This is a genomic window from Paraburkholderia sp. MM6662-R1 (assembly GCF_050436245.1).
In the GTDB taxonomy this organism is placed as follows: Bacteria; Pseudomonadota; Gammaproteobacteria; order Burkholderiales; family Burkholderiaceae; genus Paraburkholderia; species Paraburkholderia tuberum.
The window spans coordinates 1,032,244-1,147,586 of the sequence record NZ_JBNDLV010000004.1; the positions used below are offsets into that span (position 1 = coordinate 1,032,244).

At 61.7% G+C, this 115,343-nt stretch carries 102 protein-coding genes and 5 pseudogenes (2 of these 107 only partly in view); 53 read left to right on the forward strand and 54 right to left on the reverse strand.

Translation table 11 applies throughout. The annotated features are described in order from the left end of the window. On the forward strand, positions 1-700 hold the 3' portion of the coding sequence (locus OKW39_RS34640; RefSeq protein ID WP_429564685.1) for a transporter substrate-binding domain-containing protein. Its footprint begins 38 nt before the window's first position; 700 of the gene's 738 nt are visible here — the last part of the coding sequence; its start codon lies off the left edge, out of view; it ends in the stop codon at positions 698-700. A gap of 85 nt (positions 701-785) precedes the next feature. Beyond that, entirely contained in the window at positions 786-1,088 is a 303-nt protein-coding gene (locus tag OKW39_RS34645; protein ID WP_090807787.1) for a VF_A0006 family four-cysteine protein, read from the forward strand. 150 nt (positions 1,089-1,238) lie between these two features. Here OKW39_RS34645 and OKW39_RS34650 read toward each other — a convergent pair. Then, positions 1,239-1,969, reverse strand: a pseudogene (locus OKW39_RS34650) (TIGR03118 family protein). Between the two features lie 265 nt (positions 1,970-2,234). On the opposite strand from OKW39_RS34650, the gene OKW39_RS34655 reads away from it, so the two are divergent. Next, positions 2,235-2,570 carry a hypothetical protein gene (locus OKW39_RS34655; protein ID WP_429564686.1) on the forward strand — a complete coding sequence of 112 codons (336 nt, stop codon included), beginning with the start codon at positions 2,235-2,237 and terminating at the stop codon, positions 2,568-2,570. 446 nt (positions 2,571-3,016) lie between these two features. On the opposite strand, the gene OKW39_RS34660 is transcribed toward OKW39_RS34655, so the two are convergent. After that, complete coding sequence (locus tag OKW39_RS34660; protein WP_184030174.1) at positions 3,017-4,234, reverse strand: FAD-dependent monooxygenase; 1,218 nt, start codon at positions 4,232-4,234, stop codon at positions 3,017-3,019. 173 nt (positions 4,235-4,407) lie between these two features. Here OKW39_RS34660 and OKW39_RS34665 point away from each other — a divergent pair, with 173 nt between their 5' ends. After that, positions 4,408-5,352 carry a LysR family transcriptional regulator gene (locus tag OKW39_RS34665; RefSeq protein WP_429333283.1) on the forward strand — a complete coding sequence of 315 codons (945 nt, stop codon included), beginning with the start codon at positions 4,408-4,410 and terminating at the stop codon, positions 5,350-5,352. A gap of 36 nt (positions 5,353-5,388) precedes the next feature. On the opposite strand, the gene OKW39_RS34670 is transcribed toward OKW39_RS34665, so the two are convergent. Then, positions 5,389-6,006 carry a dihydrofolate reductase family protein gene (locus OKW39_RS34670; protein ID WP_429564687.1) on the reverse strand — a complete coding sequence of 206 codons (618 nt, stop codon included), beginning with the start codon at positions 6,004-6,006 and terminating at the stop codon, positions 5,389-5,391. 680 nt (positions 6,007-6,686) lie between these two features. On the opposite strand from OKW39_RS34670, the gene OKW39_RS34675 reads away from it, so the two are divergent. Beyond that, on the forward strand, positions 6,687-6,881 hold the full coding sequence (locus OKW39_RS34675) for a hypothetical protein (RefSeq protein WP_429564688.1): 195 nt from the start codon (positions 6,687-6,689) through the stop codon (positions 6,879-6,881). Between the two features lie 11 nt (positions 6,882-6,892). After that, positions 6,893-7,018 carry a hypothetical protein gene (locus tag OKW39_RS34680; protein ID WP_279613318.1) on the forward strand — a complete coding sequence of 42 codons (126 nt, stop codon included), beginning with the start codon at positions 6,893-6,895 and terminating at the stop codon, positions 7,016-7,018. A gap of 32 nt (positions 7,019-7,050) precedes the next feature. Here OKW39_RS34680 and OKW39_RS34685 read toward each other — a convergent pair whose 3' ends face one another. Further along, positions 7,051-8,118: a rhodanese-like domain-containing protein gene (locus OKW39_RS34685; RefSeq protein ID WP_429564689.1), complete on the reverse strand. Its 1,068-nt coding sequence runs from the start codon at positions 8,116-8,118 to the stop codon at positions 7,051-7,053. Between the two features lie 57 nt (positions 8,119-8,175). Continuing rightward, entirely contained in the window at positions 8,176-8,832 is a 657-nt protein-coding gene (locus OKW39_RS34690; RefSeq protein ID WP_184055094.1) for a peroxiredoxin, read from the reverse strand. A 746-nt stretch (positions 8,833-9,578) separates the two neighbouring features. On the opposite strand from OKW39_RS34690, the gene OKW39_RS34695 reads away from it, so the two are divergent. Continuing rightward, entirely contained in the window at positions 9,579-9,860 is a 282-nt protein-coding gene (locus OKW39_RS34695) for a DUF4148 domain-containing protein (RefSeq protein ID WP_429364591.1), read from the forward strand. A gap of 515 nt (positions 9,861-10,375) precedes the next feature. Beyond that, positions 10,376-12,358: a phosphatase PAP2 family protein gene (locus OKW39_RS34700; protein WP_429364593.1), complete on the forward strand. Its 1,983-nt coding sequence runs from the start codon at positions 10,376-10,378 to the stop codon at positions 12,356-12,358. Between the two features lie 90 nt (positions 12,359-12,448). Here OKW39_RS34700 and OKW39_RS34705 read toward each other — a convergent pair whose 3' ends face one another. The 3 genes from OKW39_RS34705 to OKW39_RS34715 all read right to left on the reverse strand — a co-directional run bounded on the left by OKW39_RS34705 (position 12,449) and on the right by OKW39_RS34715 (position 16,082). Then, positions 12,449-13,324, reverse strand: a complete 876-nt coding sequence (locus OKW39_RS34705) for an alpha/beta fold hydrolase (protein ID WP_429333277.1) — start codon at positions 13,322-13,324, stop codon at positions 12,449-12,451. Positions 13,325-14,091: 767 nt separating this feature from the next. Further along, positions 14,092-15,057, reverse strand: coding sequence for a sterol desaturase family protein (locus OKW39_RS34710; protein ID WP_429333276.1), 966 nt, complete (start codon positions 15,055-15,057; stop codon positions 14,092-14,094). 8 nt (positions 15,058-15,065) lie between these two features. Continuing rightward, entirely contained in the window at positions 15,066-16,082 is a 1,017-nt protein-coding gene (locus OKW39_RS34715) for a YncE family protein (RefSeq protein ID WP_429564690.1), read from the reverse strand. Between the two features lie 317 nt (positions 16,083-16,399). Between OKW39_RS34715 and OKW39_RS34720 the strand changes: the two genes are divergently transcribed. Continuing rightward, the gene (locus tag OKW39_RS34720) at positions 16,400-17,710 is read left to right on the forward strand and encodes an Nramp family divalent metal transporter (RefSeq protein ID WP_429564691.1); all 1,311 of its coding nucleotides are present in this window, start codon (positions 16,400-16,402) and stop codon (positions 17,708-17,710) included. A gap of 377 nt (positions 17,711-18,087) precedes the next feature. On the opposite strand, the pseudogene OKW39_RS34725 reads toward OKW39_RS34720, so the two are convergent. After that, positions 18,088-18,722: pseudogene (locus OKW39_RS34725) on the reverse strand (alkene reductase); the annotation flags it as partial. 656 nt (positions 18,723-19,378) lie between these two features. On the opposite strand from OKW39_RS34725, the gene OKW39_RS34730 reads away from it, so the two are divergent. From OKW39_RS34730 to OKW39_RS34750, 5 genes are read left to right on the forward strand one after another with little or no spacing between them, the layout of a single operon-like run. Beyond that, positions 19,379-19,738: a hypothetical protein gene (locus OKW39_RS34730; protein WP_429564692.1), complete on the forward strand. Its 360-nt coding sequence runs from the start codon at positions 19,379-19,381 to the stop codon at positions 19,736-19,738. Further along, positions 19,738-20,241 (forward strand): DUF4123 domain-containing protein, encoded by a 504-nt coding sequence (locus OKW39_RS34735; protein ID WP_429564693.1) that lies wholly within the window; start codon positions 19,738-19,740, stop codon positions 20,239-20,241. The genes OKW39_RS34730 and OKW39_RS34735 overlap by 1 nt, the downstream gene beginning before the upstream one ends. Further along, positions 20,228-20,572, forward strand: coding sequence for a hypothetical protein (locus OKW39_RS34740; protein WP_090807817.1), 345 nt, complete (start codon positions 20,228-20,230; stop codon positions 20,570-20,572). The genes OKW39_RS34735 and OKW39_RS34740 overlap by 14 nt, the downstream gene beginning before the upstream one ends. After that, the gene (locus tag OKW39_RS34745; protein WP_429333271.1) at positions 20,572-21,192 is read left to right on the forward strand and encodes a restriction endonuclease fold toxin 5 domain-containing protein; all 621 of its coding nucleotides are present in this window, start codon (positions 20,572-20,574) and stop codon (positions 21,190-21,192) included. The genes OKW39_RS34740 and OKW39_RS34745 overlap by 1 nt, the downstream gene beginning before the upstream one ends. 9 nt (positions 21,193-21,201) lie before the next feature. Continuing rightward, a complete protein-coding gene (locus tag OKW39_RS34750; protein ID WP_429333270.1) occupies positions 21,202-21,936 on the forward strand; it encodes an immunity 52 family protein in 735 nt (244 codons plus the stop codon). A 74-nt stretch (positions 21,937-22,010) separates the two neighbouring features. On the opposite strand, the gene OKW39_RS34755 is transcribed toward OKW39_RS34750, so the two are convergent. Both OKW39_RS34755 and OKW39_RS34760 read right to left on the reverse strand, forming a co-directional pair. Beyond that, complete coding sequence (locus OKW39_RS34755) at positions 22,011-22,313, reverse strand: hypothetical protein (protein ID WP_429564694.1); 303 nt, start codon at positions 22,311-22,313, stop codon at positions 22,011-22,013. A gap of 457 nt (positions 22,314-22,770) precedes the next feature. After that, positions 22,771-24,102 (reverse strand): PLP-dependent aminotransferase family protein, encoded by a 1,332-nt coding sequence (locus OKW39_RS34760; protein ID WP_429564695.1) that lies wholly within the window; start codon positions 24,100-24,102, stop codon positions 22,771-22,773. A gap of 90 nt (positions 24,103-24,192) precedes the next feature. Here OKW39_RS34760 and OKW39_RS34765 point away from each other — a divergent pair, with 90 nt between their 5' ends. Next, positions 24,193-24,789, forward strand: coding sequence for a DJ-1/PfpI family protein (locus OKW39_RS34765; RefSeq protein ID WP_429333267.1), 597 nt, complete (start codon positions 24,193-24,195; stop codon positions 24,787-24,789). A gap of 438 nt (positions 24,790-25,227) precedes the next feature. Here the strand turns inward: OKW39_RS34765 and OKW39_RS34770 are convergent, their stop codons facing one another. Together OKW39_RS34770 and OKW39_RS34775 are read right to left on the reverse strand one after the other, a co-directional pair. Beyond that, entirely contained in the window at positions 25,228-27,234 is a 2,007-nt protein-coding gene (locus OKW39_RS34770) for an FUSC family protein (protein WP_429564696.1), read from the reverse strand. A 388-nt stretch (positions 27,235-27,622) separates the two neighbouring features. Next, the gene (locus OKW39_RS34775) at positions 27,623-28,528 is read right to left on the reverse strand and encodes a LysR substrate-binding domain-containing protein (RefSeq protein ID WP_429333265.1); all 906 of its coding nucleotides are present in this window, start codon (positions 28,526-28,528) and stop codon (positions 27,623-27,625) included. A gap of 142 nt (positions 28,529-28,670) precedes the next feature. On the opposite strand from OKW39_RS34775, the gene OKW39_RS34780 reads away from it, so the two are divergent. Continuing rightward, entirely contained in the window at positions 28,671-29,513 is an 843-nt protein-coding gene (locus OKW39_RS34780) for a class II aldolase/adducin family protein (protein ID WP_429564697.1), read from the forward strand. Positions 29,514-29,606: 93 nt separating this feature from the next. Then, the gene (locus OKW39_RS34785) at positions 29,607-30,920 is read left to right on the forward strand and encodes an MFS transporter (RefSeq protein ID WP_429564698.1); all 1,314 of its coding nucleotides are present in this window, start codon (positions 29,607-29,609) and stop codon (positions 30,918-30,920) included. 48 nt (positions 30,921-30,968) lie between these two features. Here the strand turns inward: OKW39_RS34785 and OKW39_RS34790 are convergent, their stop codons facing one another. After that, positions 30,969-31,655 carry a GntR family transcriptional regulator gene (locus OKW39_RS34790; RefSeq protein WP_429334573.1) on the reverse strand — a complete coding sequence of 229 codons (687 nt, stop codon included), beginning with the start codon at positions 31,653-31,655 and terminating at the stop codon, positions 30,969-30,971. A 228-nt stretch (positions 31,656-31,883) separates the two neighbouring features. Here OKW39_RS34790 and OKW39_RS34795 point away from each other — a divergent pair, with 228 nt between their 5' ends. Both OKW39_RS34795 and OKW39_RS34800 read left to right on the forward strand, forming a co-directional pair. Further along, positions 31,884-33,425, forward strand: a complete 1,542-nt coding sequence (locus OKW39_RS34795; RefSeq protein ID WP_090807834.1) for a Rieske 2Fe-2S domain-containing protein — start codon at positions 31,884-31,886, stop codon at positions 33,423-33,425. Between the two features lie 81 nt (positions 33,426-33,506). After that, positions 33,507-34,502, forward strand: coding sequence for a PDR/VanB family oxidoreductase (locus OKW39_RS34800; RefSeq protein WP_429364613.1), 996 nt, complete (start codon positions 33,507-33,509; stop codon positions 34,500-34,502). A 150-nt stretch (positions 34,503-34,652) separates the two neighbouring features. Here the strand turns inward: OKW39_RS34800 and OKW39_RS34805 are convergent, their stop codons facing one another. The 3 genes from OKW39_RS34805 to OKW39_RS34815 form a co-directional block, all read right to left on the reverse strand. After that, on the reverse strand, positions 34,653-35,177 hold the full coding sequence (locus OKW39_RS34805; RefSeq protein WP_429564699.1) for a class I SAM-dependent methyltransferase: 525 nt from the start codon (positions 35,175-35,177) through the stop codon (positions 34,653-34,655). 135 nt (positions 35,178-35,312) lie between these two features. Beyond that, positions 35,313-35,900 carry a DUF4865 family protein gene (locus tag OKW39_RS34810; RefSeq protein ID WP_090807840.1) on the reverse strand — a complete coding sequence of 196 codons (588 nt, stop codon included), beginning with the start codon at positions 35,898-35,900 and terminating at the stop codon, positions 35,313-35,315. A 406-nt stretch (positions 35,901-36,306) separates the two neighbouring features. Then, the gene (locus OKW39_RS34815) at positions 36,307-36,951 is read right to left on the reverse strand and encodes an IS110 family transposase (protein ID WP_429564700.1); all 645 of its coding nucleotides are present in this window, start codon (positions 36,949-36,951) and stop codon (positions 36,307-36,309) included. Between the two features lie 62 nt (positions 36,952-37,013). Here OKW39_RS34815 and OKW39_RS34820 point away from each other — a divergent pair, with 62 nt between their 5' ends. Continuing rightward, positions 37,014-37,190 (forward strand): hypothetical protein, encoded by a 177-nt coding sequence (locus OKW39_RS34820; protein WP_429564701.1) that lies wholly within the window; start codon positions 37,014-37,016, stop codon positions 37,188-37,190. Positions 37,191-37,249: 59 nt separating this feature from the next. On the opposite strand, the gene OKW39_RS34825 is transcribed toward OKW39_RS34820, so the two are convergent. The 17 genes and pseudogenes from OKW39_RS34825 to tssB form a co-directional block, all read right to left on the reverse strand. Continuing rightward, positions 37,250-37,414, reverse strand: coding sequence for a hypothetical protein (locus OKW39_RS34825; protein WP_167368729.1), 165 nt, complete (start codon positions 37,412-37,414; stop codon positions 37,250-37,252). Positions 37,415-37,476: 62 nt separating this feature from the next. After that, complete coding sequence (tssJ, locus tag OKW39_RS34830; protein WP_429564702.1) at positions 37,477-37,998, reverse strand: type VI secretion system lipoprotein TssJ; 522 nt, start codon at positions 37,996-37,998, stop codon at positions 37,477-37,479. A 13-nt stretch (positions 37,999-38,011) separates the two neighbouring features. Beyond that, positions 38,012-39,121, reverse strand: a complete 1,110-nt coding sequence (gene tssG / locus OKW39_RS34835; RefSeq protein ID WP_429564703.1) for a type VI secretion system baseplate subunit TssG — start codon at positions 39,119-39,121, stop codon at positions 38,012-38,014. After that, positions 39,118-40,932, reverse strand: coding sequence for a type VI secretion system baseplate subunit TssF (gene tssF / locus OKW39_RS34840; protein WP_429564704.1), 1,815 nt, complete (start codon positions 40,930-40,932; stop codon positions 39,118-39,120). The genes tssG and tssF overlap by 4 nt, the downstream gene beginning before the upstream one ends. 23 nt (positions 40,933-40,955) lie before the next feature. After that, positions 40,956-42,537, reverse strand: a pseudogene (tssA, locus tag OKW39_RS34845) (type VI secretion system protein TssA). Then, positions 42,538-46,074, reverse strand: a complete 3,537-nt coding sequence (locus tag OKW39_RS34850; protein ID WP_429564705.1) for an ImcF-related family protein — start codon at positions 46,072-46,074, stop codon at positions 42,538-42,540. Positions 46,075-46,195: 121 nt separating this feature from the next. Next, positions 46,196-46,516 carry a PAAR domain-containing protein gene (locus tag OKW39_RS34855; protein ID WP_429564706.1) on the reverse strand — a complete coding sequence of 107 codons (321 nt, stop codon included), beginning with the start codon at positions 46,514-46,516 and terminating at the stop codon, positions 46,196-46,198. 57 nt (positions 46,517-46,573) lie between these two features. Next, positions 46,574-47,818 carry a hypothetical protein gene (locus tag OKW39_RS34860; RefSeq protein WP_429564707.1) on the reverse strand — a complete coding sequence of 415 codons (1,245 nt, stop codon included), beginning with the start codon at positions 47,816-47,818 and terminating at the stop codon, positions 46,574-46,576. A gap of 12 nt (positions 47,819-47,830) precedes the next feature. Next, on the reverse strand, positions 47,831-48,907 hold the full coding sequence (locus tag OKW39_RS34865) for a T6SS immunity protein Tli4 family protein (RefSeq protein WP_429564708.1): 1,077 nt from the start codon (positions 48,905-48,907) through the stop codon (positions 47,831-47,833). Next, positions 48,904-50,481 (reverse strand): esterase/lipase family protein, encoded by a 1,578-nt coding sequence (locus OKW39_RS34870; protein ID WP_429564709.1) that lies wholly within the window; start codon positions 50,479-50,481, stop codon positions 48,904-48,906. Before OKW39_RS34870 ends, OKW39_RS34865 begins: the two co-directional genes overlap by 4 nt. Positions 50,482-50,540: 59 nt before the next feature. After that, complete coding sequence (locus OKW39_RS34875; RefSeq protein WP_262419883.1) at positions 50,541-50,711, reverse strand: hypothetical protein; 171 nt, start codon at positions 50,709-50,711, stop codon at positions 50,541-50,543. 118 nt (positions 50,712-50,829) lie between these two features. Further along, entirely contained in the window at positions 50,830-51,006 is a 177-nt protein-coding gene (locus tag OKW39_RS34880; RefSeq protein ID WP_167368730.1) for a hypothetical protein, read from the reverse strand. Between the two features lie 12 nt (positions 51,007-51,018). Then, the gene (locus OKW39_RS34885; protein ID WP_429564710.1) at positions 51,019-52,110 is read right to left on the reverse strand and encodes a T6SS immunity protein Tli4 family protein; all 1,092 of its coding nucleotides are present in this window, start codon (positions 52,108-52,110) and stop codon (positions 51,019-51,021) included. After that, positions 52,107-53,681: a lipase family alpha/beta hydrolase gene (locus tag OKW39_RS34890; RefSeq protein ID WP_429564711.1), complete on the reverse strand. Its 1,575-nt coding sequence runs from the start codon at positions 53,679-53,681 to the stop codon at positions 52,107-52,109. The genes OKW39_RS34885 and OKW39_RS34890 overlap by 4 nt, the downstream gene beginning before the upstream one ends. Before the next feature lie 59 nt (positions 53,682-53,740). Continuing rightward, positions 53,741-56,221, reverse strand: a complete 2,481-nt coding sequence (locus tag OKW39_RS34895) for a type VI secretion system Vgr family protein (protein ID WP_429564712.1) — start codon at positions 56,219-56,221, stop codon at positions 53,741-53,743. 95 nt (positions 56,222-56,316) lie between these two features. Beyond that, positions 56,317-57,879 carry a type VI secretion system contractile sheath large subunit gene (gene tssC, locus OKW39_RS34900; protein WP_429564713.1) on the reverse strand — a complete coding sequence of 521 codons (1,563 nt, stop codon included), beginning with the start codon at positions 57,877-57,879 and terminating at the stop codon, positions 56,317-56,319. 85 nt (positions 57,880-57,964) lie between these two features. Next, entirely contained in the window at positions 57,965-58,477 is a 513-nt protein-coding gene (tssB, locus tag OKW39_RS34905; protein ID WP_090807869.1) for a type VI secretion system contractile sheath small subunit, read from the reverse strand. A gap of 597 nt (positions 58,478-59,074) precedes the next feature. On the opposite strand from tssB, the gene tssK reads away from it, so the two are divergent. From tssK to tssE, 6 genes are all read left to right on the forward strand, one after another. Beyond that, positions 59,075-60,427 carry a type VI secretion system baseplate subunit TssK gene (gene tssK, locus OKW39_RS34910; protein WP_090807871.1) on the forward strand — a complete coding sequence of 451 codons (1,353 nt, stop codon included), beginning with the start codon at positions 59,075-59,077 and terminating at the stop codon, positions 60,425-60,427. Then, positions 60,424-61,188: a DotU family type IV/VI secretion system protein gene (locus tag OKW39_RS34915; RefSeq protein ID WP_429564714.1), complete on the forward strand. Its 765-nt coding sequence runs from the start codon at positions 60,424-60,426 to the stop codon at positions 61,186-61,188. Before tssK ends, OKW39_RS34915 begins: the two co-directional genes overlap by 4 nt. Before the next feature lie 143 nt (positions 61,189-61,331). Beyond that, positions 61,332-63,035 (forward strand): OmpA family protein, encoded by a 1,704-nt coding sequence (locus tag OKW39_RS34920; RefSeq protein ID WP_429565477.1) that lies wholly within the window; start codon positions 61,332-61,334, stop codon positions 63,033-63,035. Positions 63,036-63,133: 98 nt separating this feature from the next. After that, the gene (locus OKW39_RS34925; RefSeq protein ID WP_090807873.1) at positions 63,134-63,619 is read left to right on the forward strand and encodes an Hcp family type VI secretion system effector; all 486 of its coding nucleotides are present in this window, start codon (positions 63,134-63,136) and stop codon (positions 63,617-63,619) included. A gap of 142 nt (positions 63,620-63,761) precedes the next feature. Beyond that, on the forward strand, positions 63,762-66,503 hold the full coding sequence (tssH, locus tag OKW39_RS34930) for a type VI secretion system ATPase TssH (RefSeq protein ID WP_429564715.1): 2,742 nt from the start codon (positions 63,762-63,764) through the stop codon (positions 66,501-66,503). Between the two features lie 11 nt (positions 66,504-66,514). After that, positions 66,515-66,934, forward strand: a complete 420-nt coding sequence (tssE, locus tag OKW39_RS34935) for a type VI secretion system baseplate subunit TssE (protein WP_429564716.1) — start codon at positions 66,515-66,517, stop codon at positions 66,932-66,934. Positions 66,935-67,990: 1,056 nt separating this feature from the next. Here the strand turns inward: tssE and OKW39_RS34940 are convergent. Continuing rightward, positions 67,991-68,302 (reverse strand): hypothetical protein, encoded by a 312-nt coding sequence (locus OKW39_RS34940; RefSeq protein ID WP_429564717.1) that lies wholly within the window; start codon positions 68,300-68,302, stop codon positions 67,991-67,993. 202 nt (positions 68,303-68,504) lie between these two features. Between OKW39_RS34940 and OKW39_RS34945 the strand changes: the two genes are divergently transcribed. Together OKW39_RS34945 and OKW39_RS34950 are read left to right on the forward strand one after the other, a co-directional pair. Then, positions 68,505-69,929, forward strand: coding sequence for a hypothetical protein (locus tag OKW39_RS34945; RefSeq protein ID WP_429564718.1), 1,425 nt, complete (start codon positions 68,505-68,507; stop codon positions 69,927-69,929). A gap of 47 nt (positions 69,930-69,976) precedes the next feature. Further along, on the forward strand, positions 69,977-70,180 hold the full coding sequence (locus OKW39_RS34950; protein WP_429564719.1) for a hypothetical protein: 204 nt from the start codon (positions 69,977-69,979) through the stop codon (positions 70,178-70,180). Between the two features lie 204 nt (positions 70,181-70,384). Here the strand turns inward: OKW39_RS34950 and tnpC are convergent, their stop codons facing one another. The 3 genes from tnpC to tnpA all read right to left on the reverse strand — a co-directional run bounded on the left by tnpC (position 70,385) and on the right by tnpA (position 72,881). Further along, a complete protein-coding gene (tnpC, locus tag OKW39_RS34955) occupies positions 70,385-71,980 on the reverse strand; it encodes an IS66 family transposase (protein ID WP_429562207.1) in 1,596 nt (531 codons plus the stop codon). 92 nt (positions 71,981-72,072) lie between these two features. Continuing rightward, complete coding sequence (gene tnpB / locus OKW39_RS34960; RefSeq protein ID WP_165572787.1) at positions 72,073-72,429, reverse strand: IS66 family insertion sequence element accessory protein TnpB; 357 nt, start codon at positions 72,427-72,429, stop codon at positions 72,073-72,075. Next, the gene (gene tnpA / locus OKW39_RS34965; RefSeq protein ID WP_429354897.1) at positions 72,426-72,881 is read right to left on the reverse strand and encodes an IS66-like element accessory protein TnpA; all 456 of its coding nucleotides are present in this window, start codon (positions 72,879-72,881) and stop codon (positions 72,426-72,428) included. Before tnpA ends, tnpB begins: the two co-directional genes overlap by 4 nt. Before the next feature lie 125 nt (positions 72,882-73,006). Here tnpA and OKW39_RS34970 point away from each other — a divergent pair, with 125 nt between their 5' ends. Continuing rightward, entirely contained in the window at positions 73,007-73,651 is a 645-nt protein-coding gene (locus OKW39_RS34970) for a hypothetical protein (protein ID WP_429564720.1), read from the forward strand. Positions 73,652-74,040: 389 nt separating this feature from the next. On the opposite strand, the gene OKW39_RS34975 is transcribed toward OKW39_RS34970, so the two are convergent. The 4 genes from OKW39_RS34975 to OKW39_RS34990 all read right to left on the reverse strand — a co-directional run bounded on the left by OKW39_RS34975 (position 74,041) and on the right by OKW39_RS34990 (position 79,756). After that, entirely contained in the window at positions 74,041-74,388 is a 348-nt protein-coding gene (locus OKW39_RS34975) for a hypothetical protein (protein ID WP_429564721.1), read from the reverse strand. Positions 74,389-74,391: 3 nt separating this feature from the next. After that, positions 74,392-78,090 carry a hypothetical protein gene (locus OKW39_RS34980; protein WP_429564722.1) on the reverse strand — a complete coding sequence of 1,233 codons (3,699 nt, stop codon included), beginning with the start codon at positions 78,088-78,090 and terminating at the stop codon, positions 74,392-74,394. A 371-nt stretch (positions 78,091-78,461) separates the two neighbouring features. Further along, positions 78,462-78,818: a DUF6375 family protein gene (locus OKW39_RS34985; protein WP_429564723.1), complete on the reverse strand. Its 357-nt coding sequence runs from the start codon at positions 78,816-78,818 to the stop codon at positions 78,462-78,464. Positions 78,819-78,850: 32 nt separating this feature from the next. Next, positions 78,851-79,756 (reverse strand): radical SAM protein, encoded by a 906-nt coding sequence (locus OKW39_RS34990; protein WP_429564724.1) that lies wholly within the window; start codon positions 79,754-79,756, stop codon positions 78,851-78,853. Between the two features lie 374 nt (positions 79,757-80,130). Between OKW39_RS34990 and OKW39_RS34995 the strand changes: the two are divergent. From OKW39_RS34995 to OKW39_RS35040, 10 genes and pseudogenes are all read left to right on the forward strand, one after another. Next, positions 80,131-81,508 (forward strand): annotated as a pseudogene (locus OKW39_RS34995) (IS4 family transposase). 131 nt (positions 81,509-81,639) lie between these two features. After that, positions 81,640-84,024: a bifunctional salicylyl-CoA 5-hydroxylase/oxidoreductase gene (locus OKW39_RS35000; RefSeq protein ID WP_429364637.1), complete on the forward strand. Its 2,385-nt coding sequence runs from the start codon at positions 81,640-81,642 to the stop codon at positions 84,022-84,024. After that, the gene (locus tag OKW39_RS35005; RefSeq protein ID WP_429364638.1) at positions 84,021-84,794 is read left to right on the forward strand and encodes an SDR family NAD(P)-dependent oxidoreductase; all 774 of its coding nucleotides are present in this window, start codon (positions 84,021-84,023) and stop codon (positions 84,792-84,794) included. Before OKW39_RS35000 ends, OKW39_RS35005 begins: the two co-directional genes overlap by 4 nt. Beyond that, positions 84,791-85,351 (forward strand): MarR family winged helix-turn-helix transcriptional regulator, encoded by a 561-nt coding sequence (locus OKW39_RS35010; protein WP_184030378.1) that lies wholly within the window; start codon positions 84,791-84,793, stop codon positions 85,349-85,351. Before OKW39_RS35005 ends, OKW39_RS35010 begins: the two co-directional genes overlap by 4 nt. 19 nt (positions 85,352-85,370) lie before the next feature. Next, on the forward strand, positions 85,371-86,222 hold the full coding sequence (locus OKW39_RS35015) for an enoyl-CoA hydratase family protein (RefSeq protein WP_429364640.1): 852 nt from the start codon (positions 85,371-85,373) through the stop codon (positions 86,220-86,222). Between the two features lies 1 nt (position 86,223). Next, on the forward strand, positions 86,224-87,435 hold the full coding sequence (locus OKW39_RS35020; RefSeq protein WP_429364642.1) for an acyl-CoA dehydrogenase family protein: 1,212 nt from the start codon (positions 86,224-86,226) through the stop codon (positions 87,433-87,435). Continuing rightward, positions 87,432-87,875, forward strand: coding sequence for an acyl-CoA thioesterase (locus OKW39_RS35025; RefSeq protein ID WP_429333242.1), 444 nt, complete (start codon positions 87,432-87,434; stop codon positions 87,873-87,875). The genes OKW39_RS35020 and OKW39_RS35025 overlap by 4 nt, the downstream gene beginning before the upstream one ends. Then, complete coding sequence (locus tag OKW39_RS35030; protein ID WP_090807891.1) at positions 87,872-88,267, forward strand: RidA family protein; 396 nt, start codon at positions 87,872-87,874, stop codon at positions 88,265-88,267. Before OKW39_RS35025 ends, OKW39_RS35030 begins: the two co-directional genes overlap by 4 nt. 84 nt (positions 88,268-88,351) lie before the next feature. Beyond that, positions 88,352-89,992 carry an AMP-binding protein gene (locus OKW39_RS35035; RefSeq protein ID WP_429565478.1) on the forward strand — a complete coding sequence of 547 codons (1,641 nt, stop codon included), beginning with the start codon at positions 88,352-88,354 and terminating at the stop codon, positions 89,990-89,992. A gap of 33 nt (positions 89,993-90,025) precedes the next feature. Beyond that, positions 90,026-91,249, forward strand: a complete 1,224-nt coding sequence (locus OKW39_RS35040) for a dienelactone hydrolase family protein (protein ID WP_187611598.1) — start codon at positions 90,026-90,028, stop codon at positions 91,247-91,249. Positions 91,250-91,337: 88 nt separating this feature from the next. Here the strand turns inward: OKW39_RS35040 and OKW39_RS35045 are convergent, their stop codons facing one another. Both OKW39_RS35045 and OKW39_RS35050 read right to left on the reverse strand, forming a co-directional pair. Further along, a complete protein-coding gene (locus OKW39_RS35045; protein WP_429333241.1) occupies positions 91,338-91,715 on the reverse strand; it encodes a hypothetical protein in 378 nt (125 codons plus the stop codon). After that, positions 91,712-91,840, reverse strand: coding sequence for a DUF6402 family protein (locus tag OKW39_RS35050; RefSeq protein ID WP_429333240.1), 129 nt, complete (start codon positions 91,838-91,840; stop codon positions 91,712-91,714). Before OKW39_RS35050 ends, OKW39_RS35045 begins: the two co-directional genes overlap by 4 nt. A 164-nt stretch (positions 91,841-92,004) precedes the next feature. On the opposite strand from OKW39_RS35050, the gene OKW39_RS35055 reads away from it, so the two are divergent. Together OKW39_RS35055 and OKW39_RS35060 are read left to right on the forward strand one after the other, a co-directional pair. Beyond that, complete coding sequence (locus tag OKW39_RS35055; protein WP_429564725.1) at positions 92,005-93,498, forward strand: DHA2 family efflux MFS transporter permease subunit; 1,494 nt, start codon at positions 92,005-92,007, stop codon at positions 93,496-93,498. Positions 93,499-93,543: 45 nt separating this feature from the next. Beyond that, the gene (locus OKW39_RS35060) at positions 93,544-94,377 is read left to right on the forward strand and encodes an AraC family transcriptional regulator (protein ID WP_429564726.1); all 834 of its coding nucleotides are present in this window, start codon (positions 93,544-93,546) and stop codon (positions 94,375-94,377) included. A 74-nt stretch (positions 94,378-94,451) separates the two neighbouring features. Here OKW39_RS35060 and OKW39_RS35065 read toward each other — a convergent pair whose 3' ends face one another. Then, positions 94,452-95,816 (reverse strand): MFS transporter, encoded by a 1,365-nt coding sequence (locus tag OKW39_RS35065; RefSeq protein WP_429564727.1) that lies wholly within the window; start codon positions 95,814-95,816, stop codon positions 94,452-94,454. Positions 95,817-96,104: 288 nt separating this feature from the next. Then, entirely contained in the window at positions 96,105-96,653 is a 549-nt protein-coding gene (locus tag OKW39_RS35070; protein ID WP_429564728.1) for an AraC family transcriptional regulator, read from the reverse strand. A gap of 152 nt (positions 96,654-96,805) precedes the next feature. Here OKW39_RS35070 and OKW39_RS35075 point away from each other — a divergent pair, with 152 nt between their 5' ends. The 3 genes from OKW39_RS35075 to OKW39_RS35085 all read left to right on the forward strand — a co-directional run bounded on the left by OKW39_RS35075 (position 96,806) and on the right by OKW39_RS35085 (position 98,489). Beyond that, a complete protein-coding gene (locus OKW39_RS35075) occupies positions 96,806-97,189 on the forward strand; it encodes a hypothetical protein (protein WP_090807904.1) in 384 nt (127 codons plus the stop codon). 505 nt (positions 97,190-97,694) lie between these two features. Further along, the gene (locus OKW39_RS35080; RefSeq protein WP_429333235.1) at positions 97,695-97,853 is read left to right on the forward strand and encodes a PQQ-binding-like beta-propeller repeat protein; all 159 of its coding nucleotides are present in this window, start codon (positions 97,695-97,697) and stop codon (positions 97,851-97,853) included. 138 nt (positions 97,854-97,991) lie between these two features. Continuing rightward, on the forward strand, positions 97,992-98,489 hold the full coding sequence (locus OKW39_RS35085) for an N-acetyltransferase family protein (RefSeq protein WP_429333234.1): 498 nt from the start codon (positions 97,992-97,994) through the stop codon (positions 98,487-98,489). A 6-nt stretch (positions 98,490-98,495) separates the two neighbouring features. Here OKW39_RS35085 and OKW39_RS35090 read toward each other — a convergent pair whose 3' ends face one another. The 3 genes from OKW39_RS35090 to OKW39_RS35100 form a co-directional block, all read right to left on the reverse strand. Further along, positions 98,496-98,888, reverse strand: coding sequence for a flavin reductase family protein (locus OKW39_RS35090; protein WP_090807910.1), 393 nt, complete (start codon positions 98,886-98,888; stop codon positions 98,496-98,498). A 184-nt stretch (positions 98,889-99,072) separates the two neighbouring features. Beyond that, on the reverse strand, positions 99,073-99,405 hold the full coding sequence (locus OKW39_RS35095; RefSeq protein WP_184052897.1) for a hypothetical protein: 333 nt from the start codon (positions 99,403-99,405) through the stop codon (positions 99,073-99,075). 195 nt (positions 99,406-99,600) lie between these two features. Further along, positions 99,601-101,193, reverse strand: coding sequence for a PLP-dependent aminotransferase family protein (locus OKW39_RS35100; RefSeq protein WP_429564729.1), 1,593 nt, complete (start codon positions 101,191-101,193; stop codon positions 99,601-99,603). Positions 101,194-101,319: 126 nt separating this feature from the next. On the opposite strand from OKW39_RS35100, the gene OKW39_RS35105 reads away from it, so the two are divergent. The 7 genes and pseudogenes from OKW39_RS35105 to OKW39_RS35135 all read left to right on the forward strand — a co-directional run. Continuing rightward, positions 101,320-102,054: a GNAT family N-acetyltransferase gene (locus tag OKW39_RS35105; protein WP_429564730.1), complete on the forward strand. Its 735-nt coding sequence runs from the start codon at positions 101,320-101,322 to the stop codon at positions 102,052-102,054. A gap of 312 nt (positions 102,055-102,366) precedes the next feature. Next, complete coding sequence (locus OKW39_RS35110; protein ID WP_429564731.1) at positions 102,367-103,938, forward strand: efflux transporter outer membrane subunit; 1,572 nt, start codon at positions 102,367-102,369, stop codon at positions 103,936-103,938. Between the two features lie 53 nt (positions 103,939-103,991). After that, positions 103,992-105,143 carry an efflux RND transporter periplasmic adaptor subunit gene (locus OKW39_RS35115; protein ID WP_429564732.1) on the forward strand — a complete coding sequence of 384 codons (1,152 nt, stop codon included), beginning with the start codon at positions 103,992-103,994 and terminating at the stop codon, positions 105,141-105,143. 16 nt (positions 105,144-105,159) lie between these two features. Next, complete coding sequence (locus OKW39_RS35120; RefSeq protein WP_429364667.1) at positions 105,160-108,228, forward strand: efflux RND transporter permease subunit; 3,069 nt, start codon at positions 105,160-105,162, stop codon at positions 108,226-108,228. Positions 108,229-108,368: 140 nt separating this feature from the next. Beyond that, positions 108,369-109,337, forward strand: coding sequence for a quinone oxidoreductase family protein (locus tag OKW39_RS35125; RefSeq protein WP_429564733.1), 969 nt, complete (start codon positions 108,369-108,371; stop codon positions 109,335-109,337). Positions 109,338-109,461: 124 nt separating this feature from the next. Then, complete coding sequence (locus OKW39_RS35130) at positions 109,462-110,049, forward strand: DUF4337 domain-containing protein (protein WP_184052885.1); 588 nt, start codon at positions 109,462-109,464, stop codon at positions 110,047-110,049. A gap of 30 nt (positions 110,050-110,079) precedes the next feature. Then, positions 110,080-110,289, forward strand: a pseudogene (locus OKW39_RS35135) (LysE family translocator); the annotation flags it as partial. A 53-nt stretch (positions 110,290-110,342) separates the two neighbouring features. On the opposite strand, the gene OKW39_RS35140 reads toward OKW39_RS35135, so the two are convergent. The 4 genes from OKW39_RS35140 to OKW39_RS35155 form a co-directional block, all read right to left on the reverse strand. After that, a complete protein-coding gene (locus tag OKW39_RS35140) occupies positions 110,343-111,617 on the reverse strand; it encodes an RNA polymerase sigma factor (RefSeq protein ID WP_429564734.1) in 1,275 nt (424 codons plus the stop codon). A gap of 77 nt (positions 111,618-111,694) precedes the next feature. After that, positions 111,695-112,108, reverse strand: a complete 414-nt coding sequence (locus OKW39_RS35145; RefSeq protein WP_429333228.1) for a YciI family protein — start codon at positions 112,106-112,108, stop codon at positions 111,695-111,697. 179 nt (positions 112,109-112,287) lie between these two features. Next, positions 112,288-112,641: a YciI family protein gene (locus OKW39_RS35150; protein ID WP_090807928.1), complete on the reverse strand. Its 354-nt coding sequence runs from the start codon at positions 112,639-112,641 to the stop codon at positions 112,288-112,290. Positions 112,642-113,043: 402 nt separating this feature from the next. Continuing rightward, positions 113,044-113,517, reverse strand: coding sequence for a hypothetical protein (locus tag OKW39_RS35155; protein ID WP_090810306.1), 474 nt, complete (start codon positions 113,515-113,517; stop codon positions 113,044-113,046). Here OKW39_RS35155 and OKW39_RS35160 point away from each other — a divergent pair. Then, complete coding sequence (locus tag OKW39_RS35160) at positions 113,507-113,752, forward strand: hypothetical protein (protein WP_429564735.1); 246 nt, start codon at positions 113,507-113,509, stop codon at positions 113,750-113,752. The genes OKW39_RS35155 and OKW39_RS35160 overlap by 11 nt on opposite strands. Before the next feature lie 632 nt (positions 113,753-114,384). Here OKW39_RS35160 and OKW39_RS35165 read toward each other — a convergent pair. Continuing rightward, positions 114,385-114,657 (reverse strand): DUF1488 domain-containing protein, encoded by a 273-nt coding sequence (locus tag OKW39_RS35165; protein WP_090807933.1) that lies wholly within the window; start codon positions 114,655-114,657, stop codon positions 114,385-114,387. Between the two features lie 292 nt (positions 114,658-114,949). On the opposite strand from OKW39_RS35165, the gene OKW39_RS35170 reads away from it, so the two are divergent. After that, a protein-coding gene (locus OKW39_RS35170; protein ID WP_429364675.1) for an N-acetyltransferase family protein crosses the window boundary here: on the forward strand, positions 114,950-115,343 show its 5' portion. 110 nt of this gene lie beyond the right edge of the window; the window shows 394 of its 504 coding nt (coding positions 1-394); it begins with the start codon at positions 114,950-114,952; its stop codon lies beyond the right edge, outside the window.

A 115,343-nucleotide genomic window follows, 5' to 3' on the forward strand; every position in this document is an offset into this window, starting at 1 on the left:
CGGTTGGACGGAACCAGATAGTACCCCCACGGGCGCTGACATCGATCTGGCCAACGCGGTTCTTCGGGCGATCGGCGTAGCCCGGATCGAGCATCATCTGACGTCGTTTAGTGAACTCCTGCCCGGCGTTGAAGCAGGCAGGTGGGATATGAACGTTCCGCTGTTCGTCACACGCGAACGCGCCAATATGGTCGCGTTCAGCGTCCCGGTATGGGGGATCGCAGACGGTTTTCTGGTTCGGACTGGAAACCCGAAAGCGCTCGACAGCTACGTGTCGCTTGCCAAACGCGCTGATGCGCGCCTTGGCATCATAGCCGGACAGGTGCAGCACGACTCAGCGAAAGCGTCTGGCGTAAGCGAGGACCAAATAGTCGTCTTCGAGCATCAGGCCGACGCTGTCGAAGCGGTTCTCTCTGGCGCCGTCGATGCGTATGCGAGCACGGCCTTGGGGAATCGGATCATTGCGAACCGGATCGGAGGCTCAATGCTCGAGGCTATCGAGCACGAACCGGGAACGAAGGGCAAGCAGCAGAAGCCTCCGCTCGGGGCATTCTCGTTCAATAGAAGTAACAGCGATCTGATCCATGCGGTAAACAAAGCCCTTCGTTCATATCTGGGCTCGCCAGATCATCGTGCTCGCATGGCGGAATTCGGTCTGACATACAACGAGATCGATCCCGCTCTCGCGGGTCGAGTATAAGACGGGCGTCGGCCAGGTCCTGCACCGAACCGCAAAATGCTACGATTGCCCACCGCTATATCCCTTGAGGGTCTCGCCCACGTTCATGATCAAGCCCGCCTCTCTGCTTCTGTCGACCGCACTCGCCACGCCGCTTTCGGCTCTGGCGCTCGGCACCGATAATCCAGACTACGATCAATGCATTCTGGGTTCGCTAGGAAATAGCCAGAGCACTTTCGCGGCACGCGTGATTAGCGATTCGTGCAACGCGCTTTACCGAAATGGCGCACTGCTTCTGCCGCGGGAAAAGTCGTATCACGTGTGTGTGCTGCAGAATGTGCAAACCGTGCGAGGGGCATTTGCGGTTCAGCAGATATTGCGGGCATGCCGGCGTCAGAATCAGATGTGAGTCAGGGCAGTCAGGACCTGACATCGCTGGTGCTCAACCACGCGTGGATGTGACGATCATCACACGCACTGCTCAGGCGCACATCGCCCCGCATAAGCAATACCGCCGCTCTCGCATCAAGAGCGGCGCTTCTCAATTGCGCGCTTAGCGCTACATTCCAATGCTCATTTCGCCGCCCGCACTTGTGCCGGTGTTCGTGCCCGTGTTCGTACCTGAGCTCGACGTCGTATTCAGATCGATTCTTCCGTAGACGCCATCGGCTTCGTCATTCGGCCCCGCCGCGAAGAAGAGCGTGCTGGAAGGCTGATTGCTGAGATCGTTGCCGAACGCGATGCCCCACGCGCCCAGCTCGACGATCGGACTGCCGTTCGGTCCATTGATCTGTCCCATCGACTGACCGCTCGACGCGTTGAACGCATTGGTCGGCCCTACGGCGGTGCCCAGGCGGTGATGGTGCCGCCTTCGCCCGTGAAGATGAACGCAGCGACTCCAGACTTGCCGTTTTCCGTGACGCGGAAGCTTTGTGTTCCATTGAAAACGATGCCCGTGGGCGATGCGGAGCCGTTCTTGCCGTCGGGTCTCGTGACGACCAGCGATTGCGGCACGCCATTGCCGTCATAGAGCGTCGCGACGTTGGTGCCGTTGTCCGCGACCCAGACGAAACCTTTGGGATTGAAGGCCACGCCCCAAGGGTTTTTCAGATTAGCGTCGGTGTGTGCAGCGGGCACCGCGCCATCGGATACGAGGGCCGTCGCTGCGAATGACGACTGGACGGATGGGCTCGCGCTGCTCGAACTCGAGCCACTGCCGCCACATGACATCAGAGTCGCGACGGCCGCGCCGCATGCAACGACGCCGAATAGAGCGAGTAGAGACTTCATGACCGCACTCCTTGTTCTGCGCAAAGGACCTAACGGTCAATGAACGAGAACGGCGCGGGATTTATTCCGGCGGAGAGCGGCTTATTTCGCGGCAGATCTCGTGCGATCCATCCAATGGCTGGAGTCGCCCCACGACCGCCACTCGGTGCGCCGCCGATCGCTTCGCTACCTACAAAAGCACGCGGCACGCTGTTTGCGACATTGCTGTAGCGCAGGCGGCAACTGTCTGCGTCTATCTTCCAGTCCAATTAAGGAGGGGCGGATCATGAGCAAGGCAACCATCACACTAGTCGCGGCCGTCGCCGCACTCTCGCTGTCGGGCGGCGCTTTTGCGCAGGCGGCCGGAGGCCAGAGCGGCAGCGGTTCGACCGGTACAGGTGGCAGCACGGCTAGTCCGTCGAACCAGATGAACGGCACAACGACGGGCGGCTACGGCATGCCAGGCACCACCAACTCGGACAGCGGCATGGGCGCCAAGGCACCGAACTCGGGCCTGCCGAGCAGCAATAGCAGCTCGACGTCTGACACCACCGCCGCTCCCAAGAGCAACAACACGCTGGCGACCCCGAGCGTGGTGTCGCCAGCCGCTACCGGCCATTGACAGCTGGTAGAAATGACCGTCAGCCGCGAATCAGCGCAAGCACAAAGGGCTGCGATCGCAGCGACATAGGTGCAATTGCGACCGGCGCGCAGTTTCCCGGATAACAGGCGCTAGCTAATACGACCGATCTACGCGGTTCCATGCTGTCGCTATTCGACATTTCTCCACCGGGAATTACGCGCCGGGTTTCCAGGCAACGCATGAACTCCAGGATTTACGGCTCGCATCGGAAGCCGCGGAGCCGGGTAGGCCGCGCGTTGCCGGTCACTCGATGCCGTGCAGGAGCGTATGGCCGTCACACGCGAACCCATTTTTCACAATATCGATGCCAGTTTGGGCAATCGAAGCTCGGTCAATGGGTTGCATGTGACGCGTAGTGGCTGGAGAGAGGCGCCTGGCATGAGCATGCGGCCCACCGCCTCCCTATTGAAGCCTCATGGAGAGGCTCAAAGCCACGTGCCGCCTTGTCGCGCGCTCGGCTCTTGCGCGAGCGCATCGAAATCGTGAATCCAGTCGAGGTGATGCAGCATGCTGTCGCGCGCCCCTAGCCGCGCGTTGCGTTCCTGCGCGGCGGGGCCGTCCGGCAGATGCAACACGTCCGCGGTGCTGATCGACGCGTACTGCACCTTGCGCGTGCGGCCCCGGCGCAGACGCTCGTAGGCTTCCTGCGCTTCCCGCCACTTACCCGGGCCCGCCTTGGCGAGTTGCGCGGCCAGCACCACGGCATCCTCGATCGACTGGTTGGCGCCCTGGCCGTGATGCGGCACGAGCGCATGCGCGGCATCGCCGATCAGCGTCACGCGGCCCTTGCTCCAGCGGCCAAGCGGCGGACGGTGAAACAGGCCCCAGCGCTGACTGATCGGCACGGCCGTGATCATCTGCACGACGGCCGGATGCCAGTCCTTGAACAGGCGCAGCTGCTCGCCTTCGGTCGACGGCATGACCCAGTCGCGCGACGGCCACGGCGACGGATGACGCTCGACCAGCAGGAAGTTCTGATCGCCCTTGTCGCCGATCGGATAATGCAGCAGATGGCCGCCGGGCCCGACCCAGAACTGGATCGTCTGCGGATCGGGCAACAGGTCCATGCGCTCGGCCGGCACGATGCCACGAAAGCCCGAGCAACCGGAATACAACACGTCGTCGTAGCCGAGCATCCAGCGCCGCGTGATCGAGCGTGCGCCGTCGGCGCCGATCACGAGATCGGCATCGATGCGCCGACCGTTGTCGAACGCGAGACTCACGCGATCGGGATGCTGCACGAGATCGACCAGGCGATGGCTGAGCTCGATGTGCTCGAGACCAACTGCCTTCGACAGCACCGCCTGCAGATCGGCGCGATGAACGCCCCAGTACGAGCCACCGAACTGCTCGCGATAGCTGGGCATGCCGCGATGATGTCCAATGACGCTGCCGCTGCGGCCGTCACGATAAATGAGCCCGGGTACTTCGGCGCACACGTTTTCGAACGCGGAGCGTAGCCCCATGCGCTCGTAAAAGCGCGTCGCGTTGGCCGACAGTGCGACGGCCGCGCCCACTTCGCGCAACTCATCGGTCTGCTCGTAGAGTTGCGCATCGATGCCATGTTCGCGTAGTGCGAGCGCCAGCGTAAGGCCGCCGATGCCGGCGCCGACGATCGCGATGCTCAGATCCATCCGGTTCATGATTGTGTCTCCGATTTGCGGGTTTATCGATTCGGGCCACTCTGGAACGCGCGCCCGGCGCGTCGCATGCGGATACCGTGTTGGTATTTTCAGCACTAGACGATCATTGCTCAATAAGATGAAATGAATCTACTTCATCACTGAAATGAATGACCTTAGGTCATGCCGAGACCATGGAACTGAGCGATCTCGATCTCAACCTGCTGCTGCTGTTCCAGCGGCTGATGCAGGAGCGGCGCGTGGCGAGCGTCGCCGAGCAAATGAACATGAGCCAGCCGGGCGTCAGCAATGCGCTCGCGAAGCTGCGCCGCCTGCTCGGTGATCCGCTGTTCGTGCGGGCGCCGGGCGGCGTGGTGCCTACCCCGTTCGCGCTGCGTCTCGCGGAACCGGTCTCGCAGGCGCTCGCCACCTTGCACGCCGCGCTCAATCCGGTGACGGGCTTCGATCCGCTGCGCGAGATCCGTACGATGACGATCGGTATGACCGACATCGGCGAAGTCGTGTTTTTACCCGCATTGCTGGAACGATTGTCGCGCGTCGCGCCAGGCATCGCGATGAATACGGTGCGCAATACGAGCGTCAATCTGAGCAACGAAATGGCCGACGGCCGGGTCGACCTGGCGATCGGTCTGTTGCCGCAGTTGAAGGGGGGTTTCTATCAGCGGCGTCTGTTCGATCAGCACTACGTCTGTCTGTTCAGGCGCGCTCACCCACTCGAGGACGCGCCGCTCACGCTTTCCGCGTGGCGCGAAGCCGAGCATCTGGTGGTGGTGTCGGCCGGCACCGGCCACGGTCAAGTGGACGAGTGGCTGAAACGGCGCGGCGTGCGGCGTCAGGTGCGACTGACGGTGCCGCACTTCATGAGCGTCGGCTACATCCTGCAACGTACCGACCTGATCGCCACGGTGCCCGAGCGCCTCGCTCTGGAGTTGGCCACGCCGTTCTCGCTCAGCCTGCGCGCGCTGCCGATGACGCTGCCCGCCGCGCCGATCCATTTGTTGTGGCACGAGCGCGTCCATCAGGATGAAGGCAATCGCTGGCTGCGCGAGGTCGTGATCGACCTGTTCGCCGATACCGTGGCGGGTGGCAGGCGAGCGCGGGACGTGAGGAAGAAATAGGCCTCCGTTTGTAAGCGTCGATCGGAAGCTTCGCGCTTACTCGAACGTTCCGGTTCGGACTTCGCCGTTGCGGGTGTAGCGCGTGATCAGCACGCCGCCGGGGGTGCTCGTCGCGTGTGCCAGCCTGAAGGCGGACGCTTGCGCGTCGTTGCCGAACAGGCGTTTGCCGTGCCCGAGCATGACGGGATAAATCAGGAGTTGGAGTTCATCCACGAGGCCCGCCGCCAGCAGTTGGCGCACGATGTCGCCGCTGCCGAACGTCAATAGATCGGCACCGTCGTGAAGTTTCAGCGCGCGTATCGCGTCGGCAAGGTCTCCGTTCAGCGCATGACTGTTGTGCCAACCGAGCGCATCGGATCGATGCGTGGCCACGCGCTTGCGGACCTGATTGAACTGGTCGGCCATGTCGCGGTTGCGTGAATCGGCCGGTACATATGGCCAATAAGACGCGAATATGTCGTACGTGCAACGCCCTAGCAGCAACTCGAACGGCTGTGCGAGCAGATGATGCACACTTGCGCCGACCGTTTCGTCGGCGTAAGGGACGATCCACCCACCCAAACGAAAATCACCACTGGCATCCTCCTCGGGCGCGCCGGGGGATTGAGCGACGCCATCCAGACTGAGGAACATGGAAACGATGTGCTTGCGCATGATGTGCTCCTGGGCGATGAACCTGATCGGTTCCATCTATACGACGAACGAGTCGCGTGCGGATCGACAATCGACGTCCGCACCGGGCGAAGCCGCGTGAGCGAGCATCGCCCGGTCGGCGCACAATGACTGGACCCACGGGTGCCTGCGCCGCAGGTGTGAAGGTGCGCACCACTCGCCAGCGCATGGTCGGAAGATCGCCCGACACAGTGATGCGGACATAGCAGCCGGCGTAACGTCCGGTCGCCCGTGGCATTTCGTTCGATGGCCGATGGGTTTCAGCGGCCGTATTTGGCGTGCCCGTGCGACGCGTGGCAAGACGCGAAGCAGCCGCATCTGCCCGACATTACAAAAAAAGCACTGCTGTGGCCTGCCCACACAGTGCACAAAGACAAGATCGCCAGAAACATGTCCGTACCTTCAGCAACGACCGGATCGCGCGATTCCGCGCGGTTATTCACCCAACCGAAAGTGCTCGTCGTTGTGGCGACCGTATGCTACCTGCTGTGGGGCAGTTCGTACCCGGCAATTAAAATTGGCTATGCGTTGCTCGGAATCACGCAAAACGATATTCCTTCAAAGCTGATCTTCGCAGGCTACCGGTTCGTGCGGTCTCGCCTACACGACCGGCGTTCGCGGTTCGATCCTGAATTCGACAACGACCTTCTTCAGTGCACTGCTTGCCCATTTCATCTACAAGAACGACAACGACCTTCTTCAGTGCGCTGCTTGCCCATTTCATCTACAAGAACGACAAGGTCTCGCCACGCAAGGCACTTGGATGCCTGCTGGGATTCGTCGGCGTGATGGTCGTCAATTTTGGCGGCGGTCTGTTTGAATTTGCGTTCACCTTTTGCTATCCGCGATATGTCTGAACGAGAACATCATGGAATTGAAGAATCTCGTCGCGCTGGTGCTCGTATGCGGGGGGATCTGGCTGGTCACGCGGCCGGCGCAACGGAGCGCTGGCTATTCGAAGGCTGGCGCGGCTTTGGGGCAAGGTCGAGGCTGAGCTTGTGGGGGTTCCGAAGCGCCGACTCCCCCTCAAACACCGTCCGACGCAACCGGCAACCCCTCCGTCCTCCACCGCAGCATCCCACCGGCAAGATTCGCCACCTTGCCGAACCCCGCCTTCGTCAGCAACACGCTTGCCTGCGCCGAGCGCACGCCGGACCGGCACACCGCGACCACCGGCCGCTCGCGCTCCAGTTCATCGAGCCGCCCTGTCAATTGCGACAGCGGCACCAGCTTCGCGCCCGGCAGATGACCCAAACGATCGATGAACTCGGGCGCCTCGCGCACATCGACGATCTGAAACGCGGCGCCATGCTCGAGCAGCGCCATCGGCTCGATTTCCCACACGCCGCTAAAGCGCAGCGTCAACGGTGCCCAATCCGGCGTTTCGGTCGCAACTTCGGCGCCGCCTTCCGGCTGCCCGCAACGCATGTTTGCGGGCACCGCGACCGCCATCTGCTTCGGATGCGGCAAATTCAGGTTGTTCATGTACCCGGCGAAATCGCCGACGTCGACGTCGCCGCCCAGACGCGGATTGAAGCGCCGCTCCTCGGTCACGCTCGTCACCGTGATGCCGCGATAATCGTGCGCGGGATAGAGGAGGCAGTCGTCCGGCAGTGACAGGATCTGCTCGCGCACGGACGCGAACAACTGCTGCGGACTGCCCTGCTGGAAATCGGTGCGGCCACAGCCGCGAATCAGCAGGCTGTCGCCGGTAAAGGCCATGCTCAGATCGTCGAGCACGTAGGTCAGGCAGCCGTTCGTATGGCCAGGCGTTGCGCGCACGGTCAGATGACGCGTGCCGAAGTCGATCCGATCGCCATGCGCGAGCGCTCGCGTGACGCCTTTCGCCTCGACGACCCCGGCAAGCCCTATCTCGCTGCCGCAACGCAAACGCATGCGCCACGCGCCGGTTACGTGATCAGCGTGCACGTGGGTATCGAGCGTCGTGAGCAGCCAGAGGCCCAGCTCGCGCAGCAGCGCCTGATCGCGTGGCACCTGCTCGTAGACGGGGTCGATGAGCACCGCCTCGCCGCTGTCGCCGAGTAAGTACGTGTAGGTCGACGAAGCAGGATCGAACAGCTGACGAAAAATCATCTGTATCCCTTAGGAAGGTCGGCACGGCGGCCGCAAGCGGCCGCCGTGCCACATCTGTCAGCCCGGTTGTTTGGTGGTGCGCAGATACGGTTTGATAGTCTTGAAACCAGGGAAAATCTGCTGCGCCTCGTCGTTGCTGACCGCGGACGTGATGATCACGTCTTCGCCCTGCTTCCAGTTGACCGGCGTCGCGACCTTGTGTTTGGCGGTCAGTTGGATCGAATCGAGCACGCGCAGGATTTCGTCGAAGTTGCGTCCGGTGCTCATCGGGTAGGTCAGCGTCAGCTTGATCTTCTTGTCGGGACCGATGATAAAAACCGAACGCACGGTCGCGTTGGTCGCGGCGGTGCGGCCCTCGCTGGTATCGCCCGCGTCGGCCGGCAGCATGTTGTACAGCTTGGCGATCGCGAGGTCGGTGTCGCCGATCATCGGGTATTTGACGGCGGCGCCCTGCGTTTCCTCGATGTCCGCGGCCCATTTTTCGTGGTCTTCGACCGGATCGACCGACAACCCGATCAGCTTCGCGTTGCGCTTGGTGAACTCCGGCTCGATCTTCGCCATGTAGCCCAGTTCAGTCGTGCAAACCGGCGTGAAGTCTTTCGGATGAGAGAACAGGACCGCCCATTGGTCGCCGATCCAGTCGTGGAAATCGATGGTGCCCTGCGTGGTCCGCGCGGTGAAGTTGGGCGCGGTGTCATTGATACGAAGTGACATATTGCCGTCCTGTGAAGTCGTGGTTAAGCGGAAGACCCGAGCCAGGCCTGTCTGCAACGGTCCAACACGAGCCCGGTTAATCTCGGGGACTGAAAATCACCAACGCTCACAACGATAGACGAAGCTTTCGCGGCGCATACACGCGCGGCAAGTAGGGCGTCGCCGTGCAGAAGAAGCTCGAGATCGCCGCCTGTCGGGCGAATACGAGCGTTGCCGCATCGCGCAGTGAGATTTCAAATATAGCGCGTTACGCACAAGCCATGCTGACACCCATCGAAGTCAGTCCGGCTGGCCACTTCGAAACGGCTTAGGGAACGACCTTTACCGGTAAATCATGGACATTCGACTCGCCGGCGTGTGTTCGATAGCGCACAGATTTACCGACCCTGATTTGATCAGACCGTTCGGTCGTCGACGCCATGCGAGCAAGCGCGAGGCGCGTCGGAGCGTGCGGTACTGAAGCGCTTGCAACAAACGTCGGTTCGTCAAAGACGACTGCCAGATCGCCTTTTCACTGATAAACGGTCGGAACATGGCTGGCGGACGCCGCGCATCTTTCGGAGACGGGATAAGCGGCTTTTAAGGTTGCAGGGCGTACCTTCATATCCACGCACTGAATACCGGTCACCCCGTCGATCGCTATCTGTTCGCGGTCCACCTCAGCGTGAAGATCGACTCGCTTTCAATGCAGTTAGCGTGGTCCATTCGATCCATCGAAATTTGCCTATTCACCAAGGAGCCAACTTATGAAAGTACTTATCGCTCATGCGATCCTTGCAACCACAATCGCCATTCCAGCGCTCTCGTCGGCGCAGCCCCTCACTCGCTCCGAGGTGGAAGCGAACGTCATACAGGCCGAACAGAACGGCACGCTCCATCAGTCGAAACTGCACTATCCGGACGAGAGCAGCCCGCGGCAGGCACACGCGAATAACGACTACGGTTCAGGGCCGGTAGTGAATTCGCAATCCGGACATCGCCTTTCCTTCGCAACGCCCTCAGATAACGCGCTTTTCTCGCATCACTGAAGTGCTGGTGAGCGTTCGACATTCCATACGAGCGCGTTTCGATACTTCCACACGCCTAACTTCCGGTTCTCATGCGGACGTCGCGCGTCCGATCCAACGTCGATATGAAAAAGCTAGTGCGCTCGATTGACTTCATTCTGTTGACCGCCGCGTCGGTGGGCCTCGTCATGTTTGTCGTCTGGCGAGTGGCGACGGTAAAGGGGTGGTTTTAGGCTCACGCGAAACGGTGTCCGTTAAAGGATCGCCCTGTGGTTGGCGTTCCGAATCGACATTGCACCAATACCTCGCGGAATGAAACCTTTCGCATGCTTCGCGAATGTGGATGAGCCGCAATCAAATACTAAGGAGTTCTGCGTTCACACGTCTGCGAAGCATGTGCAGCTTCCACCATCAGGTCTTCCGGGATACCTGCGAATCGCGCCACGATATCCGATACCGCGTAATCAGTCGAAACAATGCCGTCATAATTCATCCGCACAATCCGACGCCACCAACAACCACAAGAAAGTCTCGTGATGCCTCATTTTCGCGTCCCTCTCCCGCTGCGCCTCACGGTGCTCGCAAGCGTGGCGGTACTAGCCGCGTGCGGTGGTAGCAATGATTTTTCTACGCCGAGCGCCTCGAACACTTCGACGACGACGGCGACGGCCACGATCCCGGCGCCCCCTGCCGACCCCGGTTTTGTCGACAACGCCGCAATCCCCGACGTGCCCGCGTTCGTCGACACGATTGCGACTAACCAGCGCGGCGATGCGCGATATGCGACGCTCGCCACGAATGCGGGCGTGCGTGTCGTCTCGCGATTCCTCGACATCTGGCAACCGTTGACCGAGATCGTCGATGCGGGCGTCTCCGCGCCCGCCAATGGTTCCTTTCCGGCTGTCGTGCAGTCCACGTGGACAGGACTACCCAATGACGGTACGCCGGGTGGGGCTGTCGTGAACAGTGCCGTCCATGCCGCAAACATTCAATTCGTGGTCACCGAGACGACCAACCGGACTCAGGCACAGGCCGACGCAGCCTACTACGACGACCGGCGCGGCAAAGGTTATAGCGTGACCGATGGCATGGGACCGCTCACCAATGCGTGGCGCGCGGCGGCGCAGCAGGTAACGACCATCACGTCGATTCCGGCGGATGCGACGATCGTTCTGTACAACGACAACGGCAACAACATCGGCGTCGGCAGCAGTGGCGGCAACACCAGTTTCGGCCAGGTTGTCGACCTGCTCAACATCATGGGCAACAACGCGTCCACCGAGCCGGCCAAGCGCTTCTACAAATACGCCCGGCCATACCGCTGGAGCACGAGTGTCGTGGTAGATCCGACTCTGGTGCCTGCCGAGAGCACCACGCCTTCGACCGATGGCGGATTTATCAGCGGTCACGAGGCGGAGGCCATGCGCGACGCGATGACGATGGCCTACGTGCTGCCGGAGCGGTTCCAGGAGATGGCGAGCCGCGGCCTCGAACTTGGCGAAAACCGCATTTTCGCCGGTATGCACTCGCCGCTCGACGTCATTGCTGGTCGAATGTTTGCACTTGCGGCGACTGCTGCGAATCTTTCCGATCCGAGCAACGCCACCTTGAAGAGCGCCGCATTTAGCCAGGCGCACGCGGCCCTGATGCAGTCGACGAATACCAATTCAACGAGCTTCGCCGTTTTCGCCCACTCCGGCACGGCAGCGACGGACCGCTTCGCCGACTACGCGACGAACAAAGCGGACTTCACTCGCCGTATGACGTTCGGCTTTGCTCCGATCGAATCGACCAATGCGCCTCCCGTTGTGCCGAAGGGTGCGGAGGTGTTACTGGAGACGCGCTTTCCGTATCTGAGCGCTGAGCAGCGCCGCGTGGTGCTCAAAACGACCGAGCTTCCTTCCGGCTATCCGGTCATGGACGATGCGGAAGGGTGGGGCCGCCTCAACATGTTTGCAGCCGGGGACGGATATGGTGCGTTCCATGGCAGCGTCATCGTTTCGATGGATGCGTCCCAGGGCGGATTCAACGCGTCGGATTTGTGGCGCAACGACATTGCCGGCGCAGGGAAGTTGACGCTGCAGGGTAGCGGAACCTTGAAGCTCGGCGGCAACAACACCTGGTCGGGCGGCTCCCAGGTAAGTGGCGGCGTGCTCGAGGCCGATTCTCCGAATGCGTTCGGCACGGGCGACGTGTATGTGGGTGCGGGTGGCATCACCATCGCGGCGGCGTCGCCCGTGTCCATCGTCGGCAAGTACACGCAGCTCGCCGGCACGACACTCGAACTCGACGTTGACGGTAAAGGCGCCGGCCAACTGCACGTTGGTAATCAGCTAACCATCGACGGCGGCACGCTACACGTGAAGTTCGTGAGCGGCTATGCGCCCAAGGTCGGCGACACCATCGATCTGATCGATGGCAACGGGGCGACGAAGCGGTTCACGACGATCACGGTCGACGGCCACAAGGCGACGCCGGTCTACTCGTCGACCGGCGTGTCGGTGCACATCGATTCGTAATCGGGCCATATTGGCGTGGCTATGCGACGCCCGGATAACCCGCTGTCTGTAATGCGGAGCGTCCGGCTATGCCCGTCTGTCGTTGATCGTCTAAAGCGGCGATTCCTTCGTCAAAAACCGCCTGATGGCAATGGAGACGATTTCTGGAAACTCTTCGTGAATCGCGAGCTTGCCCTTCATGACCCATTCAACCTGAACATTTGGCAATTGTCCTAACGCCTCCATTTCGACACGCGATTTCGGCGGCGTCTGATCGCCGTAGATCACGAGGATCGGAATGTTGGCTCGGCGCGCAAGATCAAGGAACGCCGCACGGTTGGCGACCCGGTCTAGCGCACCGGTCACAAAGCGTACCGAACTGTGCCGGGCTCCGGGTGCACGGGTGACGGCGAGTTTGGCCGCGAGACGATCGCCGCCAAGCCAGTCAGGATCGCTGTAAACGTGTTCTCTCGCCATCATGGTGATGACGTGGCGGCTGACGTTGAGCCGGTAGAGAAGCGGGCCAGCGAGGGGGTGATCAATGGCAGAGCGCACACGGGAGAACCAGGCCCGGTGGCCACCCATCATCGTCGGCAACGGGCCGCGCCACGTCGGTGCGATGAGGACCAGGCGATCAACCGTATCTGAGCGCAAGACGGCCTGGTAAAGCGCATAGGTGGCTGCATGTCCGGCCGCCACAATGGCGTGCGGTGGTGCCACGATGTCGCTTAGAAACCAGTTAAGAAACTCCGAGAGAAGCTCCGGCGACCATTCTTCCTTTGGCCGCGCCTGATCGCCGAACCCCGGCCAATCAACCGTCGTCACATGAAACTGAGGCGCGAGCAAGTCGAGCAGCGGGCGCATCTCCAGGCGCGTGGAAATCGTACTCAGGGCCGGCAGGAGGACGACCGAAGCGCCGCTACCGGCCTCATCCACGTCCAGCGCGAACTCTCCACTGTCCCACCGGCAGCGTATCGTCTTCGTCATTGCCTTTCCAATTTGACCTTCATACGAATCACGCGGTAGAGATTGATGACCAGTTTAATTAGAGGACGGTCTCCGGCCATGTATGGATGCGTTTTTCGTGCTGTAGAGTTCTACGGCTGCCTTGTGCCTCCGGCGATCGCGCCTGAACACCAGGGAAAGGAAGTCGAAGCGTCGGGCTGCCAGCCGCGAGGGCGCTGCTCTGTAGCTCCAGACGCCCGACGTTTGCATCGCGGCACTGCCTGGAAATCAAATGCGCCACGCCTGTCTTTGACGTTTAGCCATCGGAGACGCGTCGTAGCAGATACACGACAATCACTGCGGAACCGCTGACAAAGATTGCCAGCCCAATCGCTTTACGCGCGAGCGTGCGAACGCGCGCGCGGAGCGTGTAACGCACAAACCAGGAACTGGTTCTGCGCAACATCATTCACTCCATGGGCGCCTTGACGGGCGCGTCGCGTCGGGGAGAGACAGCCCCCTATGTTGCCGGAGCGCAGGCCGTATCGCGACGTGTATGTGCCCTGATCTTTGCTTGACAGTCTTTACCACTTCGAGCTCTTTGAACTGAGGATAGCGGGATAGAGCGGGTAGATGCCGGTATCCGGGCATTCCGAAACCGGCAACTGCAATTATCGCACCTCAGGTTCAAAGGCACAGAGCAGATGTTTTACGGTCTGCTGACAGGTTCTTTGCACCAGCCGGTCCAGACCAAATCCAGGCGCACATGAACCGGCCCGTTTGGGCATTGGCGCAATGCAGGGATGTTCTCAGGAGGGACTGCGGCGAGCCTTTGCCGGTTGCCGCCACTGTTCAAGGAAAAACTGCAAGCCGCCCAGTTGCTGTGCGATGTAGCCGCCCGTGGCCATCGATTCCGGTGCGCGCCGGTCGCCTGTAGGCGGGTACTCGGCGGAGAAGTCCGCTGTACCAAACACGACGTCCCAGATCGGGAAGACGGCGCCGTAGTTACAGGAATTGCGGCCGGCCGCGCGCAGGCCATGATGCAACCGGTGAAAGCGTGGCGAGACGATCAACCGGTCCCCGAGCCAGCCGAACGAAAGCTTGATATTGGCGTGGCTCAGGCTTTCGATGAAGCGCATGAACAGGAACAGCAGTGGAAACTGCAGCGGCGGAATACCGATCGCGAGGCCGACGATGCCGAACCAGATTGCGGCGACCAGGTCGTCAAGCAGATGGTTGCGGTCGTCCGACCAGAAACTCATCTGCCGCTGCGCATGATGCAACGCATGCAGTGCGTACCAGCTACGGTATGAGTGCGACAGGCGGTGACGCCAGTAATCGGCACAGTCCAGAATCAGCGCGTACGCGATGAAGGTAATGACCGGATGTCCGAGAAGCGGCGGTATCAACGTCTCAAGCGTTGGCGGTATGTAGCCGTGATCGACCACGAAGCCGTTCACCCACACCTGCACCTGGTAGAACAGCAGGAAACTGACGACAGGCAACACCCCCACGCGGTTGAGGATCGTATAGAACGCGTCGGTTACGACGGCTTTGCGGTCATCCCAGCGTTCGATCGGAAAGAGTGCTTCGAGCGGCCAGCAAACCGCATACGTGACGATAACCGCGAAGAGGCCATAGACGCAGATCAGCGCCCAGTCGAAGGAAAGCTCTTCCCATTGCATCCAGCCGAAGTGATACAGCAACGGCAGAACGAGATACTGGTCGATTTCACCGGCCAGCATATTGAAGAATCTGTCGAGAAATATCAGCATGATGGACGTTAGAGCATTTCGGCGGTAACGAGACCTGGGCGGCTCATTTCGGTGGTGAGGAAGATGCCGTGCGGCGAGCGTCCGACATTAATGGTCTCATAGTTACCGCTGGCTGGATCGAGTACGGCGACCTGCTCCCGGAAACGCAGCGTCACCCATAACTTGCCGTCGGGGCCAACAGCAATATCATCTGGCCCCGCAGCGTGGAACGGATAGGTACGACGAAGCTCGAGGGTGGTTGGATCGAGCGCCACCAGCGAGCCGCCGATCCGGTTGCTCACGTAGAGCGTCGCACCGTCGGGCGTAAGAAAGACATTGTGCGGGCCGACGCCGGTTTTCACCCGCCGCAGCACGTTACCCGTCACTGGATCGACTTCCGCCACATGGTCGCTGCCCATCACGCAGACCAGTACCTTGCCGTTGTGCCAGAGCACGCCGGCGGGGGTCGATCCGACGTTCGACTTCCAGCGGATCGTCAGGTTCGTCAGGTCGAATGAAACGAGCGTGCCGGACTGCTGCATCGAGTTGAAGCTCCAGCGCGAGTCCGGCGAGAAGTCGAGGTGGCTCGGCATGCCGCCGGGCGAGAAGCGCTTGACGAGCGTCAGGTCGTCGGGGCGGTAGATGTCGACATAGTTGAGCCGCAGTGCATTGACGACGAGGTAGCGGAAATCCGGCGTGAAGCCAAGCTGGTACGGATCGGCGATCACCTTATGGCCAAGCGCCAAACCGGTGTGCGGGTCGACAATGAACAGTGCATTGCCGCTGGCGTCGGCAATATAGAGCTTGCTTCTGTCGCGCGAAAGCGCCCAGTGACTGGGTTCGCGCAACGTCGGCAATGTCCGGACGATCTTGTGCGACGCCATGTCGATGACCGAAACGCTGGCTTCGCCGGAATTCATTACGATAGCGAGATTGGGGGGCGCCGCGCTGGCGATACCTGAACGAAGGGCGAGGAAAGGCGACAGGCCGAGACTCAGGGGAATGGCCAGACTACGGCCAAGTACTTCGCGACGTGAAAGCTTCATGGAGGGCATGCATGAGAGAATTAACCACTCATTCTGCTGGATGGATTCACCGTCACGCAAGGACGAATTGCGAATGGCGCTGATATGGAGCGATGCTCAAGCGCTTCCTGTCAGTTGCCTAACAAATTTCGGGCGAAGCTGACGATGCGCATGCGATTTCGCCGTATTTGACCGAGCTTCCCGCGGCCCCGGGCGCGCTTTGCGCAGCACCCGCCCCGATCATCCGCGGAGTTTGGCCGTTGTATATTGCCATCACGCGCTAAAGAACCTGGAGTAATAGCAGTGCCACGTACGTCCAGAGAAGTCGGGAAGTGTCCATGAACAGCACTGCCGGCAAAAATACGCTCACAGATCGCACGACTGTTGCGATTCGCGATGTGCTGGCTGGCAAACGAACCGGCTTGCGCTCTGCGCTGCTGTTCGCCGGACCCGCAGTGATTGCCTCGATCGCCTACATGGACCCAGGCAATTTCGCGACCAACATCCAGGCCGGTTCCCAGTTTGGGTACACGCTGCTGTGGGTGGTACTGATGGCCAACGTGATCGCCATGCTGTTCCAGGCGCTCTCTGCCAAACTCGGCATCGTGACGGGCCGTAATCTGGCGGAAATGTGTCGCGAGCAACTGCCGCGCAAGGCCGTCTTCGTCATGTGGTGTGTCAGCGAAGTGGCTGCGATGGCAACCGACCTGGCCGAATTCCTCGGTGGCGCAATCGGCCTCGCGTTGCTGTTCAAAATGCCGTTGATGGCCGGCATGGCGGTGACCGCGGTGGTGACATACGGCATCCTCGTGTTTGAAAAAGGCGGCTACCGGCCAATGGAGATCATCATCGGCGCGCTCGTTGCTGTGATCGGTCTGTGTTACCTGATCGAATTGTTCATTGCGCCCGTCGCATGGGGACAGGCCGGATTGCACTCGATCTTGCCCTCAATGCCGAACCGGGAAGCGCTGACCGTTTCGGTCGGTATCGTGGGCGCCACCGTGATGCCACATGCGATCTATCTCCATTCCGGGCTGACTCAGGGCCGGACTCCGGCGAGCGACGCGAGCGAGCATCGCGCACTGCTGCGTTTTTCGAACCGGGAAGTCATCGTTGCGCTTTTCTTCGCAGGTCTCGTCAACATGGCCATGGTAATCATGGCCAGCGCGGCATTCCATGCCGGCCACCGCGACGTCGCGGAAATCGAAACTGCTTACCATACGCTCACGCCGTTGCTCGGTGCGGGCGCGGCGGCGGTTTTCCTGATTTCGCTCATCTGCTCGGGTATCTCCAGCTCCGTTGTCGGCACCATGGCTGGCCAGATGATCATGCAGGGCTTCGTGGGTTTCCGGATTCCCGTCTGGGTGCGACGTCTGGTGACCATGGTGCCGGCGTTCGTGGTGGTCGGCCTCGGCGTGAATGCCACCCAGGCGCTGGTGATCAGTCAGGTCGTTCTTTCGTTTGCGTTGCCGATCCCGATGGTGGCGCTGGTGCTCTTCACCCGCCGCAAAGACATCATGGGCGAGTTCGTCAATAGACGGCTAACGGACGTTGCAGCGATTGCCGCGACGGTCGTCATCCTCGCGCTGAATGCGGTGCTATTGCTTCAGTCGTTCGGCGTCAGCATTCCGGGCATGCCTGCAAGCTGATGCAGCCCACCCGGACTCTTTCGGGATGGGCCGCGCTCCCGGTGCGATGGACGGCGAAGTTTGTTCGCTAGCCATCGACTGACCGCTGGGGGACCAGAGCTCCTGCTCCAAAAACGGCTTGTCGATTCGTTCGCTTTCGTCTGTGATGCCGGTGCATGCATAGGGACGACCGCTGCTTCCATGTTCGCCTTGAGTTGTGAAACATACGGTAAGAACGGCGTTGACCCATGGGCACCTGGCTGGCTATGCGGATGAGGTCCGAGGCGGCATCTCCTGGTGCAAGCGTACGTCGACCTGGTGGGCTTCTCCGTTGTCTGGGCTGATCGTCCCAAAGAAAGCCTCGCCGGTGCGAGGCCCGGGGGTGGCTATTTGTACGGTCAGGCAAGCGCCGGGTAATCCGTGTACCCTTCTGCCCCTAGGTGATAGAACATCTCGGGCCGCGGCTCATTGAGCGATGCGTCCAATCTAAGTCGGCGCGGCAGGTCCGGGTTGGCGATGAACATCTGCCCGAAAGCAACCGCGTCGGCCTCGCCGACCGCAAACAAACGTTCGGCGGTGTGCTTGGTCATCTTTTCGTTGGCGATATAGATGCCACCGAATGGTGCCTTCAGTGCGGGTCCGAGCCGGTCGTCTCCCAGCGCTTCACGCGCGCAGACGAAGGCAATGCGGCGTTTGCCGAGCTCGCCTGCGACATAGCCGAAGGTTGCCGCAGGTCCGAATCGCCCATCGACTTCACGTCACCGCGCGCAGACAGATGCACGCCGACCCGGTTGGCGCCCCATATGGCGACGCACGCGTCCGTGACTTCGAGCAGCAGTCTCGCACGGTTCTCGATCGATCCACCATATGCGTCAGTGCGCTGATTGGTGGAGTCCTGCAGGAACTGGTCAAGCAGATAACCGTTGGCGCAGTGGACTTCCACGCCGCCGAACCCTGCCTTTCTGGCGTTTTCAGCGCCGTGCCGGTAGGCCGCAACCACGCCGGCGATCTCGTCGGTTTCCAGCGCGCGCGGGACCTCCCTATGTGTCCGGGCGATCTTTCACGATAACCGGGACCGCGCATGACCAAACCCACCAGGAAGCAGCAATCTCCCTCCCGTCCCCCTGTAGACGCTCTCCAGTATGAACGGCTCGCGCTGGCCGCCTTCCATCTTTGCGACCGGCAGGGGCAGCAACTCCGACATCTAATTACACTTGCGACCTCGATGTTCAGGAGTCCTGCTGTGACTGCCGAGGAATGGCACGAACACCGGAACCTGCTGGAGGTGATGATCCAGGCTCGGCGAGGACTACCACGCCGCCAATCGCTGCGATCAGGAACTGTTCACGGTGCTTGCGCTCGACGCCAAGGGGCTTCCTAATCGCCAACTGACACCGCAGGACGCCGCAGCGATTCTCGCTGACGATGCGCACGGCGCGAACGGGAAACTGGCGGCTATGGACGCTTCGTGGACAAAGCACTAACCGGCGTCGATCACTTACGGAAAAAGCGGCTCAATGCCGCTTTTTTTGTTGGACGGTGAGATTGGAAAACTGCACCTGAAAATGAGATAGACAGAGCAATTGTGAAGATCTGTCAAAACGGTTTTATCTCAATTTAAATTCGTTGACCGTGTCGCGTTTTAGATGGTTAATTCGTCGGATGTGTCTGGAAAACAGCAGAGGTCAGATGGAACAACAGAAACAGGATGAAACCGGGGGCAAGGAAGAGTGCGGGCTTTGCCGTATCACTTATTCAGTCTACTCAAACTTCCCGCCAATGCCGTCGGCAATGGCGCTGAATGCCGAAACCGGCGAATGGTTTCCGTTCGACACGCTGAAGTCGTATGCAACTGGTTACGAGATGGCCGAAGCCCTAGGTTACGCGTGGGCGTGCGATTGTCGCGGACGCTCCCCTAATACCGTGCAGAAAAAAGGCCCGTTATCGCGCTACGGCGCAACGCCCTGGCCGGTGCTTCCGCAGTCGTCCATCTGTCTCGAATGCATGATTCACGCTGCCGGACAAGGCGCGATGACCCTGGAGCGCTGATGATTCCCGCCTCTGTCAATGAACAGCTTCGACAGTATGGGGAACGGCACTACAGCGGCCACGTGCTGGCGCTAGTGGACGGTATCCAGTACCAGCAGCATACCGGCCAGCAACTCACGCCCGAAGACCACATGACGGTTTCGCTGTTCGCGGGCACGAACGACATGGCACTCGCACACGCGGGGCCGTGGCTGGTTGATCCGAAGACGGCGCGCGACCATCTTGCGGACCTGGGCGAACTCGAACAGGCCCGCCCTGGCGTGATCTGGCTGATTACCTCAGAAAGCCTGGAGAGGCAGGCCGCAAAGCTGCGCCCGCACCTGAATACCGGCATACCGAAAGGACGAGCCGCCCTGCTGCGCTTCTGGGACCCCAGGGTGCTGCATGCGCTCAATGCGGTATGCCACGGCAAGAGCGAGCGCGAGCTTTTCAGGGCTGCCGACGCGTGGCACTACCTCAACGAACGACAACGGCTCACCATCAACGACAATGGAATTTACTGAAGGGCAATGGGCGCTTCTGAAAGCCTATGAAGACCGTAACTATGTGGACTTTATCCGTGGTCATATCGTGCGCGATTATCCCGCGCTGGCCAATGATCCGACTTTGCGCGACCGGCTTAATGCGGCCTTCGCGCGAACAAAGTTACTCCGCTTCACGCATGACGTGCCGATAGTCGATTTCCTGTATGTGGAAGCAACGACGCCGGAGTTTTACAGCATTCCGGCGGTCATAGCATGGCTGTACAAATCAGGAGTTCCGGGTGAACAGCGATTCGAAATGTTGATGCAGGCAACGGGTAAAAGACAACAGGAAATGAAGGAGAAACGGTGATGGGTATTCCATTCCCGGCGACGCTGGCACGCGCAGCAAACGCAATGGTGCAGGCAATGCCTATGCCCGTTCCGGTCCCCACCGCCGCACCGTCTGCTGCTCCCGCTGGCAGCAGCGGTACTGGCGCGGGTGCAGACGGCGGATGGGACGAACTGCCGCGTGACCGGAGCCGCGAACGCGAAAGACCGTGCAAGTGCCCCCCGGAGAAAGGCGCACTGGTGCGAAAGAACCACAGCATGAACCCTGAGCCGCGACGCTACCAGGCGCGCATTACCGGCTTCGAGTATGCGATAACAACGGACGGAAAAGGCCGTGAGACCGCCGAAGGCTGGAATATGGAATGGGACTGGCTTGACATAGACTTTGATGGGTTTCAGCATTCCCAATGTCTCTTGCAGGAAGCCAAGGGAAATTACGATCAATTTTTCAAAGAAAATAAGGAATTGAAATTTCCGTTTAAAGGATTCACAAAAATGCAGGAGCAAATAGCAACTCAAGGAGAAGCTGTTCGCGCCAATCCGCCGAGCAGATTAATGTGGTACTTTGAGACACCGCAAACGCGAGCTTACATGATGAACACACTTCGCCAGTTTGGCGTGCCTTCGGTCCATCAACCGTGAGTGATTATCGTGAATTTACTTGAACAACATCGGGATCAAGCTGCCGCACCAAAAGGCGCATTCGAATTTCATCTTCAACGCATTAAAGCCATTGTCGACTTTATTGCAACCAAGGACGAAACCTTGGGTGGGAACTGGTATCTCGCAGGAGACACGCAACAAGATGCACTTCAATATGAGGTCTTCGCCAATGGAGCAGCGTCGAAGGCTGCTATAGATGTTTTGAAGGCAGAGTATGGACATGGGAAAAAAATTGATCGACCGAAAGTCATAGGCATATGGAACGGAAGACAAACTGACGGCGCGACCGCCATCATGTCCTTAATGATCGACACGGGAGTTATTTCCAATAACATCGAATTGTCTCTGGATGAGAAAGCGAATGGTCTTTCGCGGCTAGGCAATTACAAATCCGTGGCCGAAGTTGTAGCCAAAGTGGCTGAGCTTTATCGCTCGCTGTATGTGACGTTCGGGCCGCGCGCTTATCAGGATCAACAGGTCTTTGATGACCGCTTAGGCGTAAGCTGGATGCTCTACCTACCGCACGCTCTCGCGCCGGCCCAGGTGCCGGAAGCGCGCGACTTAATCCCTGTCATGCGCGATGGCAAGCAGCAAGGCACGATCATCGTCAGCGTGACGGATGAAGTCTTTGATGTGAACAACCGGGAGCACGTCAAGGCGGCTAACGATATCGAAATCCGCCTCGCCGATCAGGACCTGTTGCCGCGTTTCGTTGATCTCTGAGTTCGGCTCGCTATCCCCGCTTCGGCGGGGCCTTTTCCTGCGAAGAGGCCCGCTACCGCGCGGGCCTTTTGCCGTTACGCCTGATTCCAGCGATTGGGCCTCAGGGGCGATCCACCACGATGCCACTTGCGCCATTCTGTTGCGATTTTCTCCAGCAACTGCAACACCTCTTCGCGGTTGCCGGCTTTATCCGCCTGTTCCATAGCGGCCCGGTATTCATCAGGCGTCGGCTCGACACCGTCACAGCACCGGTTCACCACCACCGTAAGCGCATCCATCGGCGGGCCGACATACCGGGCACGCAACGATAACATCGCATCATGCGTGAGTTGGGTCAGATCGTCGGTCTGCAACACGGCGGCGCTGATTCTCAGCACGGGTTCCATCCACGCAAGCAATTCTGCCGAATGCTGCTTTCGCACTTCGAGCGAACGAAGATTGTCGTAGCAGCGCTTCCTGTTGTTATGGTCGAACGTGGCGGGCGCGAAACGATACGTGAACTCGGTTCGTGTCCATCCGAGGTACTCGACGCTTTACAACGCGATGCTATCCATCCAGGGTGGCTGCGGACGTGCGCGGGCGCTGCGCACCAGTCAGCACATTTCTGCCTTCCGTTTTGCACCGGTTTGTGCAGGAACGAAGCGGTCTTATGCTTGTGCTGGCAACTCGAAAGCGACGCATTCCGTGTCGAGGGTCGTTTCGTGCGATGTCGTCGGGAAACGGTATGTCGCGGCGTGTTCTACGGTTGCATCGCAATAGAAAGTACGTCGTAGTGAGACGACAGGTCCTGGCCGGACAATCCTGGTGGACAGACCGCGCCCTCGCGCTTGCCGGTCAGTAGCTCTGTTCGGTAATAACCCGGGCCACTGTTTCCAGCGACCGGCGCAGCGTGGCCAGATCGACGGACCCAATCGCGAGGCGGATGGCGTGAGGTACATGCGTCGATGTCGCGAACGGCAGGGCCGTCGACACTGAAATGCGCTCACGCATCAGCGCCATCGCAATCGCGTCGGCGCGGACTTCCTGCGTCAGGGGCATCCAGATGAAGTACGACGCTGGATGGCTCATCGTCTTAAGCTTGCCGAGCGCTTCGGCGGCAAGGATTTGGCGCGTCTTCGCATCCCGCCGCTTCTCGTCTTCGAGCCGGGCCACCGTGCCGTCGTTTATCCAGTTGCAGGCGATTGCCGTCATGGTTGCGGGAGTGTTCCACGTCGTGGCCCGGATTACCCGTTCAAGCCTGGGAATCCATTCGCGTGGTGCGCAGACGAAACCGACGCGCAGACCTGTCGCGACACTCTTCGACAAGCTCGACACATAGATCGTCGTCTCCGGAGCAATCGATGCCAACGGCGGCGGAGCATCTTCTGCGAGGTATGCGTAGGCCCCGTCCTCGATGAGGATCAGTCCATGCTGTCGAGCGATACTGACAAGCGCGCGGCGCCGCCGCGCGCTCATTACCCAGCCAAGAGGGTTGTGCAGCGTCGGCATTGCGTAGACGGCGCGTACGCGTCGTCGCTTGCATAGGGCCGTCAGCGCGTCCAGATCGGGGCCGCGCCCCGCGGCTGGGATCGGCACGAGTTCCAGTCGAACGGCCTCGGCGGCCAGCTTGAATCCCGGGTAAGTCAGCGCGTCCACGGCAACCACGTCGCCGGGTTCGAGCAGCGCCATAGTGGCCGTCGTCAGTCCGTGTTGCGCGCCGCTCACGAGCAACGTCGTTCCGGCTGTTGCTGCCAGACCTCGGTTCGCCAGGTGGCGTGCCGCAGTAGCGCGCTCGTGCTCGCGGCCACCGTGCGGCTGGTATCGAAGCAGCGACTCGAGGTCGCCGGCCGCCGCAAGCTGGCGCAGCGCTGCCCGAAGAAGGTCTGTCTGACCCGGTGCAGAGGGATAGTTGAAGCTCAGGTCGATCGTAATGGCGCTCCAGGCGTGCAAGTCAACGCCTTGGCCGCGAGGAAGTGGTTCCTTGACGAATGTGCCACGGCCAGCTTCGCCGCTCACCAGACCCATCGTATGAAGCTCGGCATAGACACGCGTCGCGGTGACCAGCGCCAGGCCCTCGCGAGCAGCCAGCTCGCGGTGCGTGGGCAGACGCGTCCCGGGGGGAAGGCGGCCGTCGCGGATGTCAGCCGCAAAGCGGTCAACCAATTGCTTGTAACGGGCCCCAGGCATGGCTCAATGTATCCATGACAATAATTTGATTGTATTGATTATCGGCCCTACCATGATCTTTCACAACCTCTCCATCTGCCCGAGGACGTCATGCACATCACCATTCTGACCTTTGAAGGCTTCAACGAACTCGACTCGCTAATCGCGCTGAATATCCTTAACCGGGTCAGAAAGCCGGGCTGGCAGGTATCGATTGCCAGCCCAGCGGCGAAGATCCGTTCGATGAACGGAGTGGTCCTGGAGGCGCAAGCGTCGCTGAAGGACGCTTGCGAGGCCGACGCGGTGCTGGTCGGCAGTGGAATACAGACACGTGGAGTGGCCGCCGATGCCGCGCTGATGTCGCAGTTGCGGCTCGATCCGACGCGCCAACTGCTGGGCGCGCAATGCTCGGGCACGCTGATACTCGCGAAACTGGGCCTGCTGGATGGCGTTCCGGCCTGCACGGATCTGACTACCAAACCGTGGGTCGAAAAGGCGGGCGTGCCGGTGCTCAATCAGCCGTTCGTGGCGAAGGGGAATGTCGCGACGGCAGGCGGGTGCCTGGCTTCGCAGTATCTGGCCGTGTGGGTGATCGCGCGTCTGGAGGGCGTCGAGGCTGCGCGCGCCGCGATGCAGCATGTCGCCCCGGTTGGCGAGAGGGAGATCTACGTGACGCGGGCGATGGCGAACATCGCGCCATTCATCTGACGCAAAACAGAGGCGCTTCGCACGTCCTTCAAAGCCGACATTGCTGGAGTCCGGTCTGTGGTCCTTCGCGATATTTTCTGTCGTAGCGACCGTTCTGCAATGGAGTGCGCTGCCGCATACCGGCCTGTTTCTTTGTTGCTCATCGCAGGGCTCGTGGTCGGTGTGACGCTTTTTGCGGCTTATGTCGGGGCCAAAACGAGCGAAACCGCTCGCGCGGTAAGGGGCTCCGACCAATACCGGCCGGTCGACGCTGGTGTATAGATCGTTTTCAATTGCAGTGCACGGTCGTCAATTGTCACGTGGAACTGTGAGCATCTGCTCTAGCGACTATGCTAACGAGCGCGGACTTGCCGTCATTTCTCTTGAAAGAATACGGTCATGAAAACGCGGAAATTCTCCGACGCAAGGCCGCGGTCAAACAGGGGCTCGCTGGCGTTCTTATACGGTTCCCACGTAACTATCAAATGCGCTCACGAGATGCTGGATCGCCTGTTCGAGGTCATCTGCCGGCGTTTCAAAAGACTGATTCAGTGGCATCGCTTCCCTCGACGTCAGGGCTTCCAGCAGTGTGGCGGTCATCTCATCGTAGCGATTGGCCCTTTCCCGGTCATGTGCGTCCGGTTCCCCGCTCCGAAGGACTTCGATCACCGCGGCGGCGCCGCAAACCACCCGCACCGCGACGGTCAGGTTCCGCAGTTCTTCGAGCCGCGCAGATCGCCGCTGGCCCTCCAGGAGCATACGTTCTCTCGCAACTTCAAGCCGTGAGCTGGCCAGACCGGCTTCGCGTTGGAGGCGATCGAGGGTGGCGGTCGATCCTCCAGCCATCCGAAGCGCGGCGGACGCGAATGCCATGTTGGCCGAAATCGCGGCTGAGATCACGGCATTCAGCGCGTTACTCTCCCTCGGCGGCCAGAGAAGAAAGCTCGCCGCCACGCCTACGCAGGCACCGACGAATTCATTGGTAAGACGAGCGACAATCAATCCCTCCGCCGGATGGATGAAATCCGACATCAGCATGAACATCGGCGTCAGGAAGACAACGAACAGACCGTAGTTCACCAACCTCAATGCGACGGTCACCGCGGCAAGCGGCAAGATTGCCAATGTCACCGCAACCGGACCGGACAGACTCGTCAGAAGAACAGCGGCGATCGTTGCGCCGATGAGGCTGCCGCATGCACGCTCCAGCACGCGCAACCATGTATTGGCGGAAACCGGTTGGGTCACGACGATTGCAGCGATCACGCCCCAGTATGCAAACGTGACACTCAGCGATGTGCCGATCATGAAAGCGAGCACCGATGCGACAGCCACCCTCAGCGCATGGTCCCAGACCAGCCTTTCAATCTTGACCGCGCGAGCGGCGGCAGGCGCGGGCGTCTCGGGGTCCATTGCGAGCGCGTGTCGCCCGTCCGCGAGCCGAGCGATGGCCCTTGCCGCAAAGGCAACGGCGCTTGCCGTTTGGTCCGTCCGTTCAGCCGTCTGCCGCAACAATGCGTGTGCTTGCGCTACCAGCGTATCGGCAATGGGCAGTTCTTGCTGTGCCTGCGCGGCCACGCTTTGCAGCAACTGTCGCAGGCCCTGGAGCAATTGCCGCGATCCATCGTCGTCGGCAATCGCTGCGTTGCGGCGGGCATGACCGATTGCGATCAGCGTGGAAAACACCCTGCCCGCGGCATCGACGCCCGGCCCGAGATCAGGGCCGGTGCGAACATCATGCGCCGCCAATGCCCTGCCGCGCTCGATCGACATGCGCACCCCGCGACGATGAACGGTATCGAACTCGGTCCAGCCCTGCACATCCATTCCAGGCCGCGAATCCAGCGACTCCAAAAAACCGGCCATGTCCTCGAGCCTGCCGAAGATCGTCGCGAGCGTGAAGCCCGCGGACTGTGGGAACGGGACGGGCCAGAGGAAGATGCAAAACAGCATGGTCCAGGCTGACCCGAGCAGAAAATAGCCACCATGAGCGAGTGCAACGGCAAGCGGCTCGGGCGACGCAATTCCGATCACGACCGCGAGCGAGGCAACCAACCCCGCCTGCGCCGGCATAGGCCCGAGCGAGGGCTTGTAGGAGCGTGTCAGTCCACAAAGGAAGACCAGGACAAACAGGGTGACAATGCTGACGGCATAGCCCCAATGCGCGGCATAGGACGCCAGCGGCATGACGACAACACCCATGGCCGTGAAGATGGCCATCGCCTTCAGGCGCTGTGACCTGGACCCTTGCGGATCGCAGAGACAGTTCCAGAACGCCGCGACGGCTCCGAAAGCGATATCCGAACGACCGAGAATCGCCGCGGCACAGAGCATTGGCGCCATCGCAAGCGCAGCGTGTATCCCTTCCGCAATCCCGATGCGCTCGGGCGTTATGGCGAAGACATGACCTTCAGCCCGCAAGGTCCGACGGCTTACCAGGGATACGAGCTTACCTATTATTGTCATCGCACCTTTGCTGCTCTCGAACGTTGATTGCTGGAGGACAAGGCCCAGGAAATGGGCGCTTCCCGGATTCACGCTGCCAGCGCGCTGAGATAGCCGCCGACTCCGCGCTGTGAACGTCTGCTTTTCGCCTATGCGACTGGCGCCTCTGTTTCATTTGCAACACTCCCGCCGCTCATGCGACGTTCATTGTGTTGCATCGACCGGTTGAATCCGCCAATGCGGAGGAGACGTACACGCAATCAGCTTTGGGCGGCCGGGCGGCTAGCCCATTTAGAATCCACGCAGTCTTCCTCTGCGGCGGGCTACGAGGATCGCCGCGCGTATGTTCATCGAATATGCGATCGCGGACCTCTCTAGAGAAGCCGGAGAAGGAGACTCGATCTCAGCATTAAGCGATGCGCGCAGCATCGAGTCCCACCTCCTCGCACAACCAGTCGCAGAAGCACTTCACCTTCTCCGTGTTGCGCTCGTTCACGCGATACGACAGAAAATGCGTCTCGCGGGAGACCGGCTCGAAGACCTCCGCGCCCAGCTCAACCAGTTCGCCGCGCGACAACTCGCGCTCGGCGAGACGCGTGGTTTCGAGCGCGACGCCCATGCCATCGACAGCGGCGGAGATCGCGAGCGCCCCACGATCGAACGAGGGCCGCGCCCGCGACGGGAACGGGAGTCCGTTGAGCGCGAACCAGTCGGACCACGTCACGCGGCTGAGCTGGGAATCGATCAGCGTCATTTCCCCGATCTGCTTCTCGATGGGAACGCCGCTTCGCACGAGCGCAGGCGAACACATCGGCACGATGCGTTCTGCGCCGAGCGCGCGTGTCACGATGCCCGCGCGCTCGTGTGCGACCGCGTATGAGATGGCGACATCGACTTCATGCACCCGGGTGAGGTCGATCGGCTCGGGACCGGACGACAGACGGATCGTCACGCCCGGATGCGCCTGCGTGAATTCAGGCAGGCGCGGACCGAGCCACTTGGCGGCGAAGCTCGGCGCGCTGTGCACCGCGAGCACTTGCGCATCGGGCGCGAGCGCGACCTCGCTGCATGCAGCCTCGATCACATCGAAAACGCGTCCGAGGCTCTCATAAAGGCGCCGTCCTTCCGATGTCGCTTCCACCCGCCGATTGCGTCGATGAAACAGCGGCCGGCCGAAATATTCTTCGAGCTCCTTGACCTGATGACTGATCGCGGACTGCGTCAGATGCAGCTCCTCGGCCGCCAGCGTGAAGCTCTCCAGCCGCGCGGCCGCTTCGAAGGCGCGCAGCAGCACGAAATTGGGAATTCGTCTCATGTCTTTCACCGAAACATGAATGTGGTTCATCTTTGTATGAACAGCCATCGTTTGTCAATGACGGCAGCGACCGCGACCATAGGACCCATCGAAGCAATCCGCTTCGACCGGTTCAAACCTCACTTCAAAAAGGAGTCGACCCATGGCAACAGTGATGGAAACGCGGCCGCAGGCGCTGATCAAGGACGGCAAGGTTTCGATCTATCAGCCGGAGCAGGAAGGACTCATCTTTCCGGAGCTTCCTTCATTTTCGAATCCCGCCGCGCAGCGGCAGCATGTGAAGGAACGGCTGGTCGGCGCCTGTCGCGCGTTCGCCCAGCAAGGGTTCGACTACGGCTTCGCCGGACATCTGACCGTGCGCGATCCCGAGAATCCCGGCCTTTACTGGACCAATCCGATGGCCATCCACTTCTCGCAAGTGAAGGTCTCGAACCTGATCTGCGCGGACCATCAAGGGCACGTCGTCGAGGGGCGCCATGCAATCAACCGCGCGGGCTTCGTGCTGCATGCGGCCGTGCACGAGATGCACCAGGACATCGTCGCGATGTGCCATGCGCATACGGTCTACGGCACCGCGTTCGCGTCGCTCGGCAGGCAACTCGAGCCGATCACGCAGGACGCCGCGGCGTTCTACGAGGATCACGTCGTGATCGGCGACGAGGCAGGACAAGTAGCCGTCGAGGTGAAGGCGGGTCACAAGGTCGCGAACGCATTCAAGGACGTGAAGGCCGCGATCCACCAGAATCACGGGCTTCTGACGGCAAGCCGGCACAGCATCGAATCGGCGGCGTTCTGGTTCATCGCGCTCGAACGGTGCTGCCAGCAGCAACTGCTGGTCGAGTCGACCGGCATCGCACCCAAGCTCGTCACCCCCGAACGCGCGCGCTACAGCCGCGAGCACGTCGGCAGCGACTACATCGGCTGGCTGCACTTTCAGGCGATCTGGGACGACCTCGTCGCCACGCAGCCGGACATGTTCGACTGATTCCTTTGAAGCAGTCCGAGCACGGCGACAACGCGAGACGAGCGCTAAAAAACGCAGCGTTGCGCTGCAACCTGAACACCAGGAGACACCACAATGAGTTCCCCCAGTCCGGTTGCGTATTACCAGGGCAGAGAGTCGTCCACCTATGCGAAGGTGACATGGCGGCTCTTGCCGTTTCTGTTCCTGTGCTATCTATGCGCGTATCTCGACCGAATCAACGTGAGCTTCGCGAAGCTGCAGATGCTGCAAGCGCTCAAGTTCAGCGACGCGGTCTATGGCGCGGGCGCCGGCGTCTTCTTCGTGGGCTATCTTCTCTTCGAAGTGCCCAGTAACCTGATCCTGCTGCGCGTCGGCGCGCGCCGCTGGATCGCCCGCATCATGATCACCTGGGGCATCGTCTCGGCGAGCATGATGTTCGTCAGAACGCCGATGAGCTTCTACATCATGCGCTTCCTGCTGGGCGTCGCCGAAGCGGGCTTTATCCCCGCGATCCTGCTCTATCTCACGTACTGGTTCCCGGCCTCGCGCCGCAGCAAGGTCACCGCGCTCTTCTTGACGGGCATTCCGATGTCGGGAGTCGTCGGCGGGCCGCTGTCAGGCTGGATCATGAATCATATGAATGCATCGCACGGGCTGGCGGGCTGGCAATGGCTGTTCCTGATAGAAGGCATTCCGACCGCGATCCTCGGGCTGGTCGCGTTCTTCTATCTCGACGACACGCTCGCCGATGCGAAGTGGCTCACAGACTCGCAGAAAGCCATGCTCGAAGCCGGCCTGAAGGACGAAGAGCCGGCTCACGCGCTGCATTCGGTGAAGGACGGCCTGACGCATCCGAAGGTGCTGCTCCTGAGTGCGATCTACTTCTTCTTCACGATGGGCCTGTACGGCGTAAGCTTCTGGCTGCCCACGCTCGTCAAGGCGAGCGGCGTGGCCGATCCGCTCAATATCGGCCTGCTTTCCGCGATCCCTTACGCGGCGGCGGCCGTCTCCATGCTGCTCGTCGGTCAGAGCTCGGACGCCCGCGGCGAGCGGCGCTGGCATCTCGCGTTGCCCGGGGTGGTCGGAGCGGCCGGACTGTGCACGAGCGTCGCGTTCGCCCATTCGACGCCAATCGCGATGATCGCCCTCACGATCGGCACGATGGGCGTGATGACGACAATTTCGCAGTTCTGGGTGTTGCCGCCCGCTATCCTGGGCGGCGCCGCCGCGGCGGCGGGGCTTGCGCTGGCGAATTCGGTCGGCAGCGTATCGGGTGTCGTGAGCCCTTACGTGATCGGGCTGATTCAGACAGGCACGGGATCGACCGGCAACGGCGTACTTGGGCTGGCGGCGAGCCTGATCATCGGCAGCGTGCTCGTCTTCACCGTGCCGGCCGCACTCGTGAACGGCCGGCGCAAGCGGGCTTGAGCGAAGTCCCGCTCCACGCAAAGATCCCGCGATCGCGGGATCATCGCATCAGCTCACTTTTTCTTCCTGCCGATCGCTCAGCACCTGCCCGAGCCGCTCGACGAGATTCTGCCGCGCCCGAGTCGTATGAAGATCGGTCAGTTCCGTCGCGCGCAGCGGGTCGCCATCGGCGATGGCCGCGGCAATGGCTGCGTGCTCGTCCCAGATCGCCTGGCGCTGCCCCGACGACTGCAGCACCGCGCCCATCACCCGTCGCAGATGGACCCAGTGCATCTGCGCGGTCTCCACGATGAGCGGATTGCCCGACGCGGCATAGATCGCGGCGTGGAACGCCATGTCGGCATCGATCATCGCCTTCACGTCGTCGGCCTTCGACGCGCGACGGCCGTTCGTGATCAATGCCTTGTCCAGCTTCGCGCCGCGACCGGCGGCAAGACGCGCGGCGAGCGAGTCGAGCGCGCCGCGGATTTCATAGAGATGGCTGATCCAGGCCGCGTCGAGCGGAGTCACGAGCAAACCCCGACCGGGCGCGTCCTGCACCAGCCCGTCCTTCTTGAGCAAGCGCAGCGCCTGCAACACCGGGGAGCGCGACACCGCAAGTTGCTCGGCGATTTCTTCCTGCGTGATGCGCGTCCCGGGCGCGAGCGTCCCAGAGCTAATGGCATCGAGCAGCACCTTGTAGACCTCGTCCACGTAGTCGGTGCGCGCCTGAAGCTTGAGCAGTTTCGTCGCCATGATCAAAGCTCGCTTATGGATACAGAATACGGCAAGGGTATAACCGCACCGCGGGAGCGTCAATGTCCGGCGCTGAAGCGGAAAAGGTGAATCTCCGCGTTTACCCATAGAGACATCGCCGTATCGCGCGACTAATCTTTGGATACAGAGTACGGTGTTCTGAATATCGAGTTCGGCGTTCAAAGTGCCGGCGACTGACAACTCCACCACCTCAAAATAGGATTTGCGATGACGATCAAGGAAGACAAGCTGGAAGGACAGAAGACGAGCGGCGGCAATGTCGTGTCAAAGAAGCTGATTCCATATGGCGGTTACTACACAAGCAAGGTGCCTGGCCACGATCCCGAGCTCACCGAGACCGGCCCCGGCACACCGATGGGCGAGTTCATGCGCGCGTTCTGGCATCCCGTGTGCATGTCGATCGAACTGACGGACACACCGCGTTATCTCAAGATCCTCGGCGAGGAACTGGTGGCGTTTCGCGATGGCAGCGGGCGCGTGGGCGTGCTGCATGCGCATTGCGTGCACCGCGGCGCGTCGCTCGAATACGGCGCGATCCAGGAGCGCGGCATCCGGTGCTGCTATCACGGCATGGTGTTCGACGTGGACGGCACATGCCTGCATGTGCCGTTTCCGAAGGGCGAAGAGAAGGAAGCCGAGAAATTCGCGTGCTCGATCCAGCAGGGTGCGTACAAGGCGGTCGAGCGCAACGGCCTCGTGTTCGCGTACATGGGACCGCCCGATGCCGAGCCGCCCTTTCCCGAATGGGAAGGCGACTTCACGGTGTTGCCGGGCGACGAGCTTGTGCCGTACAGCAACTTCCAGCATTGCAATTGGCTGCAGGTGCAGGACAACGCCGCCGACAACTATCACCCCACCGCGCTGCATGCCGGCAAGAATGTCGTGAATGGGCAGTACCAGGGCACGACATTCGACGAGGTCGGCGCGGCATCAATGGAAGTCGCGCCCGACATGCACTTCGTGCCGGTGCAGCAGGGCCGCAGCCTCGCCTGCGCGGGCGCGCGTCGAGTCGACAAGGACCGGCTCTTCGTGCGCGTGCAACATCAGGTGCTGCCGAATCTGAGCCTGCATGCGTACACGTCGGAAGACGGATCGAAGAAGAAGCTGTTCAGCCGCTTTCACATCATCCGCTGGACCGTTCCCGTCGACGACGAGAACAGCAAGATGATCGGCTGGCGCGTGATGGGCCCGGGCATCGATACGCGCGGCGTCGGCAAGAAGGAACTCGTCGGCTATGAGTCGATCGACTTTCTCGAAGGACAGGTCGCGATGCGGCGCCCCGAGCGCTTCGGCGAATACAAGCTCGAGGATCTGCCGCCCATTCCGCCGAATCATCGCGAGCGCGAGAACTACAAGGCCGCGCAATACGCGCCCGGCGACTACGAAGCGATCATCAGCCAGCGACCGATCGCCGTGCACGCGCTCGAGAACCCGACGAAGTTCGACGCCGGCCTCTTCCTCTTTCGCAAGTTGCTACGCGATGCGCTGCGCGGCACGAATCCGGCGGCATCGGCGCAGAGCTTCGCCGAGTGGTTCCGTGCGAACGCGGGCGCACCCAACAGCTATTGCTCGGGCAACGTGTTCGAGATTCCCGAAGGCGACACGGTCGAAGAAGAAGTCGCGCGGCGCCGCAAGGTCACGAAGACGATCGTCTCGATCCTCAACGAGAGCGAGCGGCTAAAGGCGGATGAACGCGCAGTGTTCGTGCGCGAGAAGTTCGAGGAACTCGAACAATCGATGAAGAACTGAAGCGCCACGACAAGCAAGGGGCGCGTTGCGCGCCTCGTGCGGCGAATCGGGATTCGGCAGCACATATGAGGGATCAGGAAAATGGCAAGCGAACAGACATCGAACTCCGACGGCAGCACGCTCCAGTTGCTCGTGCGACAGGTTCGTTTCGAAGGCAAAGGCATCAACTCTTACGAACTGGTCGATCCGTCCGGCGCCGAGTTGCCGGCTTTCACTGCCGGCGCTCATATCGACATCCATCTCGGCGACGGCCTCGTGCGCCAGTATTCGCTGTGCAACGCACCCAACGAGCGCCATCGCTATGTGATCGCCGTGCTGCGCGACGAGCGCGGCCGTGGCGGATCGAGAGCGCTGCACGAGCGCGTGCATGTGCAGGACATCGTGCGCGTGAGCCGTCCGCGCAACCAATTTCAGCTCGTCGACGATGCGCGCAGGGTGATCCTCATCGCGGGCGGCATCGGTGTGACGCCGCTCACGTCGATGGCGCATTGGCTGGAAGACGCCGGCATCGAATACGAAATGCACTACTGCGCGAAAGATGCGGACTGTGCCGCGCTTTCCGGGGAACTCGAGCCGATGCGCGTGAACGGCCGCGTGCACTTTCACTTCGACGGCGGTGATCCGAAGGCGGGGCTCGACATCCGCCGCTTGCTGAGCGAGCCGTCGCACGGCGTGCACGTGTATTACTGCGGTCCGGCTGGTTTCATGCAGGCATGCGCGGATGCGAGCGCGCACTGGCCCGCCGGCACCGTCCACTTCGAGCACTTCAAGGCGCCGGGGCGAAGCGAACCCGCGAGAGCGGCGAACGATGTGGCGGACACGTTCAGCGTGAAGATCGCGAGCACGGGACAGATGATCGAAGTCGCGAACGATCAGAGCATCGCGGACGCACTCGAACAAGCGGGCGTCACAATCGAAACATCGTGTCATGCGGGGCTGTGCGGGACATGCAAGGTGCGGTATCTGTCCGGGGAAGTTGAGCACAACGACTGCATTCTCAACGACGACGAGAAGGCCGAATTCCTGACGGCCTGCGTATCGCGCGCGAGAAGCAAGGTACTGGTGCTCGATCTTTAGCCGAGATGTTCGATTAGACTCGCGATGGAGCTGTAGCCTCTCGAGCGCAAGGGGCCGTTGTCGGATATGAAGCCGACCTTCGTATGTCTCTTCTCACGCACGGACGAAAGGCTGATGATGGCCGGACACCGCCGATGGAAGGGATCGAAGCTAATCTTGCCCACCACCTTTGACAAAGGCGAGCCGGCTCCAGGTCACACCCGTCCGCTGATTTCCTCGTTGGGTGGATTCGGTCCGGACATTTAGCACAGTCCTGAAGCTATGGGCGCTTGCTAACCGAATGGTCTCTGCTGCCGAAACATCAAACATTCGGCGTCCTTCGGGGACTGGACCGTGACGTAAAGACATCACCACCATCGCACCTTCCCGCAGCAAGGAGCTGACGGTCGACATCGCCTGACAACGCTCGTCTTCGTCCAGATGCATCCAAACGGCGGACAGCATCACCAAGTCGAATTCTCTTCGTCGCGAACGTACAGACATGAGATCCGGCAGACTGTCGTCCACCCATTCAATCCGGGAAGACGAATGCAGCCCAATTCCTGCGACGCGCAACGCGTCCACTGGTTCTACGGCCATAACTGTATGCCCCATAGCTCCTAACGCAGCTGCATCGGTTCCGATACCGGCGCCAACGTCAAGAATGTGGGCCGGGGGCATCGGCAAGAGATGCATGACGGGCCTGTGGCTGTTCTCAAATGAGATGTCCTGCCATTGCTCGATGAGAGATTGAGCGTTCTCAGCGTAGCCTGCCCGACGGCAATTGAATGCGGTCGCCGACTGGACGAAACGTTAGGCTGCTGGCGCTATCTATTCTGTTGACGGCGCCAGTTCATCGAAGCCTGGGCGCGACAAGTGCAGCACTTCGTAGCGTTCGCCTGGGACAACTGCTTCTGGTGTGTCGGCCCAAACCGTGAAGGTGACACGCTCCCAGGAGCGCGGATCAATCGCACAGGCGCTGGCGATCACACTACTATGCCGTGCGATACGCTCGACCTCAGCGACCGCATCTCGCGCGGCCTGCGCGAGATCGGCTTCGCGAGGAACGACCACTCGCTCCCGCGTCGCCGCGCAAGGCAATACGCCGGACGCCGGTCCGCGCTGGCACAGGAGGCCCGACCATGTCAGCACGACGGGCCGTCCGAACGATTCGACGATGCCTTGGAAACCGCCTCCTTCCCACAGGAAACGGTTCATACCAACGGTGTCATTCCACAAGTAGAACGGCGAATACTGGTTGAGCGTCGCACCTGCCTTGTCGCGCTCGCGGATCAGGTAAGCCTTGAGACCAAGGCCAGCGAACGTGTCGGTCATGTGCCCGCGGTCCGCGACGCGATTTCGGATGATCTGCATATCGTAGTCGGCGGGCAAGGTGATTTCATAATGCATCGCATACATGGTGGGGCTCCAGATTTTGCTACAACCAGGCGAGCGACATCCATTGCGAGGGTGCCGCCGCCCGCGGTTGTCGCTGACCCTGAGCTGCCGTTCGGCCCAGTCTAGCTGCAACGGCTTCTTTGAAGCCAGAACGGCCGAAAGATCGATGAAAGCAAGAGAGCGACTTTCCGGCGAAGACGCTTTGAAGGGGGCACGACTGCGTCCGTACATTCGGCTTCTGATGTGCTTGCTGCTGAACGAGCCATCATGGAAATTTGCGCGCTTGCTCCTCATCGGCCTTCTGGCTTCGTACTGCAGTCGCCGGATATATCAGGATCTGCAAGCGCCGGTCCGACCGGTTCGCCATGCTTGCCGCTTCTTGCGCAATCGCGAAAGAAATAAAGCAATACTCAATATCTGTTGCCTGTTACACACCTCGGAAGCAGCCGTTACCTGTCAATATTGCCCATGCAATGCGCGCTGTCTTGTTCGCCAGGGCGATCGCAGCAATGCTCACGTGGCGGCGTTGCATCACAGCCTTGATCCAGCGACTGTGCCGATCGTCGCGACGGTTCACGAAGTGCATGACCGCGCGGGCGCCCTGTACAAGCAGGGTTCTCAGATAGGTGTCGCCGCGTTTTGTGATACCGCCTAACCTGGTTTTGCCTCCGCTTGATTTTTGCCTCGGCGTCAGCCCCAGCCAGGCCGCAAACTGCCGGCCGTTCCTGAACTGGGACGGATCACCGACACTGCTGACGAGCGCGGTCGCGATCACTGGCCCGATTCCTGGAACGGTAGCGAGCCGTTGGCAAGCTTCATTGCTCTTGAAGATCTCCGCTATCTCGGCAGTAAGTTCGTCGAGCCATTGCTGCAGTGCCTTCAGTTGCTCGAGGTACATCGAGCCAAGCCGTCTGAGCAATGCGGTAATGTGGGCATCGGGATTGTTGACGAGCTCAACCACTCCCTTTCTCAATTGCGGAAGCCCGACCGCGAAGATCACCCCCTCTTCAGCAAACATGCTCCGGATCTGATTCGATTTCGCTGTCCGCTCCAGGATGAGCCGTTGGCGCATGCGATGAACCGACTGCAGCGACTGCTGTTCAGCGCTCTTGATCGCAGCTCACGGGCCCAGAAATGGGAGCCGTGACAGGCCTCGATACCAACCAGACTGCATTCCAGTTTTGCGAAGAACTTCAACACCTCAGCTCGGCGAAGTTTCCGCTGCACAACGGTCTTGCCATGACGATCGACGCCATGAACCTGAAACACGTTCTTTGCGATATCCAGACCAATGGTAAGTGCAGGCATTGACGTTCTCCCGGGAATTGGTGAGGTAAATGTCGCCCCCAAGGGGGCGGGAGTCCATGCCATCAGCCTTTTGTGCAGCCTGACCGGCCGACCGCCGTCGCGATCGGTCGGGTCCGCCGGGCTGTCGACTTCGCAGGACCTCCCGATCCGGTTTCGTGTTCACGGGCGAGCCGGATGTCAACATCCAGCTGGTCGAGTTCCTGCTGCAGTTCGCGAAGCGTCTTCATCGGGCCGCCCCGTCATGCAAACACGTTAAGCACAGACACTTCCGGACGTCGTGTCATTCCGGCTAGTCCTTCTGGCGATCACCGGATGCGACCAGTTCCTGATCCATCAGCGTGAGCTTCAGCGGGGCATCGGCAGACATATTCTTCTTTATGATCACGTATTTCCAGCCATCGCCATTGCCGGGATTGCGATAGAACGCGACGATCGCCACGTACTTCGTGTCTGCCTGCATGGGCTGAGACAGGCTGACCGACGCGCCAGGATTGACGACGGCTGCCATACTGGCCTGAAGGTCCTGCGCGAGTACGGTCCTGTCGTTCTTCAGCAGATCGTCGTAGGACACGCCGTCAAACAGCTTTCGATCCTTGAGCTGATAGACGCGGACCGCGAGTGACGTCGAACGGCCCGCGTCATCCGGATTCAGCTCGGCACGCGCGGTCAGGTCGACGTCAAGCACCTTGACCTGCCTGAAAAACACCGAGTGATACGCGCTGGAAGTCGTATCAGATACGGACTGCCAGGCGCCGCATGCGGAAAGCAGCAGACCTGACGCGAGGGCGGCCACGGTTAAACGTAAAGGCATGGTTTCTCCAGATTCAGGCTGCGCGCGGAACCAGATGCGGGTTCGGTCCGGGCGTGGGAAAGACTTCGTAGACGCCGAGCGCAATGGTGATGATGCGTTCCTCATCAGACGGCAACACGACGGTCCATCCCAGCCGCGGTGCCGGGCCGGTCGCAGCCGTGCCGACCGACGGCGCGGGCGCGAGACGCGACGACACCTCCATCCGCAGGTGTACGTCGGCCTTCGTGCCCACATACAGGCGGATGAACGCCATCAGCTCGCGATGCAGCCATGCGCCGGGCAGCATGTCGTGCGCCTGCTGACCGTCCGAAGGGCGCAGCGTCACTCGAACGGCGCGGCTGCGATACTCGAGGCGGTTGCCGAGCACGTAGCCCCCGCCAAGTCCGCGGCGCTTGCTGTCTTCCTGAGCGCCGGCGAGCCTGCCTGACGACGTGAGGGGCTGCGGCTGTCCGGCACGCTTGACCGTCGGGCAGAACTCGTCGACACGCACCTCGACACCGGGCACCGCCAGCGCCACCACACCAGCGAGTCCCTCGGGCGTGCGCGTGCGCTGGACCAGCAGACCCAGCAGCGCGAGCACGCGTGAATCCGGCAGACCCGACCGGGCCGGCTTCCCGCCCCACCCGAAGCCGGCGAGGCACAGGAGGTTGCGCGACTGCGCATCGGTGCCGCCCGCCTGGAAACTCTCCGGGTAGCGGTACTTCTTCCAGGCGCGGTACAGCAGCGCCACGTAGCGGTGGTTGAACTGGTCGAGAAACGCTTCGACGGCTTCATGTCCTTCCTCGCGCAGGACGATCTCATCGATCATGTGCGATGGCACCGCGGCGTCGACGCCATACAGGCCCAGGAAGGTCGTGCGCACGGTCGGCGGCGCATCGGGACCGAATGTGTCCGACCCGTCATCGAATTCCACCGCGACGATCTCACCGGCCGGGAACCCCAGCCGCGGCCTCGGCCGGAACCTCACCGGCTCGTGCTCCGGCGTGTCTCGCGTGCCGAAGCCGGGTTGATCGGGTACGCGCACTTCGAGCAGCCTGCATAGCTGCATGAAATTCATCTTCGGCGCGCGCGCAAGCAATGACGCCACGAGCGGTTCAAGATTCGGCAACTCGCGTGGTTTCATAGGAGAGCGCGCTGCGCCTTGCTGCGCGGCCAGTCGGTACGGGTTTGCGAAGGCAGGCTCACGATGGCGAGCTTCGTGAACAGGTTGATCTCCGCATACAGCCCGAAGAAACGGTGCAGCAGTTCGCCGAACAGCATCACGTCGCCTTCGCCCGCGAACGCGTGCGAATCGAGCGTGACTTCGATCAGTACGCCCCGCTCGACCGAGCCGCCCGACACCTCCTCGAGCAGTTCCTCCGACACATGCAGGATGCCGGCGAGGCGTCGGCGGTTCAGCTCGTCGTTGGTCCAGTCGTAGAGCGCCAGTGCGCCCCGCAGCACTTCCGCGTCCATCATCGACAGGAAGTTCGGCGCGAGGTGCGACAGGACTCTCCACTGGAAGCGGTCGCCGGTCGGCGGATAGAGCGGCAACGTCGGCGCCACCAGGTTGCGTACACCCGCGACATTGGGCGTGCTTGCGGCCAGTTCGTCAATGCTGGCCTCGCGCAGACCCTTGCGCGGCAGCATGCCGTTCGTGCCGGTTACGCGCAGCGATACGCTCTCCTCGGGCAGATCCTCCATCGTCTCCCACGCGTGGCCGCCGAGGATCACCCATGTTTCGTGCAGACCGGTCACGCCTGGCCGCACGCGGGTGTGGAAATAGCGCTCGGGTGCTTCATGGCGCAGCATGCCGCCGCGATGCCGGAAAGTGGCGAACGGCACATACTCGTAACGCTCAGCCGTCACATGGTCGAACGATTCGATCGCGTCGACCGAATAGGTTTCGACATGTTCGCCCTGGTGCCCGGCCGGGACGACCCGGTACTCCGTTTCGTGGTGATCGATCACGATCGGCGCGGCATCAAGCTCGAACAGGTTAATGACCGGCGTGCAGAAGAGCCGCACGTTCTCCGCGCTGAAACGCAGGTCGGACGGATACGCCCGCTTGAGCACGATCTCCAGTTCGAAGCGCGTTGTGCTCGCCGGCAGCTTCGTAACATCGAGTCCGCACAGGTCGACAAAGAGGAATTTCTCGCGGAACGTGAAATATTCGAGGAGCATCTGGTAGCCGGAAAACGACGCCTCGGCTTTTGGCCATAACCGCTCTTCGGTTGAGAAGCCCGCCGGCTCGATCGTGACGCCGGCCAGTGGCAGCGCCTCGCCATCACGCACTTCGGGGATCCGCCATGCAACCGAATCAACCTGGCGGGTCAGCGCAAGATGCATCGCGAATGCGGTCGGCAGATCGGCGTTCAGATACAGGCGCACACGGGACAGGTCCGTCGCTTCGCGTCGCGCAGACTGGTCCAGATAGAATCCGAGGCGGATCACCGAGCGGCCGTCATGTCGCACGGTAGGGCCCGCATGCGTGAGGCGCAGCGGCTGCAACGTCACCTCCTGCGTGGTCCGGTAGAGGCACTGCACAGTCCTGGGCGTGGTGCCCTCGGCGCCCGCTGCCGGCGGCACGGCGATGGATGCGGAACGCACCGGCACGCCGGCAGGCACGTTTTCCGTCTTCTGCAGTGTCTCGGCCAGCGGGATCAGCTCGACGACCGACAGCGACGGCATCATGCGCAGGTAGTGTGGCCACAGCAGGCTCACGAGACCTTCCGTCAGTTCGGGCAGTTCGTCGTCGAGCTTCTGCTGCAGGCGCCCCGTCAGGAACGCGAAGCCTTCGTGCAGGCGCTCGACATAAGGATCGCGCTCGCCCACGCGATCGAGGTTGAGCATGCGCGCCCGGTCGGGATGCGCTTTCGCGAACTCCTTGCCGGACTCGCGCAGATAGCGCATCTCGGCTTCGTAGTAGCGCAGGATCGAATCTTCGTTTTCCATGGTGTTCTCTTATTTTCGTTCTCTTATGACAGCGTCAGCGCACGGGACGGGTCGAGCACAGTCAGCTCGTCGCGCAACTGACCGATGCGGTGCGCGAGCGCCGGCTTGTCCGCGTCCTTGCGGCTGCTTGCCGCTTTCAGCGCACGCATCAACTGGTGCTTGACCTCGAAGATGAGCGCCGGCTCCCAGTGCATCAGCGGCAACGAGCGGGCAGCAGCATCGAGTTCGGTCAGCAGCGCCATCGCCGTATCGGCGCAGCCCGCATGATCGGCGAGTCGCGCCATCACGAGCCGCTGCAGGTAGCGCTGGCGTTCGGTCCGGATGCCAGGCAGTGCGTCGAGCCATGCGAAGGCTGCCTCGATACCGTCGCCGGCCACCATGTCGCGCGCCTGCGCTTCAATCTCGGGCCAGTCGCCAGCAGCACCATCGTCGCTGTCAGCGGATACGGACAGTGGTGCAACGCTTTCGCCCGCCTCGAGATCACGCACGACCGCGTGGCGGGCGATCCATTCGAGCGTCGCGTCGTCGGCGAACGGCGTGCCGTCGTTGAACGCGAGCCGCTCGATACCGGGCAACCTTTCGAGGAACAACGCGAAGTCGGCGCGCAGCAGTTCCCGCCACGTGCTGTAGGGCGCACCGACGTGGTCGAGCGCGACGTGCTGGAAGTACTGCAGGTCGAACCAGAGGTGGTTCACGCCCTCCATGTACGCCCCTTCGACGCGCTCCAGCAGTTCGTGCCACTGCTTCTGCAGCACGAGCCGTTTTCATCTGCTGGCGAAGTTCGCCGCGAGGCGGCACGAGGCGCGTGCGTGCGCTCGCATCCGCTGGCGGCACCTCGTGGAGTGTGTCCCAGCGGATGCTGCGCACGAGCCGCACGGAAGGCAGGTAGCCGTTTTCCTGATCACGCAGCCACGTTGCCATCGTGCGCGCCTGGTCAAGCAGATCGCGCGTGGAGCCGATCGCGCTGGATGTTGAAGGGGAACCTGCCACAGCGGACGGCGCGGTCGAGTCGGGTTCCGCGCTGCGTGCCGGATCGTCGCTGCGCTCGAAACGGGACACGAGGGGGCGCAGGTTCGGACGGGCCGCTTCCGGCCACACCCCGGTGCGGGTCACGAGCAGATCGAGCGCGGCGAGCGCACGTTCGAGATCGGCCGGCGCGAACTCGCCGCGGCTCTCAAGCAGATCGATCATGCGGGTGGTGGCCAGCATATCGAGCGCGCCCTTCTTCGCCTCGGCGCGTGCGGGCAGCAGCGCCTCGCCGAACCGCTCCACCAGCGCGGCCGCAAGCTCCAGACCGTCCGCGAAGCCAGCCGTCCCATCCTGGCGCAGTCGCGCGAACGCGTAATACCCCACCACGCGCAGATCCTTGCCGGTTTCCTTCGTGAGCTGCTCGCAGGAGCGCACGATCAGGCCGTCATCAATGGCGGAGAGCCTGTTCGCCTCGTCCTTCAGTTCGAAGAACGCATCCTCGTAGCCCGGATCGCGACCCACACCGTGGTCGCCTGGTAACGGGTCCAGCCACGCGTCCCACGCATCGAGACGCGCGCGCATCAGTTGCTCCGCATCACGCGAAGGAAACAGGGTTTTGAGCAGACCGGACAGCATTTACTCGACCTCCGGCATCGCGCCATGCGGCAGCGGCATCGCAGCGTGTTTCGCTGCTGCAATCGCTGACGGCGGCAGTGGCGGCGGATTGACGGCCGAGAGCTTCGGTCCGCCTTTCGCCGTGCTGGTCACGAAGATCCGCGGCGGCAGCGTGAAGTGGCGTAGTTCGAGCACGTCGAGCGGCCCCGCTCCAGCCTCGCTGCGAAGCTGTACACGCAGCGGAATGCCCTGGCTCTGGTCCGGCGTCCATGTCAACAGATAGCGCGCGCTGTCCTGCGGCGACACCTTCGCGTGCTCAAGCAGCCGGATCAGCCCGAACCTGCCCTGAGCGTCGAGCCCCGAGCGCAACCCGCCCTGCTCGGTCTGCCACTCGATATGCGAGAGATTCTCCAGCGAGTCGCCGGGCCAGATAAACGGCGTCCACTCTTCCTTCTGGTTGAAGTAGTGCAACTCGCGGCCCGACAGCACGAACTTCATGTCGGTCACGCCTGGTGTGGGTACCGCGCGTAGCTCATAGCGCACATGCGCGTCGCCGGATGGAAACAGCACGGTCGCCACGCGGGTGAGCCTGTTCAGGTCCGCGAGGAAGCCCGGATCGAGTGTGAGCGCGCCGTGGTTTGCTCCTTGGGCCGCCACCCATCGGTCGCCCTGACGCTCGACGATACCGGCCAGTTGCGTCGTGACGAACCCGGTGATGACGCCGCTGTCCGGACGCATGAAGCGCGCCATCTCCGGCAGCGAGGCATCGTTGTCGGAGTCGGCGAACGGATAGCGGCCGCCGAACGTCCGGTTCCAGTCCGCGACAATCGCCGTGCGCCAGATGTCGTTCAGGCTCGCCGCGGCCGGCTGTACCACGACCTGCCAGGTCTGGTCGAGCGGTGCCTGAAAGAGATTGCCGAAGCCTGCCCATTGCTCGCCGAGGCTCGCAGCCAGACGGCTCGCGTAATCCCGGCTGTCGGCGATATCAGACGTCTTGCCCTGCAGCACGGATTGTGCGGCCGAGCGGGCCATCGCGTCCGCGTCGGCACTGTCGACCATCTGCTGCGCCTTCAGCCGCATCGCGCTCACCCGTTCGAGATAACGCGCGAGGCTCAGGTCGCCCGTGGCCGCCAGCTGCGTGGCGGCCTTCGTGTTTGCGGGCGCGCCCGAAGCCAGGGAAGCCAGGTCGCTGCCCGTCAGGCGCAGGACCGGTCCGAAGGCCACGGCCAGCGGTGCCAGTTGCGGCTGGGTCTGCTTCGATGGATCTTTCTCGTCGGCGCCGACAAGCTGCTGCGCCTTGCTGATCAGCGTATCGGACAGCGATTGCGTCGCGGTGCCCGCGCCTGCCTGATAAACCACTGCGTTCATCAGGGCAACAAGAGGCGAGCGCTGCGGATCACTGAGCAGCGTCAGCTGGTCAACCGTGCCTGACAACGTCGGGGCGGGTTGCCAGCGCAGGCTGTTGAGAAACAGCTCCCAGGCCCGCGCGTAGTCGTCAAAATAGCGCTGACGCAGTTCGGCTTTCAGCGAGCCGGTCGACGGCGCGCTCGCGTGGACGTCTGAGAGCGCCCAGTCGCCGGTCACGTTGCGCTGCTCGCTCGCGTCGTCGATGGCTTTCGAGATCCGCTCGTCCCACGCAGTGCGCGTGAACACGCCCGGTACGGTCACCGCGGTATTGAAAAGCCCCTTGCTGCTCGTATCGCCGAGCAGCGTCGCGAGCGACACAGGCGGATATTTCGGCTTCGCGTCGTCGAGGATCTGCTGGTAGATCGCGTCAGTCGAGTTCTGGATGCCGCGCACGCCGATGATGGTCTGACGCGCCGTGGCCACCAGTGCGCCATCCGGAACGATCGCGAGCGATGAGTCCCCGGCGGATCCATGGCGCCCCAGGTGACTCGCAAAGAACGCGATTGCACGCTGGCGCAGGTCTTCCCACGTGCCGGACGTGAGCTGGGAATTGGCCGGGCGCGCTGGTACGGCCGTGGCAATCAGCTGCGGCGTCAGGAATGCGGCAACCGCGCGGTCCGGCCTCGCGAGCATCAGGTAGGTCTTGAGTGTGTCGTAGGCGGCCTGGACCTGCGCGTTGCCGCCGCTGGCGATTTCCGCATCCGAGAGCGAGGCGAGCTGGTGCAGGCGCTCCTCCAGTTTCAGGCGGATCGGTGCGACGAGGATGCGGCTGACGGCGTTTTCGTAGCCGGGCCAGGCGGCGGTCAACAGCACGCTGTCCCGGTTCAGGCCAAAGCGTGTGGTCCACGGTGCGCCGTCGCGCTGACGGACTTCGAGCGTATCGAGCTGTCTGTCGAGGCTGTCGAGCGCGAGCGCCGCCTGCGTGCGGTCCTGCGTCGTTGACAGTTTCGTGAGCGTGTCAGTGGCCGTCTGGATCGTCGTGCGGTTCATCATGCCCGACAGCATCGTGCCAGCGACCCAGCATCCGACAAGCACCGTCGTCATCCACGTGGCGGTGGTCGACAGTGAGAAGCCGACGCGGCGGCCGTGAATCTTGCGGCTATGGTCGGCGACCGTTTGCCAGATCGTCCTTTGCTGCGGCGGAAGGGGATCACCGTCTTCAGCGTCAGGAGCTGGAACGGGTGCGGTTGCCTCCCGCTCCTTGAACAGCGGAGCAAACAGCAGCCCGTGGACCGCATTGCGCCAAAGGCGTGACGCCCCGGTCTGCATCACAAGGTCCGACAATGCTGCGCGGAGTTCCGAAATGTGTCGCGACAGCTCGGCCGGGTACCGGTCGTTCGGGTCCTGCGTGAGGCGCACGACTCCAGCGTCGGCAAGATTTTCGGAGAGTCCGCGCAGCGACGCTTCGACCTCGTCGGGACGCGTGCGCTCATTCGCCCAGGTGAAACCGATCGCCTCGTCTGGTCCGGACTGCTCGCCGCCAAAGTCGGTGACATTCAGCAGGTACGCGGGCGCAGCCCAGCGCAGCGCGCGCGCGTGACGTGCGAGTCGCTGTGCGGTGCCCTCCGCGTCGAACGGCGCGTTGGCTGAACCGCGGTTTCGCGTCAGGGCTACGATCGCGTCAACAGGGCGTCGCCGACGCAGACGGCGGATCTGGTCGAGCCATTCGATATCAAGCTTGTCGGTGGTCTGCTTCGCATAGAGCAGCACGGTATCGCCGGTAATCGCGTACCCGGCGTCGGCGAGCCCGGGCGCAAGACGCTTGACGAGCGGTGCGTCGCCAGCGACGACAACCCAGCGGTCGCGGTAACGCCAACGCCACCCGTGGCGGTCGCGAAGCAATTCGCGCAGTGACTCGGCGCGCGAGCGTTCGGCTTCAGTCCCAGCTTCAACTGGCGCCGATTTTGAACCGAACTGCCTTGCGAGCCAGTAACGAACCCGCCGGGCCGCAGTCGCGGGTCGTGACGAGGCGTCATAGCTGAGCCAGACGAACAGCACGACGAAAACGAGGCATAACGCAACGATCCACTCGGCCCGCCTTTCGGCCGCGTGGATGCCGAACCAGTCGCTTCCCTTGAACCAGATCAGGAGTCCAGGCAAGACCACCAGCAAGACAATGCTCAGGATGTCGATCCGAAATTTGCGAAGCATGAACGATTAGTGAAATTGAAGTGGAGTCCGATCGGAATAGACGAATGTATCGTCGCGTACCTGGTGAGCCGCACAGACATGAGCCCAACAATGCAAAGCCATCGCGCCGCTTGCATTGCCCCTATGCGTCGACATAGGACGTGTATTGGGAGGGAATCAGTCGTGGACTGGGCTCGCATTTGCAGACACACAGATCGTCACTCAGTGCTCCCTCCCTGCCATCCGGTCCCTTCATCGATCGGCGTGAACCGTCGCACACGATATGACCAACTGATTGACACTTCGGGCACCAGACGTCGTCACCTTCGTAGGCTTGCTCCTGATCGCCAATCCTGTCGAGCGGATCCCCTCCGGTAACCGTGCCATCTTCTGTTGTTTTGTCACCCTTAAGAATGTCGTAGCGTCTTACCATGATGAGATTTCCCTTTTTCGTTGTTTCCATCCGCTACGGGCGGATAGGCAGAATGGTCCTTCTTTCGGCGCCTTTGCCGCATCGCACTCATGAGATACGAACGACACAGAGTCGTGAACCATTCACTGAGCCGGTAACGGTCAGTTGCGGGGCATTTTCGACGGAAGCGGCCTTCGATGCGCAGGCTACAGCGAACCACGGTGCGGCGTCGCCCGCGAGACCAACCATGTAGTCAATATTTGTCGGCTTTACGGCAATGCCAACCTTGACCCACGCTTTGGTTGCCGTTCCAGCAGTACCCGCATCAAGCCCTGTCTGCCAGACGCGCTTGACTTCCGTCGGCGATACGCGCCCCCATCGCAGGGCATTGGTCAGGGCAACATCGATCGACGGATCGTCCGTCCGCGTCGGTCGATGCAATTGAGCGACAGGCGTGAGACGGAACTGCCTGGTCAGTGACTGTGGTGCCAGCAAGATTGCAATCGCGGCTTCCGAGCTGCCAGCGGGGGGAGCATTTTCGAGAAGCGGATATAGGCGAACAAACACGACAAGTCGTGCTTCCTGATCCTGGCGCTTGCTGATGCGATCAAGCCACGCGTCGAGCCACATCATGTCCATCGCACCGGTCACAATGGAAGTTCGTGCCGAACGCAACTTGCGGTCCGCCCACAATCTGTTCCAGCACTGAAGTGATTCATCCCCCATAGCAGTGTCGGAGAGCACAAGCTGTGTAGAAAGCTTCAGGTCATCCGGCAAGCGTCCAACAGCTTCAGCGACATCGTTCAGCAATTCACCGAACACCCAACGAAGCACATCGCGTTGCCGAATATTGTCATTTGTGTGTTTGTTTCCACGCTCGTCGCTATCCGGGTGAGTGAACCAGCGAGCGCTGACAGGCGGAGTGTCCGGAGCGGGCACAACCTGCGGTTCCAGCTTGAGCGAACCAGAAAGCAGACCGCCCAACTCATTCTCTTCGCTATCGTTTGAAAACCGGTAGGCCGATGCGAGGATGTCCACGGGAATACTGGCCCGGTCAAAAATGTCCTTTTCGTATTGCTCACACGCGTCGTTCCACGCGATGGCGTCGAGGCGGCGTCCCTCGTACATGCTGTATCGGCGCAGTACAACGAAGGTCGCAACCCCGAGCGGATAGACGACCAGACAGGTCCAGAACCAGGGCGTCTGCGTAGGCTCTCCTTTGGGCCACAAGAGCAGAACAGCGAAAATTCCGGCAATCACAATGACAAAGAACACGGCCGTCCAGAGAAGCCGCGATGGCGGGTTATCTGGCACGGGCTGCTTCGGCGGCAGTTTCGAAAAGTCGACTGGCATCCGCGGCTTCCTTCAGAACCCGTTCGGGCGCGGGCGCAGCGTGCGGGACACGGCGTCCCACAAGGCGACGGCCTGGCCTTCGCTCAAGGATGCAGACTTCATATCCCACGCCTTCATGAATGCATTGGGAGAACCGGTGGACATATCCAGCGTCACCAGCGGAGACTGGGCATTGCTGGTCGTCGAGTTTGCTTCCAATGTAAATATATTGCCCAATACTTTCGGAGAGGTTCTTCCCGCCATCAGCCACTCTTCAGCGGCCAGTTCGTTAAGAGGTACCACACCTTTCCGTATGGTCCGCCCTCCGTCTAGGGATTTCAGGCTTGCGTTTATCTGGTCACCACGCTGCAACAGCGTAGTCGTTTCCCGAATACCAGAATCGCTTTCGAAGCCGATGTACACGTCTCGATTGTCGTGAAGGACAAACTGGAACCCCACGTCCTCGCGATCACCAGCTTTACCCGGAAGAAACCCTCCCTGAAAACAGAGACCGGGTTCGGACGGAACTTCGTCGTCCACGCGCCCACGCAGCTTCCCGATCATGTCGAAAACAAGGTGGGTTTTTTCCGGGACATCATTTTTCACAGCAAGCTCTTTGACAAAAGGCTTATTGGTTTGATCCGGGTGAAGGTAATCACTGCCCTCGATTTCGAGTTTGAACCGGTATCCCCGATCCCACTTGTACGCCTCAATCAGACGTCTTGCGGGACCGTCGCTCAGATTGCCCCGATAGATGAAATAGTGGGTATTTGGCCCCTGTACTGCATCATCAGCATAGAGAAAAGGATACGGGTCAATGCTCTTTGTTCCCCTCAATTCTGACCTACGGCTTGCAACCTCTTCCGAATACGCTTCGTGCGACATCGCTACCGATCCGATTTTTACACCTTGAACCGTGGCATCTCCTGACACCAACGCGTCGGCGGGCATATCAATCAGGTATCGGCCGACGCAACGCGGTTTCAGGTTTGCTGTCAGTTCACTCACGGTCTGTTTCTCCTGTTCGGTCAAATGTGCTGGGTGACGTCCGCACGCAATCAATATCAGCAATGGAAACAACAATAGCCATACGCGCAGACGATGTCTCATTGCTTATATTCCAGCGATGTCCCCTTGACGTTCATGACGATCCGGGTGATTGCCCACAACGCGAAGAGTTGTTGCGGCTTTTCCTTGTATGCTCCCTCATGATCGACTTTAGGGTAAGGCACACAGGCCTTTACACCCGGCTGCTGAGATGGCGCGCGCCCCGAGCGCATTGGCACAGTGCCGTCGCCATGCTCCGATGCGTCCTGCAAAACGAACTCCTCGTGCGTGTGCCACTGGTTGACGCGGTTATCGAAAGTCTGCGTTCCGGTACCCGAATCCTGTATTGGCTGCTTGTCCATCAGACCACTTAACGGCGATTGATCCGGCGTGGCGACGAGACCACCGGGCGAGATCGTTCTCTTCCACACCACATCACCCCAAGTCTTATGCTGCTCATCATCACCATAAAACGCGTATGTCGTGCTGTGAAACTTTCCACGCATGGCCTCGTGGAACGGTTGTACTTCGTTATTGATTAAGCCCGCGAAACTCATCCAGTCAGCGTCAATGCCTTTCTTTGCCGGATCCAACGGGTTGATCAGCTTGTCGTTGACCGGCGCCCACCATTTTCCGCGCTGCAGGTATATTTCCGCGTATGGATCTGCCAATGGTTTCGAGACAAGACTGCCGCCGTCCTTAATCTTCAACCAGCCCATCCAGTATTCCACGCTCGGCAGAAGCTGCAGGGCTCCGGGCGCTTGAGCAAATACAGCAATCATCGTCGCTGCATCCGGTCCGAGCGCCAATCCGACCGCCCCTTCGGTGCCGACCTTAACTCGCTTATATGCGGTGGCAGATCCGGTCGTCGGCATCACGCCGTGGACGATCCCTAACACGCTATCGCGATGTCCATCCACCTCTGAGTAATAGCGCGCGACGAGTCCGCCCATCGAGTGAGTGACGAGAATGACCTTATCGCAGGTCTTCCTGAGCTTCGTGTAGTGATCCTTGAATTCCTTGATCTTGTCCGCGAGGTGTTTGGCTGAATCGGCGTTAGACTGAAGCCAGTTGTACCCCACCGCGTGAACGGGAAGTTGATATCTATACGACAGGTCCACTTCGTCGTGCAAAAGCACGCTCACGCCAGGCGCTGTGGCTACGAGTTTGTGCATCAGTTGCGCCCGAAGGCCGGTCTTGCACTCGCTGGCGTCGTTGAGCGCATTTTCCAGCATGAGCAGAAACTTGCCATAGCTCCTGTTTCCAACCGTCCCCCAGCCCCGTCGGCGCAGCTCCGTTTCACTTTGCGCAGTCCCCGACGGGATCTTTCCGTCCTCGTACACGACCGTATTCTTCGGATCGAGTTTTTTCTTGCGGATCTCCGGGCCGCGCCACATCCATGAGCCCGCAACACTGGCTGCGCTATCTACGAGCCAGACTGGATTGTCTTTGTCCGTCCCGCTGACCGCTTTCAGATTGGTGCCCATGATCCCCGGCACAAAGATCACCGGGATGATCCGGTCAGGAATCATGTAGCACACCGCCGTGCTGTCGTCTGGCGCAGAAGTAACGGATGTATAGTGCGTGGATCCATCGTCAGCGATCGTGGCGGAAATAATACGTTCATTAGTGGCCATCTAGTGAGGCTCCCAGGTAGAGTCGATTTCTGGCTTGCATCATCTCGAACCGGCTTCCATCATGCCGACGATTCTCCGTCGATCCGCAGACGGACGTTTTCGGCGAACATCGCTTGTTGCAGGCTGGTTTTACCCGCTGTGTTCGTGGCCCCGGAAATCACACTCCCGTCTTCACGGATGATCGAAAATTTGCGGTTCTTTACGGGCTCATCGCTGAATGGCCACTTCAAGGTGAACTCCTCGTCGTATGGGGCGTGCTTCCACGAGTTGACCGTCTCTGCGAGTGAGCTTGGCCCCTGCCGGCTGAATGCCGCCGACTTGATCGTTCGGTTTTCCTTGGTGCCATCCTCAATTCCAGTTGACGACAGCCGGATATAGGATCCGCCGCACTTGAGGAGGAGTTTGTAAAACCGCGAAGATGCCCGCGATCACAATCACAAAGAACACGACCGTCCAGAGCCACCGCGAGGGCGGGTTATCTGGCACGGGCTGCTTCGGCGGCAGTTTCGAAAAGTCGACCGGCATCCGCGGCTTCCTTCAGAACCCGTTCGGGCGCGGGCGCAGCGTGCGGGACACGGTGTCCCACAAGGCAATGGCCTCGCCTTCAGTGAGTGAAGCCTTTTTCAGGTCGTCTGCCGTAAAGGCATTGAAGCCTCCATTCTTCATATCCAGCACCAGATACGGCGTCAGGGCACCGCTGATCGTAGTATTAGCCTCCAGCGTGAACAAATGCCCGGGAATCCTGGCCTCCGTTGTGGCAGAGGCCAGCAACTCGTCAGCCTTGATGTCGCCGATGGATACCGGGGCGGCCCGGATAATGCGACCGTTAGCGTCCTTCATGTCTATTTTTATCTGCGGCAGGCGATTTGGGAGGGTGTCTTTCTGTGGATCTCGCAAGTCAGTGTTGGATTGCAGATCAAAAGACACGTCAGGCTGGTTCTTCAGCGCGAAGAGGACACTAACCTCTTCGCCAGTCGCCGCTTTGCGCGGTAAGAAACCATCCTTAAAGCACACACCAGGTTCGGTGGGAATCTCGTGCTCCGGGCGGCCTCGAACATTCGCAGCCAGGCTGAGAACCAGACGGGTTTTCTCCGGAACGTCATTTATCCTCAAGTCGGGAACGGCATAAGGAGTATTCTGAACCTTTTCTTTGTATGTCGAATTTACCCAGTCTGATGCTTCAATTCGAAGCTTGATCTGGTATCCGTGGTCCCACTTGTATGCTTCGATGGCGCGACTTAGATCAGCGGTATCGTTCAGATCGCGCAACGCGACGAAGTAGCGGCTCTGCGGCGTGTTTGGCACCTGTCCATAGTCGTATAAAACGCGATAGCCGTGCGTATTCTTTTTAGCCTTCAGACTCGCCTCATAGGCGGTCAATTCCCGAGTGAACTCGTCGGCCGACATGCGCTTCGTCTCGACGGTGACCCCCTGAATGCGCGTGGTACCTATCGATAGCGCGTCGTCCGGTACATCAATCAGGTAACGCCCCACGCAGCGGGGTTTCAAATCCGAGGTTAATTCGTTCACAGTAGTTTTCTCCTGTTCGGTCAGCGGGAGGGGATGTTTGCTACAGGCGGCAGTGAGCGTCATCACCAGCACGATCAAGGTGTGATGACGAAGATTCATGCCTTCTTGTATTCCAGCGTTGTGCCCGCGACGTTCTGCAAGACTTTCACAATTCCCCACAGGGCAAATTTCTGTTGGGGGAGTTTGGTGTACGCCGCACCGTGGTCGACGTCCTTGTAGCCGACAGCCGCCTGTGCGTATGGGGCTGGAGCACTACCTGAACGGATTGGCACCGTACCGTCGCCATTTTCTCCCGCAGCCTGCAGTTCGAAGGTCTTGTGAACGTCCACCGGACCGAGATTGCCAGCCAGAACATCGATCCTGCCCATCAGATTATTGGTATTGACCGGTTTGTTCTGGACGTCATACGCGTCACCGTTCCAGAGAGACGAGGCTTGCGTGCGTTTCCATACCACGTCTCCCCACGTTTTGTGTTCCTCATCGTCCCCCCAGAATGCATAGGTATGCGGATGGTATTTCCCGCTTATCCCTTGATGAAATCTAGAGACCTGCTCGGTGATGAGCTTCGTGTAGTTCAACCAGTTCTGCTCAGGAGCAGCGGCCTGCTCTGGGTCAAGCAGATCCTCGTCAATAAGGCTCCACCATGCCCCACGCTTCGTATAAATCTCTCTGTATGGATCGCCGTGAAGTGGCAAAGAGATCAAGCGCTCGCCATCCCTGATTTTTAGCCACCCTTGTCCGTATTCTGGACTTGGCAGCAACTGAAGCGGACCGGCAGATTGGGCAAACACTGGCATCACCTTGCTTGACATGTTGCCAAGTATGAGGCTGGTCCCATAACTTATAGCGTTCCCCCCCGGTTCAGTGCCTGCCTTCACGCGCCGATATGCCGTGGCCGATCCTGTCGCAGGCATCACCCCATGTACGATACCGAGAATCTTGTCGCGATAGCCATCCAGAACCTCAGCGCAGTATCGGGAAACCAGCCCGCCCATCGAATGCGTCACCAGTATGACTTTTTCACATTTGTATTTGCGTTTGCGGTAGCCGTCGATGATCGAGTCAATCTGATCGGCAAGCCATTGAGCTGACTCGGCATTCGACTGGAGCCAGTTGTATCCCACGGCGTGGACGGGGAGGTAATATTTGTAGGACAGGTCGACTTCTGAGCCCGAAAGCTTGGCGAGGTTCGGCGCGACGAGTTCCTGCTCCAGTTGGGCGCGCAAACCGTTGTTGCCGTAATCCGTGGCCGGATTGCAATCGTTCAGCGCGTTTTCCAGCCAGACCAGGAAATCGCCATAGAACATCTTCGAGACGGTGCCCCAGCCGCGCCCACGCAGTTCTGCCTCAGAAAGGACCGTTCCAGTCGGAATCGAACCTTGGTCTGACACCTTGGTGCGCGACGGATCCAGCGTGTTCTTCCTGTAGGTAGGAGTTTTAATTGCCCATTTTGCGAGCGTCTTCGAACTGTCAACGAGCCAGACTGGATTGTCCTTGAGATCGGCGAGATTGGTGCCCATTACCCCCGGCACGACTATGACAGGGATCGCCCGCTTCGGAACCATATAGCACACCGCAGTGCTGTCGTCGGGTGCCGACGTCACTGAGGAAAAATAAACGGATCCGTCTTCTGCGATTTTGGGTTGAATGACACGTTCAGTAGCAGCCATCTAATTCGAGACTCCGATCTAGTTTGATATGTAAGCAACAAAGCGACGCAAAACCACGCTCAGGTTGCAGGATCCGAGTCGATTCGAAGCCGAACTCCTTCAGCAAAAATGGCCCTCTGGAGACCAGTTTTCCCTGCAGCGTCAGTCATGCCTCGGATCACACTACCGTCGTCGCGAATGATAGAAAACGCCTGGCTTCGAACTGGCTCGTTGCTACGTGGCCACTTCAGGGTGAACTCCTCGTCGTATGGGGCGTGTTTCCAGGCGTTGACCGTCTCTGCGAGTGAGCTTGGCCCCTGCCGGCTGAATGCCGCCGACTTGATCGTTCGGTTCCCTTTGGTGCCATCCTCAATGCCAGTCGACGACAGCCGGATATAGGATCCGCCGCACTTGAGGAGCAGTTCTTCCTTGGCCTCGATTATTACTTGGCCGTTAGCGCTGGTGATTCGCATGTTCTTGTCGGAGAGCAGGTTCATATCGTCGCTCTGCGCCTGAATCTCGACCTTCCCCTTCGCTGCAAAGAGCTTCAATCCGAGCTTCTGGGCGAAGATAGATACCAGTTCACCGGCAGCAACCGTGAAGCGCTTCATCACACCTATATCAGCATTGCCTCCCGCCGTTGCGATCAGATTTTTTTCTGCGCTTAACTGGAGTCCATCACCGGACACCAGACCGATTCCGTCCGGTGCAGTTGCCAGAATGCCGGCCTTTTTGAGATCTCGCAGTGTATCGTCGAGCAACGCACGCTGCTGCTGGTAGTCAGCAGCGACAGCCTGCGCAGCGCTGGCTGCGTCGGCCAGGCCCTTCATCAGTTGCAAGGCCTGGTCGAGTAAGCCTTGCGCACCCTGCATGCCGAGCTGTTGTCCGTTGGCTGCGGGTTGAGCCTCTGCGGACACGAGCACGCCCTTAGCACCCCGAACAGCAACACGTCCGTCAGTGCGCAACTCTGCGCCCTGCCCCCGTTCCTTACTATCCGCGTCGACCATGTGGCCAAGGTTCAGCTCACTGGTCTGGTACGGCGTCGTCAGGTGGCTATGCTCGACGCCTTCCTTGTCCTCGATTCGCCACTCCGTACCGCCTGCGGTACGAACGATGTTCCGGGTGTTGTTGAGGTTATTGACGAGGTCGGGATGCAGACTGTCGTGCATCGAACCAATGATGACGGGCCGATTTGGATCCCCCGCCGTATGGATGATGGCTACCTCCGCCCCATCGATCAGCGGAAAATGGTGGCCGTAATTGTCGCCGCTGTATGGCTTCGCCAGGCGCACCGGCCGGCTGGTGCCACCCGGGCTCCACTCGTCGAGATCAAACGGCAGCTTGATCACGTACCAGCCCTGCTCGGTCAGGTACGCGTATTTGTATCCGCCCGGCGACGTAATACGCGCCGGCAGGATACCGTCGATCACCGGTCTTTTGATCGTATCGAGCGACGTGCGCCACACCCGGTCGGCCGGGATCGCCGTGAGCGTATTGGTGTAGGACTGGCTGCGGCCACCGCTGGATTCCACCGACGTGATAAAAAGCCCATGCGGCGCATCGACCGGGTTCTGGTCGAGCCGTACGACCTCGCCAGCCTCGATGGCGAATGCGTTGCCCGTTGCCTTGTAGGTGATCTGTGTTGCGAGATAGGCTTCGTGCCGCAGCCGTGCGATGCGCAGCCCTTCTTCAGGCGTCTCGTAATGTTCGCCCCAGCGATAGTCAACCGCGTTGGTCGTCTTGTCGCCGCGTGCGGCGTTTTCCTCGACGAGCAACGACACGTCGGCCTGCCGGTGGTTATAGTCGTGCAGACGTACAGCTTCCGGGACACGCTGCGTATATCGCTCAAGTGTCTTGATCGCATCTACGCCGACGCTTTCGAGTCCCGAGTGTAGCCGGAACGGCACAACGCGCTGATTGCGGGCATACGCGTCCAGATCGTCGCCGAACACAATCACGGCGTGATCGCGCTTCTGCTCGAAGCGGAACCAGATGCCTTCCTCCGCGCAGATCCGCTGGATGAAGGCAAACGTCGTTTCCTCGCACTGTGTGATGTACTCGTGCCGCTTGTATTTCGCACGCAGCTTGAACTCGAAATCGACGCCCGCGCGGAAACCATAGTGGCGCAGCGTATCGGTAATGATTTCTTCGACCGACTGCTTCTGGAACAGCCGGCTCGTGACACCGCGATCGAGGTCGGCTAGCTTCGGCTCCATCACGACCTTGTAGCGCGTCTCGTCAGCCGAAGTCCCGAGTTCATCGAACTTCGTGATAATGCCGTGGACTGTGTGTGCAGGCGGCATCTTGCTGAACTGCCCAGCGTTCTCGCCGAACATCTTGCGCAGATAGTCCATGTTCGGGTCGATCGGGTCGATGATGAACTTCGCCGGGCGCCCCAGCACCTGATCCATCGGAATTCCGGCCATCGGGCTCGTGAATTCGATCTCGTACCGGTAAAGCTCGCTGAGCGCGTCGCGCCCGCTGAACTTCAGGATCGAGAACGGCGCCGGGTGCGGCGCCAGTTTCAACTCATAGGCCTGGGAAGGCAAAACCATCGACATGTTCTAAAGACCCCTTGAACACACGTCATATCGCAAAGGACAACGCCGGGGCGCATGTTTCAGCGCCCCGGCGGGGTTACATCAGATAATGCGGATCAGCTCTTGGCTTTCGGCATCTGCGATACCAGCGACAGGCCGATGTCCATGCCTTCCACCTGGAAGTGCGGAATGATGAAGAGCTTGATGCGGAAGAAGCCCCGGTTGTCCTCGATGTCCTCGACCGTGACCTTCGCCTCACGCAGCGGGTGCGACGACTGCAACTCGTCACCCGGATCCTTCATCTCGGTCACGAGGCCCTTGATCCAGCTGTTCAGCTCAAGTTCGAGCAGACGCCGGTCCTTGGTCGTGCCGATGTTCTCGCGCTGGATCAGCTTCAGGTAGTGCGCGATGCGCGAGAGCAGGAAGATGTAAGGCAGGCGCGCATTGATGCGGCTGTTCGCGGTCGCCTCCCTGGTCTCATACAGCGCCGGTTTCTGCGCCGAGCTGGCCGAGAAGAAGCACGCGAAGTCGTGGTTCTTGTAGAACGAGAGCGGAATGAAGCCGAGGTTGGCGAACTCGAATTCGCGGGTTTCGGGAATCAGCACTTCGGTCGGAATTTTCGGCTGCGCACCGGTGCCCAGGTCGTACAGATGAACCGGCAGGTCCTCGACCTTGCCGCCCGCCTGCGGGCCGCGGATCTGCACGCACCAGCCGTTGTTGACAAAGCTGCGCGTCATGTTGGCCGCGAAGGCGAACGACGCGTTGACCCACAGATATTTGTCGTGGTCCGGACCCTTGACCGCTTCCTCATAGTTGAACGAACGCACCGGCGTCGTATCTTTGCCGTACGGCAGGCGACCCAGCACACGCGGCATTGTCAGGCCCACGTAGCGGGCGTCATCGGTGTCACGGAAGCTCTTCCACTTGATGTACTCGGCGCGATCGAAGTAGTTGCCGATATCCTGGATCGCGGCGACTTCTTCCATCGACTGCTTGCCGAAGAACGCGGCGCCGACTGAGCCGACGAACGGCATGTGCGCGGCGGCCGCCACCTTCGAGATGTTACGCAGCAGCGCCACGTCCTGCGGCGAGTTGGTGAACTCGTAGTCGCTGATCATCGCGCTGATCGGCTGACCACCCGGCGTATCGTATTCCTCGATATAGGTCAGACGGTACAGGCCGCTCTGGATGATCTCGGGCGTATCCTCGAAATCACGCTGCAGCGCTTCCTTCGACACGTCGAGCACTTCGACGCGCGCGTTCCGACGGAAGTCCGTCCGGCTCACGAGCAGCTTGAGGCCACGCCAGCGGCCTTCGAGCGCCTGGAATTCCGGTGTATGCATCACTGCGTCAAGCTGCCGGCTGATCTGGCGGTCGATCTGGCCGATGTGGAAATCGAGCAGCGACTTGTCGAGCCGGTCGACCGGCTTGCTCGCCTTGCTCACGAGATCCAGGAATGCGCCCATGCCGCGCGCGATACGCTCGTCGGCCGACGCTTCAGAGAGCATGTCGTTGTCGCGGAAGGCCAGGAGCGGTCGCGCTTCGGCGACGGGCTTCAGGTTGATCTTGCTGCACAGGGACGCGTAGACGCTGTCGCTGCTGCTGTCATGATTGCCTTGCGGGGCGTCCAGCACGACGGTTTCGGTCGTGCCGCCTTGCTGCGATTCAGTGGGATTCATTTCGTGTCCTGTCTGCGATACTATCGCTACCTGCATATCTGTCCGGTTATGGAACGCGGTGAAGGCCGTCTTGGGCCGACGCCGTTCAGGCATGGCCTTCAGGCTGGGTGGCCGCCGTCGCGATCTGTGCGAGTTCGCCGCGCAGCTTGTCAGAGAGCGGCTTATCCTTCAGAATCTTCTCGAACTCACGGCGGAACGTGCCGTTATCGAGCAGATTCGATTTCAGGTCACGCAGCAGATTGCGCACCGCCAGCAGCGCCTGCATCTCCGGGATCTGACGTGCCACCTGTTCCGGCTCGAAGTCTTTCAGCGAGCGAAACGAGAGGTTCACCGGCAGTTCCGAGCCGTCGCCAGCCAGGGTGTTTTCCGCAGCGACCTTGAGGTCCGGCGCGTAGTCAGCGAGAACAGAATCAAAATTATTCTTGTTGATGTCCGTCTTCTTGCGCTCGGCGAGCGGCGCCTGTTCCTTGCCCGCGCTGAAGTCACCGGCGACGAGCAGCTTCAACGGCAACTCGACCTTCTTCTGGGCACCGCCCGTATGCAAATCTAACGTGATCGAAACCCGACTTTTCGGAATTTCGCGCTGGAAGCTGTCCATTTGTATTCCTTATTGAACGACGTTCAGGACCCCGCAGAACTCGCCCGGTGCGATGCGGTGACCTCTTTCGATCGGGCGCACACGCATATGCGTGTTTCGCTCGCGAAGGACTCCTTGTGGTACCCCATAGCGCGGCCTCCATTCATGCGATCATTATTGCCACGCGCTATTAAACAGGTTTACCCGCGTCGAGTCAAAGTATGTCGGCGTTGTGAAATCGATACGGATTATAAAGACATCGTGAATGATTGTTAATTATCGTCAATTCAATGCGCATTCAGACTCGTCAATATGAATAATTTGATAAACGAGGTATGCGAACGCGTGCCAATTTTCACGAAACCGTTGCTGGCATGGGCTTCCAAGGACATGACATTCTCTGACAATCTTTCAATGATGAAGGCGGTACGATGGCAACATCGCGCTAACCATGCATCGCGAATATTGCCTATTCTGGCACGGACAATATCTCAAAAATAATCATCCTCTATTTGATGTAGTTCGCATGCTTAACTATTCGCAACTGTATACGGATCACAAGTCACGCGTATAGAATCGCCACTCACCATAATCCAAGATAACGGCACAACCACACCCATGCGGATCGATAAACCGCTCTTTCACGAAGGGCTGATCCTGACCCAACAGCACTTCCAGCAGCTGGGCCGAAACGTCGACTTCACGTTGAACCAGATCGCTGCCGCCTGCGTCGCCGAGCCGTGGGGCACGCAGGGCATCGATATCGACGAGGAAGTGCTTGCAGCTGGGCGTCTGAAGCTCACCCGACTGAAGCTGCGTTTTCCGGACGGCACACTGATCGACTCCACGGTGACCGATGCGTTGCCGCCTGCACGTGATCTGACGCAGGGACTGCCAGCCGATGTGCAGAGCGTGGTCGTGCTGGCCGCCCTGCCGCTGTTCAATGCCACGGGCAGCAACTGCCGGTTCGACGAAGCGACGCTGGCGCGGCCGCGGCGCTCATACCGGGAGTTCGTCAAGGTCATCGACCTCAACGGTACCGGCGAGGCCGAGATTGCCGCCGAACGCCATGCGGTGCGACTGCTGTTCGACTTCGAGTCGCATGCCGACGACACGGTGTGTGCGATTGCCCGGTTGACGCGTACCACGAGCGGGCAATTTCAGGTCGACCACCGATACGTGCCACCGTGCCTGACGCTTGGCAGTCATGCGCTGCACGTCGAACGGATCAATCGTCTTGCCGACATCCTGCAGGCGAAGAGCACGGCGCTGGGTTCGCGCAGAAGCGAACGCATCGAGCAGGTTGCCGAATACGGCGTGGCCGACGTGCAGCTGTTCTGGTTGCTCCACTGCATCCATACGGTCTGGCCGCAACTGCGGTTCTTCTCGACGCATCCGGGCCAGCCTCCCGAGCGGCTGTACTCGACGCTTGCCCAGCTGGCGAGCGTCCTCATGACGTTCTCGACCGGCTCGCAGCTCGGCGACATTCCGGCGTATGACCACGTACGCGCCGATGAAGTATTCGCCAGGCTCGAGACGCAGATCCGTGATCTGCTCGACGCGATCATTCCGTCGCGTGTGGTGTCGATTGGGCTCACGCACAGGAATCCGACGACATGGGCGGGCCAGTTCCTCGACGAGCGCATCGTGGCGAGTTCCGCCGACTGGTACCTGTCGGTCCACGCCGCGTCGCCTGCATTCGAACTCGTCGAGCAGTTCCCGAGGCTCTGCAAGATAGGTGCGCCGGACGATATCGAGCACATCGTCAATTCGGCGCTCCCAGGCATTCCACTCAAGGCCGTGCAGCGTGTGCCGGCCGCCATTCCGGTGCGGCTGGACAACCAGTACTTCGCGCTCGACGCGAGCGATCCCGCGCACGCGCGGATGCTGGCCGCCCGCGCCTGCCAGATCTACCTGCCGACGTCGGTTCCCGACGCGTCGCTTGAACTTTACGCGGTGTTGCGCTCATGAGCACGCTGACTCCTGCCCGCGGCGAGACCGCCCTGATGGGTGGATTCGCCTCTGCGAACCGTACTGCCGCCAGTGGTATCCGGGACCTGCTGCGCGACACCGCCCTGCTCGTGACGCGATTGTCCGAGGGTGGCCACGCGGAAGACCCTGCTACCCTGCGTCAACGTTGCAAGCAGCTGATGGCGGGTTTCTCAACCGCGCTCGATCAGCGCGGTTTTGCGGCGGACGTCCGCGAAGACGCAGAGGTTGCCCAATGCGGGCTGCTCGACGAGGCCGTACTGCGCAACCTGAGTGCGCAGAACAAGCCGGTCTGGGATGCGCAGCCGTTGCAGGTCGAGCGGTTTGGCAAGCATGACGCGGGCGAACGCGTGTTCGAACGGCTCGAGCAGCGGATGCGTGAAGCGTCGCCGCACATTGCGCTACTCGAATGCTACGCGGCGGTCCTCGGGATGGGGTTCATGGGCCGCTACGCCCGTGAAGGCGAAGCGAAGCGTTCCGTGCTGATCGCCTCACTCAGTACGCAACTCGAAAAACTACGCCCCGAAGGAAGTCCCCTTGGGGGGCGCCCGGTCGCTGCGCGCCCTTTCTTTGCCGATCGTACCGGCAGGCGGTTCTCGGACTGGTTCTACCGCCTCTCGCCCTGGGCGATTGCCGGCCTCGCGTGCGTGGCGGCCGCGGTGATCTGGCTGATATGGGCACAGGTGCTCGATGCGCAGCTCGCCCACCTCGTACCAGCTGTACCGACGGCGCCGCGGCCGTGAAGTCCGATCTGCACGAACCGTCCGGACCGGCGCTCGGGGACTCGATCCGCACACTGGACCCCGGGTCGGGTCAGCTGCGGGGCCCGGCGCAGAGCCGCGCGCTGGAGGGCTTGGGTTACCCGTTCCGTGCCATCGTGACACTGATGGCCGCGCTCGCGCTCGCCGTTATCTGGCTGGTGCTGCCTGTCCCCCAGGGCGGCTTTCTTCGACCAACGGAAGTCCCTGTGGGACCGGGCGCCGGACAGGGTCTTGCATGGACGCTCACTGTCCCCATCGTCCTGTCCTGGCTGGTACTGATCTGGCTGCGCACCCGTCAGCTCTCACGCGCGCGCGAACAGAACGTACACGTACTGACTGCACTCGGCGCCGCTACGTCGAATATCCCGGTCAACCTGCGCACCCGCATGCCGCTCGTGCTCGTGACCGGCGACGCCCTGGGGAACCTGTTCGACCGGATTGCCGGAGAGCGGCGTCTCGCACACGTTGGCGACGGCGCAATATGGCTACGGGCCGACCGGCTGCAGGATCTGCCCCGCCTTGCGGTGGCCGTGAAGCAGTGGCGCGATGGGCGCGCACCCGATGGTGTCGTGCTGTCGGTTGCGCCGGCATTGCACGCGGGTGAAGACGTCCTGACGCAGAATCTGCGCGTCGTGCGGCAGTCCGTCGCTGACGCCTCGCGCATGCTCGGCGTGCGCCTGCCAGGCTTTGTTGCCGTCTACCAGCGGCTCACCAATGCGCCGGCCACACTCGTGATGCCACAGTGGTATGGCGTGTCATCGGCGACGCGCCTGGCTAACGCAAGCCGTTTTGAAGCCGTGGTCCAGGTGGCCGAAACTGAAGTTGAGCGGGCCGGAGGCGACCGTGCCGTGGCGGCACGCGCGGCAAGCCTGGCTTCGATCGTCGGCTGGACCCAGCGCGTCGTGATCGGCGTGCTAAGCGACCGCCGGCAGCCGGCCACGCCGTGGGCACTGTTCGGCGCGGGCTGGATCGATTGCGGGCCGGCGAGCGGTCCGGGCAGGCCCTGGGAGCGCGACGTCGAAATGCAGACCCGGGTCGTGCCGCCTGCACTGCCGGCGTCCCCGCTGCCGTGGCCGCTGCCCCAGCCGTTGATCGAGGCCATGCCGCGGCGGTTGTGGATGTCGCCGCGCCTGGCGGCTCTCGCCCACGCCGTTGCTCTGGTTGCCTGCGCGATCGCGGTGGCGTTTTGGGGCGCCGCCAGGAACAATCAGGCGCTGATCACCCGTATCGGCGCGGATCTCGGAAGATATTCGATGATTCCTGCTGCACACGACGCCGCGAAGCGCGATGCGCTGCAGGCTCTCGTGGCCGATCGCGACCAGCTCGACCGCTATTCACGCACAGGGGTGCCGCTCGGACTTTCCTTCGGCATGTACCGCGGTGCGCAGTTGATGCCGGCACTCAACCAGGCGATCGCAGCCTACCAGCCGCCGCGGCCTCCACCTGCGGTGGTCACGCTTGACAGCATGTCGCTGTTCGACAGCGGCCGCGCGCAACTGAAGCCCGGCTCGACGCGCGCGATGGTCGGCGCGCTTGAAATGATCAGGTCGCATCCGGACAAACGGATTCTCGTGGCCGGTTATACCGACAACGTTGGCAGTCCGGACAGCAACCTGACGCTGTCGGTCGCACGCGCGGGCGCGGTGCGCGACTGGCTCATCGAGGTGTCGGGCATTGCCGCCACGCAGTTCGCGATCCAGGGCTACGGCGATACGCGGCCGATCGCGAGCAACGATACGCAGGAGGGGCGAGCCAGGAACCGGCGCGTCGAAATCACGCTGGTGCCGGACGCCCCAAAAGAAATCCCGTTGGAGGATTCGACCAGATAGCAGGACCATTTTTAGCCCTCGAAGCGAACGCTTCGGGTTTCAGAGGCTCGGGGGCTGGCTCCGGGCGATTGTCGTAGTACCAGAAAAGGGAGTGAAAGATGGCAATTCCGGCTTACATGTGGGTCAAGGACGACGGTGGTGCGGACATCAAGGGTTCGGTGACAGTCCAGGGTCGCGAAGGCAGCGTCGAGCTCGTCGCGTTCGACCATGGCGTGAACATCCCGACCGACGGCAACACGGGCAAGCTGACCGGTACGCGCGTGCACAAGCCGATCAAGCTGACCAAGGAAACCGATGCGTCGACGCCGTACCTGTACAAGGCGGTGACGAGCGGTCAGACGCTGAAGTCGGTCGAGATCAAGTGGTACAAGATCGACGACGCGGGCAAGGAGAAAGAGTACTTCAACACCAGGCTCGACAATGTGAAGATCGTGGCCGTCAACCCGAAGATGCTCGATATCAAGAATCCGGACTACGAGAAGCACAACCACATCGAAGAGGTCGAGTTGCGCTACGAGACGATCACGTGGTCGTACAAGGACGGCAACATCATCCACAAGGATACCTGGAACGAGCGTTCCTGATCCTGGCCACAAGCCATGTTGTGCCGGAACCGGTACTGCAGCCCGCAGCCGGTTCCTTTTTTGCCAGCCCCGTACGTGGGCTGGCACTTTTTTGATACGGGTAGAGCGGCGTTTCTGCCCCGTTCCGTGATACGGCATTGATATGACACTGCGCGACTCTACCCACCTGCTTCGCCGGCTCAACCCGCACTGCGCGAGAGCGCTCGAGGCCGCTGCGAGCCTCTGCCAGACGCGCCTTGCGGACGAGATCACCGTCGAGCACTGGCTGCTCAAGCTTATCGAGGCAGACGACGGCGACATTCCTGCGATCCTGTGCCACTACGGAATCGACATCAATGCCGTCTGGGACGCGCTGATCGCGGCGATCGATCACCTGCCCCGCAACCTGCGCGGCAAACCCGCCCTTTCCCTGCAGCTGGCGACCGTGCTGCAGGATGCCTGGAACTGGGCATCATCGCAGGAGGCTGACCAGCCCATCCGTTCCGGTCATCTGTTGCAGGCGATTGTTGACGCGCCGCACGTGCTGCGTGCGCAAAACGCGTGGCCGCTGCTGTCGGTCAGTAGCGCGCAGATCCAGCGCCTGATCCCGCGACTCGGCCACCAGTCCTGCGAAAACCAGCCCGACGAAGCAGAACCGGCGGCGCCAACGACAGCGCCAGCATCCGGAGTCGACGCAAGCCAACCGCCGTCGGCCACGAGTGCGCCCACGAAACATGCGCCGCCGCGCTCGACCGACGGCGAGGCACTTGCCCGGTTCGCCATCGACCTGACCGACAAGGCCCGTCGCGGCGAGATTGACCCCGTATTCGGGCGCGAACGCGAAATCCAGCAGATGGTCGACGTGCTCGCGCGGCGACGCAAGAACAATCCGATCCTCGTCGGCGAGCCGGGTGTTGGCAAGACCGCGCTGGTCGAAGGCCTCGCGCTACGCGTCGCTGAAGGTAGCGTGCCCAATGTGATCCGCGATGTACGCATTCTGACGCTCGACCTGGGCCTGCTGCAGGCAGGCGCCGGTGTGAAGGGCGAATTCGAGCAGCGCCTGAAGAACGTGATCGATGAGGTGCAGGCTTCGCCCGTGCCAATCCTGCTCTTCATCGACGAAGCCCACACGCTGATCGGCGCGGGCAACGCCGCCGGCGGCGCCGACGCGGCGAACCTGCTGAAACCCGCGCTCGCGCGTGGTGAACTGCGCACGATCGCGGCCACCACCTGGTCGGAATACAAGGAATATTTTGAGCGCGACGCGGCACTCGAGCGGCGCTTCCAGATCATCAAGGTCGATGAGCCCGATGACGAAGCAGCGTGTCTGATGCTGCGGGGGCTCGCGAGCCGCTACGCGAAACACCATAACGTGCATATCCGCGACGAAGCGCTCGTCGCGGCCGTGAAACTCTCGCGCCGCTATATCCCGGCCCGGCAGTTGCCCGACAAGGCGGTCGACCTGATCGACACGGCCGCTGCGCGCGTGCGCATGGGGCTGGAATCGCCGCCGTCCGAGCTGCAGCGTGCCCGCGCAGCAGTCGCCGCGATCGAAATTGAACGCTCGACGCTCGACGCGGACGAACGGGCCGGCGCTAGCAATGTCACTGCGGACGTCACGCCGCGACGTGATGCGCTCATTGCTGCTCTTGCTGATGCGAACAGTGAACTGATGGCTTTGCAGGCGCGCTACGAGCATGAGTTGGGGCTTGTCCAGGCGTTGCATGTACAGCGGGACACGAAAGATTCAAAACCGGATGCCGGAGCGCTTGCGAGCGCGAAGCGGACACTGGCCGATGCACAGGGCAGGACAGCGCTGGTTTTTGCGGACGTTGATGCGCAGGCGATCGCACGCGTAGTCGCTGAGTGGACCGGCGTGCCGGTCGGCGAACTTGTCGAGGACGAACTCAGGAGCCTGCTGACGATCGAGGACAGTCTCGCGAAGCGGGTCGTCGCACAGGACGATGCGTTGGCCGCGCTCGCGGAGAGCCTGCGCACCGCCAAGGCGGGGCTGAAGAGCGAGCGCACGCCGCTCGGCGTGTTCCTGCTGGCTGGTCCCTCGGGCGTCGGCAAGACCGAGACAGCGCTTGCGCTTGCCGATGTGCTATTCGGCGGTGAGGCGGCGCTCACGACCATCAACATGTCGGAGTACCAGGAAGCACACACGGTGTCGCAACTGAAAGGCTCGCCGCCTGGCTACGTCGGCTATGGCCGCGGCGGCATCCTGACCGAAGCGGTGCGGCAACGCCCGTACAGCGTCGTGCTGCTCGATGAGATCGAGAAGGCTCATCGCGATGTGCTCGACATCTTCTATCAGGTGTTCGATCGCGGCATGATGCGCGACGGCGAAGGCCGCGAAATCGACTTCCGCAACTGCGTGATCCTGATGACCTCCAACCTCGGCAGCGCGCAGATCGACGAGGCGACAGCGGAGAACCCGGCCATCTCGCAGGCCGAACTGCTCGAGGCGATCCATCCGCAGCTCGTTGCGCACTTCCAGCCCGCGCTGCTCGCGCGCTTCCAGGCGCTGGCGTATCGCCCTCTGGACGCAGATGCGCTCGCTTCGATCGTGCGGCTCAAGCTCGCGAAAATCGCCGACCGTCTGCGCAGGCAGCACGACGTCGCATTGACCGCCGATGACGCTCTGACCGATTCACTCGCGCAGCGTTGCCTCGCGCGTGAATCGGGTGCGCGCAACGTCGATGCGTTCCTCAACCAGCGGATCCTGCCCGCCGTGTCGCGCGAACTGCTCACGCGGATGGCGAACGGCGCGGCGCCGGCGGAAATCCGGCTGTCGAGTTCGCCTGAAGGGAATCTCACGATCGACTTTCTAGATCGTGGTGACGCATTTGCGGCAGCCGTTGCGCATGTGAGCGACGCGGTGCCGGCCGGCGCCAGCGCCTGACGGAGCAGACGATGGCAGGCCCCTCGCTCTACGACATGCTCCTTGGCCAGATCGGCGGTGAGTCGCTCGACGCCTATGACGACAGAACGCTGGAAATCATGAGCGTGCAACAGAATGTGCGGCGCATCCTCAACACGCGCGCGGGCGCGCTCAAGCATCTGCCCGATTATGGTCTGCCGGACCTCACGAACATCTACAAGGCGCTGCCCGCTTCGTCCCACCTGCTCAGGCAGCAGATGGAGGCAACGCTCTTGAAGTACGAACCCCGGATCCGTGCGATCGACGTCGAGATCATCGACAATCAGGACCCCGGCGTGCTCGTGAGCTTCGAGATGACGTGCCACATGAAGAAGACCGGCCTGGTGCGGTTCGGCACGTACTTCGAGCCACCGGGACGGATGCGACTTGAGCGGAAGACTGAAGCAAAGTAGCCCTTCGATGAGTGAAGAACCCGATAGCCAGAAACCTTTGCGGTGCGCAAAAAAAGTTCGTCGCGGATTTTTGCTGCAAGTCGAATGCGCTTTTCTCCGGGCGTAGCCCAAGCCCTCCTAGTTCTCGCCTGCTTCGATGCAGGCTTTGTTGCGCGTCCCCGAAGGGGCTCCCGCCCCTGCTTTCGCATGCTGAAACGTCAGTCCGATATTCCGCATTATGAGAGACGCGTGACACTCTTTATGTCAGTATTCAATTGAGTTGTGACAGCACCCCTAGAGCAGACAATGCCCTCAAGGCAGTGCTGCCTGCTCACTCCTCATGCAAAGTTGCAAACAAGTCCGTTGCAAAGGGTCTAGCTGCGGCGAGGTCTGCACACGAAGTCGTGACAGCCGCAAGCAGCAAGGCTTTGCGGGGCCACCTTAGACCGATGCAAAACTGCGGGCCCGGTCCGAATTCTGCGCGGCCAGTTTGACAGTTTTCGCCCTCAACGCGTGAAGGCGACACGATAGATGACGCATTGGACTCCACTGTAAGTGGTACCGGCGCCGACCTTACTCATCGCTTTCATGGGAATTCTTCTGAGACAGGATCAATACCTCACGCACTTCGTCAGCCGCGTCGCGATCTGCGAACTCGTCTAGGATGCCGTGTCGAGCGTGACGCGACAAGCAGCCAGTCTCCGGTTGGCGTTCGAGATGATTGTTGGCTTAGTTGACCCACATCTGCGATTCATCAAACTCGAAACCATCTATCTCCAGCTTCTTCATTATCACAGGCACAACCCGCTGCCCGAGAGCTTGCATGGTGGCAGTGAATTTACTAAATATAAGTTTAGTAAACTTCTTGCCTCAACTGCCAGACGTTTGGTAACCGAGTCGTTTACAGCCCGGCGCAGTGCAGAATGTCCAGCGGCGGGCAAAAAGAAGGCTCAGCCTGCTGGTCAAGTCAAACCAAGGCATGGCTGCGCGCTGTCAAGTGCCAGACGGCAGCCCCGCAAAAAAGCCGTCCCCGTGAAGGCGGACGGCGATACGTTCAACGGGGGCCATCGCTATCGGTTAAGCAATGGAAGGAACGAACTCGCTGCTCTCGGCCTCAGCTTCCTCGCGGGTCTTCTTAGCTGCTTCGCTGCGCGCCTGCTTGAACCCGAAGGCGCCAGTTTTCAATGCATCGACATCGTTCAGGAAATTACCTGCACGAATCGCAGCATCGGCGGGCGACAGCGATTCTTTCCTGCGGTAATGCCGGGTCAAATACACGATTGCCCCAATGTCACCTTTTTCACGCCGATAACATTCCATGTGATACAGCTCGGGCCCGCACTCAACCACGACATGCGCCGCCTTCGCCTTGTCCTTCAGACTCGCCATTTTCACTCCGAAAGCTAATTGTAATAACACCGCGCATTGGCGGAGGAAGATACTGGCCAACAGGTCAGTGCCCTTACAATGCCTTTGGATTCTTGACCTCTCAACATATAACGCCGAGCGTTTCGGGGGTACCCGAATTCTGGTGATCACGGCAGGACAGAAGAAGACTTATTAAGCGTACACTTACATTATCAGCGCCGTTATGCCTCGGAACCCCATCGAACGAGAACTGCTCGTCGACTTCTTTGATGACCAGATTGCCTATGCCTACGCACACGCACATCAGTGCGAGGTGAATGATCATCTGGAGCGCTTGGCGGAGATGGCAAAGGAAATCGCTGATGAAGCGCGTGTGGACCAACAGCTCTTGTCTTTGCCAGGCGGGGCCCTGACGAGCGTCGGCAACGCAACGATGAATTGGCTGAAGTCTGCGGTGAAGTACGGGGACGTTGCGCCAGACACCGGGAAAGCCGAGTGGCTCAACTTCCCAGCAAACGGCAGATTCGACACCGTCCTTTCCGACTTACAAGTCAATCCGCACGGGCCGTGGATGCTCATCCAAGCACTGAGCGCAAATCTCGAGCGGACTGTTCCTGACGCGATGAAGCCGTTCACAACGCAACAGCAAGTGCTGGCGCTTACCGAACGGTTTGTCAACGAAAACCGGTCGACTCTTCAGACTACATTGCACCTGCCTTCGTTTGCCGTCGCAGTTCACACTGCTTTCATCGAACGCCATACGCATCAGCACTCAGCCGAAGAGTCAGAGGATCTGTTGCGCAATGCGTTGGAGCTATACCGTCAACGAGCCTACCAGGCCGGGATCAGCTCGATCACCAGCGCATTCAGTAGAAAAATGACAATGCGCTTATATGAGCGCGCCGCAAAACTCGACATCAGCATTGACCGCTTCTATGCGTGGGGATCCCTCATTTCGCGCCCTCGCAGTGCAAAAAAGATGCTAGCGGACTTCGCAGCGTTGATATCACTTGATCCGGACTGGTTCAAAAAGTGGGCAAAAGAAAAGGTCGAGGCCGACCTCCCAGAACTCACGGCAAACGAGTTCATACGTCGCGCTCTTGCGTTTAACCCGCGCGTTCAGCCACGGTCCTCCAGCGGTCCCATCTACTTTTCGAGCGCGCATTCGGACATAACGATAAGGGGTGCTTCACTCCAAAATCGGCTGGCGTTGGTACTACCCTATGACCAGCCCTTCCCAGAATTAGACCGGGCACTCGCTCGCTTCAAGAAGTATTTTGAGCGACGCTCTGCTCAGCATCGCGCAGACCTCCAAGAGCCCGAAGCATTCGAAGCCGCGACGGCGGCGCGGCGAAAGAGCGAGAGCCCGGAGCCAAAGGTCGAGCGCGTAATCATCGAGAATGTGCGGAGCATTCCCGTTCATCTTGCGGCGTTAAGGACCTTCGAGCCAGACAATCCAGCGGAATCACGCAAGCCGGCTACAAGTCTCTATTTGAACATTCACGACGAAATTGCATCGTATGGGTTTACAATTGGCACCGAAGCCACGAGGGCATCGGTCCAAAATGCGAATAAGCATCGCAACAGCGTTATGCTAAAACTGAATACGTGGATACCGCCAGAAGCAGTCGGAGTAGTTCAGCGATGAGATAGCCTAGGCGACGACCGAAGTCGATGACGTGAAAATGCCAAAACATGAATACCACGACGAAATCCGTAGCCGATGAATCCGGCGCAGCGTACTACATACCACGCCGCCTTCAGATTACTGACCGTCAGGGGAAAACACGGTTCGTCAGCGAGACCGAACTTCTCAGCTTCGAAGGGCCCAAAATCGTGCTCGGCGAGCCGGGGATGGGCAAATCTCAGCTACTGGTACAGTTCGCCGACCAACTTTAGGTGAATACGGTCAGCGCGGTTCGCTTCATGTTGCACAAGAACTCAACCAAGCTAGTAACTGCCGGTAAGCCGTTACTGATTGACGGACTTGATGAAGGTAAGCGCACGATCCAGCACACGGAATTGACGTCCCTGGGTGGTGGGGAGATGGCGTCTCACGACAGCGCGTCGATTGGTGAAGTTCGCGCCAATGCGCTGGTCAAATCAAACGGGGTTGCGTGCTGCAGCCGTGAGCTTCGCGAAGTTGAAGGGCAGCAGGTCTGTGACATCGGCATCCGGTGCGCGTTGCGGCAATTCGGTCAGCACATGCACGAGATATGCGTAGGGTTCGACATTGCAGGCTCGACACGTGAGCATCAGGCTGTAAACGATTGCGCTCGCTTTCGCCCCGGCAACAGTGTCACTGAACAGCCATGAGGATCGGCCTGTACAGAATGGTCTGATGTCGCGCTCGATGACGTTGTTGTCGACGGCGGCACGCCCGTCGCTCACGTAGCGGCAGAGATACGTCCACTGGTTGCGTGTATATGAGATTGCCTTGCCCAGCAGGCTTTCTGGCAGAACCTGCGGCGCCTGTTCGTCCAGCCACTTTCTGAACGCTTCGAGTAGTGGCACGCTGTGCTGCTGGCGCAGCCGGTATGTGTAGTCAACGCGCGTCTCGCCTTCGGGCATATCGGCTTTGGCCAGCGCCTCGACCTGATACAGCGCCTTGAAGTATTCCAATGCCTGCCCGGCGCGGCCGCCGGGTTTTTTCATGCCCTTGAGCGCGTCGACGAAGGCCCGACGGGCGTGAGCCAGGCAGCCGAAGTGGGTTGGTCCTTCGAGCGTACGCCAGGCGGCGTATCCGTCCGTCATCAGCAGATCTTCATAGCCGGCGAGGAATGCCTGAGGATATTCCTGCCCCCGCCCCGGCTGATAGTCGAACAGTACGACCGGCTCCGCACAGTCTTCGGCACTGCGGTAGACCCACATATACGATGTGCTCTGCGCGGTCTTGCCGGGCTCCTTGAGCACCTGCACCGTTGTCTCGTCGCCATGGATCAACGGCTGCGACAGCAGCGTCTTGCGCAATGCCTCATAGAGCCGGCGGTAATGCAGTTCAGCGGGCCGGATGATCCAGTTTGCCAGCGTGCCACGTCCGACTTCGATGTCTGCGCGCGCCAGTGCGTGAGCCATCCGGTATAGCGGTGTCCCGTCGACATACTTGCCGGCAGTAACGGTGGCGATCATCGCCGCACTGGCATTGCTGCCCGGCAATGGCTGCGCTGGCATCGGTGCGGTGATCACCGGCGTGCGTTCGGCATGGCGTTCGCAGTGGCGGCACGCGTACTTGAAGCGCACGTGCTGCAGCACGGACGCCTTCACCTCGATATGCAACTGTTCGCTGACCTCTTCGCCCATGCGGTGAAGTGCGTGTGCGCAGCATGGACAGATCTTCTGCTCTTCGGGCAGGTCGTATTCGATGCGCTGACGTGGCAGGTGCGCCGGCAGTGGTTTGCGTCCGGGCCTGTTCCGTGCCGCCCCGGGTACATCTGGCAGGCCAGTATCGGGCAGCGCGAACGTGCCTTCGGCATCGCCGGCGTCATCGTCGTCGTGGTCGGTGGCGGCGATCTGTTCGGCCTCGTCGAAGACACGAGCCCCGAGCTTCTCGCTACTCGGCGCGAAGCGCTTGCTCTGCGCCAGGCGGAACTGCTCCTCCAACTGGGCAATCCGTTCGCCCAGCTGCCGGTTGCGTGCCTCGAGTTCACGGATATAGGCCTGGGCGACCGACGGCAATCGGGAGAAGTCGTCTTCGTTCATGCTCCCAGGATAGCGAATGATTGCGCGCGACGGGTTTACGGGAATTTGTAACCGTCCACCCGCCCGTTGTTTTTACTGGGAACGCCCGGCGTTCAGCTCGCGTGACGGTACCGCCGTGCCGGATGGCGGCGCACTGCGTCAACGTCAATGCCCTCAAGGAGCCAATGCAGCTGTTCGGTCGTCAACTCGATCACAGCCTGTTGCCGACGTGGCCAGACGAAGTGGTCCTGCTCGAGGCGCCGCAGCATCAGCCAGAAGCCGGTGCGCTCGTAGAACAGTAACTTGACCCGGTTGCGTCTGCGATTGTGGAAGGCAAACACGGCACGTGCAAATGGGTCGAGTTGCATGGACTGCTCGACCAGTGCCACGAGGCTATTGATACCGGCACGGAAATCGATCGGCTCACGATGCAGGAAGACCTTAATGTTCGCCTCGAACCGGAACATCATTGGGCTCTCAGTGCGGCAATCATCGCGCTCACCAGTGCGGCGTCGCGCCCTGAGCATTCGAGCTCAAGCTTTACACCGTTGGGCAATCTGGCCGACAGGCGCGCAGCTTGTGTCGCCGGTGGCGACAGATCTGCGCGATCCAGTTCAGGCGTCGGCTGCGCAACATGTGTCGTCGGCGCCGCGTCGTCGATCGCGACGACCGGCACGAAGGCCGACAACCCGACAGCAGTGTTGAATCTCGCGGAGGAAGTCGACTGTTCGCGCAGCCGAACCCATTTGCGCAACTGGTTGGCGTTCACCCCAGCCTTCAGGGCGAGGCCAGACAGCGATGCGCCTGGCTGCAGGCAGGCGTCGACCAGTCGTCGCTTGTCTGACGGGTGGAAACTGCGCTTGCCGCCGACACCAACGCGTGTCACCCGCAAGGGCAAAAAGGTCAGGTCATTCTCGGTCATGGATTGCGTCCGCAAGTTTGGGTTGCGGACGCAATCGTGGACCTTCTCAAAGGCAGAAGCTAGGTGCGTGAAAACTAGCGCTTACTGATGAAGCAATGGCTCGCCGGGACGGAGACGCTGTCGACATGATTCTGTCGCAGCTCGAAGAAGCGGGCGCGCCGGATTTCATCCTTTCATGTCGAGCCCGCGAGTGGCAAGCACGTAACGCAGCGAGCCTTCGCCAAATCTATTCGGTCGAGCCCTTGGTTTTCTCGCTCGAACCCTTGATGCGCCCGGAAGCATCTATCTTCCTAGCGCGGCAGTACGCGAAAACCGATCCAGAACGCGTGCTCACTCACCTAGACGACTACGGACTCTCTGAGCTCTACAACAATCCCCTGACGCTTGGTCTAATGGGGCGTGTCGCAGAACATGATGAACGGCTCCCTTCCACACGGGCCGCGCTGTTCGATCGGGTCTGCAAGCTGGTCTGGCCGGAACATGATGAAGATCGACAAGACAGCGGTCTTAGCGAACTCATGGAAGACCAAGCACTTTCGGCTGCAGGGGCTATCGCAACGTCGGCATCGGTCGCGCCGCCCCGATTCACCGTACCCTCTGCCCTTTTCCGCGTCAGAATAGGCAATCCACCCTTCCGTACCATAGTTATGCGTACGTCGTCGACAAGCTCGTTCCAGCGAGACTGCGGAACCTGCTCGACCTACTGTGCGAATTTTGCCCCGGCGTCGATGCCAAATCTACCAAGGCCGCACACGATATCGCCGACCTGACATCTGCGCTTATAGCGCGCGCATTAGACGCGGAGTTCATATCCACAGAGGACGCCGCAGCACTTTGGCGTTGGCTTGGCATACTTGCCCAAGCCGGTCAGATCAACCGGCGTGCCACGGAAGGCCTGCGCTCGTGTCTTGACGCGCGCGACGACCTACGTCGAGCCGTCCAGCGCTATGCCCTCTACGAAATACAGCCACGACTCTCTATTTTCCGGACCGATTACGACCTCGCACGGCGGCTTGTCGGACTTAATGGCCGCCCACATGACATTGCATACCATCTAGACCAACTCGACGGCGCTGATAATAGGCAACAGACGCTCCGGCAGGACTGGAAGGATCTCATCCAGCTAGGTACGGATGCCAATGGCATCGCCGCCGAAGCGCTAGCCGCAGGCAAAAAATTTCAAGCCGATGATCAACAGTTGGCGGCGTTTCTGCACTCGCAGCAAAATCCGAAGAAGCCAGCATGGAAGATTAAAAGCGAGCGCCATGAAGCGAAGCGCGCAAAGAAGAAGCGCGTTGCCGATGAATTCTTTCGCCGACACTTCAGGCAGCACAACGCAGCGCTCAAAGCAGGCGAATTTAGCGCGATCTTTGATCCGTCCAGAGGGTATCTCGGCATTCTCGAAGACGTCGGCACCGGAAAGTTGCCATCCGAAAGGCTCGTTGACTGGGTTGGCGCCGGACTCGCGTCTGACGCGATCGAGGGATTTAAGTCGGTGCTCTTCCACCCTTCAAGAGGTGGGTTTCGCATGTGGATCGACCCAGACTATCCATCGCTTATGGATATGCTTTCCGGATGCAAATGCTTCATGCAGGTCTATTCCGTGTTTCGTGTGCCCGCGAAAATGCTGACCGCGCTCCCCCCAAATCATCCAGACCAGCGCTTGCCCTGTATCGTCTAGGTATTTTCGTAGCACGTCCGCACGCATGTAGGCCACATGGCCGCTCAGAGTAGTGCTGCCTTCTCCGAGTTCGCGATACAACGAAGCTGCGCCATGGGCGTCCCGAAGATCCCAGGAGCCTGGGCAGTACCTCAAGCCGAAAGCTTCGCAGATATTTGCGCATGGGAGCACAGCACCATTCGAATTGTTAAGTTCGCTGTGGTAGCTCTCCCAAGCGTACTGGTGAACAGGCAATTGAACACTTACGACTGCTTCGTCATAAGGCGGAGTATCCGCTCGTTCCGGCGCAGCCGCGCTGGTCCCTTTCGACAGGTTGAGCGCATCAGGAGGGCCCCCAAACGGCATCTCCCCTGCATAGGTGTAATAGTGCTGTGGTATTTGCAGGATTGCGTCGTTTCCCGGGTTCGTCATCGCGCCTAACACTTCCATTAAGAGCTCGACGTCGGCCCGTTTCACGAACATGGCGCGAACAAACGTAAACACGTTGCGGTAGTTGTTGTTTGCCGTCCCATCGATGTACCCATCGAGCATCAACCACTCGCCCGTCGTCCCCGCGACGTCCGACAGATGAAGCAGCGAACCATAGTCTGGCGCCGGCCCATCCTGAATCCAGGTCCTCATCTCGTCAGGGCTCGCACTGAACAGGTCAGGGAGTGACGGATCCCACGACAAGACAGGTCCCGGGAATGTTGGGTCAATGCCAGTGTCACTAGGTCGGTCGCTGCTTCTCCATTCGCGGAGCAGATTGTGATCGAGACGCCACCCCCACATCTCAAAATATGCGATCCAACCGTACTTCTTCCCGTATCGGTCAACCTTGCGCTTCTCGCTTCGTGCCCGGCTACTACTTCCCTTGTTCGAATCCACGGCCTCGTATGCCTTGGGCTCGTACCCAAGCTGCAGCATCCGCTCCACAATGTCGCGACGCGTCTTACGGTATTCGACGTGGTCGAAATCGTAGTTGTGACGACCGGGCACGATGCTGCCGATTGTGTAGTTCCCGAAGTCCATGCCAATTGCGGCATCATCCGCCTCTTCAATTTGTTGCTCCGAGAAAGGCGTTGGGCCGCCGAACGGGCACGGGAGATCGGCGAACGGTGCGCTCAAATACTGCAACGCAACGGCGTCGATACACGTCGGCTCAACGCGTCGGGCCAGCGCGATGATTCCAAGGCAGTTTTGGCGCAAAAGCACGTGCCGCGTTGGCGAAGGCGCGGAGGGCAGGAACATGTTCTCCACGAGTGCGCGGGCAACATTCGGCAGTGCTGCGGCCATTGGAGAATCAACGTCAGACCACCCACAGAGAGCCGCGCCGTAGCCTGCGGCGCACATGCGTTCGGGCACATAGGGGTCCGGCGCAGACAGAGACTCGACCATCAGGCCGAAGTACTCGGCGGGCTGCCTGAGCGCGAGCGCATGTAGCGCTCGGGTTGCGACATCGCGCAGGTAGCGATCCGTCGTCGTCAGAATCCACATAACCCAGCGAGCCCGGACGATCTCCCGATGATCGCCTTTTCCCGCTTTCCATCGGGCGCGCAACGACTCCAAATCATCAACGGCCTTCTCGTGCTGTCCGAGAATCCACTCGGACCAAGAGAGGTCTCGACGCGACGCAGGCATCTTACGGAGCAACTCGTCGAGGAAATGTGCATCAAGCGGATGGGCCAGCGCCGCCCTCGTTGACCGCAGCCGCGAAAAAAGCGCCTTTGCAAACCCAATCCTCGCACTTGCCTGCGCCGCAAACTCATTGACCGTCTCACGATTAATGTGCGCTGGGTCCGCGAACGAGCTTAGGTAAAGCGAATATAGGACCAATCGCTGCGGCACTACCTGCCAAAGTTGCCGACGATGCGCCCTCAGAGGAAACAGATCAACCAACGCTCTAAGTGTATCGTGGGCAAGTGTATGCCTCCCCTCTTTGTCGTTTGGGTCGAGTCTCGCGGCGTTAGCTGGATCACCAAGCCATGCCTCAATGTTCTCAGATTCGAGCAGGTGTTCAGCAATCAACTGCCCGGCCATCAAATCGTATACAACCGCAATTCGCTGGCGCCCTTCCTGAGACTCTACACGCATCAAAATGCCTTCCGATTCGAGGCTACGAACCACGCTCACGTCCCAGTCACCTCGCTCTCTCAAACCCGCACGTAGCTCCTTAAAATCGGCATCACGTCCATTGCCGTTCCAGAGCAGTTCGCCGACCAGCACGAGCGCCTCGCGAACATCCTCCCGGTAGATCCGTTTCGAGCCCGGAGACGCATCTGCAATGCGAGTGGCGGCCGCGTCAAAGTACCTGCTGAAAAGCGTGGTTAGTGAGTTCGGAAGCGCTTCAACACCGACTGTGTGCTGTCGCGCTGGATTGGCGACCTCGCAGAAAATGCGTAGCGTTAGCGGATGCTCCAGTTGCTCTAAAGGTAAGTCGGCGTCCGTCGCGTCGATCTTATAGAACGCGAAGTAATCAGCCAGCGCCGTTGGGTTGTTAACGAAGCCTTGTAGCTCGATGCGCTCGATGCCCTCGGGAAGACAATCTCCGACGAATTCCGTACGCAGCGTGACAACCAGCAAGACGTAGGGAAAGCCCTTCAACATGACTTGCGCCGAGGCTAACAGGTCCTTCCAGTTCCTCGGATCTTCACTTTCGTTCAAACCGTCAAAAACAATCGGAATCCGTCGGCCCGCGCGCTGCCCCGCAGCGTCAATTGCTTCCAGCAGTCTCTCAAACGTTGACACCTGGCGCCCGGAAATCTTGAAGCGCTGGGCGAGGTGATCTAGAGTTTGCCCGGTATGAAGCGCGTTGCCGAGAAAGAGGACCCCACCTGGGAACTCGCCGTCTGGGAGCGTCAGCTTGATCGCCAGCTCAGATTTTCCGTATCCCGCTGCAGCCAGAACCGCGACAGACTCCGCTGCGACGGACTTTCGCAGTTCGGCTAGTTGGTGCCGCGCAGAGTGAAGGTCAGCAAGCAAGTTGGCGCCGATGAGTGCGGCCGGCGAGCGAGCATTGCGCAACTTTGCGAGCGTCTTGCGATGGACGTCTGGCGACGACATGTCTGAGGCAAGAAGTTGCCGGATTGCCGGTAAATCGCCCACGGCCAATGCGCCGTGCAGTCCGTCGAGATCGTCCGCAATCGATTTCGCGCTCTGGACCAGCTCTGAAACTCGCGCGAGCAGCGGTGCTGGCAGGCTGTCAACGCAGCTATCAATGGCAAGCGACGCGGCGCGCAGGTCATCCGCCAGCTTCGTGAGAACGTCCCACGCTTCATGTCCGCCAAGGTATCGCCGCAACTGAGTTTCGACGAGTGCGGTCTGATGAACCTCAGGTTGAAATTTCCGCTTTACCGGGGCAACCGCCACGGCATGCTGTTGAGCCAGAACGTCAGGCGTCACGACGAGCTCGCCGAAGTACGATTCCCGCAGGATCGCCGCTGGCCCAACCAGAAGTTCGCCTATATCGTCAGCAGTCAAAAGGCCGAGCTTGAAGTTTGGATACGCAGACTGAAGGCCGTAAAACCATTCTTGGTCCGCTTTCGTCAACGTATGACGCGTCCACAGGATCCAATCAGTTAGAACTGGCAGCGTCGCCTTGCTCTTCTCCAGACCTTCAACGATTTTGTTACGTCTCGTCGCTCCGATATTGGTACCGCTAGCAATGCTGTACCACTTGCACTGCCACCCAAACCATCGCCCGGGATCCCCGAGTGAGCATGGGCTGTGGAGTTTCAAGTGGAATTCCACCCCTGCCTGGTTGGCTAGCTCCCTAAAGTCACCGTACTGTCCGTAGTTTCGGCGAACAAGCGCTCGTGCAAGCTTCTCGAAATTAGTCTCTGCTGCCCCCGGAAGCTGAGAAAAGACTTCCCAATTCACTGCAACCATCTGACTACCTCTCGCCTTAGCGCATCCGATTTTTATTCGCCATCGTGGTGATGCGCGGAAAAAACTTCGACGCGCCCTCCCGCCTCAACGAACAGTTTAATGAACGCAGACACGTCAGCCTCGTCCGTTTTGATCGTTATCTTGTCCTCATCTCGCTCCAGACTGTGGTCGGAAGCGAACTGCTCAATCTCCCCAGGAGCAAGCGAGTAAACGTTAAGCTCCCTGAGTAGCTTTAGCATTTCCCCAGTGAACCGTTGCTCATCAGGCTCGCCATGGGAGACGCTGTACGTCTCATCTTTCTGGGCTTGGGCCGACAGCTTGCCAATAAGAGATTCAACCTGCTCTGCATCCCGCGCATGCTTGAATCGCCCAACCAGCACGAGGTTCATGGAATGTTCCGACCCGTAGCTTGTCCAGACTTTCAATTCATATCTCCTGTCACCGCCCGCAGGCGGTCGATCGCGGCAATGACCCCTTCATCGCCGACCATGATTCCTTCTTTCGCGTACGAGTTTTGCCTTGCGAACCCAGACGCGTCGATGTGTGCATACGACCTTAGACCCTTCTCGTTAGGCAACGGATCACACGTCGGCATCCCCTCGGAGCCTGCTTCACTGATCGCCAAGCGCACCCGGGGACGGGCCGCGTTAATCCACGATTCAAGTTGATGCTTCAAAGACGCATCGATTGCGCTTACCGTTGGAGTCGCCTGCTGGGGAAGCAGCAGTAGCTCGGACGCCGCGACCTCCTCCGCGAGAGCTGCTATAGCGTCCAACTCACCTATCGTGTCCTGATTGACTACAACGTTGATTCCAACGGGCGCGATCTGTAGAGCATCGCGCAGCCTCTGCCGCAGCGCTTCGAACGGACGCCCACGCAGGCGCTCGTATGTGCCACTCACTCCATCGACGCTGATACGGATGAAATGGACATTGCCCGCAAGTCGATCGAGGAGCGGTGGCACGAGCCGCTGGCCGTGGGTCGTGAATGTGACGGCCAGCGCCGTATTTCTGGCTGCCGACTCGCAGATTTGCGCGAAAGCAGGATGAAGCGTCGGTTCTCCTCCACCGAAACCAACACCCAAGCAACCTGCGGCATCCAACTCCGATAGCCACCGTCCAACAACATCGACATCGAGCACTGCCCGGTGTTTCGGCGCATAGCAATACGCACAATGGAGGTCGCAGAGGTTAGTGAGTGCGACGGAAACATGGCGAGGCGCGTTGGACCAGCGTTCACGAGGAATTCGAACTTCGTCAAATAGCGCGTTAAACCCGGTTTTCCGGTCAAAAATATGTAGGCCGTCTGGCCCATTCCGATATTTCACGTTTTTCTTGAATCTTGTAGCTGGACCATCCGTCGAATTGACGAATCTGCCTAGAATTTTTTCTCATTGCCGCAGAATCGCGGCGTCTGTAGCACACGGCACACCGCCCCCACCAGACACAGCAATTTAACGTTAAGCGTACATTTTGGAAAGGTTGCAGCTAATCGCCGCTCGCTTCGTCGAAAAGCGCTTTTTCCGGCAGCAAGTCAGCTATCACCGGTCGACGCCCCTCTAGAACGAATGGCACTTACTTAAGCCTACATGGAGGAGAAGACGCGGGTAAGTGCTTGAAGAGAAAGGGAGGGGGCTGATCCAGGGATTGATACGATGGTTGTTACCAGGCAAACACCGTCTCATTCCAAAGATCAGCCCCCATGGATCGTAATGCACGAAGTCATCACAGGCAAACACGAAGCAGGGTTCAAAGCCGGGCGTGCAGGGCCCAGGCGGTAGACTACTTCAACATACTGACGAGCCCGGGGCTGTTGGGCATAACGGAAGCGTATTTGCCAGAACATCGGGAACGGCTGTATCCGCCGACGGTGACACTGTCGATGTTCATGCGCCAGGCGCTGGAAGAGGACGCCTCCTGTCAGAAGGCAGTCAACGGGTGGGCGGCGCAGCGAGCTGCCGACGGGCTGCGGCCCATGAGTGTGCGTACGGGAGGCTACTGCCGCGCTCGCCAGAGACTGCCGCTGACGATGGTGCGGGAGTTGGCGCGCGAGACGGGGCGCCAACTGCATGAGCAGGCCGAGCCTGCCTGGAAGTGGCGCGGGCGCCCGGTCAAGCTGGTTGACGGCACCGGGATCTCGATGCCCGATACGCCGTCGAACCAGGCCCGTTTCCCGCAGTCCAGTGCTCAGGCCGAAGGAGTGGGCTTTCCATTGGCCTATCTGGTTGCGGTGATCTGTCTGGCAAGCGGCGCAGTACTGGAGTCGGCGGTCGGAACTTACGCGGGCAAAGGCAGCGGGGAGCTGACGGCGTTTCGCATGCTGCAAGGCACGTTTCGCAAAGGTGACGTGATCGTCGCCGATGCCTTGTACTGCCACTACTTTCTGATGGCCTCAATGATCGCCGCCGGGGTGGACGTCGTGATGGAACAGCATGGGGCACGCCGCACCGACTTTCGGCGAGGCCGGTCCCTGGGCACGCGCGATCACATTGTGACGTGGCCCAAACCCCGGCAGCGTCCCGACTGGATGACGCATGAGCAGTACCAGGCCTTCCCCGATGAGCTGATGGTGCGCGAGTCCAGGCTGCATCACCGGGTGCTGGTCACCACGATGCTTGATGCACGCAAGACCAGCAAACAGGACCTCTCGCAGTTGTACGCCAGGCGCTGGGACGTGGAACTGGATCTACGTAACATCAAGACGACGATGGGCATGGATGTGCTGCATTGCCAGACTGCCCACATGAACGAAAAGGAGATCTGGGTCCATCTGCTGGCCTACAACGTGATTCGGCTGCTGATGGCTCAGGCCGCCAGTCACCATGCCACTGACCCGAGAACACTGAGTTTCAAACACACCGGTGCAGTTATGGACTGAATGGCTGGCCAGAGGTCTGACGGCAACTCACAACCAGAGTCTCCTGTTCAACCTGATCACGCAGTCTTGCGTTGGGAGTCGCCCCGGTCGCATCGAACCACGAATGCGCAAACGAAGACCGAAGTCCTACCCATGGCTGAAAGAGCCTCGTCACATCGCACGTGAGCGCGTCCAAAAATATGGGCACGCTCCACGGGCTTAAGTAAGTGCCATTCCTCCTAGTTCTCGCCTGCTTCGATGCAGGCTTTGTTGCGCGTCTCCGAAATTTACTTGACATCTAAACTATCAAAACCTAAATTAATCTCACCGCAGAGTTCATTTTGGGGAACCAGCATGCGCATAGTCTGTATCGGCGGCGGTCCGGCCGGTTTGTACTTCGGTCTGTTGATGAAACAACGCAACCCCGGCCATGAAGTCATGGTAATCGAGCGCAACCGCCCCTACGACACCTTCGGCTGGGGCGTCGTGTTCTCCGACCAGACGCTCGGCAATCTGCGCGCCGCCGACGCCCCGAGCGCCGAGGCGATTCTCGACGCGTTCAATCACTGGGACGACATCGAGATTCACTTTCGCGGCCGCAGCGTGCGCTCATCGGGCCACGGTTTTTGCGGCATCGGTCGCAAACGTCTGCTGAATATCCTGCAAGCGCGCTGCGAAGAACTCGGCGTGAAGCTCGTGTTCGAAACCCAGGTCGTGGACGACAGCGCGTACGACGCGGACCTGATCATCGCGAGCGACGGCCTGAACAGCCTCGTGCGCCAGAAATACGCGGACACCTACCAGCCGGACATCGACGTGCGCGACTGCCGCTTCGTGTGGCTCGGCACGAAGAAGCTGTTCGACGCGTTCACGTTCGCGTTCGAGCAAACCGAATTCGGCTGGTTCCAGGCGCACGCCTACCGCTTCGACGATCAAACCTCGACGTTCATCGTCGAAACACCGGAACGCGTGTGGCGCGCCGCCGGTCTCGACGAAATGAGCAAGGAAGACAGCATCGCGTTCTGCGAGAAGCTGTTCGCGAAGTACCTCGACGGCAACGCGCTGATGTCGAACGCGGCGCATCTGCGCGGCTCGTCGCAATGGATCCGTTTTCCGCGCGTCGTCAACAAGGAATGGGTGCATTGGCGCAGCAACGCGAACGGCACACGAACGCCGATCGTGCTGATGGGCGACGCCGCGCACACCGCGCACTTCTCGATCGGCTCGGGCACCAAGCTCGCGCTCGAAGACGCGATCGAACTCGCGAACAGCATCAGCGCGCACCCGGGTTCGCACCTGGACGATCTGGCCGCCGCATTGAAGCACTACACCGAAGTACGCAGCGTCGACGTGCTGCGCATCCAGAACGCCGCGCGCAATTCGACCGAATGGTTCGAGCACGTCGATCGTTATACGTCGTTCGAGCCGGAACAGTTCGCGTATTCGTTGCTCACGCGCTCGCAGCGCATCTCGCACGAAAACCTGCGCGAGCGCGATGCGCAGTATCTGTCCGGTTTCGAGGACTGGCTCGCGAAGCGCGCGGGTGTCGAGCGCGCAGCTGACAGGCATTCGATTCCGCCGATGTTCACCCCCTTGAAGGTGCGCGGCGTCAAGCTGAAAAATCGCGTGATGGTGTCGCCGATGGCGCAGTACTCGGCGGTAAACGGCGTGGCCGGCGACTATCACCTGATGCATCTCGGCGCGCGCGCGATGGGCGGCGCCGCGCTCGTGATGACCGAGATGACCTGCGTGTCGCCCGAAGCGCGTATCACGCCCGGATGCCCGGGCATGTACGCGCCCGAGCATCTGGTCGCATGGAAACGCATCGTCGATCTGGTCCATCTGCAATCGGATGCGAAGATCGGCATCCAGCTCGGCCACTCGGGGGCGAAAGGTTCGACGCGCGTCGCGTGGGAAGGCATCGATCAGCCGCTCGACGATGGCAACTGGCCACTCGTTTCGGCGTCGCCGCAGCAGTATCTGCGCGGCATCAGCCAGCATTCGCGCGAAGCCACGCATGACGAACTGCGCACCATCGAGCAGCAGTTCGTCGAGGCGACGCGCATGTCGATCGAAGCGGGTTTCGACTGGCTCGAACTGCACTGCGCGCATGGCTATTTCCTGTCGAGCTTCCTGTCGCCGCTCACGAATCACCGTACCGACACATACGGCGGTCCGCTCGAAAACCGTCTGCGTTACCCGCTGCGGGTATTCAGCGCGATCCGCGCGGTGTGGCCGCAAGACAAGCCGATCTCGGTGCGGATTTCGGCGCACGACTGGGTCGAGGGCGGCAACACGCCCGACGACGCCGTGAAGATCGCGCAAGCGTTCAAGGCGGCCGGCGCGGACATGATCGACGTGTCGTCGGGCCAGGTCAGCAAGGAAGAAAAGCCCGTGTTTGGCCGCATGTTCCAGACGCCGTTCGCCGATCGCGTGCGCAACGAAGCCGGCATCGCGACGATCGCGGTCGGCGCGATTTCGGAAGCGGACCACGTGAACAGCATCATCGCGGCGGGTCGCGCCGATCTGTGCGCGATCGCGCGGCCGCATCTCGCGAATCCGTCGTGGACGTTGAACGAAGCGGCAAAGATCGGCTATCTCGACGTCGCGTGGCCGAAACCCTATACCGCCGCGAAAATGCAGCTCGAACGCAACCTCGAACGCGAGCGTGCGCAGGCCATCGCCAACGCCGGCCTCACGGCGCAACAACGCGCGCAACGCGCCGAAGGAACCGTGTGAACACCTCAGACACTCCTCTCGCCGGACAACACGCGGTCGTCACCGGCGGCGGCGGCGGCATCGGCGCGGCCATCGCGCAGGCGCTGCTGCGCGCCGGCGCGCGCGTCACGCTGATGGGCCGCAACGCGCAACGCCTCGACACGCAGCGAGAGCAATGCACGGCGCTCGGCGACGTCGCGTGTATCAGCGTGGACGTCACGCAAGAAGATTCGGTGGCGCGCGCATTCGAGCAGGCGGGCGCCGTCGATATCCTCGTGAACAACGCGGGCCAGGCGCAGGCCGCGCCGTTCACGCAGACCGATATCGCGCTGTGGCAACGCATGCTCGACGTGAATCTGACTGGCGTGTTTCTCGGCACGCGCGCCGTCCTGCCCGGCATGCTCGAGCGCGGCTATGGCCGCATCGTCAACGTCGCGAGCACCGCGGGGCAAATCGGTTATGCGTACGTCGCCGCGTATTGCGCCGCGAAGCACGGCGTGATCGGTCTCACGCGCTCGCTCGCGCTCGAAACCGCGACGCGCGGCATCACGGTCAATGCAGTGTGCCCCGGCTACACCGAAACCGAGCTGCTGCATGCCTCGCTCGAACAGATCACGAGCAAGACCTCGCGCACCGCAGCACAGGCGCGCGAAACGCTGCTGCGCTCGAATCCGCAGCGCCGCTTCGTGAATCCGGAGCAGGTCGCGAACGCGGTGTTGTGGCTGTGCCGCCCCGGCTCGGATGCGATCACGGGGCAATCCATTTCCATTTCGGGTGGAGAAGTGATGTGAGCAAATCAACCCAAGCAAAAAAGTCGGCGGCGGCATCGGATGCGAAGCTGTCGCGCAAAGGCGTGGCTCAACCCGCGGAGAACGTCGTGGACCTCGAAATGAGCACCGGAGCGGACAGCCACATGGGCCTGCGTTTGTGGCTGCGCATGCTGACCACCACCAACCTCGTCCAGGCCGAATTGCGCAAACGTCTGCGCACCGAATTCGACACCACGCTGCCGCGATTCGATCTGATGGCGCAGCTCGAACGACATCCCGATGGCCTGAAGATGACCGAGCTGTCGCGCCGTTTGATGGTGACGGGCGGCAACGTCACTGGCATCACCGATCAGCTCGAAAAAGAAGGGCTCGTCACGCGCGACACCGATCCGAACGACCGCCGCTCGATCAGCGTGTGCCTGACGCCCGCTGGCCGCAAGGCCTTCGACAAAATGGCCGTCGCGCACGAGCAATGGGTCGTCGAACTGTTCGGCGGCCTGAGCCTCGACGAAAAGATGAAGACGCATCAGGACCTCGGCAAGCTCAAGCAGCATCTGCTCGACAGCCTGAGAGGCTGACTTCGCACTGGAGGAATACATGACACGATCCAACGCCGACGCACTGTTGTCCGGCAACCGCCTGACCCTGGCAGGCTACGAGGCGAAGCATGTCGGCTGGTCGGTGAGCGACAAGGTCGCGACGATCACGCTGAACCGTCCCGAGCGCAAGAACCCGCTGACCTTCGAATCGTATGCGGAGCTGCGCAACCTGTTCCGCGATCTCGCATACGCGACCGACGTGAAAGCCGTCGTGCTGCACGGCGCGGGCGAAAACTTCTGCTCGGGCGGCGACGTGCACGACATCATCGCGCCGCTGATCGATCTGCCGATGCCCGAGTTGTTGATGTTCACGCGTATGACCGGCGACCTCGTCAAGGCAATGCGCCATTGCCCGCAGCCGATCGTCGCAGCCGTCGACGGCGTCTGCGCGGGCGCCGGCGCGATCCTCGCGATGGCTTCCGATCTGCGCCTCGGCACCGCGCGCAGCAAGCTCGCGTTCCTGTTTACGCGCGTCGGCCTCGCCGGCTGCGACATGGGCGCGTGCGCGATGCTGCCGCGCATCATCGGCCAGGGACGCGCCGCCGAACTGCTGTTCACCGGCCGCTCGGCAAGCGGCGACGAAGCTCACGCCTGGGGCTTTTACAACCGCCTGTGCGACCCGGCCGCGCTCATCGAAGAAACACAGAAGCTCGCCGCCGATCTCGCGGCCGGCCCGAGCTTCGCGCACGGCATGACGAAGAAGATGCTGCACCAGGAATGGAGTATGAGCATCGACGAAGCGATCGAATCCGAAGCGCAGGCGCAGGCGATCTGCATGGGCACGCGCGATTTCGAGCGCGCGTACAACGCGTTCGCGGCGAAGACGCGTCCGGTGTTCGAAGGAGACTGAGTTGAGCGCTGATCATCAGAACATCCCGATCGATTTGCACAGCCCGCTCGCGTGGCCGTTTTTCGAGCCGCGTCATCGCGAACTCGCGGCAGGCATCGACGCATGGTGCCGCGCGCATCTCACGCATAACGAACATGGCGACACCGATGCGACCTGCCGTGTGCTGGTGCGCGAACTCGGTCACGCCGGCTGGCTGAAATACGGCGTCGGCGGTGTCGCCTATGGCGGCCACGGCGACACGATCGACACGCGCGCCGTATGCCTGCTGCGCGAAACGCTCGCGCGCTATTCGGGCCTCGCCGATTTCGCACTGGCGATGCAAGGCCTCGGCTCGGGCGCGATCTCGCTCGCGGGCACGCATGAGCAGAAATCGCGTTATCTGCCGCGCGTCGCGAGCGGCACGGCGATCGCCGCGTTCGCGCTGTCGGAGCCGCAAGCGGGCTCGGACGTCGCCGCGATGGCGCTCGCGGCTCGCGAAGAGGGTGAGCAATACGTGCTCGACGGCGAAAAGACGTGGATTTCGAACGGCGGCATCGCGGACTTCTACGTGGTGTTCGCGCGCACTGGCGAAGCGCCGGGCGCGCGCGGCATCAGCGCGTTCATCGTGGATGCGCAGACGCCGGGCCTCGACATCGCCGAGCGCATCGACGTAATCGCGCCGCATCCGCTCGCGCGCCTGCGCTTCACGAACGCGCGCGTGCCGAAGAGCCAGATGCTAGGTGCGCCAGGCGAAGGTTTCAAGATCGCCATGCGCACGCTCGATATTTTCCGCACCTCGGTGGCGGCCGCATCGCTTGGCTTTGCCCGTCATGCGATGGCCGAGGGCCTCGCGCGCGCGGCGTCGCGCAAGATGTTCGGCCAGACGCTCGGCGACTTCCAGTTGACCCAGGCGAAGCTCGCGCAGATGGCGTTGACGATCGACAGCAGCGCGCTGCTCGTCTATCGCGCCGCGTGGCTGCGCGACCAGGGCGAAAGCGTCACGCGCGAAGCCGCGATGGCGAAGTGGCACGCGAGCGAAGGCGCGCAGCAGGTGATCGACGCGGCAGTGCAGCTTTACGGCGGCATGGGTGTGCAAAGCGGCAGCGCGGTCGAGATGCTGTACCGCGAGATCCGCGCGCTGCGCATCTACGAAGGCGCGACCGAGGTGCAGCAGCTGATCGTCGGCCGCGATCTGTTGAGGGCGCATGCCGCCGCGAACGGGAATGCGCAATGAGCACTTCGTTCGAGCGGCCCATACGCATCCGCTTTTCGCACTGCGATCCCGCGGGCATCGTGTTCTTTCCGCAGTACCTCGTGATGACCAACGTGCTCGTCGAAGACTGGTTCAACGAGGGCTTGCGCATCGACTACGCGCACATGATCGCGCGGCGCCGCATCGGACTGCCGATCGTCAAGCTCGACTGCGAGTTCTCGCGGCCGAGCCAGATGGGCGAAACGATCCTGCTCACGCTCAAGGTCCGAACCATCGGCCGCAGTTCGATCGGCATCGAGATTCACGGTCATTGCAACGGCGAAACGCGTTTCCGCTCTAAACAGGTGCTCGTGTTCATATCGTTCGACAGCGGCAAATCCATCGATATTCCCGGCGACGTCGCGAGCGCGCTCGCGGCGTACGCTCTATCGGCCCCCTCCATCGAGGCGCATCGCTCATGAAACAGGCTCTCCTTCCCGCCGGCTGGGTCAAACCGCGCGGCTATGCGAACGGCGTCGCTGCGAGCGGCACGCAGGTGTTCATCGCCGGCCAGATCGGCTGGGACGAACAGGCGCAGTTCCAGTCCGATGACTTCGCGCAGCAGTCCGAGCAGGCGCTGAAGAATCTGCTCGCCGTGCTGCGCGAAGCGGGCGGCAAGCCCGAACACCTCGTGCGCCTCACGTGGTACGTGACCGACAAGCGCGAGTATCTCGCATCGCTGAAGGACATCGGCCGCGCGTTTCGCGAGCTGATCGGCGACTACGACATCGCGATGAGCGCGGTGCAGGTCGTCGCGCTGATGGAAGACCGCGCGAAGGTCGAGATCGAAGCCACCGCGGTGATTCCGTACTGAACGTCGTACAGGTACCGAACGCACAGGCAAGCCCTTCACACCGAACGAAGCGCATTTTCCGGCTCAACGCCTCGGGAGACCATGATGGAACCGTCAGCACACGTCGATACTTTCGCGCGCGACAATCTTCCGCCGCAGGATCAATGGCCCGTCTTGCTGCTCGACAATCCGGACGTCGCCTATCCGCCGAGGCTGAACTGCGCGACCGAACTGCTGGAGCGGACCATCGAGGCGGGGCATCGCGACCGGCCGGCGATCTGGTCCGACGTGGACGGCAAGCCGCAAGCCACCACGTACGGCGAACTGCTCGCGCTGGTCAACCGCAGCGCGCATGTGCTCGTCGATGAAATGGGCTTGCGCCCCGGCAACCGCGTGCTGCTGCGCGGACCGAACACATTGCAGATGGCCGTCGCCACACTCGCGGCGCTGAAGGCCGGGCTCGTCGTCGTGCCGACCATGCCGCTGCTGCGCGCGAAGGAGCTCAAGCAGATCATCGAGAAGGCGCAGGTCAGCGCCGCGCTTTGCGACGCGCGCCTGAGCGCGGAACTCGAGCGCTGCACGAATCCGCGGGACGAGTTCTACTGCGCGGTGCTGAAACAGACCCGCCGCTTTCACGACGACTCCGCCGATTCGCTCGACACGCTCGCCGTCAACAAGCCCGAATACTTCACCGCCAGCGACACCGCCGCGGACGACATCTGCCTGATCGCGTTCACGAGCGGCACGACCGGTGCGCCGAAAGGCTGCATGCATTTCCATCGCGACATGATCGCGATGTGCGACCTGTTCCCGCGTCATGTGCTGAAGCCTTGCGCGAACGACATCTTCTGCGGCACACCGCCGCTCGCGTTCACGTTCGGGCTCGGCGGGCTGCTGTGCTTTCCGCTGCGCGTCGGTGCCTCGACGGTGTTGGTCGAAAAGCTGACGCCGCAGACCTTGCTCGAGGTGGTCGAACGATTTCATGCGACCGTGATGTTCACCGCGCCGACGTTCTATCGGCAGATGGCGCCGCTCGTCGCGCAACATGACCTTTCGTCGCTGCAGAAGACCGTGTCGGCCGGCGAGGCGCTGCCCGATTCGACGCGGCGCCAGTGGCGCGAGGCGACCGGCATCGACATGATCGACGGTATCGGCGGCACCGAGCTGATCCACATCTTCGTTTCGTCGCAAGGCGCGGAGATCCGGCCGAACGCGATCGGCCGCGCGGTGCCGGGCTACGTCGTGCAAGCCGTCGACGACGACATGCAACCCGTGCCGCCCGGCACGATCGGCAAACTCGCGGTGCGCGGCCCCACCGGCTGCCGCTATCTGGCCGACGAACGGCAGTCGCGCTTCGTGCGCGACGGCTGGAACCTGCCGGGCGATTCGGTCTATCTCGACGCGGACGGCTACGTGTTCTACCAGGCGCGCGCCGACGACATGATCGTGTCGGCCGGCTACAACATCTCCGGTCCTGAGGTGGAAAGCGTGCTGATGCAGCACGAGGCGGTGGCCGAATGCGGCGTGATCGGCGTGCCCGACGAAACGCGTGGGCAAATCGTGCGAGCCTTCGTCGTGGTGAACCCGGGCTACGCCGCCGACGATAAACTGGTCGCGCAGCTGCAGGATTTCGTTAAGAATAACGTCGCGCCGTATAAATATCCCCGCGTCATCACGTTCGTCGGCGCGCTGCCGCGCACCGAAACCGGCAAGCTCAAACGTTTCGAGTTGCGCATGATGACGTAACCCCTATCTTTCGTGAGACTGGAGGCAGACTGCATGGCCGGCTCTTTCATCGAAGTCGTCGCCCACGATGGCGGCCGTTTCAACGCATACGTCGCGCGGCCCGCGCAGGGCTCGGGCCCAGGGCTCGTGCTGCTGCAGGAAATCTTCGGCGTCAACGACACGATGAAAGCGAGCGCCGATCGCTACGCCGAAGAAGGCTACGTCGTGCTCGTGCCCGATCTGTTCTGGCGCATCAAGCCGAGCATTGCGCTTGGCTACGGCGACGCCGACATGAAAGAGGCGCTCGGCTATCTGGGGCAGTTCGACGCCGATGTCGCGGTCAAGGACATCGCCGCCACCGTCGCCGCGTTACGCGAACTGCCCGAGCAGGCCGGCAAGGTGGGCGTGGTCGGCTACTGCCTCGGCGGCAAGCTCGCGTTTCTGAGCGCGGCGCGCACCGACGTCGATTGCGCGGTCAGCTATTACGGCGTGGGCCTCGAAGCGCATCTCGACGAAGTATCGGCAATCAACTGCCCGATGGTGTTCCACTTCCCTGAAAACGACGCGCACTGCCCACCCGAAACGCGCGAGCGCATCAGCGCCGCGCTGCGCACGCGAGCGCAAATCGAGCAATACGTGTACCCCGGCTGCGATCACGCGTTCGCCGCGCCGCAGCGCAAACAGTACGACAAGCCCGCCGCGATGATGGCGTACTCGCGCACGCTCGCGCTGCTGCGCAAGGTGCTCGGTCCGGTCTACGATCTGAACGCGCTGTGGGAAGCGCACTGCTATCACGAGTTCGCGACACGCGACGTCGACGCGGTGATGCCGACGATGGTCGCCGAGCCCTACGTCAATCACGTGCCGACGATGACAGGCGGCGTCGGGCATGACAATCTGAAGCGCTTTTACACGCATCACTTCGTCAACTCGAATCCGCCCGACACGAAGCTGATTCCGATTTCGCGCACGATCGGTTCGGATCGCGTCGTCGATGAATTCATTTTCAGCTGCACGCATAGCTGCGAAATCGACTGGCTGCTGCCGGGCGTCGCGCCGACCGGCAAGTACTTCGAGGTGCCGATGCTCGCCGTGGTGTGCTTCCGCGGCGACAAGCTTTATAACGAGCATATCTATTGGGATCAGGCTTCGGTGCTCGTGCAGGTGGGGCTGCTCGATCCGGAGGGCTTGCCGGTGGCGGGGATTGAAAGTGCGAGGAAGTTGCTCGATGAGACGTTGCCGTCGAATGGGTTGATGGGGGGTAAGTCGAAGGTTTAAAGAAGTGGTGCTGCCGTCGCTGTGCATCATCCGAATGACTCGCGCCGGCAGCGCGTATTAATCGCGGCATGCAAGACCGAAAAACTCATCATCCAATCGACGAAAATCTGGCGATCATGCGGTCATAGAATGACGGCGGCAGCTTTATAAACGACGCGTCGCCGCCGCCGCGGGAAAATGAAACGCCTTCGTCGTCCACCCAAATCAATTCAGGAACCGGTGTGCTGAAGGTTCTGCGCACTAGCAGTTTGCCTGACGCGGCGTCGTAGACCTGACCGAGATAAGCCGGGTCGTTGCCGCCTCTCCATTGGAGCAGGCATCGCTCTGCAGTGTAGCGGCCGTTTTTTGACGTGCTTTTGATGCATTCGCTCGCATTCCTGTGATCGGTGTGCGTCGCGACAAGAAGCACGGCAAACGCGACTGTGAGCACTACAGCGCCCCATCCGATCGATCGCCCCGGTTTCATAAATACACCTTGATCGGTGGGTCGATTCGAACAAGCTTTCGATCCGAATAGATCACGAAGTCACCTCCTCGCTGGTGTTTTATTGCCCACTCTCTAAAGTCCTTATTGTGAACCGGGTAGTACACGTTGCCCCTGACTTTCGGGGTTCCCCAGTGCAACGGGATAGGAAAAATACGGCTTCGCGCAGCGCCGCCGCCCAGGATTTCGTAGTTGGACGCTAAATGTGCGGGTGCTAGACTCGAAAACCCATCGTCGGTGATCGACCGAATCCGCGTAAAGGGGCGTCCGCATGACCCATTCCCTCCACGGCAAGCAACGCTGGCTCGCGCTAATCGTGCTCTGCCTCGGCGTACTGATGATCGTGCTCGACACGACCATCGTCAACGTCGCGCTGCCGTCCATCGCAGCCGATCTCGGCTTTAGCGAAACTTCGCTCGTGTGGGTCGTCAACGCCTACATGCTGACGTTCGGCGGCTGCCTGCTGCTCGGCGGAAGGCTTGGCGATCTGTACGGACACCGCAAGCTGTTTCTCAGCGGCATTACGCTCTTCACGCTCGCTTCGCTCGCCTGCGGCCTCGCGAATTCGCAGGTGCTGCTGGTCGCCGCGCGCGCCGTGCAGGGCCTGGGCGGTGCGATCGTCTCGGCGGTATCGTTGTCGCTGATCATGAATCTGTTCACCGAAGCCGGCGAACGCGCGAAGGCGATGGGCGTGTATGGCTTTGTCTGCGCGGGCGGCGGCAGCATCGGCGTGCTGCTCGGCGGACTGCTCACCAACCTGCTGAGCTGGCACTGGATCTTCCTGGTCAATCTGCCGATCGGCATTGCGGTGTACGCGCTGTGCCTCGCGCTACTGCCCGCTGCGCGCGGCCACGCGCACGGCGAACGGCTCGACGTGGCCGGGGCGCTCAGCGTGACCGCATCGCTGATGCTGGCAGTCTATGCGATCGTCAACGGCAACGAAGCGGGCTGGACTTCGGCGCAAACGCTCGGCCTGCTGTTCGTCGGGCTCGCGCTGCTTGCCGTGTTCCTCGCAATCGAGGCGAGAATCGAACACCCGTTGATGCCGCTCGCTCTGCTGCGTTTGCGCAATGTCGCGACCGCGAACCTGGTCGGCGTGTTGTGGGCGGCGGCGATGTTCGCATGGTTCTTTATTTCGGCGCTGTATCTGCAGCGCGTGCTCGGCTATCGGCCATTGCAGGTGGGGCTCGCGTTTCTGCCCGCGAACCTGATCATGGGACTCTTTTCGCTGGGATTGTCGGCGCGCGTGGTGATGCGCTTCGGGCTGCGTCGTCCGCTCGCGGCCGGCCTGCTGATCGCGGCATGCGGGCTTGCGCTGTTCGCGCGTGCGCCCGTCGACGGCAGCTTCGTACCCGACGTGTTGCCCGGCATGTTGCTGCTCGGCTTTGGCGCGGGCATCGCGTTCAATCCGCTGCTGCTCGCCGCGATGAGCGACGTCGATCCCGCCGATTCGGGCCTCGCGTCGGGCATCGTCAATACATCGTTCATGATGGGCGGGGCGCTCGGGCTTGCGGTGCTCGCGAGTCTTGCCGCCGCGCGTAGCGAGGCGATGCAGGCGTCGTCGAGTGCGGCGGCTGCGCTGAACAGCGGGTATCACGTCGCGTTTCTGTTTGGGGCGGTTTTTGCGGCGGCGGCCGGCGTGCTGGGTGGGCTGTTGCTGAGGCCGGGGCAGGCGGGTGGCGCCGCGGGCGTGCATGGTGAGGCGGCGGAATCGTCTCGGCCCTCCGCCGCGGCTGCAAAACCGCAAGCGCGATCAAATGCGTGAGTTCGCCGCTGACTATGCTGGCTTCATGCTGACATGAGAGCCGAGATGAACCCGGTTGGAAAAGCGCTCTGGTATATCGAAAGCCACTTCGCCGGCGAGTTAACGCTCGACGGCATCGCCCGCTGTGGCTGCGTATCGCGCTTTCACCTCGCGCGCGCGTTCGAAGCGGCCACCGGGATGCCGGTGATGCGCTACATTCGCGCACGGCGTTTGAGCGAGGCCGCACGACGTCTGGCCGATGGTGCGCCCGACATCCTCGCGGTCGCTCTCGACGCCGGCTACGGCTCTCACGAAGCATTCACGCGCGCGTTTCGCGAACAGTTCGGGCTCACGCCCGACGCGCTGCGCGCGCGGGGTCATCTCGACAACCTGACCATCGTGGAGCCGATCAAAATGGACGAAACCCTTCTCACCCATCTGGACCCGCCGCGCTTCGAAGACGCGCGAGCGTTTCTCGTCGCTGGACTGAGCGAGCGCTATACGTGCGACAGCAGCAAGGCGATCCCATCCCAATGGCAGCGCTTTGGCGCCTGGTACGGCAGGGTGCCGGGACAGGTCGGCAAGGTGGCTTATGGCGTTGGCTATAACGCCGATGAACTGGGTAACTTCGACTACATGTGCGGCGTCGAAGTCAGCGATTTTTCCGCATTACCGCCAGAGTTGAGTCGTGTGCGCATCGCCGCGCAACGGTATGCGGTGTTCGCTCATCGCGAGCACATCTCAGGCATTCGTCGCACGATGAATACGATCTGGAATCAGTGGTTGCCCGCGTCAGGGCACGTGCCTGCCGATGCACCGCATTTCGAACGGTATGGCGAGCAGTTCGACCCAGTGACGGGGATGGGTGGAGTCGAAGTCTGGTTGCCGCTGAAAAGTTGATGGTCGATTCGGCGGATGGCCGTTGCGGATGGCCGTTGCGGATGGCCGTTGTGACCGGCCGTCCGCCTGATCGTTCACGGAGTGGCATGTCTGCTGTCATGCAATGCATGCGCGTCGTCGTATTCCCGCGAAATGTCCTTATTCGTGTAATCGCCCAATCGCATGGCGGCGGCCACGCTAATCACAGCGCATGCGAAGACATACCACGCCACCGCAAATCCCGAATGGAAGTAAGCATAAAGCGCCGTCGCAATCAACGGTGCCGGACCGCCAGCGATGACGGAAGCCAACTGATAGCCCATCGACGCACCGCTGTAGCGCAAGCGGCCCGTGAACGATTCGGCGATCAACGCGGCTTGGGGACCATACATCATCGCATGCGGCACCAGCGAAAGAACGATGGCCGCGAAGATCCATATCGGGTTATGGGTTCCAACCATGAAAAAGTACAGGAAGCCGAATAGCCCGACAGCAGCGGCACCGAACACATACATGCGTCGACGTCCGATCAGATCAGACACGTGACCAAACAGCGGAATCGTGAAGAATTCCAGCACCGAAGCGGCCAGCACTGCCGTGAGCAACAGATCGCGTGTGACGCCCAGACTCATCACACCATAGGTGAATATAAAGGCCGTGAAAATATAGAACGGCGCCTGTTCCGCCATACGCGCAAGAGCCGACAGAAGAATGTCTTTCGGCTGCCGGCGCAATACTTCACGCATCGGCGCCTTTTCGATCCTGCGCTCAGCGAGCAGCTTCGCGAAGATAGGCGTCTCGAGGATACTCAAGCGGATATAAAGGCCGATCGCGACCAGCACGATACTGAGGAAAAACGGCACCCGCCAGCCCCAGGTGAGAAATGCGCTGCCGGAGATCTGACTGATGGCAAGCACCACCAGATTCGCGACGAACAATCCCGCCGGTACGCCGAACTGCGGCCAGGACGCGATGAAACCGCGATGCTTGTTGGTACGTGCCCACTCCATCGACATCAACACCGAACCGCCCCACTCGCCTCCAACGCCCACACCTTGAATGAAGCGCAGCGCCGTGAGCAGGATTGCCCCCCAGATACCGATCGTCGCATAGGTTGGAACAAAGCCCACGGCGAACGTCGCGAGTCCCATCAGCAACAGCGTCACGATTAACGTGGCTTTACGTCCGATGCGATCGCCATAGTGGCCGAAAATCGCCGCGCCCACCGGCCGCGCGATAAAGCCGACAGCGTAAATCAGAAAAGCTTGCAGTGTGCCGACGAGCGGGTCCGATTCAGGAAAGAACAGTTTCGCGAATACAAGACCCGTGACAATGCTGTACAGGAAGAAGTCATACCATTCGATTGTGGTACCAATCGTGCTGGCGATGACAGCACGGCGCAACTGGCGCCGAGCCTCCTCATCCGAGAGGGGCACCGCCCCTGATTGCGTGGCAGCCATTTGATATCTCCCCAAAATGGACGGGTGACATCTTTTTTTGACATTTGAGGTATTGCGTGGTTCCAGCGAGGACGCGAGGTACCTGCAGCGAAAACAGAAACATTTCGAAATTGCATTTTTTGCCGAATTAGCAATCCGGCAACCCTCGCTCAATGCAATTGATACCGATGCCGAAATCGAATTGGACTTCGAACGAACCGCGGCTTCGGACATGAGCTTTTGCGAAGAATGGGGAGCGACTTGCTCCGCGCTAGCAGGCATCTCACATGCTCATCACACCCATCCCAATCAGACCAACGGAATGTAGATATCCGTCTGCCACTGATCCAGCGGCGTCTCAGGATAGACGCTCAGGTAGTGGAAAAACAGCGGATGATCCCGCAACTCTTCCCCACTCGAAGGCAACCAGTCGCGATAGACCGGGTACATCGTCTCGCCGATGTGGTCGGTCAATCCCGTGTGCCGAACCACCGCACACCGACCACCGGGCATCACGAGTTCGCGCACGCCATAGAGATTCGGCGCGACCGGCTCGTCGATCTCTCCGCAGATATCGAAACGGAATTCATCCTCTGGCACGGTGTCTGGATTGCCGTGCGGGATGCCGAAGGTTCGGCTCGACGCCACCGGTGATTGTCCGCTTTGAATACGCCAATCGATGAACTTGCGCGCACTCTCGTTGACGAGTCCGAGCGAACCACAATGTTCGAGCGCGGCATCGAGAACCGGGCACGACGCCTGCGACGCGAGGCGGCGGCCCGCGCGACGCAAGCGCATCAACTGCACGTAGCGTGCGACGGGCACGTAGGCAGCGGCGGCGTCTGTGTGAGCTAACATGGTCTGGATCGTGCGAGTTTCGATATGGTCGCCGAGGTTGGACACATCTTACCTAGCGGGACTTGCTCGATCTTCAATTGGCTCGCTGCCGAGCCTGGAGAATTTACGTAAACTTATCTTCGTTCACCCGCGCTTCCTGAGATTGTCCGCCGATGCCCTCTTCGATCAGCAATTCGCTCCTGTGGATCTTCGACGCGTTCGAACGCGATCCGACGTATATGCGTCGGCGGATGTTTGGTAGCGACGCTGCGTATATCGATGGGCTATTGTGCCTGGTTGCCGTCGATCGCGATAAGCCGTGGAATGGGCTGCTCGTCTGTACGTCGCGGGAACGCCATGCTGCTCTGATTACCGATATGCCTGCGTTGCAGCCTCACCCGGTGCTTGGGAAATGGCTTTACGTGCCGCAGGAGGATCCTGCGTTTGAAGACACTGTCGAGCAGTTGACGGCACTCGTGCTGGAGCGGGACCCGCGAGTGGGTGTCGAGCCTAAGCCGAAAAAGCGACGCGGTAAGTCGGTGTTGCCGGAGGGTTGAAGCGCGGCAGTGCCGATTCGTCTCTCTTCCTGTCCGAACGCGCGCTCATGCCGGGCAATCATCCAATCAGCCGCGAATCGCACCACCCCGTCATACTCTCGCCGGCGAACCCGGCAGGGATGTAGAAGGGCATTCGATTGAAGTGGAGTTGCCGCGCTTTCATTGGTGACTACGCGAATTGCGGTCGGGCTTAAGGACCGGAAATAAGATTCGGCTTTGGCACACGCAAATCGATTCAATCACTTATTCAATGGTCACGCAGTCTGCCGTCATCGCGAACGGTACGGCTTTCGTAGGAACCACATCGAACGAAGAATTGATGGCCGCCTATGTCCCTCCGTCTGCCTGGCAGTGGAGTTTCCGCGGCAGCGTCGTCGCACTCGATGTCGCGACCGGCGCAGTGACGTGGACCACGCCGGACCCGCTCTGAAGCCGCGCGGAGGCAGCCGTCAGTATCGCCAATGGCGTGGTCTTCGGACGCAATCTCGACTACACGAATGGCACGATGTACGCGCTCGATTCTTCCAACGGAAAAGTCCTGTGGTCATTCAATAGCGGGGGTGCATGCAATGCCGGGCCGGCCATTGCGGACGGCGTGGTGTTCTGGGGCTCTGGCTCGACGAGTGGACCGGGGCCGCTGAAATTGTTCGCCTTCGGTCTGTAGGAAACGCCCGAGGCCCCGTCCGTTCGCGGCGGGACCTTTGGCTCTTTGCTACGATGTGAGTCTGTTCCGAAGCCGGCGCATTTGGCGCGTAGCGCCCGCCGGCCGGCAGTCATCACCGAACTCACCGAGCACTAGACCTTGACGATCCACATCCGCCCCGCCACCGCTTCCGACGCCCCCCTGATCCTGCGCTTCATCACCGAACTCGCGATCTACGAAAAAGCCAAGCACGAAGTCGTCGCCGGCGTCGAAGACATCGAGAAGAGCCTGTTTTCCGAGGGCGCGGCCGCGAAAGCGCTGATCTGCGAAATGAACGGCGAGCCAGTCGGTTTTTGCGTGTACTTCTTTTCGTATTCGACGTGGCTCGGCAAACAGGGGCTTTATCTGGAAGACCTGTACGTATCGCCCGCATCGCGTGGCAGCGGCGCGGGCAAACAGATGCTGCGCCATCTCGCGCAAATCGCCTGCGAAACGGGCTGCGGTCGATTCGAATGGAGCGTGCTCGACTGGAACGAGCCGGCCATCGGCTTCTACAAGTCGATCGGCGCGAATCCGCAAAGCGAATGGGTACGTTATCGTCTCGCCGGCGACGCGCTCAAAGCATTCGCCGAAGGCGAAACCGAACGGAGCACCTAAGCCCGGTCACTGCGCGGACGCCGCGACGGGCGCCACCTCGAATGCATCGCCCGTCGCGAAGAAGGTACCGCCGGCCACGTAATGGCATGTGCGCAGGTCGGGATCGTCGTTGTCGAGTTCGACGCCCGCGTGCGTGCCGACCGCGAGCGTTTGCGCGGCGAAACCGCGGCTCGGCAACTGCAGCCCGAACACGCCGCTCGCTTCGATCAGGCGACGCGTCAGCGTGCGGCTATCCACGACGACCACCACCTTCGGCGGATTGAAGTCGAGCGGCATCGCCCATGACGCGGCCATCACGTTCGATCGACCATCGTGTGCGCTCGTGATCAGCGTGACGGGTCCGTGATTGAGCAGTTGAGTCGCGCGCGACAATTCCACGGTTTCTCGGGTGGCGTTCATAGCATCGTGATGGCGTCGAAAGGATGACGCTGATTGTAGCGGGGCGGGACAAATGCGGTGCGGCGCAGGGCCGAGCGATACGAGAGCGATTCGAACCACGCGCGGATGGCGGCCGAATCGAGCTGCCGGGCGGCGGCCCACAAGCCGCCGCCCGACCGGACTTCAAACGAATTTCAAGGGACCCTCAATGCGGCGCCTTGCCGTTCGGCACCGCATTGAGCGGCTTGTGCTGCTCGTCGCCGAGTCCCGGGAAGAACGCGTTCCAGGCGGCGCGCACGCCCTGCGCCGCGGTGGCTTCGGCGCCGACCGACTCGGCCGCGCCGTCCGCGGCTTTCGAGGGATCGGCGCACAGGCCGCGCCAGTGCGTGAATACGAGCAACGGCTTTTCGGTCCACACGCCGTCGCCAAATTTCGCAAACGCCGTGTCCCCGCTCGCCAACTGCACTTCGTACCAGCCTTCGCGTACGGGCGTATGGATGGCAAGGTCAAACCACGGGGTCGGTTCGATTTCCTTCATGTCTTCTCCGGTCGGATAGATCGTCATCGATAACCACACTGAATGCATTGTTCGTGCCCATCGCTGGCGCCACACCCGCCGCGCGACGGGACGGGCAACCGCGGCACATGCGGGCAAACCAGCACATCGGACCTGCGAAGTCGCCGCGCATACGACACGATAGCGCGACATGGGCCAGGCGGACAGACGTAAAACTTACATGCCCGGAGTGGCGGGAGTACGGCGTGGCGGGGTGGGTTTTTTGCGGGACCGGACGACGGTTTTTCCGCCCCGTTTTGACGCGCGCTTCGCAGCCGGTCGCGCCTCGCCCTCCATCTGCCGCACCATCTTCGCCAGCGTTTTCACCGCGGGTCCCAAGCGCTCCGCCTCCGTATTGCCATACCCGATCACGAGCCCGTTCGTCCGCTCCGACGCCCCGATCGAAAACCCCGACAGCGCGCGCGGACTCAACCCCAACGCCTGCGCCCGCGCAGTGAGCGCGCGATCGTCGAGCGACGCCGGTAGCCGCAGCGTCAGATGCATGCCGCAATCGCCGCCAAGAATCGTCGCTGCCGGAAAATGCTCGGCCAGTGCGTCGCGCAGCGCCTGCTGCCGCTCGCGGTACAGCCGCCGCATCCGCCCGAGATGCCGCCCGAATTCGCCGCTTTCGATGAAATGCGCGAGCGCCAGCTGCTCCAGCCGATGCCCGCCGCGCAGCATCTCTTGCAGCGCAACAGCGGCGTGCGCGGCGATCGCGCGAGGCAGCACGACGAAGCCGATGCGCAGCGCCGGAAACATCGTCTTGCTGAACGAGCCGACGTACAGCACGGGCGCCGCGTCGACGAGCCCCTGCATGCTCGCGATCGGCTCGCCAGTGTGACGCACCTCGCCGTCGTAATCGTCCTCGATCAGCCACGCGCCGCAGCGCCGCGCCTCGGCAATCAGCGCAAGCCGCCGCGCCACCGACAGCACCGCGCCGGTCGGATACTGATGCGCGGGAGACGTGTAGATCAGTTTCGGCGGATGCGTGTGCCACGCGTCGGCCGGCACGGCCATGCCTTCGGCGTCGACGGGAATCGGCAGCGTGCGCAAGTCGCCCGCGTTGAAAGCGGCCTTCGCGCCGCGATAGCCGGGGTCCTCGATCCATGCGATATCGCCGGGATTGGTCAGCAGTCGCACGCACAGGTTCAGCGCCTCCTGCGCGCCCTCGGTGATCACGACCTGCGAGCCATCGCAGCGCACGCCGCGCGCCATCCGCAGATGCGCGGCGATCGCGTCGCGCAGCGCGGGCTCGCCGGCCGGCGTGCCGTAGCCGAGCGCGCGTGGTAATGCGCGCTCCATCGCACGTTCGAGCGCGCGCCGCCACGCGGCAAGCGGGAAACGGTCCAGCGCGGGCGTGCCGGGGGTCAGCGCGTACCCGTTGTCGGCGTGCTTGTGCGACGCCGCGAACTGCTCGACGCGCGCCGCGTATACGACCTCCGGCGCGGCCGACGCCGCCGCCCGCTCGCCGCGCGCGGCGGGGCTCGACAGCGGGCTCACGCGCGTGCCCTGGCGATCCGCGATCACGTAGCCGACCGCGGCAAGATGCTCGTAAGCGATCACGACCGTGTTGCGCGACACGCCCATTTCGGCGGCGAGCAGCCGCGACGACGGTAGCAGTGACCCGGCCGGCAGCCGACCGGCGAGAATCGCCTGCTGCAGACGTTCGATCAGCTGCTTTTGCAGCGGCGCGGGCCGCTTGGCCCCGCTGGCGCCGCTCGCGGCGAACGCGTCGTCCGCATGGACGAGCGGTCCGATGATTTCGATCATGGTGGCTGGATCTATCGAATAAGCTTGTCTTGGATCTTTTGAACATACCACGTTTGCCGTATCGTTCCTGCATCGACACGCATCGGCATCCTCCGGCATCGCTCATTCATCGACGGGAGAACAGACATGGAACCCACACGTAACGCCTACGGCCAGCCAATCGGCGCACCCCTGCCCGGTTGGCACGGCGCACAGCCGCCGGGCCGCGAGCCGCTCGGCGGCCGCTATTGCCGGCTCGAAGGGGTCGACGTCGAGCGCCACGCGGCCGACCTCTTCGACGCGTACGGCTCGGCCACCGACGGCCGCGACTGGACCTATCTGGCGGTCGGCCCGTTCGACAGTCTCGCGGCCTATCGCGAGCGTCTGACGCAGATGGCGGCATCGAAAGATCCGCTGCACTACGCGGTCATCGACCTGGCGACGGGCAAGCCGGTCGGCACGCTCTCGCTGATGCGGATCGATCCGGCCAACGGCGTGATCGAAGTCGGCCACGTCACGTATTCGCCGCGGCTCAAGCGCACGCGCATCGCGACCGATGCGATGTACCTGCTGCTAGGCGAAGTGTTCGACAAGCTCGGTTATCGGCGCTTCGAATGGAAATGCGATTCGCTCAACGAGCCGTCGCGCAAGGCCGCGTTGCGCTATGGATTTACGTTCGAGGGGATCTTCCGGCAGGCGATCGTCTATCGCGAGCGCAATCGCGACACGGCGTGGTTTTCGATCATCGACAGCGAGTGGCCGGCATTGCGCTCGTGCTATGAGCGGTGGCTCGACGCGGGCAATTTCGATGCGCAAGGGCAGCAGGTCGAGCGGCTCGCCGATCTGATCGCGCAGCGCCGAGCGGCGGACGAGGCCCGGTAAAACCAGACGATCGATAACCAGGCAACAGCTCGACCAGTTCGCCAAGCGCGATGCCGAGCCAACCGCGTGCCCGAATCCGTGAAATTGTCGTGAATACCGCGCCGGGCGTGGCAGACAGCGGCAGCACCGCCTGCCATCACCGCCCTCCTACGTGATCTCGTATCCACCTTCGTCCGCCAGCGAACGCGAGGCCAAGCGCGGTTCGCGCCGTGCATGGTAAATTCCAGCGTCGGCAAGACAACTCCAAGAACGTTCGGGTGCCCTGAACATCTTCGTCCGGTCCACCCGCCATTGGCGATACAAGGTAGATCGATGATCGACGTGAGTCAGCGTATTGTCTGGGGGCGCCTCTACGTTGCGCTGTGCAGCTGCGTCGCGCTGGCCGGCTGCATGGTCGGCCCCGACTACCACGCGCCGCCAGCACCGGCCACCGACACCTTCACCACCACGCCGCTGCCCGACCAGACCGCCTCCGCGCCCGGCCCCGCAGGCCTGCCGCAGCGTTTCGCGCCGGCCCAGGACATTCCCGCCGCGTGGTGGACGCTGTTTCATTGCGAGCCGCTCGACGCGCTGATCCGCGAGGCGATCGCCAACAGTCCGAACATGGCCGCCGCGCAGGCGGCGTTGCGACAGGCTCGCGAGAATTACACGGCGCAAGCCGGCGGCACCTTGCTGCCGAGCGTCGACGCGCAACTGAGCGCCACGCGCGAAAAGATCAACGGCATCGCGTTCGGCGAGCCCGGCCTCGTCGAGGAATTCAATCTCTACAACGCGTCGGTCAACGTCTCGTACAAGCTGGACGTGTTCGGCGGCGCGCGGCGCGAACTCGAAGCGCTGCATGCGCAGATCGACTATCAGCGCTTCCAGCTGCAGGCCGCCTATCTCACGATATCGGCCAACATCGTGACCGCGGCGGTCAAGGAAGCGTCGGTGCGCGCGCAGATCGACGCGACCGAGCGGATCGCTTCCGAGGAAGAGCAGCAACTGAACGTGCTCGACCAGCAATTCTCACTCGGCGGCGTGAGCCGCACGGCCGTGCTCGCGCAGGAAACGCTGCTCGCGCAGACCCGCGCGACGCTGCCGCCGCTGCAACAGCAGCTCGATCAGGCGCGCCATCAGCTTGCGGTACTCGCCGGCAAGCTGCCGAGCGATACCTCGGTGCCCGACTTCACGCTCGACATGTTCTCGCTGCCCGACACGCTGCCCGTGAGCCTGCCGTCGTCGCTGGTGCACCAGCGCCCCGACATCCTTGCCGCCGACGCCACGCTGCATCAGGCGAGCGCGCAGGTCGGCGTCGCGACCGCGGCGATGTATCCGCAGATCACGCTGTCCGCGAGCTACGGCGCCGAAGCGTTGACGCCCGCGCAGGTGCTCAGGGCCGGCAGCACGATCTGGAGCATCGGCGCGGGCTTGCTGCAACCGGTCTTTCACGGCGGCCAGCTGAGCGCGCAAAAGCGCGCGGCCGAGGCCGCCTACGAGCAGGCCGGCGCGCAATACCGCGAGACGGTGCTGCTCGCGTTCCAGAACGTTGCGGACACGCTGCGCGCGCTCGAACACGACGCAACCGGCCTCAAGGCGCAGACCGACGCGTCGCGCGCCGCGAGCGATTCGCTCGAACTGACGCGCGGACAGTATCACGTCGGCGGTGTCAGCTACCTCGCGCTGCTCGACGCGCAACGCCAGTATCAGCAAACGGTCGTGAGTCTCGCGCAGGCGCAGGCCGCGCGTTATGCCGATACCGCGGCGCTGTTCCAGGCGCTCGGCGGCGGCTGGTGGAATGCCGCCGCGCCCGAGTCCGCAGCCGCGCCGGCCGCCGACTCGGCGAGCGCGTCGAACACGTCGTCGCCATCAGCAACGACGGCAACCGCCGCAACGCCACATTGACCGTGCCCTGACGCAACCCCAGCCCTCGCCCCAAGCCGAGCAAGGACATCACGATGGCCGAAAGAAAACCGATGACAAAGCGGATGGTGATCATGTTGATCTGCGTCGGCGTGCTGCTCGCCGCGCTGGTCGGTTTCAACCTGTTCCGCGCGCACATGTTCGCGAAGTTCATGGCGGCCAACACTACGCCGCCCGCCACGGTCTCGGCGGTGGTGGTCCACTATCAGTCGTGGCAGCCGCAGCTCGCGGCGGTCGGCAGCCTGCGCGCGGTGCGCGGCGTAGACGTGACGACCGAAGTCGCCGGCCTCGTGCGCGAGGTCGCGTTCGTGTCGGGGCAGGAAGCGAAAGCCGGACAGATCCTCGTGCGACTCAACGCCGACAGCGACGTCGCACTGCTGCAATCGCTGCAGGCCGCGGCCCAACTCGCACAGACGGTCTACGAGCGCGACCGCGCGCAGTACGACATCAAGGCGATCGCGAAGGCGCAGCTCGACGCCGATGCGGCCGACCTCAAGGGCAAGAAGGCGCAGGTCGCGCAACAGCAGGCGCTCGTCGACAAGAAGACGATTCGCGCGCCGTTCGCGGGGCGCCTCGGCATCACGACGATCAATCCGGGGCAATACCTGAATCCCGGCGACGCGATCGTCACGCTGCAAGCCATCGATCCGATCTACGCCGACTTCTCGGTACCGCAACAACAGCTCGGCCAGCTCGCGATCGGCGCGACCGTCAGCGTCGACACCAACGCGTACAGCGGGAAAACCTTCACCGGCAAGATCCAGTCGGTGAGCCCGAAAGTCGACAGCGCGACGCGCAACGTACAGATCGAAGCGAGCGTCGACAATCGCGAGCGCAAGCTGCTGCCCGGCATGTACGCGAACGTGAAGATCGACTCGGGCGCCGAACAGCGCTACCTGACCCTGCCGCAAACGGCGATCACCTACAACCCGTACGGCGCGACCGTGTTCATCGTGAAGCCCGGCACGCAACCCAACGCGCAGGGCAAGACGCTGCCCGTCGCGCAGCAGGTGTTCGTAACGCCGGGGCCGACGCGCGGCGACCAGGTGGCGATTCTGAAGGGCATCGACGACGGCACGCAGGTCGTGACGAGCGGCCAGATCAAGCTCAAGAACGGCACGCCGCTGATCATCGACAACCGCGTGCAGCCGTCGGACAGTCCGAATCCGACGCCGCAGGAACAATAAGCGAGGCCGCCCGATCATGTTCACGGACATCTTCATTCGCCGGCCGGTACTCGCTTCGGTCGTGAGCCTGCTGATCCTCGTGCTCGGGTTGCGCGCGCTCGCGGTGCTAAAGGTCAGCCAGTATCCGCAGACCGAGAACGCGGTCGTCACGATCACGACGGCCTACTATGGCGCGAACTCGGACACCATCGCCGGCTTCATCACGCAGCCGCTCGAAGCGGCGATCGCGCAGGCACAGGGCATCGACTACATGTCGTCGACGAGCATCACGGGCGTGTCGACGATCATCGCGACGCTGCGTCTGAACTACGATGCGAACCGCGCGCTGACCGAGATCAACACGCAGATCGGCTCGGTGCGCAACCAGTTGCCGCCGCAGGCGCAGCAGCCGGTGCTGACAGTGCAGACCGGGCAGACCACCGACGCGATGTACATGGGCTTCTACAGCAGCGTGCTGCCAAGCAACAACGTCACCGATTACCTGCTGCGCGTGGTCAAGCCCAAGCTCGATTCGATCCAGGGCGTGCAGACCGCCGAAGTGCTGGGCGGGCGGCAGTTCGCGATGCGCGCGTGGCTCGACTCGGCGCGGCTCGCCGCGCACGGCGTGAGCGCGAGTGACGTGTACACCGCGCTCGGCAACAACAACTATCTCGCCACGCTCGGCACGACGAAGGGGCAAATGGTCAGCGTCGACCTGGAAGCGGGCACGGACCTGCATACCGTCGACGACTTCAAGCAGCTCGTCGTCAAGCAGAAGAACGGCTCGCTCGTGCGCCTCGAGGATGTCGCGAACGTCGTGCTCGGCGCCGACAGCTACGACTTCAACGTCGCGTTCAGCGGCAAGCGGTCGGTGTTCATCGGCATCAAGGTCGCGCCGGATGCGAACATTCTCGATGTGGCCAAGCGCGTGAAAACCGTGTTTCCCGATCTGCAGAAGCAGTTTCCGACCGGCATGACGGGCGACATCGTTTATGACGCGACCGACTTCGTCAACACCGCGATCAGGGAAGTGATCAAAACGCTCGTCGAAGCGCTCGTGATCGTGACCGTCGTGATCTTCCTGTTTCTCGGCAGCTTCCGCGCGGTGATCGTGCCGTTGATCGCGATGCCGCTGTCGCTGATCGGCACGTTCTTCGTGATGCAGGTGCTCGGCTATTCGATCAATCTGCTCACGCTGCTCGCACTCGTGCTCGCGATCGGGCTCGTCGTGGACGACGCGATCATCGTCGTCGAGAACGTCGATCGGCACATGAAGCACGAAGGCAGAACACCGTTCGACGCCGCGCTGATCGCCGCTCGCGAACTGGGTGGCCCGATCGTCGCGATGACCGTCGTGCTGATCGCCGTGTACGCGCCGATCGGCTTCCAGGGCGGGCTGACGGGCGCGCTCTTCACCGAATTCGCGTTCACGCTCGCGGGCGCGGTGACGGTATCGGGCGTGATCGCACTCACGTTGTCGCCGATGATGTGCTCGCGCTTCTTCCGCGCCGCGCAGGAGTCGGGCCGCTTCGCGCGTTTCGTCGACCGCCAGTTCGAGCGCGTGCATCGCGGCTACGGCCGCCTGTTGCACGCGACGCTCGACACCTGGCCCGTGTTCGTGATCATGGGCGCGCTGCTGCTGTGCGGCACCGTGTATCTGTTCATGACCTCGAAGTCGGAACTCGCGCCGCAGGAAGACCAGGGCATCGTGCTCTCGCAGATCATCGGGCCGCCCAACGCGACGATCCAGCAGATGCAGACCTACGCGGACCAGGTGTTCGATGCTTCGAAGACACTGCCCGAATATTCGCAGATGTTCCAGCTCACGGGCTCGCCGACTGTCAACCGGGGCATCGGCGGCGTGCTGTTCAAGACCTGGGATCAGCGCGGCAAGAACGCGACCGTGCTGCAGCAGGAGTTGCAGCAGAAGTGGAATCAGATCGCGGGCGCGCGCGTCGCGGCGTTCCAGTTTCCGCCGCTGCCGGGCGCGCAGGGATTGCCGGTGCAGTTCGTGATCAGCACGACCGAGCCGTTCGAAAACCTCAACGAGGTGTCGCAAGCAGTGCTGGAAAAAGCGCGTGCGAGCGGCATGTTCTTCTTCGTCGATAGCGACCTGAAAATCGACAAGCCGGAAGTGACGCTCGTCGTCGACCGCGACAAGGTGGCCTCGCTCGGGCTGTCGCAGAGCGACGTCGGACAGGCGCTCGGGTCGGCGCTGGGCGGCGGCTACGTCAACTACTTCTCGATTGCGGGACGCTCGTACAAGGTGATTCCGCAGGTGTTGCAGATCGACCGGCTCAATCCGTCGCAAGTGCTCGACTACTATCTGCGCACGCCGGACGGCAACGTGATTCCGGCGTCGACGATCGCGCATCTGCGGCACAGCGTCGTGCCAGAATCGATCAACCACTTCCAGCAGTTGAACTCGGCGACGATCTCCGGCGTGATCGTGCCGGGCGTGTCGCAAGGCCAGGTGCTCGATTTTCTGCGCAAGGCGACCGCGCAGGTCGCGCCGGCCGGCTACTCGGCCGATTACTCGGGAGAGTCGCGCCAGTTCGTGCAGGAGTCGGGCGGCTTCGTCATCACGCTGCTGCTCGCGACGATCATCGTGTTCCTCGCGCTCGCGGCGCAATTCGAGAGTTTCCGTGATCCGATCGTGATCCTGATCTCGGTGCCGATGGCGCTGTTCGGCGCGCTGATCTTCATCAACATCGGCCTGACGACGCTGAACATCTACACGCAGGTCGGCCTCGTCACGCTGATGGGGCTCGTCAGCAAGCATGGCATTCTGATCGTGCAGTTCGCCAACGAACTGCAGCGCGCGGGCCGCGCGAAGCGCGAAGCGGTCGAGGAAGCGGCGGGCGTGCGGCTGCGCCCGATCCTGATGACGACCGCGGCGATGGTGCTCGGTGTGGTGCCGCTCGTGATCGCGTCGGGTGCGGGCGCGGCGGGCCGCAACGCAATGGGGCTCGTGATCTTCACCGGGATGTCGATCGGCACGCTGTTCACGTTGTTCGTCGTGCCGGCGATGTACATGTTTCTGGCCGCCGAACACCAGCGGCATGCTCAGGCGCCGAAGGCCGACGAGGCGGGTCAGGCGGGTTAGAGCGTGGGTGATCGCGTACCCGGCGCGCGGGTTGTTGTCCGAAATCTGAAAGCCGTCGTCCTGATGCCCTTACTCGCATCACTTAGACTACGGTGCATTCGCTGCGCAACGCGGCGCAAGACCAACCGGAGCCACGCACGATGAAAGCGATTCAGTTCAAATCTTTTGGCAACCCCGAAGTGCTCGAATACGTCGATCTGCCGACGCCGCAGGCCGACGCGGAGCATGCGGTCGTGCGGGTCATGGCGGCCTCGGTCAATCCGAGCGACGTGAAGAACGTGTCCGGCCATTTCGAACATACGGTGCTGCCGCGCACGCCGGGGCGCGACTTCAGCGGCGTGGTGGTGGACGGCCCGGCCGCGTGGCTCGACGCCGAGGTGTGGGGGACCGGCGGCGACATCGGCTTCACGCGCGACGGCACGCACGCCGAGTACCTCGGTATTCCGGTCGCGGCGCTGTCGCGCAAGCCCGTGGCGTTGAGCCACGTCGAGGCGGCGGCGATTGGCGTGAACTTCGTGGTCGCGTGGCTCGGCAGCGTCGAATACGCAAAGTTGCAGGCCGGCGAGACCATTGCCGTGCTTGGCGCGAGCGGCGGTGTCGGTGGCGCGGTCGTGCAGATCGCGAAAGCACGCGGCGCGCGCGTGATCGCCGTCGACCGCCGGCCGCTCGATCCCGCCACGCCCGCGGGCCGCCTGATCGACGCCTACGTGGCGTTCGACGAACACGCGGCCGCACGCGTGCGCGAGCTGACCGGCGGCGCGGGCGCGGAAGTCGTGTACGACACGGTAGGCGGTGTCGCGTTCGAGACCGCGCTGAGTCTCGCGAAGCGGCGCGGCCGCGTGCTCGAAATCAGCGGGACCGGCAAGCGCCGCGTCGAGTTCGATCTGATCGACTTCTATCACAACGAGACGCAATTGCTCGGCGTCGACAGCGCGAAGCTCGGCGTCGCGGAATCGGCGCCGCTGATGACGGCGCTCGTCGAGGGCTTCGACGACGGCAAGCTGAGCGGCCCGGCGATCGCGCAGGAATTCCCGCTCGCCCGCGCGCGCGAAGCCTACGAGGCGGTCGCCGCCGGCACGCGCGGGCGCGTCGTGATTCGCATGCAATAACCGTCCCTCTGACACCGTGCATTGAAGGTGCGGCCTCCGGGCCTCCGCGACACGCTAAGATTGAGGCCGCCGGGCGCCCGCCCCGTCCGGCGAGAACGACAAAAGCATTGCCTCGGAGAATCTGATGTCTGAAGAATATGAAGTGCACGGTCCGCACGACCATGCCGTCGAACACGCCGGCCACGCCGCGCATCACGACGCCGATCCGTTCGCGAGCCGCATGGCCGTGATGACCGCGATCCTCGCGACGATCGGCGCGCTGTGCGCGTACCAGAGCGGCAACGCCGAAAACCTCGCGCTGTTCTACAAGAACGAAGCCGCGATCAAGAAGACCGAAGCGTCGAACCAGTGGAGCTACTACCAGGCGAAGGGCGAAAAGGAAAACCTCGCGGAACTCGGCGCGGCGCTGTCGGCGCCCAATAGTGACGCGCACGCGAAGTTCGTCGCCGACGTCGAGAAATACAAGCAGCAGAAGGAGCCGATCCGCGCGAACGCAGAAGCGATCGAAAAACAGGTCGTCGCCGCCGATACGCGCAGCGAAACGCTGTTGCACGGCCATCACCGCTGGGCTCAGGCGACGCTGCTGATTCAGGTCGCGATTGCGCTGTGTGCGATCACGCTGCTCACGCGCAAGAACTGGCTGCGCAATCTGTCGTACCTCGTCGCGGGAGTGGGCGTCTTGACCGCGGGCGCGGCGTTTTTCGGGCTATGAGCGGAATGCTCGCGTTACTTTTCACCCAGAGCTTCGGCGGCGCCAGCGCATGTGAGCACCGGCACGTTCGCCGCGATGCTCGGCATGGTGTTCGTCGTCGCGAGCAGCTGGTATGGGTTCGTCGCGCTGGCGCTGTCGCATCAGCGCATCGCGTCGGCTTATCGGCGCGGCAAGAGGTGGGTGGATCGTGTGTGCGGCGGCTTGATCGTTGCGTTGGGGGTGCGGCAGCTGATTCGATGAGGCGGCACTGACGTGTGCGCGAGCACCAATGTGCCAGCACCAATGTGCCAGCCTCAATCCGCGAGCCCGCGCGCACGCTCCAGCAACAACTCGCGCTCGCGCGTATTGCGCGTCATCGCCGCGGCGCGCTCGAACTCCGCGCGGGCTTCGTCGACGCGTCCAAGCTTGACCAGCAGATCGCCGCGCACGCTCGGCAGCCAGTGATAATTCGCGAGCGCCGAACCGGCGGCGAGCGCATCGACGATCTCGAGTCCGGCCGCCGGCCCGAACGCCTTCCCCACCGCGACCGCGCGATTCAACTCCACTACCGGCGACGGCGCGACCTGCGCCAACGCATCGTAGAGCGCGACGATCTGCGCCCAGTCGGTGTCCTCGGCGCGGCGCGCTCGCGCATGGCACGCGGCGAGCGCCGCCTGCAACGCATACGGCCCGCTCTCGCCGCCGAGCGCATGCGCGTTGTCCAGCGCGGCGAGGCCGCGGCGAATCAGCAGCGGGTCCCAGCGGCTGCGATCCTGATCGAGCAGCAGTACCGGACGCCCCTGGGCGTCGGTGCGCGCGTGCGTACGCGACGCCTGAATCTCCATCAGCGCAACGAGACCGTGGACCTCGCTCTCGTCGGCTGCGAGTCCGCTCAACACGCGCCCAAGCCGCAACGCCTCCTCGCATAGCGTCGGGCGCATCCAGTCGTCGCCGGCCGTGGCCGAATAACCTTCGTTGAAAATCAGGTAGATCACCTGCAGCACCGACGCGAGCCGCCCCGCGCGCGCGTCCGCCTGCGGCACCTCGAACGGCACGCGCGCCGCCGACAGCGTGCGTTTCGCGCGCACGATCCGCTGCGCGATGGTCGGCTCCGGCACGAGAAACGCGCGCGCGATTTCGTCGGTGGTGAGGCCGCCGAGCAGGCGCAGCGTCAGCGCGACGCGCGCATCGGTCGACAGCAGCGGATGGCACGCGGTGAAGATGAGCCGCAGCAGATCGTCGCCGATGTCGTCGGCGCGCGCGGCGTCGAGCGCATCGACGAAATCGGGCACCACGTGCGCTTCGATCGCGTCGAGATCGTGGCCGAGCTCCTCGCGCTTGCGCGCATGCAGCGCTTCCTGGCGCAGGCGATCGAGCGCGCGGTTCTTCGCGGCGGTCATCAGCCACGCTCCGGGGTTGTCGGGCACGCCCGCGTCCGGCCAATGCTCGAGCGCGGCCACCAGCGCGTCCTGCGCGAGTTCCTCGGCGAGTCCCACGTCGCGCACGATCCGCGCGACGTGAGCGATGACCTTCGCGGATTCGATCCGCCAGACAGCGTCGATCGCACGATGGGTGGCCTGTATCGTCACGGCGTCAGCCTTCACCTGCTGCCGGCGGTTGCGCGTTCAGGACCATGTATGCGGGCTCCCAGGCGTAGTCCATCAAATCAGCGGCGATCTTCTTCGAGCTTGTGAAAGCGCTCGACTTCCGGCCCCGGCTCGAAGTCGTCGAGTTCGAACAGCTGCCGCACTTCGATTTCGCCATCGGCGTGCTCACCGAACGGCGCCGGAAAACGCCGCGCCCATTCCATCGCCTCGTCGCGCGAGCGCACCTGGATCAACGTATAGCCCGCGATCAGCTCCTTGGTCTCCACGAACGGCCCGTCCACGATGCTCCGTTTGCCGCCGCTATAGCGCATGCGCCAGCCTTTCGAGCTCGGCTGCAGGCCCGTCGCGTCGAGCAGCACGCCGGCCTTCGCGAGTTCTTCGTGGTAGGCGCCCATGGCGGCGATCAGCGACGGTTCGGGCATCTCGCCGGCTTCGCTCGCGGCGGTGGCTTTGACGATGATCATGAATCGCATGTCGTTGCTCCTTGTTGTTAGTGGTTGGTCGTGAGTGGATTCCTGTGAATCGCCTGGCGAGGCCACGCCGGCTCGCCCCTTACTCACACGACGCACGATGCACGGTCCGATCGACACGCGCGGCGGTCCCCACATCCCAGGGAAAACACCGAAGCTGGTGAAGCGGGAGTCACGCGTGCCTAGATGAAGCACGGTCCGAGCTTGCGCACCTCGACCGTGCACCACGACGCCGCCGGGCAGGTTTGCGCGATCGCCACGGCCTCTTCACGGCTGTCGCAGTTCAACAGAAAGAAGCCGCCGATCATCTCCTTCGCCTCGGCGAACGGCCCGTCGACGAGCTTCGATTGGCCATGGCGGACCTGCACGCGCACGGCGTCCTTCTGCGAAGTCAGTGACTCGACCGCGAGCAGCTTGCCGCGCGCTTTCAGGTTCTCGGAGAAACGCACCATCTGGTCGTAGAGGTCGCGGCCCGCGGCTTCGGCGCGCTCCTCGCGTTGGTCCGTGGGTTCGACGATCAGCAGCATGTAGGACATGATGTCTCCGATAGGGCTCGGTTGTACGCGCGCGTCGGCATCGCAACGACGCCAGCGACGCCTGGCCTCGGCGGTATGCGGGAGGTACGCGAGCAGGTAGGCGGCAAGCAGGCGCAGCCAGTCTAGCAAGCGGGAATCGCAGCGGCAAACGCGCCCGGCGGGACTTCTACGGACACTCGTAACAAGCCGCGCCACGCGCACCAGCCGGCCTCGCGCGACACGTCGATGCCGCTTTCAATGTGTCCGTAATCCATTTACGTCCGCGCTGAAATGGTCGTATCAGCCGTTCGACGAAACGCAGCGCAGCGGGCAGCCACTCGCCCGGGCTCGCCGATAGCGCATTGAGCGAAGCGCCGGTGACCCGCGACGCTTTCGAAATGCGCGCCGCCAGATGCGTGCCGCTCAAACCGCCGCTTCCGCCAGCGCCCGCAGTCGCGCGGAACGCATCAAACCTTCGATCATTTTCGCTTCCGCGCTCGCCAGCTCGCTCAGCGACGCCGCCGACAACTGTCCGTCGAAAATCGCTAGCGCCGCGCACAGACTTGCGTAGTCGTCGTCTTCGAGCGACCAGCGGCCAGTCTGGCGCTCGCGCACATCGAGCCGCACCATCGCCGCATGCGCGCTTTCGATATCGGCGCGCGCGTCGGCGCCCCATCCGGCATGCACAAGTTCCTGCGACACCAGCAAATGCCGGCTCAGCGTCGTGTGCAGAATGCGCGCGCCGTGGCCGCGGCGCAATGCATCGAGCGCGGCGTAGGCCTGCAACAGCATGGTCTGCGTGACCGGCGCGTGCGCGGTGCGGCTCTGGGTCAGAGAACGCAACAACGGGGACATGGCCGTGCGGCCGGGCTTGCGAACTCGCGACTTGCTGGACATCGATTCAACCTCCTTCTTTCGGCAGCGCGCCCGGACTTCGGCACGCGACGGCGGCAAACGCCGCGCTCAAACGTCCGACGTATTTCGCGCCCGACAGTTCACCCCATGCGGACGCGCCCGTGCTTCGAACGTATCGAAGAACGCAATGTCCGCATATCGGTTCGACGCCGCCAGAAACAAGAAGCCCGCTTCGTTGCGACGAAAAAAAGCCCTGGTCCGCGAGGAACAGGGCTGACAGGATGGAACGGCCGAGCAGGCGCGTGGATGCCTGCCAACCTATAACCACCTAACCTGCAAAGCTATTGCTTACGTGTACTGCACCGGCAATTACTACCGCTCGACAGCAAGCTTCAACTGCCGATTCAAACCACCACTTCAATTGCGACTGCATGTGGGCCGGTCCTCGCTATCTGCTACTTCTGGCCGCTACCCCTGTTGCTTCGCGCTCGTGCTCGATGCATTGCGCGCTTGTATTGCGTCAACTGCGGACTGCCAACTGCCAGATACGCACTGCGAACTGCAGACTACTTATCAACGGTACGGTTCAAATCCGACACGAGGGGAAGATCGCATCGATGGAGGGCGGTGATTCCTCGCTCCATGGAAAAGAGTGTATGCGCGCACGCGCGAAAGCAATTCAGCGAACCGAAGCGCTTTGGTGGGTTAATTTGGCGAATCGATGTAACAGCGGCCCCACGGAGCGCTCGATGTGAAATCAGCGATTGCACCGAAACGGTGCTGCGAAAGCCTGCGAGAAAAACGCGAAGTGCGAAGCCGGCCGCATTCAGGCCGAGCGGAGCCGGTGCCGTCGCGCCGGCGTCATCGCGTGTGCAGCTTCGAGCGATGACGCGCGCCACGCCAAGCACGTCAACCGCGTGTGGAGAAATCGTCGATCGTCAGCAAGACCTTCTCGCCGGGACGCGCGAGCATTTTTCGTTCGGCGATCGCCGTAATACGTTTGCGCCCATCCGCGAACGTCTTCAGAACGCGCGCCTCACCCGCGCCGCGTTGCAGCCAGAAGTGCTGCTCGAGCGCCTCGCGCGTGACCGCGCATTCAAGGTCTCGTCCCTGCGACGAAAGCTGGAAAATCACCGCGCGTCCATCTGCCGAGACGCTGGGTACCACCTCGATCATCGTCATAGCCCACCTCGCAACGTTGATTACGACGTTCGCCGCATCACGCGAACGTCCCCGGATAAGCGCGGCCGCGATGGGTCGACGACCGTGCCCGCGAAAAGCGAATCAACCTTTAGCAATGCGCATGCCACACAGCGCAGCAAGCGGCGCCTCGCCGCATCGAGCGTTCGCCCTGCATCGCAAAGTGAGAAGACTGCAACATAGCCGCGTGGTAAAAAAGCGCAGCCGGCGCGACAATCGACGACAATTCTTACTAGCGCTTCGCACGATCATCGCGCGCCACCACCTTGCCGACATGTCCGCCCAACTGCCCGACCAACGATCCGGGTTGACCTTGCGCCCCGCGCAACCCGACGACGAAGCCTTCCTGCTCGAACTGCGCAAGACGACGATGACCGAACACCTGGCGCGCGCCGGCGAGCCGACCGACGACGACGCCCATCGCGCGCGCCTGTTGCATCGCTACGACGCGGCGCAGGTGGTCTGTATCGACGGCGCGCCCGCGGGCTTGTTGAAGGCGCATCGCAACGACGACGAATGGTTCGTCGTGCAGTTGCAGATCGCGCCGGCGCTGCAGGGTCGCGGCATCGGCGAGCAAGCGCTGCGCACGATCCTGCGCGCCGCCGCGGCCGAAGCGTTGCCGGTCAGCTTGCAGGTGCTCAAGGGCAATCCCGCCAAACGGCTGTACG

Bases quoted from the DNA above. Each gene is read 5' to 3' on its own strand.
- OKW39_RS35095 (WP_184052897.1), bottom strand. From the start codon at position 99,405: ATGAAGGAAATCGAACCGACCCCGTGGTTTGACCTTGCCATCCATACG.
- OKW39_RS34825 (WP_167368729.1), bottom strand. From the start codon at position 37,414: ATGAAGACGCTTCGCGAACTGCAGCAGGAACTCGACCAGCTGGATGTT.
- OKW39_RS34655 (WP_429564686.1), top strand. From the start codon at position 2,235: ATGAGCAAGGCAACCATCACACTAGTCGCGGCCGTCGCCGCACTCTCG.
- OKW39_RS34685 (WP_429564689.1), bottom strand. From the start codon at position 8,118: ATGATTTTTCGTCAGCTGTTCGATCCTGCTTCGTCGACCTACACGTAC.
- OKW39_RS34870 (WP_429564709.1), bottom strand. From the start codon at position 50,481: ATGGCCACTAATGAACGTATTATTTCCGCCACGATCGCTGACGATGGA.
- OKW39_RS34855 (WP_429564706.1), bottom strand. From the start codon at position 46,516: ATGGAAACAACGAAAAAGGGAAATCTCATCATGGTAAGACGCTACGAC.
- tnpB (WP_165572787.1), bottom strand. From the start codon at position 72,429: ATGATGTTCCGGTTCGAGGCGAACATTAAGGTCTTCCTGCATCGTGAG.
- OKW39_RS35150 (WP_090807928.1), bottom strand. From the start codon at position 112,641: ATGTCCTACATGCTGCTGATCGTCGAACCCACGGACCAACGCGAGGAG.
- tssG (WP_429564703.1), bottom strand. From the start codon at position 39,121: ATGAAACCACGCGAGTTGCCGAATCTTGAACCGCTCGTGGCGTCATTG.
- OKW39_RS34765 (WP_429333267.1), top strand. From the start codon at position 24,193: ATGCACATCACCATTCTGACCTTTGAAGGCTTCAACGAACTCGACTCG.
- OKW39_RS35120 (WP_429364667.1), top strand. From the start codon at position 105,160: ATGTTCACGGACATCTTCATTCGCCGGCCGGTACTCGCTTCGGTCGTG.
- tnpC (WP_429562207.1), bottom strand. From the start codon at position 71,980: ATGAACGAAGACGACTTCTCCCGATTGCCGTCGGTCGCCCAGGCCTAT.
- OKW39_RS34860 (WP_429564707.1), bottom strand. From the start codon at position 47,818: ATGCCAGTCGACTTTTCGAAACTGCCGCCGAAGCAGCCCGTGCCAGAT.
- OKW39_RS34940 (WP_429564717.1), bottom strand. From the start codon at position 68,302: ATGGCGAGTCTGAAGGACAAGGCGAAGGCGGCGCATGTCGTGGTTGAG.
- OKW39_RS34780 (WP_429564697.1), top strand. From the start codon at position 28,671: ATGGCAACAGTGATGGAAACGCGGCCGCAGGCGCTGATCAAGGACGGC.
- OKW39_RS35000 (WP_429364637.1), top strand. From the start codon at position 81,640: ATGCGCATAGTCTGTATCGGCGGCGGTCCGGCCGGTTTGTACTTCGGT.
- OKW39_RS34760 (WP_429564695.1), bottom strand. From the start codon at position 24,102: ATGCCTGGGGCCCGTTACAAGCAATTGGTTGACCGCTTTGCGGCTGAC.
- OKW39_RS34735 (WP_429564693.1), top strand. From the start codon at position 19,738: ATGATTCCCGCCTCTGTCAATGAACAGCTTCGACAGTATGGGGAACGG.
- OKW39_RS35115 (WP_429564732.1), top strand. From the start codon at position 103,992: ATGGCCGAAAGAAAACCGATGACAAAGCGGATGGTGATCATGTTGATC.
- OKW39_RS34890 (WP_429564711.1), bottom strand. From the start codon at position 53,681: ATGGCTGCTACTGAACGTGTCATTCAACCCAAAATCGCAGAAGACGGA.
- OKW39_RS34970 (WP_429564720.1), top strand. From the start codon at position 73,007: ATGATTCTGTCGCAGCTCGAAGAAGCGGGCGCGCCGGATTTCATCCTT.
- OKW39_RS34805 (WP_429564699.1), bottom strand. From the start codon at position 35,177: ATGCATCTCTTGCCGATGCCCCCGGCCCACATTCTTGACGTTGGCGCC.
- OKW39_RS35065 (WP_429564727.1), bottom strand. From the start codon at position 95,816: ATGGCTGCCACGCAATCAGGGGCGGTGCCCCTCTCGGATGAGGAGGCT.
- OKW39_RS35090 (WP_090807910.1), bottom strand. From the start codon at position 98,888: ATGAACGCCACCCGAGAAACCGTGGAATTGTCGCGCGCGACTCAACTG.
- OKW39_RS34715 (WP_429564690.1), bottom strand. From the start codon at position 16,082: ATGAAGCTTTCACGTCGCGAAGTACTTGGCCGTAGTCTGGCCATTCCC.
- tssC (WP_429564713.1), bottom strand. From the start codon at position 57,879: ATGAATCCCACTGAATCGCAGCAAGGCGGCACGACCGAAACCGTCGTG.
- OKW39_RS34950 (WP_429564719.1), top strand. From the start codon at position 69,977: ATGAATACCACGACGAAATCCGTAGCCGATGAATCCGGCGCAGCGTAC.
- OKW39_RS35145 (WP_429333228.1), bottom strand. From the start codon at position 112,108: ATGCGATTCATGATCATCGTCAAAGCCACCGCCGCGAGCGAAGCCGGC.
- OKW39_RS35155 (WP_090810306.1), bottom strand. From the start codon at position 113,517: ATGTCCAGCAAGTCGCGAGTTCGCAAGCCCGGCCGCACGGCCATGTCC.
- tssE (WP_429564716.1), top strand. From the start codon at position 66,515: ATGGCAGGCCCCTCGCTCTACGACATGCTCCTTGGCCAGATCGGCGGT.
- OKW39_RS34680 (WP_279613318.1), top strand. From the start codon at position 6,893: ATGGAATTGAAGAATCTCGTCGCGCTGGTGCTCGTATGCGGGGGGATC.
- OKW39_RS35105 (WP_429564730.1), top strand. From the start codon at position 101,320: ATGGAACCCACACGTAACGCCTACGGCCAGCCAATCGGCGCACCCCTG.
- OKW39_RS34815 (WP_429564700.1), bottom strand. From the start codon at position 36,951: ATGCGCCAACGGCTCATCCTGGAGCGGACAGCGAAATCGAATCAGATC.
- OKW39_RS35130 (WP_184052885.1), top strand. From the start codon at position 109,462: ATGTCTGAAGAATATGAAGTGCACGGTCCGCACGACCATGCCGTCGAA.
- tnpA (WP_429354897.1), bottom strand. From the start codon at position 72,881: ATGACCGAGAATGACCTGACCTTTTTGCCCTTGCGGGTGACACGCGTT.
- OKW39_RS34710 (WP_429333276.1), bottom strand. From the start codon at position 15,057: ATGCTGATATTTCTCGACAGATTCTTCAATATGCTGGCCGGTGAAATC.
- OKW39_RS34645 (WP_090807787.1), top strand. From the start codon at position 786: ATGATCAAGCCCGCCTCTCTGCTTCTGTCGACCGCACTCGCCACGCCG.
- OKW39_RS35165 (WP_090807933.1), bottom strand. From the start codon at position 114,657: ATGACGATGATCGAGGTGGTACCCAGCGTCTCGGCAGATGGACGCGCG.
- OKW39_RS34695 (WP_429364591.1), top strand. From the start codon at position 9,579: ATGAAAGTACTTATCGCTCATGCGATCCTTGCAACCACAATCGCCATT.
- OKW39_RS35100 (WP_429564729.1), bottom strand. From the start codon at position 101,193: ATGATCGAAATCATCGGACCGCTCGTCCATGCGGACGACGCGTTCGCC.
- tssJ (WP_429564702.1), bottom strand. From the start codon at position 37,998: ATGCCTTTACGTTTAACCGTGGCCGCCCTCGCGTCAGGTCTGCTGCTT.
- OKW39_RS34705 (WP_429333277.1), bottom strand. From the start codon at position 13,324: ATGACGAAGACGATACGCTGCCGGTGGGACAGTGGAGAGTTCGCGCTG.
- tssH (WP_429564715.1), top strand. From the start codon at position 63,762: ATGACACTGCGCGACTCTACCCACCTGCTTCGCCGGCTCAACCCGCAC.
- OKW39_RS34740 (WP_090807817.1), top strand. From the start codon at position 20,228: ATGGAATTTACTGAAGGGCAATGGGCGCTTCTGAAAGCCTATGAAGAC.
- OKW39_RS35030 (WP_090807891.1), top strand. From the start codon at position 87,872: ATGAAACAGGCTCTCCTTCCCGCCGGCTGGGTCAAACCGCGCGGCTAT.
- OKW39_RS34925 (WP_090807873.1), top strand. From the start codon at position 63,134: ATGGCAATTCCGGCTTACATGTGGGTCAAGGACGACGGTGGTGCGGAC.
- OKW39_RS35080 (WP_429333235.1), top strand. From the start codon at position 97,695: ATGTACGCGCTCGATTCTTCCAACGGAAAAGTCCTGTGGTCATTCAAT.
- OKW39_RS34795 (WP_090807834.1), top strand. From the start codon at position 31,884: ATGACGATCAAGGAAGACAAGCTGGAAGGACAGAAGACGAGCGGCGGC.
- OKW39_RS34880 (WP_167368730.1), bottom strand. From the start codon at position 51,006: ATGCCGGTCGACTTTTCGAAACTGCCGCCGAAGCAGCCCGTGCCAGAT.
- OKW39_RS35070 (WP_429564728.1), bottom strand. From the start codon at position 96,653: ATGTTAGCTCACACAGACGCCGCCGCTGCCTACGTGCCCGTCGCACGC.
- OKW39_RS35110 (WP_429564731.1), top strand. From the start codon at position 102,367: ATGATCGACGTGAGTCAGCGTATTGTCTGGGGGCGCCTCTACGTTGCG.
- tssK (WP_090807871.1), top strand. From the start codon at position 59,075: ATGCGGATCGATAAACCGCTCTTTCACGAAGGGCTGATCCTGACCCAA.
- OKW39_RS34800 (WP_429364613.1), top strand. From the start codon at position 33,507: ATGGCAAGCGAACAGACATCGAACTCCGACGGCAGCACGCTCCAGTTG.
- OKW39_RS35045 (WP_429333241.1), bottom strand. From the start codon at position 91,715: ATGAAACCGGGGCGATCGATCGGATGGGGCGCTGTAGTGCTCACAGTC.
- OKW39_RS34985 (WP_429564723.1), bottom strand. From the start codon at position 78,818: ATGAACCTCGTGCTGGTTGGGCGATTCAAGCATGCGCGGGATGCAGAG.
- OKW39_RS34865 (WP_429564708.1), bottom strand. From the start codon at position 48,907: ATGAGACATCGTCTGCGCGTATGGCTATTGTTGTTTCCATTGCTGATA.
- OKW39_RS34885 (WP_429564710.1), bottom strand. From the start codon at position 52,110: ATGAATCTTCGTCATCACACCTTGATCGTGCTGGTGATGACGCTCACT.
- OKW39_RS34915 (WP_429564714.1), top strand. From the start codon at position 60,424: ATGAGCACGCTGACTCCTGCCCGCGGCGAGACCGCCCTGATGGGTGGA.
- tssB (WP_090807869.1), bottom strand. From the start codon at position 58,477: ATGGACAGCTTCCAGCGCGAAATTCCGAAAAGTCGGGTTTCGATCACG.
- tssF (WP_429564704.1), bottom strand. From the start codon at position 40,932: ATGGAAAACGAAGATTCGATCCTGCGCTACTACGAAGCCGAGATGCGC.
- OKW39_RS34670 (WP_429564687.1), bottom strand. From the start codon at position 6,006: ATGCGCAAGCACATCGTTTCCATGTTCCTCAGTCTGGATGGCGTCGCT.
- OKW39_RS34785 (WP_429564698.1), top strand. From the start codon at position 29,607: ATGAGTTCCCCCAGTCCGGTTGCGTATTACCAGGGCAGAGAGTCGTCC.
- OKW39_RS34745 (WP_429333271.1), top strand. From the start codon at position 20,572: ATGGGTATTCCATTCCCGGCGACGCTGGCACGCGCAGCAAACGCAATG.
- OKW39_RS34770 (WP_429564696.1), bottom strand. From the start codon at position 27,234: ATGACAATAATAGGTAAGCTCGTATCCCTGGTAAGCCGTCGGACCTTG.
- OKW39_RS34700 (WP_429364593.1), top strand. From the start codon at position 10,376: ATGCCTCATTTTCGCGTCCCTCTCCCGCTGCGCCTCACGGTGCTCGCA.
- OKW39_RS35060 (WP_429564726.1), top strand. From the start codon at position 93,544: ATGAACCCGGTTGGAAAAGCGCTCTGGTATATCGAAAGCCACTTCGCC.
- OKW39_RS35055 (WP_429564725.1), top strand. From the start codon at position 92,005: ATGACCCATTCCCTCCACGGCAAGCAACGCTGGCTCGCGCTAATCGTG.
- OKW39_RS34895 (WP_429564712.1), bottom strand. From the start codon at position 56,221: ATGTCGATGGTTTTGCCTTCCCAGGCCTATGAGTTGAAACTGGCGCCG.
- OKW39_RS35035 (WP_429565478.1), top strand. From the start codon at position 88,352: ATGGAACCGTCAGCACACGTCGATACTTTCGCGCGCGACAATCTTCCG.
- OKW39_RS34920 (WP_429565477.1), top strand. From the start codon at position 61,332: ATGGCCGCGCTCGCGCTCGCCGTTATCTGGCTGGTGCTGCCTGTCCCC.
- OKW39_RS34660 (WP_184030174.1), bottom strand. From the start codon at position 4,234: ATGAACCGGATGGATCTGAGCATCGCGATCGTCGGCGCCGGCATCGGC.
- OKW39_RS35025 (WP_429333242.1), top strand. From the start codon at position 87,432: ATGAGCACTTCGTTCGAGCGGCCCATACGCATCCGCTTTTCGCACTGC.
- OKW39_RS35125 (WP_429564733.1), top strand. From the start codon at position 108,369: ATGAAAGCGATTCAGTTCAAATCTTTTGGCAACCCCGAAGTGCTCGAA.
- OKW39_RS34945 (WP_429564718.1), top strand. From the start codon at position 68,505: ATGCCTCGGAACCCCATCGAACGAGAACTGCTCGTCGACTTCTTTGAT.
- OKW39_RS34820 (WP_429564701.1), top strand. From the start codon at position 37,014: ATGGGAGCCGTGACAGGCCTCGATACCAACCAGACTGCATTCCAGTTT.
- OKW39_RS34665 (WP_429333283.1), top strand. From the start codon at position 4,408: ATGGAACTGAGCGATCTCGATCTCAACCTGCTGCTGCTGTTCCAGCGG.
- OKW39_RS34775 (WP_429333265.1), bottom strand. From the start codon at position 28,528: ATGAGACGAATTCCCAATTTCGTGCTGCTGCGCGCCTTCGAAGCGGCC.
- OKW39_RS34690 (WP_184055094.1), bottom strand. From the start codon at position 8,832: ATGTCACTTCGTATCAATGACACCGCGCCCAACTTCACCGCGCGGACC.
- OKW39_RS34810 (WP_090807840.1), bottom strand. From the start codon at position 35,900: ATGTATGCGATGCATTATGAAATCACCTTGCCCGCCGACTACGATATG.
- OKW39_RS34730 (WP_429564692.1), top strand. From the start codon at position 19,379: ATGGAACAACAGAAACAGGATGAAACCGGGGGCAAGGAAGAGTGCGGG.
- OKW39_RS35040 (WP_187611598.1), top strand. From the start codon at position 90,026: ATGGCCGGCTCTTTCATCGAAGTCGTCGCCCACGATGGCGGCCGTTTC.
- OKW39_RS35075 (WP_090807904.1), top strand. From the start codon at position 96,806: ATGCCCTCTTCGATCAGCAATTCGCTCCTGTGGATCTTCGACGCGTTC.
- OKW39_RS35015 (WP_429364640.1), top strand. From the start codon at position 85,371: ATGACACGATCCAACGCCGACGCACTGTTGTCCGGCAACCGCCTGACC.
- OKW39_RS34850 (WP_429564705.1), bottom strand. From the start codon at position 46,074: ATGCTTCGCAAATTTCGGATCGACATCCTGAGCATTGTCTTGCTGGTG.
- OKW39_RS34720 (WP_429564691.1), top strand. From the start codon at position 16,400: ATGAACAGCACTGCCGGCAAAAATACGCTCACAGATCGCACGACTGTT.
- OKW39_RS34790 (WP_429334573.1), bottom strand. From the start codon at position 31,655: ATGGCGACGAAACTGCTCAAGCTTCAGGCGCGCACCGACTACGTGGAC.